Source organism: Pseudomonas fluorescens, assembly GCF_018614655.1.
Classification (GTDB): Bacteria; Pseudomonadota; Gammaproteobacteria; order Pseudomonadales; family Pseudomonadaceae; genus Aquipseudomonas; species Aquipseudomonas fluorescens_BX.
This window is the reverse complement of sequence record NZ_JAGGOG010000002.1, coordinates 214,267-328,646: the sequence shown is the minus strand read 5'-3', so window position 1 is coordinate 328,646 and position 114,380 is coordinate 214,267. Positions and strand designations below refer to the sequence as shown.

Sequence of the window (114,380 nt, the reverse complement as noted above, 5' to 3'; positions counted from 1 at the left end):
CAAGACCATGGTGATCCAGACCCGTTGGCCCGGTGCGACCCAGGAAGAAACCCTCAAGCAAGTCACTGACCGTATCGAGAAAAAACTCGAAGAGCTGGACGCCCTCGACTACGTGAAAAGCTACACCCGGCCCGGCGAGTCCACGGTGTTCGTGTTCCTGCGCGACACCACCAGTGCCAAGGACATTCCCGGGATCTGGTACCAGGTGCGCAAGAAGATCGATGACATCCGTGGCAGCTTCCCCCAAGGGTTGCAGGGACCGGCGTTCAACGACGAGTTCGGCGATGTGTTCGGTTCAATCTACGCGTTTACCGCCGATGGTTTATCGATGCGCCAACTGCGTGATTACGTCGAGCAAGTGCGGGCTGAGGTTCGTTCGGTGCCGGGGTTGGGCAAGGTCGAGATGATCGGCCAGCAGAACGAAGTGATTTACCTGAATTTCTCCACCCGCAAACTGGCGGCCCTGGGCATTGATCAGCGGCAAGTGGTACAGAGCCTGCAATCGCAGAATGCGGTGACCCCGGCGGGAGTGATCGAGGCAGGACCGGAGCGGATTTCCGTGCGTACTTCCGGGCAGTTCGCATCGGAGAAGGATCTGGCCAACGTCAACCTGCGGCTCAATGACCGGTTCTATCGGTTGGCGGACGTGGCTGAAATCACCCGCGGCTATGTCGACCCGTCGACGCCGATGTTTCGTTTCAACGGCAAGCCGGCGATCGGCTTGGCCATCGCCATGCAGAAGGGCGGCAATATCCAGTCTTTCGGCAAGGCCCTGCACCAGCGTATGGATGACCTGACTGCCGACTTGCCGGTGGGCGTCGGCGTGCACAAGGTTTCCGACCAGGCCGAGGTGGTGGAGGAGGCCGTCGGCGGCTTCACCAGCGCGCTGTTCGAGGCGGTGATCATTGTATTGGTGGTGAGCTTTATCAGCCTCGGCATGCGCGCCGGGCTGGTGGTGGCGTGCTCGATTCCACTGGTGTTGGCGCTGGTGTTTGTGTTTATGGAGTACAGCGGCATCACCATGCAGCGGGTGTCGCTGGGCGCGCTGATTATCGCCCTCGGCCTGCTGGTGGACGACGCGATGATCACCGTAGAGATGATGATCACGCGGCTGGAAAAAGGTGAGACCAAGGAACAAGCGGCGACCTATGCCTACACCTCCACGGCGTTCCCGATGTTGACCGGCACCCTGGTGACCGTGGCCGGTTTCGTGCCCATTGGCCTCAACGCCAGTTCGGCGGGTGAGTACACCTTCACCCTGTTCGCGGTGATTGCCGTGGCGATGCTGGTGTCGTGGGTGGTGGCGGTGCTGTTCGCGCCAGTGATCGGCGTGCATATCCTCAGCAGCAACGTCAAACCTCACAGCGCCGAGCCTGGGCGCATTGGCCGGGTGTTCAACGGCGGCATGCTCTGGGCCATGCGCAATCGCTGGTGGGCCATTGGCATCACGGTGGCGCTGTTCGTGGCCTCGGTGTTTTCCATGCAGTTTGTGCAGAACCAGTTTTTCCCGTCCTCGGACCGCCCGGAAATACTCGTCGACCTCAACCTGCCGCAAAACGCCTCGATCAATGAGACCCGCAAGGCCGTGGACCGCCTGGAAGCGATCATCAAGGACGACCCGGACATTGCCCGCTGGAGCACTTATATCGGCCAGGGCGCTATTCGTTTCTACCTGCCGCTGGATCAGCAGTTGGAGAACCCGTACTACGCGCAGTTGGTGATTGTCAGCAAGGGCCTGGAGGAGCGGGGCGCGTTGATTGCGCGGCTGCAAAAGCGCCTGCGGGACGACTTTGTCGGCGTGGGCAGCTTCGTGCAGCCGCTGGAAATGGGCCCGCCCGTGGGCCGGCCGATTCAGTATCGAGTGTCCGGCAAGGACATCGACCAAGTGCGCAAACACGCCATCGAACTGGCGACGATGCTCGACAAGAACAACCATCTCGGCGAAATCATCTACGACTGGAACGAGCCGGGCAAAGTCCTGCGTATCGACATCGCCCAGGACAAGGCGCGCCAGTTGGGCCTGTCTTCCGAAGACGTGGCGCAGTTGATGAACAGCGTGGTCAGTGGTGCATCGGTGACTCAGGTGCATGACGATATCTACCTGATCAACGTGGTCGGTCGCGCCGAAGATGCCGAGCGCGGTACGCCGGAGACCTTGCAGAACCTGCAGATTGTCACGCCCAGTGGTACCTCGATTCCGCTGCTGGCGTTTGCCACGGTGCGTTACGAGCTGGAGCAACCGCTGGTGTGGCGTCGGGACCGCAAGCCGACCATCACCATCAAGGCGGCGGTGCGCGATGAGATGCAGCCGACGGATCTGGTCAAGCAACTGGCACCTGACATCGAAAAATTCAGCGCCAACTTGCCGGTGGGTTACAAGGTCGCCACCGGCGGCACCGTGGAGGAAAGCGGCAAGGCCCAAGGTCCGATTGCCAAGGTGGTGCCGCTGATGCTGTTCTTGATGGCGACCTTCCTGATGATCCAGTTGCACAGCGTGCAGAAGATGTTCCTGGTAGTCAGCGTCGCGCCGCTGGGGCTGATTGGTGTGGTGCTGGCGCTGATTCCCACGGGCACGCCCATGGGTTTTGTGGCGATCCTTGGGATCCTGGCGTTGATCGGCATCATCATCCGTAACTCGGTGATTCTGGTGACCCAGATCGACGCCTACGAGCGCGACGGCTACACGCCGTGGGACGCGGTGGTGGAAGCCACCGAACATCGGCGCCGGCCGATCCTGCTCACGGCGGCGGCCGCCAGCCTGGGCATGATCCCCATCGCCCGGGAAGTGTTCTGGGGGCCGATGGCCTACGCGATGATCGGCGGGATCATCATCGCCACCTTGCTGACGCTGCTGTTTCTACCGGCGCTGTATGTGGCCTGGTACAAGATTCGCGAACCGAAGAAAGAATAGACCTGAGGTGTTCCCACAGGGATGTGGGAATACTCCTGAGAGTGTCGGTTGGCGCCAGGCTCCGGATCAATTGGGTTAACCTCTGGGCCTGATCTCATTTGCCCAAGGCCCGTGTCATGATCCGTTGCCTGCGCCACACTCTGTTGGTATTCGCTCTGTTGCTGTCGTCGATGGTTCACGCAGGGACCGTGCTGGAAAACGCCCTCTGGCGCGTCGAACTTGACCCGGCAACCCTGGCGATCCGTGTGATCCCCGCCGATAAGCAACCTGTGCAGGCCTCCACGGGCGTCGCCGCTCACCCTGTCAGCCAACTCACTCAAAGCACCCAGCAGGCCACCTGGCAATGGAATGACGGAGCCTATCGCCTGAGCGCCAGCCTCGACCAACGTGACCTGGCGCTGACCATCACCGCTCGGGAATCGGGTGAGCTGGATATCCTCCAGCAACCGGCCAGCGCCATGGGCAAAGGTCTGATCTGGCCCCTGGCCGAGGGGCACTATGTGCCCGCTGGCAACCTGCTTTGGCAGGACTTCCTGCTGGAGCAGGGCGATGTGAACACCACCCAGGACCTCAGCTTGCCGCTGTGGGGTGTCGACCACGACACGTTCACGCTCAACTGGCTGCTGACCAACCCTTACAACAACCGCCTGCACTGGCAAGCCGATGGCAAGCGGTTGGCGTTGTCTGCACGCCACGAGTTCACCGCCCTGGACCCCACGGCACCGATGACACTGCGCTTGCACCTGGGCGATGCCGACCTGTTGGCCGGGGCCAAGCGCTACCAACAATGGCTGGTGGAGCAAGGGCAATACGAGCCGCTGGCGGACAAGCTGCGGCAGACGCCGGACGCCGAGAAGTTGCTGGGCGCCAGCCATGTTTACCTGTGGGGCAATGACCTGCTGGGCCTTGGTGATGTGCGCGACTGGTCGCAATTACGCCAGGTGCTGAGTAATGATCACGGGCTGGCGGGGGAGCTGCGAAGCCTGTTGGACAAGGAATCGCTGCAGGTCCTGCAGGTGACCCAACCGTTTCTTGATCGCTACCAGCAAACCACCCTGTTGCGCGGCTTGAACGCGGCGATCAATAAAAAGGCGCGTCAGAGTTGGCAAGCCGTTGACGAACCGGACATGGAAAAACTCGCGGACGGCTACGGTGTGTTACGTGGTGAATTGGCCACCGCATTTTCCAATGCCCTGACTGCAACCCCGCAAGCCTGGGGCAGTACCTTGTCTGCGACCACCGTCAAATCCTTACAGAATGCCGGGCTCAAACGCTTGTTGTTGACCTTGGGCGAAGGTTGGGAGGGTGGGCTTTGGCATCCGGAGGCGGTGCGGGCTGGCGTCGATGCCGGTTACTTGATGGCGCCCTATGACTCCTATGAGACGGCTTTGTCTGCCAAGGAAAATCCGGACTGGACCACCGCACACCTGGGCAGCAAAGCCCATCGCGACTGTGGAATCCTGTTGAAAAACGGTCAGCTCAAAACCGGCTTCCAGAAGTCCGGTTACTACACCGACCCACGCTGCGTGCGACCGCTATTGGAGGCGCGGGTGAAGGCGGTACAGGCTAAGGCCGGTTTCAATGCCTGGTTCCTTGATGCCTACGCCACCGGCATGGTGTTCGACAGCTATCGTTCCGTCCTCAACATGACTCAAGCGCAGAACGCGGCAGGGAACGTCGACGCCGCTCGCTGGATCAACAACGTACTCAAAGTGCCGGCAGGTTCAGAAGACGGTAACGCCGTCACTGCCCAAGGCGTTCTGTTTGCCCATGGCATGCAGACACCTGTGATGGGCTGGGGTGATCGGGATATGACCCAGGACAAGCAATCGCCCTACTACGTGGGCGCCTGGTACCCGCCGGAACAGCCTGCGGTGTTCTTCAAATCGGTTCCCTTGAAAGAGCCGTTTCGCACGGTCTACTTCGACCCGGCGATGCGTCTGCCGCTGTACCAGGCGGTGTTCCATGGCTCGGTTATCACCACTCATCATTGGTTGTTCGACAGCCTGAAGCTGAGCAATGTGCTGGGCGAAAATGAACTGACCCAACTGCTGTACAACGTGCCGCCGTTGTATCACTTGAGTGCGGCGACGTTTAAGCAGCGCTTGCCGCTGATCCAGCGCCAGGATAGCTTTTTCCGGCCATTGCACCAGCGTTTGGCGACCCAGGCCATGACTGATTTTCGCTGGCTGACGGCGGATCGGCAGGTGCAGCAGACCACGTTTGCCGATGGCACGCGGTTGGTGGCTAACTTTGCCGGGCAGGCGCGAGAGGGCTATGCGGCGCGCAGTGTGACGGCGTGGGTGGTGGGTGAGGAACCGGTGGTGTATCAGGTGGATTAGCGGTGGCTTTGAGTCCGTCATCGCAGGCAAGCCAGCTCCCACATTTGACCGCGTTCCTTCGGGAAGAATATGGTCGAATGTGGGAGCGGCGGTGCGACGATTCGACTTGCTCGCAAAAGCGTCAGTCCAGACAACAACGACCTAAAGTTTGCGCCACACACTCGCCAACCAAGGCTGCTGTTCCCGAGGCAACCCGGCCGGACGATAGTAGTGTTCCAGCTCGACAAAACCGGCCGCCGTCAGCAAGGCCTGCCAGGCTTCCAGGTCATGGTAGGCGCCATAACGCGGCCCATTCCAGCCTTCCTGGTTTTCACCCCGTGGATTGGAGCTGAGCAACACACCGCCCGCCTTCAACGCGCCATGCAATTGCCCGAGAATGCGCGGCAGTTCCTGCTTGGGAATATGGAACAGCACCGCGTTGGCGAAGACCCCGTCAAAGCGTTCGGCGGGCAGGTCGAGCTTCAAGAAATCCTGCTGCAACACCTCGCAGCCGCTGTCGTCCCGGGCCATTTGGGCGAAGCGCTCCGAGCCATCGAGGCCGACGGCGATGTGGCCCATACGCGTAAAAGTCTGCAAATCCCGCCCCGGCCCGCAGCCGAAATCCAGCACGGTGAACGGCGTCTCACCGTGGATATGCCGCAACAGCGCATCGATGTTCTGGCTGACATCATGATCGCGGGTGCCTTCACGGAAGTCCTCGGCCACCTCGTTGTAATGGCCGAGGGTAGTAGAGGTGATCTGATCGAGGTCGTCGGGGGCGAGTTTCATGGCAAGCGGCACCGGGAGGAAAGATTGCCCGACTATACCCTGTGGTGAGAAGGCTTGCCTGTGGCGAGGGGGCTTGCCCCCGTTGGGCTGCGTAGCAGCCCCAAGTTTTCAGCGCTTATTCAACCCCCGCGCCAACCGATCCCCACCCAACTGAATCACCGCCACCAGAATGACCAACAGTACAATCACCGTCAGCATGATCTGGCTGTCAAAGCGCTGATACCCATACCGATAGGCGATATCTCCCAGCCCACCTGCGCCAATTGCCCCGGCCATGGCCGAAGAGTTGATCATCGTCACCAACGTAATGGTGAACCCCCCGACAATCCCGGGCAGCGCCTCAGGCAACAACACATGCCAGACGATATGCCAGCGCCGGCAGCCCATGGCCTGTGCAGCCTCGATCAACCCATGGTCGACCTCACGCAGGCTGACTTCGGCTATTCGCGCAAAGAATGGCGTAGCGGCGATGGTCAGCGGCACCACGGCGGCCCACACGCCGTAAGTGGTACCGACGATCAGCCGCGTGAACGGAATCAACGCCACCATCAAAATCAGAAACGGTATGGAGCGGAACAGATTGACGAACGCCCCCAGTACCCGGTTCAAGGCCGGGGCCTGGTAGATGCCGCCCTTGTCGCTGGTCACCAGGAACACCGCCAGCGGAATGCCCACCAGCAGCGCGATCAGCGACGACACGCCGACCATCAACAACGTGTCGATGGCGCCCTGTAATAAACGATCAAACCACATAGCCCAGCACCTCCACCTGTTGTGCCCAACGCCCGGCGCGAGTACGCAGTTCTTCAGCGCCCAGAGATGAGCCGGTCACCGCCAGCAGCAATTGCCCCAGAGCATGGCCCTGGATTCGTTCTACCCCGCCTTGCAGCAGCCGAACCCGACCACCGAGGGCGCTGAACAACGCGGCCAGGTCCGGCTCGTCATGGCTGGCGCCGGTCAATTGCAGGCGCAATACCACTGCTGCCTCTGCGGACGTGGGCTTGGCCTGTAAACGACTGTGCAACTCTTCCGGTAGCCCGTGTTGCAAGGGGGCCAGCAAGGTTTTGCTGACCTCGTGCTGCGGGTTGCCAAACACTTCCCACACCGGGCCTTGCTCGACGATCTGGCCGTGTTCCAGCACCACCACCCGGTCGCAGATTTCGCGGATCACCGCCATTTCATGGGTGATCAAGACGATGGTCAGGCCCAGGCGTTTGTTGATCTCGCGCAGCAGACCGAGGATCGATTGCGTGGTCTCCGGATCGAGGGCCGACGTGGCTTCGTCGCACAGCAGGATCTGTGGGTCATGCACCAGCGAACGGGCGATGCCCACCCGCTGCTTCTGCCCGCCGGACAACTGCGCCGGATAAGCCTTGTGCTTGTCTTGCAGGCCCACCAGCTCCAGCAGTTCACGAACCTTTTTTTCGCGCTGCACCTTGGGCACGCCAGCCACTTTCAGCGGCAGTTCCACGTTCTGCCAAACGGTCTTGGCCGACATCAGGTTGAAGTGCTGGAAGATCATGCCGATGCGCCGACGCAGCGCCACCAGATGGTCTTCGTCGAAGTCACCGATGTCCACCTGATCAATCAACACCCGGCCGCTGCTGGGCTGCTCCAGGCGATTGATGGTTCGGATCAGCGACGACTTGCCGGCACCGCTGCGGCCGATGATGCCGAACACTTCACCACGCTGGATCGCCAGGTCGATACCTTGCAGCGCTGGCACGGGTTGACCGTCGTAGGTCTTGCCCAGGTTGATAAACCGAACATGGGCGCGATTCAGGTCGGGGTGCAGCTCGGTCTGTTCGGCGTCCTTGGGCTGCGTATCCAGGGCGCGCAATTGGGCATTTGCGGCGCTCATGATCAGCTTTCCCAGCCGGCCTGGTACAGCTTGCCGTGGGCTTTATCCAGGGCGGCGCGTACGGCGGGCGAGTGTTGGTAGATGTCGACGAACTTGATCAGGCGCGGGTCGTTTTTGCTCTTCGGCTGGATCACAAACTGGATCACGTATTCCTTGTGGTCGAGGCCGTCAAACAGCAGCGCCGACTCGGCATCGAAGGTCTTGGACAGGCGAATATAGGCTGGGTAGCCCTGCACCAGATCGGCGTCGTCATAGGCGCGCACCAGTTGCACGGCTTCTACTTGCAGGATCTTGAGCTTCTTCGGGTTGGCAATGATGTCTTCTTCAGTGGCCTTGTATCCGACGCCCGGCTTGAGGGTAATCAAACCCGCCTTGGCCAGCAGTTGCAGGCCACGACCGCTGTTGATCGGGTCATTGGCAATCGCCACGCTGGCGCCCTGGGGCAGTTCGTCGAAGCTTTTGTATTTTTTCGAGTAAAGACCGACGTTGTTGATGATCCCCGGGGCGAACGGCACCAGGTCAAACCCGGCGGCGGCCTTGGCGTTTTCCAGGAACGGGATGTGCTGGAAGTAGTTCACGTCGATGTCGCCGGCGGCGAGGCTGACATTGGGGGCGATCCAGTCGGTGAACTCCACCAGTTCGACTTTCAGGCCTTGTTTGCCGGCTTCCTCGACGGCAGCTTCCAGCGGGATAGCGAAGGCGGCGGTGGTGCCGACTTTCAGCGGTGCCTCGGCGGCGAACACGGCCGAGCTGAACAGCCCGAGGGCGAGAGCCAGTGCTTTGACTGGGTGGGTGAAGAGTGTGGTTTTCATAGCGGATTTCCAGTCAGAAGTATTGGTTGAGCAACGAAAATTAATATGGGAGTGGGCTTGTGTGGGAGCGGCGGTAGGTAGAACCGATGTGTTGCTCGGGTAAGTGAGCCGAGCCATGGAAAACCTTCTCCCGCAGCGTCCCTTGCTCATATGCCGTCTTGTACGACCCGCGCCGCTGCAACTCCGGAATCACCAGTTCGATGAAGTCCACATAGCTTTCCGGCGTGACGATGCGTGTCAGGTTGAAGCCATCCAGGCCGGTTTCGCTGATCCACGATTCCAGTTCATCGGCCACCTGTGCAGGCGAGCCCACCAGGGTGATGTAGCGACCGCCGAGGGCGTGTTGCTCGAGCAATTTGCGGCGGGTCCAGTCGTTGTTTTGCAGATTCTTGGTGGCTGACTGGATGGCGTTGCTCTTCACGTACTGGATCGGCTCATCCAGTTCGTACTGGGAAAAGTCGATAGCCGTGGACGCGGAAAAATGCGCCACACCCGCTTCGGCGCTGGCGTAACTCAGGTACTCGGCGTGCTTGGCCCAGGCAGCGTCTTCGGTGGCGCCGACGATCACGTTCAGGCCCATGAACACCTTGATGTCATCGGGGTTGCGTCCGGCTTCCACCGCGCTGGCGCGTACTTTGTCGACCTGAACCTTGGTCGAGGCCTTGTTCTGCCCGCTGATAAACACGCACTCGGCATGGCGCCCGGCGAACAGCAAACCGCGATCCGAACTGCCGGCCTGGAACAGTACCGGGGTACGTTGCGGTGACGGCTCGCAGAGGTGATAACCCTCCACCTGATAGAACTCGCCCTGATGTTCGACCTTGTGCACCTTGCCCGGTTGGGCATAGACCCGTGCCTTTGGATCGTTGAGCACCGCATCGTCTTCCCAACTGCCTTCCCAGAGTTTGTAGAGCACTTCCAGGTATTCGTCGGCCTGGTCGTAGCGGCGGTCGTGCTCGACCTGCTCGCGCAGGCCCATGGCCTTGGCGGCGCTGTCCAGGTAGCCGGTGACGATGTTCCAGCCCACCCGGCCACGGCTCAGGTGGTCAAGCGTGGACATGCGCCGGGCAAACAAATACGGCGGTTCGTAGGTGAGGTTGGCGGTCAGGCCGAAACCGAGGTTTTTGGTGACGGCGGCCATGGCCGAGACCAGCAGCAACGGGTCATTGACCGGCAGCTGGATCGACTCTTTGAGGGGGACGTCTACCGAGTTCTGGTAGACGTCATACACCCCGACGATGTCGGCGATGAACAAGCCGTCGAACAGCCCGCGCTCCAGCAGTTGTGCCAGTTCGGTCCAGTATTCGACGGTTTTGTATTGAGTTGAATTGTCCCGTGGATGAGTCCACAGCCCATGGTTGATATGCCCGATGCAGTTCATGTTGAAGGCATTGAGCAGGATTTTCTTTTTGCTCATTAGATAGTCCCCCGTAGCGGCGGGTTTTCATCGTTGAGGTAGTAATTGCCCACCGCGTGATACTTCCAGCGCACCGGGTCGTGCAGGGTATGCACCCGGGCGTTGCGCCAGTGGCGGTCCAGGCCGTGCTCGGCCAGGGTCGCCTGGCTGCCGGCCAGCTCAAACAGCACGCTGCTGGCGGCGAGAGAAATCTCGGTGCTCAGGGCACGCACTTCGGCGACCGCAATGGAGGCTGCCGCGACGGTCTCGGCAGTGCTGTCGGCCTGGGCGCGGTCAAGGAACTCACCGGAACGTTCCAGCAACGCCTCGGTGGCGTGCAGGCGAATACTCAAGTGGCCGAAGCTTTTCAGGGTCAGCGGATCTTCGGTGGCCTTGTCGCTGCCGGAGTCAATCCACGGCCGGGTCTTGGTTCGCACAAAATGCAGCGCATCCTCGAAAGCGGCGCGGGCGATACCGGTGTCGATGGCGGCGTGAAGGATCTGCGCCAGTGGGCCGACAGTGGTTGGGCGTTCAAAGGCGCTTTGAAACGCCAGCACGTCTTGAGCGGCGACCCACACGTTATCGAACACCACCGAGCCGCTGCCGGTGGTGCGTTGGCCGAAGCCGCTCCAGTCGTCGATCACCGTCAGACCCTCGCTGTCCCGGGGGACGAAGGCCAGTTGCTGGACGCCATTTTCATCCACCACCGAGGTGGGGATGCGTTGGGCGTAGATCGCACCCGTGGAGTAAAACTTGCGGCCGGTGATGCGGAATCCATCACCGTCTCGGGTCAGCTTGGTGATGCGGTCGTGGGCCGTCTTGGTGCCCAGTTCCGCCAGGGCATTGCCGAAGCGCTGGCCATCCAGTACTTCGGCGTAGAGACGTTTTTGCTGCTGCGGACTGCCATTTACACGGAGTACTTCCAGTGCATAAAAATGATTCTGCGGGATCTGGCCTAACGAAGCGTCAGCCTGGGCAATCAGTGCCGTGACCTTGGCCAGGGTGACATTGGAAACGCCCGCGCCGCCGTATTCCTTGGGCACGCTGATGCCCCACAAACCGGAGCGGGAAAACACGTCGAGCTCAGGCAAGGGCAGGCGACGCTCGCGGTCGCGCTGGGCGCTGTCACGGCGAAAGTCTTCAGCCAGATCGCTGGCGACAATAAGGGCTTGTTCGTCGCTGGTGATAACCGCGACGTGGTGAGAAAGGGTCATGAGTTTCTCCAGAAGCTTGTTCGAAAAGTGTTCTGGTCGGTTAAATCCAGGAGTGTCGGGCCGGCAAAGTGCCGTTCAGGTGATAGGCGCCCACCGCGTGATACTTCCAGCGCACCGGGTCGTGCAGGGTGTGTACCCGAGCATTGCGCCAGTGGCGGTCAAGGTTGAATTCAGCGAGGGTGGCGCGGCTGCCGGCGAGCTCGAACAGCTTTTCGCTGGCCAGCAGTGAAATCTCGGTGGTCAGCACTTTGGCTTCAGCCACGGCAATCGAAGCCCGTGCGGCCGATTGCGCGGTGATCGGCGCGGCGCTGACTTGATCCAGCACTTGGCCAGCCTTGCGCAGCAGGGCCTCGGCCGCGTGCAGTTCGATTTTGAGTTTGCCGATATCGGCGATCACGTAGAGGTCGTCGCTGGCCCGTTCGACCTTGGCGTCGATCCACGGGCGCGAGCGTTCGCGTACAAAGCTGATGGTGTCGTCGAGGGCGCCACGGGCAATGCCGGCGTCGATGGCCGCCTGGATCAATTGCGAGACCGCACCCTGAACATTCGGGGTTTCTCCCAGGCGCCAGTTCTCCACCACCAGTTCGGCGTCGACCGGGACGTGGTTCAACAGCAGGGTGCCGCTAGCGGTGGTGCGTTGGCCGAAGCCCGACCAGTCATCAACGATGCGCAGTCCCGGTGTGCCGCGACGCACGAAGGCCATGACTTGTTGGTCGTTATCGTTCAGCGCCTTGACCGCGACCCAATGGGCAAACAGCGCACCGGTGGAATAGAACTTCTGACCGCTGATGACGAAGCCGTCACCGTGGGCGGTGATGCGGGACTTGAGTTCCAGAGTGTTTTTAGTGCCGCGTTCCGGGCCGCCATTCCCGATGCGCCAGCCGTCCAGCACGCTCTGGAACAGCTGCTTTTTCTGCTGCTCGCTGGCGATGCCTTGCAGCAGGTGCAGGATGCCGAAGTGGTTCTGAGGGATTTGCCCCAGAGCCGGGTCTGCGGCGCTGATGATGGCAAATACCTCGGCGAGGGTCTCGAAGGACACTTGCGGGCCGCCGTACTCACGAGGAATGGAAATACTGCCCAAGCCACTGGCGGTGAACTGCTCGATTTCGGCCCAGGGTAATTTGCGTTGCTGATCACGCCGCGCGGCTTGCAGGCGAGCCGCCTGAGCCAGCGCATGGGCAGCGTCAAGGGCCTCGGCGTTGCTGCGCAGCACCTTGGCGGGCAACAGCAGTGGGGCAGTGTCCAGATCACTCTGGAAGGGTGTTTCTGCCAAGTTAGACATCAGCGCCGCTCCTTGGCTGCACGCAATGCCCTGGCGTTACGCACCGGGGTAATTCTGACCATACCGACCTCGCATCCGTTGAAAAAATAAAAAAGAATCAGGAATGTCCGGTGGTCCGGTGCATATACCCTAAGCGTGTTAATTCTTTAAATAAACTAACTTTTAGGAATATGCATAGAAGGTCTGTTACCCAGGCTCACAAGGCGAGCCTGGGCGACGTGGTTGATAGGTCAATACGGTTCGGATTGAGGCCTGAGGATGGGCGGCGGCGATCCGCAAGGTTCGGGCGGGCGCCCAGCGTGAGTTGTTGCCGACCCGGTCGAGGATGCAATAGGTGACTTCCAGACGGTGATCGTCCCCCGCCTCCTGAATCAGCGTGGAGGGCACCCAGACCTGTATCGGTTGGCCGATGTCGCGCGTGTGGATCGCCGGCAGGTCCAGGCGCGCATCACCCCAGCGCAGGGTAATTTCATCATCGGTCGCCATGTTCAGATACGGCTCGATGGCCAGCGGTACGCCGCGCCGGATCTGGCTGCTGTTGACGCCGTAACGACGGATCGTTTTAGGCAGGCTCACCGGTGCCAGGTTCTGGTTTTCATCGCTGAACAAGGCAGTGGGCTCTCCGCCCGGACAGTCGGTCTTTACCAGCACGCGAACGGTGACTGATCGAGCGGGGCCATTCCCGACCTGCATGACTTGATAATAGACACGTGCCGTCCCGCAGTGGATGAAGCTTTCCGGTACCCGCAAGCGAGTCGGCGTGCCGATTTTGCCGGCGGTTATGCGCCGGGAGGCGACAAAGCAATCGTTCCAGAACAGCTCGATCAGGTCGCCCTCGTCCATGCCGGGGTAGGGCGCGATATCGACCTGCAGTTGCGTGGCGGCAAGGGCATTGATGCCTTGTCGATGTACCTGGGGCAAGGTCGGGGCGGCGAGAGTGGCGAGGGTTGAAGTGCGGGTCATAAATATTCTCCTTGATGCAGCCAGCAGCAATCGTTCCGAACATTAAGCGCGGGCAAGCGCCGTAGTTTGAAAGGAGCGATTTAATGAATAGCCAGAATGGGATCCAATCCACTTGGTATTAGATAAGAGAGTTGGTTAGTTGGCGTCAAGGGGGTGAAACGGCTAAAGGAGAAGTTACGACTTATTCAGAAGGGTCTTACTGGAGAGGCGCTTTTCAGGGGTGGTCTGTGGCGACTTTTGCCCAATGAATATTGGGCATTTCCGAAAAGTGGGGAGTGGACTGATATTGCCGAAAAGAAACGTTAAGCCGTGAAGTTTCTTACAACGTTATTTTGCTTTTGTAGGAGCGAGCTCGCTCCTACAAAGAGCAGGTTTAGTGAGTGAGAAACTTGCTGAGAAACTGCCGTGTGCGTTCTTCCTTGGGGTTGGCAAACAATGCCTTGGCTTCGCCTTGCTCGACGATAACGCCTTTGTCGAAAAAGACCACCCGGTTGGCCACATCCCGGGCAAAACTCATCTCGTGGGTGACGATCACCATGGTGCGGTTTTCTTCTGCCAGGCTGCGGATGGTCGCTAGCACTTCACCCACCAGCTCCGGGTCCAGGGCAGAAGTGGGTTCGTCGAACAGGATCACTTCCGGTTCCATGGCCAGCGCGCGGGCAATCGCCACCCGTTGCTGCTGCCCACCGGACAGGCGCCGTGGGTAGGCGTCTTCCTTGCCCGCCAGGCCCACCTTGGCCAACAGCTTGCGCCCGAGGGCCTCAGCCGCGTCCCTGGACATCTTCTTGACCACCAGCGGGCCTTCGATGACGTTTTCCAGTGCGGTGCGGTGGGGGAACAGGTTGAAGTTCTGGAACACAAAACCGACGTGCTGGCGCAGGCGCCGTACCAGGCCCTGTTGCTGGTTGAGCGGGCGGCTGGTGTCGATCTCGATATCACCGACCTTGATCCGCCCGCTGGTGGGTTCCTCGAGAAAGTTCAGGCAGCGCAGGAAGGTGGTCTTGCCGGAACCGCTGGGGCCGATGATGGCGACGACTTCGCCTTCCTTGACCTCCAGGTCGATACCATTGAGCACCACCTGGCTCTTGAATTGTTTGGTCAGTTTTTCAACCACGATCATGCTTCAAGACTCCTGGTCATGCCGATTGACCCGTGCTTCCATACGGTTCTGCACGTGTGCGAGAACACTGGCAAGAATCCAGTAGATCAAGGCGGCGGACAGATACATGGTGAAAATTTCGAAGGTGCGGGCAGACACCAATTGCGCCTGACGGAAGAGCTCGGGCACCTGGATGGTGGCGGCCAGCGCGGTGTCCTTGACCAGCGAAATAAAGCTGTTGCCCAACGGCGGCAAGGCCGTACGCATGGCTTGCGGCAGGATGGCCCTGCGTAGGGTTTGCGCGCGGGTCATACCGATACTAGCGGCGGCTTCCCACTGGCCACGCTCGATTGAACTGATGGCGGCGCGCAGGATTTCACACGCGTAAGCCGCCATGTTCAGCGAAAAGCCGATCATGGCAGCCGGGATCGGATCCAGTTCGATACCTACTTGCGGCAAGCCGTAATAGATCAGGAACAGTTGCACCAGCAGTGGCGTGCCGCGAAAAAAAGACACGTAGACCCGGGCAAGGAAGCTCACCAGCTTGAAGCGCGACAGGCGCATCAATGCCAGGCCGAAGCCCAGCAGCAAACCGAAAAACATCCCGCCGAGGCTAAGAATCACCGTGTAGTACGCGCCCTTGAGCAGAAAGGGCGCGGAGTCCAGCGCGAGTTGGAAACCTGCTTCCATTATTGAGTGACGTCAGCGTTGAAGTACTTTTCGGACAGCTTCTTCAAGGTGCCGTCGGCGCGCAGCTTGTCGAGCGCCTTGTTCACGGCAGCCAGCAGTTCAGGCTCGCCTTTGCGCAGGGCAATACCGGCTTCCTGACGTGAGAAAGCAGCACCTGCAGCGGCGGTATCCTTGGCTTTCTTGGCATACTCCAGCGCTGCCAGGCGGTCGATCAGGATGGCGTCGACACGGCCGATGCGCAGGTCCTGGAACTTGGTAGGGTCATCGTTGTAGGTTTTGACGATGGCTTTGGGTTGGTTTTCCTTGAGCCATTGTTCGTAGTTAGTGCCTAGGCCCACACCGATTTTCTTGCCGGCCAGGTCGTCGGCGGTCTTGATGGTGTCGACGTTTTTCGCCAAGGTCAGCGCCTGGATACCGGAGATGGTGTACGGCGTGGAGAAGTCGTACTTTGCTTTGCGCGCGTCGGAGATGGTCACCTGGTTGATCACTGCGTCCAGGCGCTTGGACTCCAGTGCTGCGAGGATGCCGTCCCACGGGGTAGCCTGCAACTTGACCGTCACGCCCAGCTCTTTGGCCAGGGCTTCGGATAACTCCACTTCAAAACCGCTGAGCTTGCCACTCTCGTCAACGAAGCTGAACGGCGGGTAGGTGCCTTCCACACCGACTTTGAGCACGCCGGCTTTTTTGATATCAGCCAATTGCTCGCCGGCAACCGCCTGGCTCAGCCAGCCAGCCCCTAGTGCCAGCCCCAATGTGCCGACCAGTAACGTGCGACGGAATACAGAAATAGTCATGACAAGCCCCTGTGTTTTTTATGTGAGCGAAGCAGGTGACAGCAGTAAACGTATCCTGCCTTAAAGCGCCGTGTGCGTCTGCGCCTGCGGCGTGACTATAAAACGGGTTTTTAAGACTTGAAAATAATATAAAAGAATCCTGTTATTCCTTTATGGAATACAAGGGAGGTATTCAGAACATCGAATCATAAGCGAACAATGCCGGCGCGCCGCCGGTGTGCAGGAAGATGATCGGCCCGTCCTCGAAACGCTGGCGGCCAATGCCATCCAGCAATCCGGCCATGGCCTTGCCGGTGTAGACCGGGTCCAGCAACAGGCCTTCCTGGCTCGCCAGCAGTTTGATCGCCGCCAGGGTGCCGGCGTTTGGCTCGCCATAACGGGGGGCGAAGTACTCGTCCCACAAGGTCACCTTGAAGCTTGGCGGGATAGCCATGCCGAGCAGTTCGGCGGTGCGTTCGGCCAGGCCTTGCACCTTGGGCCGCTGGGCCTCGTCGGTGCGCGAGACGGTGACGCCGATTACCGGCAAGTCCGGCAGTACTTCACTCAGCGCCAACGCCAGGCCGCTGTGGGTGCCCGCGCTGCCGGACGCCAGGACCACGGCGGCGAATTGAATGCCGCTGTCTTCAATCTGCCCGGCCAGCTCCAGCCCGGCGCGCACATACCCCAGGGCGCCGAGGGCATTGGAGCCGCCAATCGGTACCAGGTACGGCTTCTTGCCATTGCTGCGCAGGCGGTCGGCGAGGGCGTTGAGCTGCTGGTCGACGTTATCCAGGTTTTCCACCAACTCGACCTTGGCGTCGAACAGTTCCAGCAACAGGCGGTTGCCATTGCCCAGGTAGTTGGGGTCTTCGGTGCCGGTGGGGTTTTCCAGCAGGGCCACGCAGCCCAGGCCGAGCTTGGCCGCCAAGGCAGCGGTCTGGCGCACATGGTTGGACTGGATGGCGCCGGCGGTCACCAGGGTATCGGCACCTTGGGCGAGGGCATCGGCCGCCAGGTATTCGAGTTTGCGCAATTTGTTGCCGCCCATGGCCAGCGGCGTGGTGTCGTCGCGTTTGACGTAGATATCACGGCCCAGCCAGGCCGACAGCCGCTCGAGTTTTTCCAGAGCAGTGGCTCCGCCCAGCAGTTCCAGACGGTTAAAACGATCGAGCTGTTGTTTGATCATGGCTACGCACGGATGGTCAGAGATTAAGGGACTATAGGCAGGCACTTTTCATCGGGCAACCGTCAATCGCTTATTTCGAATAGTTCTTACCATCGCACTAATGGTTCTTAAGGCCGCTCAGGTTTCATGCCGTAAAGTGATGGCCATTTCGTCAGGAGTGAAGACCGTGAGTGATCGTTCCAGCCATTGGCAGTTACAGACTATTGTCAGCCAGTTGCGCAGCGCCCGGGACCAGTGGCGCACCCGCAACGGCCGAGTCAGCGGTGAGCAGGGCGGGCGCGAGCTGCCTTCGCGGGACGCCGTGGCGCAGATTCTTGAAGCCTTGTGTGGGGCGTTGTTCCCGATGCGCCTGGGGCCGGTGGATTTGCGTGAGGAGAGTGAAGACTTCTACGTCGGCCATACCCTGGATGTGGCGTTGAACGCCCTGTTGGCCCAGGCGCGATTAGAACTGCGTTACGCGGCACGCCAAGGCGGGCAACAGGACATCGAGATCGATGCCACCGCTATCCGCCTGATCCAGGATTTCGCCCTCGCATTGCCGGCGCTGCGCAGCCTGTTGGACACCGATGTGCTGGCCGCGTATCACGGCGATCCGGCGGCTCGCAGTGTTGATGAGGTGCTGCTGTGCTATCCGGGGATCCTGGCGGTGATTCACCATCGCCTGGCTCACCATCTGTATCGTGCCGGGTTGCCGCTGCTGGCGCGGATCAGCGCGGAAATCGCCCATTCTGCCACGGGTATCGACATCCACCCTGGCGCACAGATTGGCCCGAGTTTCTTTATCGATCACGGGACGGGTGTGGTGATCGGCGAGACGGCAATCATCGGTGAGCGGGTGCGCATTTATCAGGCGGTGACCCTGGGGGCCAAGCGCTTCCCGGCGGATGAGGACGGGCAATTGCAGAAAGGCCACCCGCGTCATCCGATCGTCGAAGATGATGTGGTGATCTACGCTGGGGCGACGATCCTGGGCAGGATCACCATTGGTAAAGGCTCGACCATTGGCGGTAACGTGTGGCTGACCCGCAGCGTGCCGGCGGGGGCGAACCTGACCCAGGCGAACTTGCAGCATGATGATGGGACGCAGAAGTAGTTTGCGAACACATCATTCAGGGTAATGAAGACTCAATGTGGGAGCTGGCTTCTGTGGGAGCGGGCCCGCTCCCACAAGGGATTGCATTCCAAATCAGGCCATTTTTTCGCTCAGTCATCACTGAACGTTTTGCCGTCCTCACCCGTCATACCTTTCCTTGAGCTAGTGTAGGAACAACCTACCGCTCGGCCCTGCGATTAGTCCAAAAACGCCTATCCATGTTTAACTTGACTGTTCGTTCAAGTTAAACCGGTGGTTCGCTGCCCGCTCACAACAGGAGGCTTACCTTTGCTGAGTCCGTTTTTTACAGCCACATCCCACACCCTTGAGGTGCGCCTTTCATGAGTGCATCGTCCACACCTTCCAGCGGTCTGGTCCGCATGAACCCGCCGGTGTTTTACTTCGCCGCGAGCTTCATTCTGCTGTTTGGCCTGACCGTTATCGCTATTCCCGAACAAGCCGGTGCCTGGCTATTGGCTGCGCAAAACTGGGCGGCCAACACGGTCGGCTGGTACTACATGCTGGCGATGACCCTGTATCTGGTCTTCGTGGTGGTCACCGCGTTATCGGGCTACGGCAAGATCAAACTCGGTGCCGACCACGACGAGCCCGAATTCAGTTACCTGTCCTGGGCCGGCATGCTGTTCGCCGCCGGGATCAGCATCACGCTGTTTTTCTTCTGCGTCTCGGAGCCGCTGACGCACCTGGTGCAACCGCCCCAAGGTGAAGCCGGTACCGCAGAGGCTGCACGCCAGGCCATGCAGATCCTGTTTCTGCACTGGGGCCTGCACGGTTGGGGTGTGTTCGCCTTTGTCGGCATGGCCCTGGCGTATTTCGCCTACCGGCATAACCTGCCGCTGGCATTGCGCTCGGCGCTGTACCCGCTGATTGGCAAACGCATCAACGGCCCCATCGGCTACGCGGTGGACGGTTTCGGCATTATCGCCACGGTGTTTGGCCTCGGTGCCGACATGGGCTTTGGCGTGCTGCACCTCAACTCCGGGCTCGATTATTTGTTCGGCGTGGCTCACACCCAGTGGGTTCAGGTCGGTCTGATCACCCTGATGATGGGCGCGGCGATCCTGGTGGCCGTGGCCGGTGTCGACAAGGGCGTGCGGGTGATGTCCGACATCAACATGCTGCTGGCCTGTGCGCTGCTGCTGTTCGTGTTGTTCGCCGGCCCCACCCAGCACTTGCTCAACACCCTGATCCAGAATATCGGCGACTACCTCGGTGCCTTGCCGACCAAGAGTTTCGATCTCTACGCCTATGACAAACCCAGCGACTGGCTGGGCGGCTGGACCGTGTTCTATTGGGCCTGGTGGATCGCATGGTCGCCGTTCGTGGGCCTGTTCATCGCGCGTATTTCCCGTGGCCGCACCATCCGAGAATTCGTCTTCGGCGTGCTGTTGATCCCGTTGGGTTTCACCCTGGCGTGGATGTCGATCTTCGGCAATAGCGCCATCGATCAGGTGCTTAACCACGGCATGGTGGCGCTCGGTCAGTCAGCCATTGACGATCCATCGATGAGCCTCTACCTGCTGCTGGAAACCTACCCGTGGAGCAAGACGGTCATTGCGGTCACGGTGTTTATCAGCTTCGTGTTCTTCGTCACGTCCGCCGACTCCGGCACCGTGGTGCTGTCCACCCTGTCGGCCAAAGGCGGCAACGCCGATGAAGACGGACCGAAATGGCTGCGGGTGTTCTGGGGCGCGATGACCGCACTGGTGACCAGTGCCTTGTTGTTTGCCGGCAGTATTGATTCGCTGAAGTCGGCGGTCGTACTGACCTCACTACCGTTCTCGATGATCCTGTTGCTGATGATGTGGGGGCTGCACAAGGCCTTCTACCTCGAATCCCAGAAGCAGATCGCGCAACTGCATTCCCTGGCGCCGGTCTCGGCCGCACGCAAGGGGCGTGGCGGTTGGCGCCAGCGTTTGAGCCAGGCTGTGCACTTCCCGTCACGGGATGAGGTGTACCGCTTCCTCGAAACCACCGTGCGCCCGGCCATTGAAGAAGTGACGGCGGTGTTCGTCGAGAAAGGCCTGAGCGTGGTCACCCAGCCTGATCCGGTCAACGACAGCGTCAGCCTGGAAATCGGCCATGGCGAAGAGCATCCGTTTATTTATCAGGTGCAGATGCGCGGCTACTTCACACCTTCGTTTGCTCGCGGTGGCATGGGTTCCAAAGAGATCAACAACCGTCGCTATTACCGGGCGGAAGTGCACTTGAGTGAAGGTAGCCAGGACTACGACCTGGTGGGCTACACCAAGGAGCAGATCATCAACGACATCCTCGACCAGTACGAACGGCATCTGCAGTTCTTGCACCTGGTTCGCTAAGGCTCAGGCCCTGCTGATAAACAGGGCCATTGCCACCACTGGCGCACCGAACACCACACTGCCGATCACCAGCTCCGACATCAGGGGCTGGCCGGCGGTGATCACGCCAATTGCACCGTTAATCACCGATAAAACCAGCCAGATCCCGACAAAACTGTAGGTGAGGATATGCCGGCTGGCGCCCAGTTTTTGGCCGATAAACAGCATCAGTGCCAGCAGGACCAGGCCGAAGGTGATGATTAGGGCGGTGTGCATGTTTGAAGTCTCCACCGGTATGAAAGCTGGATTCAGCGTAGCAGCGGTCGAGTAGAACGAGGACGAAGTCCTCGTAAAACCTGACACAACACGGTGGCTGATTCACGACTGCTGCGCAGTCGAACGCGGCCTCGTTCTACTCGACCGCTGCTACGTTAGAGGGCCGCGGCGCCAGCAGATCTTGCAGGCCAACACCTGGCGCGGGTGTTTCAGACCAACCCACCATTGGCCCGCAGGATTTGCCCGTTGACCCAGGCACCCGCCGGGCTCACCAGGAACGACACCACGCGGGCAATATCTTCCGGTTGGCCGAGACGTTCCAGGGGCGGCATTTTGGCGAGGGTCTGAATCTGCTCTTCGCTCTTGCCATGCAGAAACAGTTCGGTGGCCACCGGGCCTGGTGCGACGGCATTGACGGTGATGCCCCGGCCGCGCATTTCCTTGGCGAACACTTGGGTCAGGGATTCCACGGCCGCCTTGCTGGCGATGTACACCGCATAACCCGGGAAGTTGAGGCCAACCGTGCTGCTGGAGAAATTGACGATGCGCCCGCCGTCGTTCATGCGGGTGGCGGCTTCACGCAGTGCGTTGAAGGTGCCACGGGTGTGGATGTTGAACGTCTGGTCGTACAGCTCATCGCTGTGCTGGGCCAATGGCAGCATCTTGAGAATCCCGGCGTTGTTGATCAACACATCGACCTTGCCCAGCTGCGCTTCGGTCTCGTCGAACAGGCGCTTGACATCGGCGGGGCTGGCGACGTCGCCCTGGATCGCTATGGCCTGGTGCCCCGCCTGGCGAAGTTCGTCTACCAGTTTCGTGGCTTCGGTGGCGCTGCTGGCATAGTTGACGGCAACGGCATAACCGTCAGCGGCCAGCTGGCGGGCGATGACTGCGCCGATGCCACGGGAGGCGCCGGTAACAATGGCAACTTGAGTCGTCATGTGGGGTTTCCTTGGGGAAGTGGTTGGGTGTGACGGCAGATTCACATATTTACCCTGGCCGATAAATGCGCGCGAGCTGGTTTGACTGTTCAATAATCGCCAACAATCGGTACCCAGGAGTGCTGCGTGGATCAAGTCAAAGCGATGCGGGTTTTCGTACGAATCTACGAGCGCAGCAGCTTCACCCAGGCCGCCGATGACTTGAATTTGCCTCGGGCAACTCTGATTCACACCCTCAACCAGTTCGAAGCCTGGCTCGGCACCCGGTTGTTGGAGCGCAGCACCCGTCGGGTCCGCCCGACCCTGGATGGCGAAGCCTATTACCTGAGCTGTGTGCAACTGCTGGCGGAGCTGGAAGAGGCAGAGTTGGCCTTTCGTTCAGTGGCACCCAAGGGGCGCTTGCGGGTGGACTTGCACGGCACCTTGGGCAAGTATTTTGTAGTCCCGGCGTTGCCGCAATTCATGACGCGCTATCCGCACAGCCGGCACCTGTCGCCGAGGGTGCGAGTGTTTGTCGATGGGCTGGCCGACGTGTTCGCCGAGGCCTCTGAACCGGGGTTTTCTTAAATTTAATTTCATCCGCCAAACCCCCGGTTTGACGCGTAACTGTCATCTGGCCACTCCCTAATTGTGTGAAGCGTTTGACGCTTTCATTTCAGAACAGTGACGGAGACCGGTACCAATGAAGACGTTATTAAGCCCCATGGTGGGTGCCGCCATGGCGAGCTTTATGCTGTCCGCCCATGCCGACTTTATTGACGACAGCCACGCCGACGTGACCCTGCTCAACCGCTATCTCAACCAGCAGGGGCGGGATGTGGCTGGCAGCAGTGCCAAGGCCAAGAGCTACCGCGATTGGGGTCAGGGCTTTGAGTTCAACTTCAAGTCCGGCTACACCGAAGGCGCCGTGGGTTTGGGCCTGGACCTGCAGGCGTTCTACGGTTTGAAGCTGGATTCCGGTGGCGACCTCAACGACAAGGATCACCAGGGCCGCTATCCCGGCAGTATGTTCCCGCTGGATAACGGCAAGTCCGCCGATCAGTTTGGCGTGCTCAGCCCAACCTTCAAGATGCGTTTTCTCAAGGATGAACTGCGGGTCGGCACTCTCTACGGTAACAACCCGGTATTGGCCAACACCGACGGGCGCCTGTACCAGCAGACCAACACCGGCGTGCAACTGGTCTCCAAAGACCTGACCGATTTCACCTTCACCGCCGGCGATATTTTCAAGACCAAGATCCGCAATGAAACCGCCGACACCGGCATGATCACCGCCGGCGGTACCAAGGAAAGCGATCGCTTCCTCTTCGGTGGCGCCGACTACACCGGCTTGCCGGGCACCACTGTCAGCCTGTGGTACGCCAACCTTGAGGATTACTACCAGCAAGCCTTCCTCGGCGCCAAGCGCCATGACAGCTTGATGGTGGGCGCGATAGACAGTGATCTGCGCCTGTTTCGCAGCCTCGGTACCGGCGAAAACGCCGACGGCAACAAGGACTTCGCAGCGTCCGGTTTCTACGGTGGCGGCGGCACCAAAGGCCGGATCAACCAGTCGACCATCAGCCTGATGGAAAGCTACAGCCTCGAGGGCCACACCGTCGGTATCGGCGCGCAGAAAAACAGCGGCAACAGTGACTTCCCGTACCTCGACTCCGGCCTCAACAGCGGCGACGCCCGCCAAGCCCCGGGCTCGGGTGCCGACTCACCGGCGCTGACCAATCTGCAGTTGAACAAATTCCAGCATGCGGGCGAGCGCACCTGGCTGGCGCAGTACAAATATGACTTCGGCAAGGTCGGCCTCGACGGTCTGAAGTTCGCCGCCACCTACGCCCATGGCGATCAGATCCGCACCCCACAGGACAGCAACGCCAAGGAATGGGAACGTGATATTTCCCTGGCCTACGAAGTGCCCACCGGCAAACTCAAGGGCGTGGGCGTCACCTGGAAAAATGCCCACGCCAGCCCGGACATCACCGGTGCGACCGTCCAAGATGAAAACCGCTTCTATGTGAGCTATGTCGTTCCACTCTGGTAGGTCTTTGCTGTAAAAAGGATGGGCACACTTAAGCGATTCAGCTGGTTAAAAGGCTTGGGAATATCGTTATTCCCAAGCCTTACTTGCCCTAAGCCCAGAGAGGATTCGATGACTTACATTGCTGCCGAAAACCGCTATGAATCTATTCCTTATCGCCGCGTAGGCCGCAGCGGATTGGTGCTGCCGGCACTGTCCCTGGGGCTGTGGCACAACTTTGGCGACAGCACCCCCATCGACACCCAGCGCGCCTTGCTGCGCACGGCGTTTGACCTTGGGATCAACCACTTCGACCTGGCCAACAACTATGGCCCGCCCTATGGCAGCGCCGAGATCAATTTCGGTCGCCTGCTGCGCGAAGACTTCAAGCACTACCGCGACGAACTGATCATCTCCAGCAAGGCCGGCTGGGACATGTGGCCGGGCCCTTATGGCCAGGGTGGTGGTTCGCGCAAATACGTGTTGGCGAGCCTCGACCAGAGCCTGCAACGCCTCGGCGTGGACTATGTGGATATCTTCTACTCCCACCGTTTTGATGCCGACACCCCACTGGAAGAAACCGCCAGCGCTCTCGCCACTGCTGTGCAACAGGGCAAGGCGCTGTACATCGGCATCTCGTCTTACTCCGGGGCCAAGACTCGGGAAATGGCGGCGCTGCTCAAAGAGTGGAAAGTCCCGCTACTGATCCACCAGCCGGCCTACAACCTGCTCAACCGTTGGGTGGAAAAAGACTTGCTGGACGCCACCGACGAACTCGGTGCCGGGGTGATTGCGTTCACGCCGCTGGCCCAGGGTTTGTTGACCGACAAGTACCTCAACGGCGTGCCGGCTGACGCGCGGGTGAATCGTCCGGGGGGTGGTTCGTTGCAGGCCACGCATTTGTCCGACGCAAACATCGACCATGTGCGCGCCCTCAATGAGATCGCCAAGCGCCGTGGCCAGAGCCTGGCGCAAATGGCCTTGGCCTGGACGCTGCGCGACCCACGGGTGACCAGTGCGTTGATCGGTGCGAGCCGGCCGGAGCAGATCATTGAAAACGTCGGCGCGTTGAAGAACTTGAGTTTCAGTGCTCAGGAGCTGGCGGAGATTGATCGGTTTGCCCAGGAGGGCGGGATCAACCTGTGGGAGAAGCCTTCGATGGCGGAATAACCTGTCACAGTTCGGTCAATGTGGGAGCGGGCAAGCCCGGCTCCCACAGTTGTTTTGCGGTGTTCAATCAGAACGGTACATCCCCCAGAATCGTCGCTCGATGCATCACTCGCCTTTGCGGTCGGTAATCGTCGACGGCGTAGTGCTGGGTCACGCGGTTATCCCAGAACGCCACGTCGTTTGCCTGCCAGCGCCAGCGAATGGTGAATTCCGGGCGGGTCGCGTGGGCAAACAGCAGCTTGAGGATAGCTTCGCTTTCGGCAGGTTCCAGCTCGTTAATTCTGGTAGTGAAACCGTCGCTGACGAACAGTGATTTGCGTCCGCTCACTGGGTGAGTGCGGATCACCGGATGGGACAGTGGCGGATTCTTCCGGCGGGCTTCCTCCCAGCGGGCCAGGTCTTCAGGCGTATTGCCAAAACGTTCCAGCGGGAAGGATTTGGTGAAGTCGTGTGTGGCGGTCAAACCGTCGAGCAGGGCTTTCAAGGGTTCCGACAACGCTTCATACGCCGCAATGCCGCTGGCCCACAACGTATCGCCGCCAAACTCCGGCAACAGCTTGGCGCTGAGTATCGCGCCGAGGGCAGGTGTGGGCAGGAAGGTCACGTCGGTATGCCAGATCGCGTTATCACGTACGTCGGTAACGGCGGTGTCGAGGATCAGCACTTCAGGCTGTTCCGGCACGTTGGGGTAGATCGGGTGAATGTGCAGGTCGCCGAAATTCGCGGCAAACCGCGCTTGTTGCTGTGGGGTGATCGGCTGGTCGCGAAAGAACAGCACCGAGTGCTTGAGCAGGGCCTGTTCGATGGTGTTGCGCTGTTCGGCGCTCAGCGGTTGGGTGATATCGACGCCGCTGATCTGGGCGCCAAGGGCGGTGCTGAGGGGCGTTACGGTCAGGCTGCTCATGCTGTTCTCGCGAGTGTTGGGCGCCGAGCTGTCGGCGTGGTCAGTGCTGTTGTGCTTAGTGCGCCTGGCCGTGCCACGGGACCAGTTTGCGTTGCAGGGCGCGCAGCCCCATTTCCATGGCGAAGGCGATCAGGGCGATGACCAGGATCCCCAACACGACCACATCGGTGACCAGGAATTGCGCGGCTGACTGCACCATGAAGCCCAGGCCGCTGGTGGCGGCGATCAGTTCGGCAGCCACCAGTGTCGACCAGCCGACACCCAAGCCAATCCGTACGCCGGTGAGGATGTCCGGCAAGGCGCTCGGCAAAATCACATGGCGAATCAGTTGTGCCCGGGTCGCGCCCAGGGACTGCGCCGCACGCAGTTTGGCCGGGTCGACCGTGCGCACGCCGGTGGCGGTGGCAATGGTGATCGGCGCGAAAATCGCCAGGTAGATCAGCAGCACTTTGGACAGCTCACCGATGCCGCACCAGATCACGATCAGCGGCAGGTAAGCCAGCGGTGGAATCGGGCGATAGAACTCGATCAGCGGATCGAGAATCCCACGGGCAATACGATTGGAGCCGATGGCGATGCCCACCGGCACAGCCGTCAGCACCGCAAAACCAAGGCCTAGGCCAATCCGGCTGAGGCTCGCGCCCAAATGCTGCCACAGGGTGGAATCCATATAGCCGGTGGTCGCCAGCAGCCAGCCTTTTTGCAGGACGGCGGAGGGTGGAGGCAGGAATAGCGGTTCGATCAGGCCGCTGGCGGTGACGGCCCACCAGATGGCCAGCAAGGTAACCAAGGTCAGCACACTGATCCAACGGGTGCTCAAGCTGCGGCGCACGGGCGTTGCGGTGTTGGCGACGGGTTTGGCGGCCGTGGCCGGTAATTCATAACTGCTCATGCGGACACCTGCCGTTGGGAGAACACCTTGCCCAGCACGTGTTCGCGGGTTTCGATAAAGCGTGGGTCGGACTTGATCGCCCGCGCCGACTCACCGGCGGCATAGCGCTGGCCGAAGTCCAGGCTCAGGCGTTCGACGATCTGGCCGGGGTTGGGCGCCAGCAGGATCAAATCGGTGGCGAGGAATACCGCTTCTTCAATGTCGTGGGTAATCAGGAATACCGGCTTGGCCGTGCGCCGCCAGACTTGCAGCAGCAACTCCTGCATCTGTTCACGGGTGAAGGCATCGAGGGCGCCGAAGGGTTCGTCCATCAGCAGTACGCGAGGGTCTGCGGCCAATGCACGGGCCAGGCCGACACGCTGCTTCTGGCCACCGGACAGTTGCCAGATGCGGCGGCTGTCAAAGCCTGCCAGGTCCACCAGCGCGAGCATTTCTTTTGCACGGATTTCGCGCTTGGCCTTGGGCACGCCAGCCAACTCCAGACCGAAGCCGACGTTGGCCAGCACGTCCTGCCAAGGCAGTAGGGCGTCGTCCTGGAACACTACGCCACGTTCGGCACTCGGCCCCTTGACCGGCACGCCGTCGAGGGTGATGCGCCCGGCGCTGGGCTCGACGAAACCGGCAATCAGGTTCAACAGCGAAGTCTTGCCACTGCCGGAAGGGCCGAGGGCGACCAGCAATTGCTGGGGCCCAAGGCTCAGGGAAATATCCGCCAGCACGGGCGTTGTGGCGCCTGGGTACTGTGCGCTGATGCGCTCCAGTTGTAGCAAGGCCATCGCGGTTAACTCCTGGTATCAGTTAGTGATGAACTTGGGGCTGACGTACGGGGCGTAGTCCGGCAGCACCGCGTCGACCTTGCCTTGTTCCTTGAGGAACGCAGCGGTGTCGGTCACGGCTTTGGTGGTCGGAGCGCCGAGCATGGTGACCTGGTCCGCCGCCAGCGGGTAGACATTGCCTTGCAGCAGCAAAGGAATATCAGTGGCCTTGGCGCCGGAGAGTTTCACCAGCTTGTCGACGTTGCCTTTGTCGGCGAGCCAGGCTTGTGGGTCTTTGCGGTAAGCGGCGTAGGCGTCGAGAGTGACCTTGGCGAACGCGGTGACGATCTCTGGGTGTTTTTCCGCGAAGTCTTTACGCACGATCCAGGCATCGAAGGTCGGTGCGCCGAACTTGGCCAGTTCGCCGGAGGTAATGAGCACCTTGCCGTTTTCCTTGGCCACGCCCAGGGCTGGGTCCCACACATAGGTGGCGTCGATATCACCGCGTTTCCAGGCGGCAATGATGGCCGGTGGCGCGAGATTGAGGATGGTGACTTTCGAGGGGTCAATGTTCCAGTGCTTCAACGCCGCCAGCAGGCTGTAGTGGCCGGTGGAGACAAAAGGCACGGCGATTTTCTTGCCGATCAGGTCCTGCGGGCTGTTGATCCCGGAACCGTTACGCGCCACCAGTGCTTCGGCACCGCCGATCTGGGTGGCAATAAGGAAGGTTTCCACCGGGACTTTGCGGGTGACGGCAGCGGTCAGCGGGCTGGAACCGAGGTAGCCGATCTGCACGTCGCCGGAAGCGATGGCGGCGATGATGTCGGCTCCGTTGTCGAATTTGCGCCAGTCGATCTTGGCGTTGGTGGCTTTTTCATAAGCGCCGTCGGCCTGGGCGACTTTCGCCGGGTCAACGGTGGTCTGGTAGGCGATGGTGACATCGGCAGCCTGGGCAAACAGGCTCGCGCCGGCCAGGGAAAGCGCCGCCAGGAGGCGTAGGGGGAAATGCAGTTTCAAGGGAAAACTCCTCAAACAGGCGGCCGGGGGTCGGCGTGTGAGGAGACTAAATGATCTAAGAATACGAAAATAAATAACATTTTCGCATTAGCTTATGAGGAGAAGTGAACGTGAACTGTGAATCCACGCAGATCTAAATGTGGGAGCGGGCTTGTGTGGGAGCGGGCTTGCTCGCGAATACGGAGTGTCAGTCAAATATGAATTAACTGACCCACCGCTTTCGCGAGCAAGCCCGCTCCCACACAAGCCCGCTCCCACAGGGGACCGAGTGAGGGGTTAGTTACTGATCGCCAGAATACTCGCCTGGTACGACCCGACAAACACATCGAAATCCCCCACTTCGTTCTGCTCCAGCTCTGCCTGCTGCACCAGCGAGTGGCGTGCCAGTTCTTCAAAGCGTGCTTGCTCATCAGCCGCCAGCGGCTCGCTGCGGAAGAACTCGGCGTGTACCTGGCTCTGACGCAGGGAGAACTGCGCAAAACTTTCCTTACGCTCGCTCATGGCCGCCAACACCTGGGCCGACGGCGTCAGGGATGGGTCCTTGATCTTTGCCAGTTGGGCGTCCAGCGCGTGGCTGTGTTCGGTGATGCCCTGGCTCTGGTCCAGCAGCGCCGCCAACGGAGCAATTTTCTCCAGCAGCTCGGCCGCCCATTCCTTCATGTCTACCGACTCACCGCGTCGCTGCAATGTCAGGCCCGGACGGCGACCTTCCTTGACCACGCTGAGGAAGTTGGAAGTGGCGTTGCCGCATTCGTTGTTTTCGAACAGCGGGCTGTCGTTCAACGCGCAATACAGCAGGAACGCGTCGAGGAAGCGCGATTCTGGCAAGTCGATGCCCATCGGCAGGAACGGGTTGATGTCCAGGCAACGTACTTCAATGTACTGGATGCCACGGGCCATCAACGCCTGGATCGGCCGCTCGCCGGTGTAGGTCACACGCTTGGGGCGAATGTTGGAGTAGTACTCATTTTCGATCTGCAGGATGTTGGTGTTGAGCTGTACCCACTCACCGTCCTTATGGGTGCCGACTTCAACGTAAGGCGCGTAAGGGGTTGCTACCGCTTCGCGCAGGCTGTCGGTGTAGCTGGCCAGATCGTTGTAGCAAGGGGTCAGGCCGGCCTGGGCGTTACTCTGGTAACCCAGGTCGCTCATGCGCAGGCTGGTGGCGTAGGGCAGGTACAGGGTGTCGGCGTCCAGTTGTTCCAACTGGTGGGAGCGCCCGCGCAGGAAGCCTGCGTCCAGGGCCGGCGAGGCGCCGAACAGGTACATCAACAACCAGCTGTAGCGGCGGAAGTTACGGATCAGTGCGATATAGGCCGTGGACTGGTAGTCACGGTCGGTACCGACAAAGCCTTCACTTTCCTTGAGCAATGGCCACAACGCTTCCGGCAGGGAAAAGTTGTAGTGGATCCCGGCGATGCACTGCATGGTCTTGCCGTAACGCAGGGCCAGACCCTTGCGGTACACGTACTTGAGCTGGCCGATGTTGGAGGTGCCGTAGTAGGCAATCGGAATATCTTCCTCGGCCGGCAACGGGCACGGCATCGATGGACTCCACAGGTACTCGTTGCCGAGCTTGCTGTAGGCAAAACGGTGAATCTTGTCGAGGCTGCTCAAGGTGTCGGCCGGGTTGGGCAGGGCCGGCGTAATGAATTCCAGCAGCGATTCGGAATAGTCGGTGGTGATCTGTTCATTGGTCAGCGCGGAGCCCAATGCTTCGGGGTGCGGCGTTTGTGCCAGCCGACCCTCATCGGTGACGCGCAGGCATTCGCGCTCGATGCCGTGCAGGCATTGCTCGAGCAAAGAGAGGTGTTCGTGCTTGCCGAGCAATGCCAGGCGGCGGTTGAGAAGTTCGCTCAAGTTGGATTCCTTCACGCGTCAGTCGCCCCAATATGGGGGTGGGCAGGACGGTCTACAAGGGTGAAGTGGAAACTGGCGTTATCGCCTGGTTTTTGAGCCGGGTTGACCCACTCTGAAAGAGCCGCCCTCGTCCTTGAATCTGGCTATCGTGCACGAAGAAAAGTTCGGCGCAGCTTTCGCAGCGCCGAAATTAACTCAAATCGATGACAGGGAGCTATAGGACAGCGAAGGTGCCTTGTGCTTTTGCGACCAGTTTTTCGTCCTGGTACACGTCAGCTTCGACTACCAGGGTGCGCCGGCCTGGGTGAATCACCCGGGCGGTGCACAGCACGTCACCGTCTGAAACGGCACGGATGTAGTTGATTTTGCACTCGATGGTCGCGCTCTGCTGGTCAAAACCATGGGAACTGGAGCACGCCAGGCCCATGGTGATGTCCACCAGGCTGAAAATCGCCCCGCCGTGGAGCTTGCCAGCGCGGTTGCGCAACTGCGGTTCCAGGGTCAGGGCTACCTCTGCAACGCCTTGCTCAAGGTTTTGCAGGCGGCAGCCAATCAGGTCGCTGAAAGCACTGCGGGTCAAGCCGGCTGGCAGTTCCATTAGCGCTTCTTCAGTTGTTTGGCGTTGGCGAACAGCGAAGCCATGGCGTTATTGGCCGGGGCTGCGGTGGTGGTTTCCTTGCGTGGTGCACTGTTTTCAGAGCGGTTCTGCGACTGGCGTGGCGCAGAGCCTGGGCGTGCGCCGCGGGCACCGTCGATTTTCTCGCCGGGGGTGTCGCTCATGCGCATCGACAGGCCAACGCGTTTGCGCGGGATGTCGATTTCCATGACCTTGACCTTGACCACGTCACCGGCCTTCACCGCCTCGCGTGGATCCTTAATGAACTTCTCCGAAAGCGCAGAGATGTGCACCAAACCGTCCTGATGCACGCCGATGTCCACAAACGCGCCGAAGTTGGTCACGTTGGTGACCACACCTTCGAGGATCATCCCCAGTTGCAGGTCCTTGAGGTCTTCGACACCTTCCTGGAACTCGGCGGTCTTGAACTCAGGACGCGGGTCGCGGCCAGGTTTTTCCAACTCTTGCAGGATGTCGGTGATGGTCGGTACGCCGAAGGTTTCGTCGGTGTACTTTTTCGGGTCCAGGCGCTTGAGGAACGCGGCGTCGCCGATCAGCGAACGGATGTCGCGGTCGGTTTCAGCGGCAATGCGTTGCACCAGCGGATAGGCTTCCGGGTGAACCGCCGAGGCATCCAGCGGGTTGTCGCCGTTCATGACCCGCAGGAAGCCAGCGGCTTGCTCAAAGGTTTTTTCGCCAAGGCGTGCGACTTTTTTCAGCGCTGCACGGGTCTTGAACGCACCGTTTTCATCGCGGTGGGTGACGATATTCTGTGCCAGCGTAGCGTTGAGGCCGGAAATCCGCGCCAGCAGCGCAACAGAGGCGGTGTTCACGTCGACGCCCACGGCGTTCACGCAGTCTTCCACCACCGCGTCCAGGCCGCGAGCCAGTTTCAGCTGCGACACGTCGTGCTGGTACTGGCCGACACCGATGGATTTTGGGTCGATTTTCACCAACTCGGCCAGTGGGTCCTGCAGGCGACGTGCGATGGAGACTGCGCCACGGATCGACACGTCGAGGTCCGGAAACTCCTTGGAGGCCAGTTCCGACGCCGAGTACACCGAAGCCCCTGCCTCGGAGACCATGACCTTGGTCATCTGCATGCCTGGATACTTTTTGATCAGTTCGGCAGCCAACTTGTCGGTTTCGCGGCTGGCGGTACCGTTGCCGATGGCGATCAGGTCCACGGAGTGCTTGGCACACAGGGCGGCCAGGATAGCGATGGTCTGGTCCCACTTGTTGTGAGGCACGTGCGGGTAAACTGTGGCGTGATCGAGCATCTTGCCGGTGGCATCGACCACCGCAACCTTGCAACCGGTACGCAGGCCCGGGTCGAGGCCCAAGGTAGCGCGTGGGCCGGCCGGTGCGGCCAGCAGCAAGTCGTGCAGGTTGTGGGCGAATACGTTGATCGCCTCGGTCTCGGCGCCATCGCGCAACTCACCCAGCAAGTCGGTTTCGAGGTGGGTGTAGAGCTTGACCTTCCAGGTCCAGCGCACGACTTCACCCAGCCACTTGTCCGCAGCCCGGTTCTGGTTCTGGATGCCGAATTGTTGGCCGATCATGCCTTCGCATGGGTGCATGGTGCCCGGCAGTTCGTCGCCGACTTTCAGTGCGGAGCTGAGAATGCCTTCGTTGCGCCCGCGGAAAATGGCGAGTGCGCGGTGGGACGGCATACTCTTGAGCGGTTCGTCGTGTTCAAAGTAGTCGCGGAATTTTGCGCCTTCCTCTTCCTTGCCGGCGATTACGCGGGCACTGAGAGTGGCTTCCTGTTTCAGGTAGTTGCGCAGTTTTTCCAGCAGGTTGGCGTCTTCGGCAAAACGCTCCATGAGGATGTACTTGGCGCCTTCGAGGGCCGCCTTGACGTCGGCAACACCTTTTTCTGCATCGACAAAACGTGCCGCTTCACTTTCCGGGGCCAGGGACGGGTCATTGAACAGGCCGTCGGCCAGCTCGCCGAGGCCGGCTTCCAGAGCGATCTGGCCCTTGGTGCGGCGCTTCTGCTTGTACGGCAGGTACAAGTCTTCGAGGCGGGTCTTGGTGTCGGCGAGCTTGATGTCGCGTTCAAGTTGCGGAGTCAGCTTGCCCTGTTCCTCGATGCTGGCGAGGATGCTGATGCGCCGTTCGTCGAGTTCTCGCAGGTAGCGCAGGCGCTCTTCCAGATGTCGCAACTGGATGTCGTCGAGGCTGCCGGTCACTTCTTTTCGGTAACGGGCGATGAAGGGCACCGTGGAGCCTTCATCCAGAAGGGCGACGGCCGCTTCGACCTGTTGTGGGCGTACACCGAGTTCTTCGGCGATGCGGCTGTTGATGCTGTCCATAAAACCACCTGAAATTCTGAAAGCAGCTCGTGGGCCCGGAAAACAAGGCCCTGCGAAGCTGGTTGAGCGGCCCGACTGGCGCCGCTACCTGGGTCAAGAGGCTGCCTATTGACCCTCGAAATCGGAAAATCACTGCAAGGGCGTGAAAAAAAGACGTCTTGCAGTAAACAGTAATGATCTGACGTTGCCCTGCACAAAGGCGGCGCATTATAACCAGCGTTCTGCCCTTGGGGGGATTGCGCCGGTGGTTGTAGGGCTCGGGATCGCTGGCGGTAGAGGAAAAATCTGCTAACAATGCACTCGGTGCGTATAACGGCAGCTACGCCATAATGCGCACCGAGATAAGAGGAGCATCTAATGAGCAGCACTGCACAAACTGCTGAAGGCGAAAAAATTCTCATCGTTGACGACGATCCGGGGCTGAGCAGCCTGCTGGAGCGTTTTTTCAACTCCAAGGGCTATCGTGCCCGTGCGGTACCGAACACCGAGCAAATGGACCGCCTCCTGGGGCGCGAAGTATTCAACCTGGTCGTGCTCGACTTGATGTTGCCCGGCGAAGACGGCCTGACTGCCTGCAAGCGCCTGCGTGGCGCGAACAACCAGATTCCGATCATCATGCTGACCGCCAAGGGCGATGAGCTGAGTCGTATCAAGGGGCTCGAACTGGGCGCCGACGATTACCTGGCCAAGCCGTTCAACCCCGATGAGCTGATGGCTCGGGTCAAGGCGGTGTTGCGTCGCCAGGCTGCTCCGGTGCCGGGCGCCCCGGGTAGCGAAGATGAAAGCGTGACCTTCGGCGACTACGAACTGTCGCTGGCAACCCGTGAGCTGAAGCGTGGTGACGAAGTCCATATGCTGACCACCGGCGAATTCGCGGTGCTCAAGGCCCTGGTGATGAACGCTCGCCAGCCGTTGACCCGTGACAAGCTGATGAACCTGGCCCGTGGTCGCGAATGGGACGCTCTGGAGCGCTCCATCGATGTGCAAATTTCCCGTCTGCGTCGGATGATCGAGCCGGATCCATCCAAGCCGCGCTATATCCAGACGGTGTGGGGCGTGGGTTATGTATTTGTGCCGGATGGCACTGCGACCAAGTGATCGATGATTTGCAGGCGCGGGCATTCTGAAGTTCGTCCCCTCGGGGGCGACTGGATGCCCGGCGTCTGCAATTCTGCGAGCGCCGCTCGCTCCTGCAAGGTGTCTAGCTGTCTTCTATGAAAACCCCGCTCTGGTTCCCGCAAAGCTTCTTCTCCCGCACCCTTTGGCTGGTGCTGATCGTCGTTCTTTTTTCCAAGGCGCTGACCCTGGTTTACCTATTGATGAACGAGGACGTTCTGGTAGATCGACAGTACAGCCACGGCGTCGCCCTGACACTACGCGCCTATTGGGCCGCAGACCCCGAGAACCGCGAGAAGATCGCCAAGGCGGCGACGCTGGTCCGGGTAGTGGGCGCTGGTGTGCCCGAAGGTGAGCAGCATTGGCCCTATAGTGAGATTTACCAGCGCCAGATGCAGGCAGAACTGGGTGATGACACCGAAGTACGGCTGCGCATGCATGTGTCACCGGCACTGTGGGTCCGAGCGCCAAGCCTGGGGGATGGCTGGCTGAAAGTGCCGCTGTATCCGCATCCGTTGCGTGGCCAGAAGATCTGGAACGTGCTGGGCTGGTTCCTGGCTATTGGTTTGCTTTCAACCGCGTCTGCCTGGATTTTTGTGCGCCAGCTCAATCAACCGCTCAAGCGCCTGGTATTTGCGGCGCGCCAATTGGGTCAAGGCCGCAGTGTGCGCCTGCCCATCAGCGACACGCCGAGCGAAATGACCGAGGTGTACAGCGCCTTCAACCAGATGGCCGAGGATGTCGAACAGGCCGGGCGCGAGCGTGAGCTGATGCTTGCGGGCGTGTCCCATGACCTGCGCACACCGCTGACACGTTTGCGGCTTTCCCTGGAGTTGATGGGTAACCACACTGACCTTACCGACGACATGGTTCGTGATATCGAAGACATGGACGCGATCCTCGATCAGTTCCTGGCCTTTATCCGCGATGGTCGTGACGAGGTGGTGGAGGAGGTCGACCTGACGGATCTGGTGCGCGAAGTGGTGGCACCGTACAACCAGAACGGTGAACAGGTGCGCATGCGCCTGGAACCGATCCAACCGTTCGCGTTGCGTCGGGTGTCGATGAAGCGGTTGTTGAACAACCTGATCGGCAATGCGTTACATCATGCCGGCTCTGATGTGGAGGTGGCCGCTTACGTGTCGGGAGACCCTAGCGCGCCTTATGTGGTGCTGAGTGTCATGGACCGTGGCGCTGGTATTGATCCAGATGAACTGGAAGGCATCTTCAACCCCTTCACCCGTGGCGACCGTGCCCGGGGTGGCAAAGGGACGGGCCTGGGCCTGGCCATTGTGCGGCGGATTGCTTCGATGCACGGCGGCAATGTTGAATTGCGCAACCGTACCGAGGGTGGTCTGGAAGCGCGTGTGCGTTTGCCGTTGGGGCTGATGTTGCCCAGGGATGCGGTCTAATGTGGGAGCGGCGGTGCGACTTGCTCGCGAATGCGGTGTTTCAGTCACTGTTATGTCGACTGATCCACCTCATTCGCGAGCAAGTCGAATCGTCGCACCGCCGCTCCCACACTCGTTCTGCGTTGCTTTGATGCTTGTATTTTTAGCCCTTGCCTTTGGTCCGAGTCATATTCGGTCCACCATTCTTCTCCAGATGTTGAATGATGATCCCCGCCACATCCTTGCTGGTGGTGGTCTCAATCCCTTCCAGGCCCGGTGACGAGTTCACTTCCATCACCAGTGGTCCGTGGTTTGACCGCAAGATATCCACACCCGCCACACTCAACCCCATGACCTTGGCGGCCCGCAGTGCAGTCATGCGTTCTTCCGGGGTGATCTTGATCAGGCTGGCACTGCCGCCTCGGTGCAGGTTGGAGCGAAACTCTCCTGGCTTGGCCTGGCGTTTCATTGCCGCAATCACCTTGTCGCCTACCACGAAGCAGCGGATATCCGCACCACCAGCTTCCTTGATGTATTCCTGGACCATGATGTTCTGCTTGAGGCCCATGAACGCCTCGATCACCGATTCGGCTGCGGTGGCGGTTTCGCAGAGCACCACGCCGATGCCCTGGGTGCCTTCCAGTACCTTGATCACCAGCGGCGCACCGTTGACCATCTCGATCAGGTCGGGAATGTCATCGGGAGAGTGGGCAAAACCCGTCACCGGCAAACCAATACCGCGCCGCGACAGCAACTGCAGCGAGCGCAGCTTGTCCCGGGAGCGGGCGATGGCCACCGACTCGTTGAGCGGAAACACCCCCATCATTTCAAACTGGCGCAGCACTGCGCAGCCATAGAACGTCACCGAGGCACCGATTCGCGGGATCACCGCATCAAAGCCTTCCAGCGGCTTGCCCCGGTAGTGGATCTGCGGCTTATGACTGGCAATGTTCATATAGGCGCGCAACGTATCGATCACCACCATCTCATGGCCACGTTCGGTGCCGGCCTCGACCAGGCGACGGGTGGAATACAGACGCGGGTTACGCGACAGCACAGCGATCTTCATGCAACACCTGTGGCAGAGGTAGTAGAGACCGGGAACACCGGCTTGTCTTGAACGTATTTGATCCCGGGATTGACCACCAGTTGGCCGTCAATCAGGGCTTTGGAACCGAGCAACAGGCGATAACGCATGGCTTTGCGGCAGGCGAGGGTGAACTCCACCCGCCATACACGATCACCCAGGGCGAGTGTGGTGCTGATGACATAGCGCACCTGCGCTTGGCCGTTGGAGCTTTTGATGGTTTTCATCGCCACCAGTGGCGCCTCGCAGCGCCGGTGACGCAATTGCACAACGCTGCCCAGGTGCGCGGTGAAGCGCACCCACTTTTCACCGTCGCGCTCGAACGGCTCGATCTCGGTGGCATGCAGGCTGGAGGTACTGGCACCGGTGTCGATTTTTGCCCGCAGGCCTGCCACTCCCAGCTCGGGAAGTGCCACCCACTCACGCAGACCGACAACGGTCAAATGGTCAAATGTCTTCAATATGGATAACCGGCAATCAGAAATATTTCGTAGTCGTCGAGGACAGTAACGTCCAACTGCTCAAGGATTGTGACAATCCCCGAACGGTCACTGAGGGTGACGCGCCGATTTCGCGGTATTCACGCAGAATATTCGGCAAATGGCGACAGTTATCTATCGGGCTTCGCAAATCAGTGGGTTCAAGGGAAACTCACGGAAACAGCGTGACGTCTGGCGTATCTTAGGTGAGCTCAAGGCTTTATGCGTCGTAGGCTTTCAACGTTAAAGTTGCGGCATTTTTCAGAGCGAGGAATTCAAGTGGCTCAAAAGCAGGAAGAGGACGAAAAAGTCCGGTTGGACAAGTGGTTGTGGGCGGCGCGCTTCTACAAGACTCGTGCCCTGGCCAAGGCCGCCATTGAGAGTGGCAAGGTGCATTGCCGTGGCGAGCGCTGCAAGCCAGGCAAGGAACCGCGCATTGGTGATGAATTCCAGATTCGCGTCGGTTTTGATGAGCGCACGGTGGTGGTCCAGGCGCTAGCTATCGTGCGCCGAGGCGCGCCCGAGGCCCAGGCCCTGTACGCCGAGACCGAAGCGAGCATCGCCAAGCGTGAGAATGCCGCGGCCATGCGCAAGGCCGGCTCGCTGGGCGTCAGCACCGACGGCAAGCCGAGCAAGAAGCAACGACGGGACCTGTTCAAGTTTCGTGGCAGTGGCAACGACGATTGAGGTCAACCGGTAATCGCCCAAGGTGTCGCTTGGCTTGGAACAAACCCGGATTGTTCATAAACTGTTGCATCTTCGCGTTAAAACTCTTCAATTCAGATACCCAGACCTATGACTGATCTACCGGATACCGACTTCACCCAACGCTTCATCTTCGACGACAGCGACGCCCGTGGCGAACTGGTTGCCCTGGAGCGTAGCTATGCCGAAGTCCTCGCCAAGCACCCCTATCCGGAGCCGGTCGCGCAACTGCTCGGCGAGCTGATGGCCGCTGCCGCTCTGCTGGTTGGCACCATGAAGTTCGATGGGTTGCTGATTCTCCAGGCCCGTTCCGAAGGCCCGGTTCCGTTGCTGATGATTGAGTGTTCCAGTGAGCGGGAAATCCGTGGTCTGGCCCGTTACGAAGCCGACCAGATTACTCCGGATGCCACCTTGGCCGACCTGATGCCCAACGGCGTGCTGGCGCTTACCGTCGACCCGACCGAGGGCCAGCGTTATCAGGGCATCGTCGACCTCGACGGCGAAACCCTGTCCGACTGCTTCACCAACTATTTCGTGATGTCCCAGCAAATCGGCACCCGGTTCTGGCTCAACGCCGACGGCAAGCGCGCCCGTGGCCTGCTGTTGCAGCAATTGCCGAAGGACCGCATCAAGGACGACGACGATCGCGCCGAAAGCTGGCGCAACCTCACCGCGCTGGCCGGTACCCTGACCGCCGAAGAGCTGCTGAGCCTGGACAACGAAACCATCCTGCATCGCCTCTACCACGAAGAGGCCGTGCGCCTGTTTGATGTGCAATCCCTGCGTTTTCACTGCAGCTGCTCCCGCGAGCGTTCGGCCAACGCCTTGGTGAGCCTGGGCCTGGAAGATGCCCAGAACCTGGTGGTGGAGCATGGCGGCCACATCGAAATCGACTGCCAGTTCTGCAACCAGCGCTACTTGTTTGACGCCGCTGATATCGCTCAATTGTTCGCCGGGGCAGGTGTCGACACCCCTTCGGGCACCCGCCACTAAAACGTTTAAGCACAGGTAATTCACCTGACAAACGCCGGATTAGCGCAGTTCTGACGGGAGGGCCCTACTTTTTTTGGGCTTTTCTGGCATAATCCGGCCCACTTTTTTCGCGGTAGTAGTGCGCAACTTTCTACTACAAAACGTTTGGAGCACTCGGCCACTGGCCGACGGGGAACCTCATGACGCAAGCCAATAACGCCGTATACACCGATCTGAGTGTTGACGATCTGGTCAAAGAAGCCCTGCAGCGCGGTGAAGGCGTGCTTGCCGATACTGGCGCGCTGGTCGTAGAAACCGGTCACCGCACCGGCCGTTCGCCGGTCGACCGCTTCATCGTTGAAGAGCCTTCCACCCAGGCAGCCATCGCCTGGGGCCCGATCAACCGCAAGTTCCCGGCCGACAAGTTCGACGCCCTGTGGGCTCGCGTCGAGGCATTCAACAACGCGCAAGAGCATTTCGTTTCCCACGTTCACGTAGGTGCTGCCGAAGACCACTACCTGGCCGTGAAGATGACCACCCAGACTGCCTGGCAGAACCTGTTCGGTCGTTGCCTGTTCATCAACCCGGCCCAGTACAACCCGGCCGGTCGTGAAGAATGGCAGGTGCTCAACGTTGCCAACTTCGAGTGCGTGCCAGAGCGTGACGGCACCAACTCCGATGGTTGCGTGATCCTCAACTTCGCCCAGAAAAAAGTGCTGATCGCCGGCATGCGTTACGCCGGTGAGATGAAGAAAGCCATGTTCTCGGTGCAGAACTTCCTGCTGCCAGCTTCCGACGTACTGCCGATGCATTGCGCCGCCAACATCGGCGAAGCGGGCGACGTGACCCTGTTCTTCGGCCTGTCCGGCACCGGTAAAACCACCCTGTCCGCCGACGAAAGCCGTTACCTGATTGGTGACGACGAACACGGTTGGGGCGAGGGCGTGGTGTTCAATATCGAAGGCGGTTGCTATGCCAAGTGCATCGACCTGTCCGAGAAGAACGAGCCGGTTATCTGGAAAGCCATCAAGCATGGCGCTGTGCTGGAAAACGTTGTAATCGACGATGCCAAGCACGCCGACTACGCCGATGTCAGCCTGACCCAGAACAGCCGTGCCGCTTACCCGCTGGAGCACGTTGCCAAGCGTTCCGAGAAAAATCTCGGTGGCGAGCCAAACGCTGTGATCTTCCTGACCTGCGACCTGACTGGCGTTCTGCCGCCAGTGTCGATCCTCAGCGAAGAACAAGCGGCCTACCACTTCCTGTCCGGCTACACCGCTCTGGTGGGCTCGACTGAAATGGGTTCGGGCAGCGGCATCAAGTCGACCTTCTCCACCTGCTTCGGCGCACCGTTCTTCCCGCGCCCGGCTGGCGAATACGCAGAGCTGTTGATCAAGCGTATCCGCGGTTTCGGTTCCAAGGTCTACCTGGTCAACACCGGCTGGACCGGCGGCGGCTACGGCGTGGGCAAACGCTTCAACATCCCCACTACCCGTGGCGTGATTGCAGCGATCCAGAGCGGCGCGTTGATCGGGGCTGAAACCGAGCACCTGGATACCATTAACCTGGACGTGCCATTGGCCGTACCGGGCGTTGAGACCGGCCTGTTGAACCCACGTAATACCTGGGCTGACAAGGCTGCCTACGACGAGTCTGCCAAGGCGCTGGCAGGTCTGTTCATTGAGAACTTCAAGAAGTTTGAAGTGAGCGATGCGATCAAGGCGGCGGGTCCGAAGTTGTAATATTCGGCAGTTGTTGAGAAAGAGCCGCCCCTTGTGGGCGGCTTTTTTTGTGGGCGCCGGATTAGTCGACCCAGTGCAAAACCACCGCACCGATCAGCACCAGCGCAACGCCGATCACCTGCACCGCCGACAACCGCTCCTTGAAAAACACAAACCCCAGAATCGCCGCGATACCGCCGGACAGCGTACTGATTACCGTCACCACCGAAACCGACCCCGCCATCGCGCCCCAGGAAAATGCCGAAAAACCACCGAGGTTCATCAGACTCGCGCCGGTCAGCGTTGCGCAGTTTTTCAGCGGCGGTATTTTCAGGCCGTCTTTGACGTTGAGTACCATCATCACCAACACGCACAGGCCCACCAGGTAACTGAGCCAGAGCATGGTGATCGGGCCCAGCGTCGGCAAGGTGTAGCGGCCTTGCAGCCAGAAACTGGTGCCGTAGAGCAGCGCGGCAAGCATGGCGTAGGCGATGGAGCGATTGGAACTGTTATGCGGTACGCCGTTGTCCTTGTGGATACTGGAGAGGATCACACCGACTACACACAACCCGATACAGCCGAGTTGGATCAGACTGATGCGCTCGCCGCTGGCCCATGACAGCAGGGTGGTGACGACACCGTATGAGGTCACCAGAGGCGCGACGATGGCAGCTTTGCCCAGGGCGAAGGCCTTGGACAGGGCGAGTGCGCCGGAGACGGTTAGCAGGGCTGCTACTGTGCCCAGGAGCCAGACGCTCAAGGGGGCAGCCAGGGATTTGAGTAGGAAAGCCGGGACGATGACCAGCAGCAGGGTCATGATCAGGAAACCCAAGGCCTGGCCGAAATACACCGCGCGTTTAACGCCGACGGCTCGGGCATTGAGGCCTACGAGGAAGTCCGTGCCACCCCAGAGCAGGGCGGCCAGCAGGCCCATTAGTACGTCCATGCAAGGTCCTTATTGTTTTTCAGGGCTGCGGTGTATCAGTTTATAGGCGTGTTGGCCGTTCTGGCCTCATCGCCGCATAGGTATCTACACAATTTCGAAGACTTGGCTTTCTGCCTCGGCGGTTCAGATAAACACCATCCTCTGCAGCCTGCGGCTACGCAGCAGTCGCCAGTCTCTTGAAACTGCCGAAGGTCCTGCGGCCCTTATCGCAGCCTCGTGCCTCGACAGCGGCTACAGAGCTTTCAGGGGATTCAAGAAATATGTAGATACCGATGCTCATCGCGGCGGTGCGACGATTCGACAAGCCCGGCTCCCACAGTTTTTGATCTTCATTGTGGTTGAGTGTTTTGTGCGCTCGGTTTTTCCAGCGTTTGCGTATCCCAGCGTTGAGTCTTGATAGCCAGGTAAAGCATGCCGATGGTCAGCGGGATCTTGTCACCGCGGCCTTTGGCTCGGTGTTTCAGGAAGACGTCGAAGACGGGAGGTTGGAAGTAACGATAGGCATCGTAGTCGTTCAAGTCGACAGCGAAGTCCTGTTCCAGCGCATCCATGAATTGTTTGGCCGCGGCGCCGTCGCAGCCCAGGTCCAGGTTGATGGCGGTTGCGAGGTGCAGCGTCTTATGTTCAGGCAGGCCAATTTCTTCGTGCAGCAGTTGCAGGAGTTGCTGCATGGCGGCGTCTTCGGGAAAGTTGGGGGCCAGGTTCATGGTAGGCACGCGGGAGTGGGTGATGATGGCCGACTTTATCGATGAGATCGCGATCTTTCAAACGAAACTGGTCAAATGTGGGGGGCCGGCGGTGTGTCGATCCGACTTGCTCGCGACGACGGTGTGTCAGTGATAGATATGCTGTCTGACGCTCAGGTATCTCAGGAAAGCCAGCCAATACAGGGCGTTAGTGATGTGGGAAATGTCTTTGATGTGGGCCTGTTTGAAGGTAAGGCAAGAAGGTTTTCAGGAGGTCGACAGCGGTACGCATGCATTGCTGGGCGGCGGATTGGAAGACTTCGGCAACCGCTCGGTGTCGATGGGCAGAGGATCGTAACGAACGGGTGTGTTTGTCTCTGCTGTATTTCGGGTGATCAAGGTAACGAGATTGACGGGACTCAAGTGTTGGCCGGCATGCTGATACACCGTTCAAAAATCACTTCCAGTCCCCGGTAATCACACGCCACGGCGTCAATATTCGCCGGTACCCACGCCGCAGTTTTCACCTGCCACCAGTTCACCGAAAATCCGGCGTTGACGATTATTTGCTCGAATAGAATCCGCTGCGCCCGGCCATTGCCTTCGCGAAAAGGGTGGATCACGTTGAGATCGCCATAGGCCTCGGCGATTTGTGTCACCAACTCTGCCTGTGTAGCCCCGACAAACCAGTTGGCCTGCGCCATGTGCTGGATGATCTTCGCGGCTTCCGGTGGGATACGCTCTGGCGTACAGAACAGGGTGTCGCCCTTCTGAATGTTGACTGTGCGCAATTCCCCGGCCCATTCGTAGATGTCCCCGAACAGGGTGCGGTGGATGTGTTGCAGGCGTTCAATATCGTAGGGTGGCGGGTAGAGAGGAAGACTGCCTACAGCAATTTCAGACAATTCCCGCTCGGCCTCGTGGAGGCTTTCTTCATCGTGCAGATCAAGGCGGTTACGCAGGACGCTACTACGGGGTAGCAGTAGGGATCCTGGCCCACCCCGTATTTGTCGAGCATCAGCGTGGCGTATTGCGGTACTTGGCGAGGACGGCTTCACGGGTCGGCAGGGGTTTGTCGACGTCCGTGGGGTGGGTGTCGAACCCTTCCAGGCGCAAGCTGGCCAAGTAGTTGGAACGGCGGATCTTGTCGTAATGATCCTGTTTTTGCTCAAACGTCAGTTCGCTCATCACAGCGTCCTCTCGGTGCGAGGTCTAATTGTAGCTTAATGCGTTTGCGTAGGGTGCCTGTGTCGGTTGAAACGTTGCTGGCGGCCGCATCCCTCAGTCTGTGTATCATCCTGTCTCTTTTCTCCTTGCGACCTTTCTCGATTCGCCGAACGTGCTGGGCTATGTTTTCGAGCCATGTTTTGCCTCGTTCAGCGGTCAATGGAGTGACAGCTTATGCACAACACCCTCCAAGAGGTCTTTGGTTATCCACAGTTTCGTCTGGGCCAGGAGGCAGCCGTCAGCGCCGTGCTCGCGGGCCGTTCGGCAGCGGCGATTTTCCCCACAGGCTCTGGCAAGTCCCTTTGTTATCAGCTGTCTGCTGTGTTGTTGCCGCACCTGACGTTGGTGGTGTCGCCGTTGTTGGCCTTGATGCAGGACCAGCTTGGCTTCCTGCAGCGCCATGGTATCTCGGCGGGCAGTATCGATTCGGCCCAGAGCCGCGATGATGCAAATGAGGTGATGGCTCGGGCGCGCTCCGGGGAGTTGAAGATCCTGATGATTTCCGTGGAGCGCCTGAAGAACGAACGCTTCCGCAATTTTCTGCAAACAGTACCCATCTCACTGTTGGTGGTGGATGAGGCTCACTGTATTTCCGAATGGGGCCATAACTTTCGCCCGGATTACCTGAAGCTGCCTGACTACCAGCGCCAGTTTCGTATCCCTCAGGCGCTGTTATTGACGGCCACGGCCACGCCGAAGGTGATCGCCGACATGCAGGCCAAGTTCGCCATTGCGCTTGAAGATGTGATCACGACGGGCTTCTACCGGCCCAATCTCAACATGCTGGTGGAGCCGGTCAGCGGCCAGGACAAGCGTCGGCGACTGGTGACCTGGATGAACGAGCGGGCCAATCAGCCGAGTATCGTCTACGTCACCTTGCAGAAAACCGCCGAGCAGGTTGCCGAGCATTTGAATCGTAACGGCATCCAGGCCGAGGCGTATCACGCCGGTCTGCCCCATGATAAGCGCGAGGGCATCCAAAAACGGTTTATGGGTGGCCAGTCCAACTGCATCGTTGCCACCATTGCGTTCGGTATGGGCATCGACAAGAGCGATATCCGCAACGTCGTGCATTTTGACCTGCCCAAATCCATCGAGAACTACAGCCAGGAAATCGGTCGTGCCGGGCGTGACGGACAGCCGTCCGATTGCCTGGTACTGGCCAACCGCGACAGCCTCAATGTGCTGGAAAACTTTGTGTACGGCGACACGCCGGAGCAGGAAGGTATTCGCCGTGTCCTGGAAGAAATATTGACGGCCCGTGGTGAGGGGCAGTGGGAGTTTTTGCTCAGGTCGTTGTCGGACCACAGCAACATCCGTGAATTACCGCTCAAAACCTTGCTGGTGCAACTGGAGCTCAAGGGGGTGATTGCACCGCGTTACGCCTTTTACGCCGAATACCGTTTCAAATACCTGGTGGAGCCTGAGGTATTGCTGGCGCGTTTTACCGGTGAGCGACAGCAGTTTGTCTCGGCGATTATCCAGGTGTGCAAAAGGGCGAAAACCTGGGCGACGGTGGACTTCGATACGCTCTATCAACAGCATCAAGCCGAGCGCAGTCGGGTGGTGAAGGCCTTGGATTACTTCCAGGAGCAGGGCTTGATCGAGCTGGAAAGCAAGCAGATGACTGAGGTCTACAGTTTGCTGAGTACCGATTTTGATCCCCAGGCTCTGAGCGTCGAGTTGCATGCAGGCTTCAAGCAGCATGAGGTGACGGAGGTTGCGCGGATCCACGCGATGTTGGACCTGTTCGCGACTGATCGCTGCCTGGGCTACCGCCTGGCGCATTACTTCGGCGACGAAAACGCGCCCCAACAATGCGGGCATTGTTCGGTCTGTCACGGTAATGTCGCGCATTTGCCGGTGCCGCCAGGCTTGCCGGCGCTTGTGGATAAAAACTTCCAGGCACTGTGCGGTGATTTTATCCACAGGCATCATGAGCACAGCGGCAGGCTGCCCAGCGCTGAACGGCTCACGCGGTTTTTATGCGGTATCGGCGTGCCCTTGTTTACCAAGCTGAAGGCGCGAGGGATTCCAGGCTTTGCCGTGCTGGAGGAATATCCCTACGCCGAGGTGCGTGAATGGGCCGAAGCTCATTTGAACAGTCTGTAAATCCACTTTAACGAGACTTGCCCATGTCTGACTCGATGCCCCAGCGTGCCGATTACCGTCACTTCCAGCCGATCATTACCCGCTGGCACGACAATGATGTGTATGGCCATGTGAATAACGTTACCTACTACAGCTTCTTCGACACGGCCGTAAATACCTACCTGATCGAAGAGGGTGGGCTGGATATCCATGACGGTGAAGTGGTGGGGTTTGTGGTGAGCTCGGCTTGCGACTACTTCGCTTCCATTGCCTTTCCCGAACGCATCGAAATCGGTCTGCGCGTGGGCAAGTTGGGAAACAGTTCAGTGCAGTATGAATTGGCAGTGTTCAAGGCTGGCGAAGAGGACGCCTGTGCTGCGGGGAGGTTTGTGCATGTGTTTGTGGATCGCAAGTCGAATCAGCCGGTGGCGATCCAGGGGGTATTGCGCGACGCGTTGCAGCGCCTGGTGATCTGAAACTGTAGCCGCTGCAGAAGATGGCAGCGGCTACAGAGCCGTCAATTAACGGTGATGACGGTAGTGATGCTTGTTCTTGCGATGGCCATACGCATGGCCGCGACCAGGATGATCATCGCGATAATAGCGACGGTCATCGCGCCCACGATAGCGGCGGTCGTCATCATCACTCTTGTTGCCCATGTAGTTGCCCAGCGCGCCGCCCGCGCCACCGCCGGCTGCTGCGCCGATCAGGCTGCCGGTGCTGCCGCCCACACTGCGACCTACCACGTTGCCGCCTGCCGCGCCCAAAGCGCCGCCAATCGCTGCTTCGCCGCGGCTGCGTTTGTCCGCACCTACCGCGCTGCCGCCTGCACCGCCGAGGGCCGCACCGATTGCCGAGCCGGTGTTACCGCCCAACTGCTGGCCGACCACCGAACCTAGAACCCCGCCCAATGCGCCGCCCACACCGGCTTCGGTGGTGCCACCGGCCATGGCTGCGCCACTGACCAGGCCAAGGGACAACAAGAGAATCGAGGAGAACTTCATAGGGGAACCTCAAGAGGATGACGGCGCGATCCTGAGGCTGTATCGAGATTGTGACAATGGAAATCCGACCAATGACACGGGTTGTATACAATTTTCTAAGTTGCTGTTTTGTATCGGGAACTTAAGTCGTTTTTGCGAGTCTTTAGCTACTTGGGAACGGCCGCTTTTATGCAAAAGCGGCCTTTTTTTCGCCTGAAATCCAGCCTCGCCGGGGCTCGACAACAGCTACGGGATCCAGCGTTGCATTGTCTTATGCGGATCTGGCCATGATCAATCCGCTGTCACTGGCCGCTTCCAGACGAATCGCCACGAATTTCGACGTTGGCGTATGGCTGCCATCTCCGGTGCTTTCCAGCGGCACCAGCGGGTTCACCTCCGGGTAGTACGCCGCCGCTTGCCCTGCCGGAATATCAAACGCCAGCAAGGTGAAACCCTTGACCCGCCGTTCCCGTCCGTCATCCCAGATCGACACGATATCCGCCTTCTGCCCTGGCTTGAAGCCCAGGCGAATGATGTCGGCTTCGTTCACGAACAGCACATCCCGCTGGCCCTTGACCCCGCGATAACGATCGTCCAGGCCATAGATGGTGGTGTTGTACTGATCGTGGGAGCGCATCGACTGCATGATCAGGTCCGGCAACTGCCCGGTAGCACGGGTGCGCTCATGCACCAGGTCCTTGGGCAGGGCGTTGGCGCGGAAGTTGGCGCGACCTGATGGGGTATTCCAGCGACGGGTACCGGCAGCGTTGCCGAGGTAGAAGCCGCCCGGATTTTTCACCCGCGCATTGAAGTCCTTGAAGCCTGCAATAGTGTCGGCGATCAGGTCGCGGATGCGGTCGTAATCGGCTACCAGCCAGTTCCAGTCCACCGGCTTGCTGCCCAGTGTGGCGGCGGCGATACCGGCGAGGATCGCAGGCTCGGACTTCATCTGTTTCGACAGCGGCTGCAGTTGGCCATTGGAGGCGTGGACCATGCTGAAGGAGTCTTCCACCGTCACTGCTTGCGCGCCTTCGGTTTGCAGGTCGATGTCGGTACGGCCCAGGCATGGCAGGATCAGTGCTTCTTTACCGTGAGCCAGGTGGCTGCGGTTGAGTTTGGTGCTGATTTGCACGGTCAGGTCGCAATTGCTCAGGGCTTCGAAGGTGCGTGGGCTGTCCGGCGTGGCTTGAGCGAAGTTGCCGCCCAGGCCAATAAACACTTTGGAGCGGCCTTCCAGCATGGCGTGAATCGCTTCCACCACGTTGTGGCCGTTTTCGCGAGGCACCTTGAACTGGAAGCGACGCTCCAGGGAATCAAGGAACGCCACCGGTGGCCGTTCATTGATGCCCATGGTGCGGTCGCCCTGCACATTACTGTGGCCGCGCACCGGGCACAGGCCGGCACCCGGCCGGCCGATGTTGCCGCGAAGCATCATCAGGTTGGCGATTTCCTGGATGGTCGGCACCGAGTGTCGGTGCTGGGTGATGCCCATCGCCCAGCACATGATCACGTTCTTGCCTTTGGCGTACATACGCGACGCTTGCTCGATCTCTACCAGGGTCAGGCCGGATTGCTCGACGATCTCATCCCAAGTGGTGTCATCGATACGGCCCAGGTAGTCGAGGACGTTGGCGGTGTGCTCGTTGAGGAAATTGTGGTCGAACACGGCCTCTTTGCCTTCCGCCTGGGCCTGGCGTTCCCACAGCAGCAGGAACTTGGCCATGCCCCGCAGGATGGCCATGTCGCCACCCAGCGCCGGGCGGAAATACGCGGTGTTGGTCGGTTTGTCACCGTTGGTCAGCATTTCCAGCGGATGTTGCGGGTGCTGGAAGCGTTCCAGGCCGCGCTCTTTCAGTGGGTTGATGCACACCACCTGGGCGCCGCGCTTTACCGCTTCGCGCAGGGGTTCAAGCATTCGTGGGTGGTTGGTGCCAGGGTTCTGGCCAAGGACGAAAATGGCATCGGCGTGTTCGAAGTCGTCGAAGGTCACAGTGCCTTTGCCGACGCCCACGCTTTGCGCCAGGGCCACGCCGCTGGCCTCGTGGCACATGTTTGAACAATCCGGAAAGTTGTTGGTGCCGTAGGCGCGCACGAACAGCTGATACAAATACGCCGCTTCGTTGCTGGCCCGGCCCGAGGTGTAGAACTCGGCCATATCCGGGTTCGGTAGCGTGTTGAGGTGCTTGCCGATCAGGTCGAAGGCCGACTCCCAACTGATGGGTTTGTAACGGTCGGTTTCGGCGTCGTAGCTCATGGGCTCGGTCAGGCGGCCCTGATACTCCAGCCAGTAATCGCTCTGCTCCAGCAGGGAGCTGACGCTGTGCTTGGCGAAGAATGCAGCGTCCACCCGGCGCTTGGTGGCTTCCCAGTTGACCGCCTTGGCGCCGTTTTCGCAGAACTTGACCATGCCGCTTTCCGGCGAGTCACCCCAGGCACAACCCGGGCAGTCGAAACCGCCGTTCTGGTTGGTCTTGAGCATCATGCGGATGTTTTTCAGCGCGTTGTCACTGGTCAACCAGGCCTGTGCCACGCTGATCAGCGCGCCCCAGCCACCGGCCGGCCCTTTGTAAGGTTTGTAGCGCGGGGTGGGTTTATCGTCGGCTTGGTGATGAGTGCTCACGCTTGGTTCTCCATCGCAGGGCTGTAGACCCGCGGCGCACTTTTCTGCGGCAGGTGGATAAGATTGAGGTTGTGCCGACGAGCCCATTGCAGGGCCAGGCCGGTGGGCGACGACAGACTGACCAGGGTCTGGATACCGGCGCGCAGGACTTTCTGGATCAGTTCGAGGCTGCAACGGCTGGTGACAATCGCCAGGCCACCGTCGGTCGGAATCTGTTGGCGGATCAGCGCGCCGATCAGTTTGTCGAGGGCGTTGTGCCGGCCGATGTCTTCACGGCCCAGCAGCAATTCGCCCTGGGCGTTCATGAACACCGCCGCATGAACCGCGCCACTGTATTGGCCCAATGGCTGGAAGGCGCTGATGCGTTGCCGCAGACCATCAAGCCATTCGGCTGGGGGCAAGGGCGCGCCTGGCAAGACGTTGAGGTCGGGCAGTGCCTGTTCGACCGCCTCCACGCCACACAAACCGCAGCCACTGGTGCCGGCCAGTTGCCGACGTTGCTGCTTGAGGTTCCAGAAGGCGCGGCTGGAAATTTCTACCTGCGCGTACTGGGTCGAGCCCGTTCCACTGAGTTTCAGATCATAAATATCGCTAACGTCGGTGATAATGCCGCTGCCGATGCTGAAACCGACGATGAAATCTTCAAGGTCGGTCGGCGTCACCAACATCACCGCCTGGCTGATGTCGTTATAGGCAATCGCCAACGCCACTTCTTCGGCCAATGCGGTACTGGCGGATTCGGTGTGTTCAAGATTGCAATACTGGTAGCTGTGGCTGGCGGCGGGCGCGTGCGTTTCAAGGGCGGGCGCCGCGCAGGATGGACGCTTGGCGTTCATGGGGTATTACCACCGACGGAGTATTCAGCTCCTAGACTAGGCGCGACAAAGGGTCGCGTCTAATTGGCTGTGCTGATCTATTGATAGATGGCGTCGATCACGCCTTCGCCGAATGGTTTTTTTCGGGGTTCTTTATCAAACTGGAACCAAGATCTGTAGGACTGGTCTAGTCTTGGGCATCTGGAAATCAAATCCCAAGGAGAGCGCACCATGAGTATTTTTAGCTTTGTTAAAGAAGCAGGCGAAAAGCTGATTGATCTGTTGACGCCGGGTAATGCGAACGCAAGTGATGAGCTGAAGAAGCATATTCAGGATGTTGGGTTAGGTAACCCGAATGTGACCGCTACCGTTGATGGCGATAAGGTCACTATCACCGGTGAAGTTGCCAGTCAGGAAGAGAAGGAAAAGATCCTTCTGGCCGCAGGTAATATCGCCGGCGTAGCCAGCGTTGATGACCAGATTACCGTTACCGGTCCTGCGGCTACTGCCGCCCGCTTTGTCACGGTGAAAAAGGGCGACACCCTCAGCGCCATCGCCAAGGCTGAATACGGCGACGCCAACAAGTACAACAAGATTTTCGAAGCCAACAAACCACTGTTGTCTCACCCAGACAAGATCTATCCGGGCCAGGTGCTGCGTATTCCTGAGTAATACACGAAATAACGGAGGAGCGGACTCATCCGCTCCCCCTGTTATTTACAGTCCTACGATCAACTCCCTGTAATCCTCCACCGCTGCAAACTCCGCCGTATCCTTCGGCCCCTTCCGGCTGTCCGGCTCTTTTACCGCCAGCAAATGCCCCACACCAAAATCCCGAGCGCTGCGCAGGATGGGCAAGGTGTCGTCGATAAACAGGCTGCGCGCCGGGTCGAAATCGATATCCGCTTGCAACGCATCCCAGAACTGTGGGTTCTCCTTGGCAAAGCCATAGTCGTGAGAACTGATCAGCCGTTCGAAATAGGGCGCCAATTCGATACGTTCCAGCTTCAGCGACAACGAGTCGCGGTGGGCATTGGTGATCAAGATCACTCGCTTGCCAGCGTGTTTGATCGCCGCGAGAAAAGTATCGGCATCCGGACGTAGGGCGATCAGGTGAGCGGTCTCCAGCTTGAGCTCGCGTACCGGAATCTTCAGTTCGGTACTCCAGAAGTCCAGACAATACCATTGCAACTGACCGGCATTACGCTCGAACAACGGCTGCAATTCCATCTCGGCCATGGCCCGGCTCACGCCATGCAATTCGGCATAGCGTTGGGGCAGGTGCTCCATCCAGAAATGGTTGTCGAAATGCAGGTCGAGCAAGGTGCCATCCATGTCCAGCAGGACAGTGTCGATGGCATGCCAGGGTATTGAAGGCATGGATGACTCCCAGGTCAGTCTTTCTAAGTAAGTAAAAATATCCGACACAGACAATCGGAAAAGCCACGGTATAGTAACCCGATCATGCCAAGGAGCCGCTTATGCGCCAGAAACCCACCGTCCTCGCCCGAGAAATAGTCGCCAGTAGCCGTTTGTTCCGCGTGGAGGCAGTGCAATTGCGCTTCTCCAATGGCGTGGAGCGGACCTACGAGCGCCTGGTCGGCCGAGGTACGGGATATGGCGCGGTGATGATCGTGGCGATGATCGACGCCGATCATGCGCTGTTGATTGAAGAGTATTGTGGCGGCACGGACGAATATGAGCTGTCCCTGCCCAAGGGCTTGATCGAGCCCGGTGAAGATGTGCTGGCAGCGGCGGACCGTGAGCTCAAGGAAGAGGCGGGTTACGGTGCGCGCCAGCTGGAACACTTGACCGAGTTGTCGCTGTCCCCTGGCTACATGAGTCAGAAAATCCAGGTGGTGCTGGCCACGGATCTCTATGAGGAGCGTCTGGAAGGCGACGAACCCGAGCCGATGCGAGTGGATCGGGTCAACCTGCGAGAGCTGTCGCAGTTGGCGCAGAACGAGCAGTTCAGTGAGGGCCGTGCCTTGGCGGCGCTTTATCTGGTGCGGGACTTGTTGACCCAGCGGGGAGCGTTCCAGCCATGAGCGAACTGTTCCTGGGCCACCCGTTGATTGCCCCTGTCATTGAACTGGCACGCCAGGCCGGAGAAGTTATCTTGCCGTATTGGCGCGCCGATGTGGCCGTGACGACCAAGTCGGATGAGTCACCTGTCACTGCCGCCGATCTTGCGGCCCACCATCTGATCCTTGCGGGGCTGACCGCATTGGACCCGAGCATTCCTGTGCTTTCGGAAGAGGACGCTGATATCGACCAGAGCGTGCGCGCCGGTTGGCAGCGCTGGTGGTTGGTAGATCCGCTGGATGGCACCAAGGAATTCATCTCCGGCAGCGAGGAGTTCACTGTCAACGTCGCGTTGATCGAACAGGGTCGCGTGGTGTTTGGCGTGGTGTCGATGCCCACCAGCGGTCGTTGCTACTTCGGTGGCGCGGGTCTTGGGGCATGGCGCTCGGATGTGAATGAAGCGCCTAAACAGATCCAGGTTCGCGAGACGCCAGCGGCGGGAGAAGCCTTTACCGTGGTCGCCAGTCGCCGTCATTCCAGCCCCGAGCAGGAGCGCCTGTTGGCCGGGTTGAGCGAAGGGTTGGGCGAGTTGAAACTGGCCAATATCGGCAGCTCGCTGAAGTTTTGCCTGTTGGCCGAGGGTAGCGCCGATTGCTATCCGCGCCTGGCGCCGACGTCGCAGTGGGACACCGCTGCGGCCCAGGGTGTGCTGGAAGGCGCAGGCGGCGAAGTGTTGGAGTTGAATGGCAAACCGTTCAGCTATCCGGCGCGGGAGTCGTTGTTGAACCCGTTTTTCCTGGCGTTGCCGGCCAAGGCTGCGTGGCGTGAACGGCTGCTGAACCTGGCCAGGTTGTAGCTTGTAGCCGCTGCCGAGGCACGAGGCTGCGATGCGTGTCCGTAGGACCGCCCTTGGGGCCGCTACGTCGGAATGCCGCACCAAGCCCATCGCAGCCTCGTGCCTCGGCAGCGGCTACAACGAGCGAGGCTCATATTTTTATCGGTGCAGCACGTACTGCCCGGTAAACGCCACGGCCCGTTCTTCACTGCCGTCATTGACGATCCACGTCTCCAGGGTCAACCGCGCCCGTCCATACCGCCGATACGTCGCCAAAAACCGTTTCCAGACCTTATCTTCCGGTGCCTGGCAAATCACCGTCGCATCCTCGGTGACCGGCAATGGATAACTGATCTGCCCTTCCTGGATCACGATGTGCCCGTCTTCTATCCCTTCTTCACGCAGTTGCAAGTGAAGCCAGCCCCAACCCCCCAGCACCGCGCCGCAGTAGAGACTGCCGCCGAACATTGTGCTTTTGTGGTTGATATTGGCTTGCAGCGGCAAGTGCAGGCGCAACTGCCTGTCCTGCCAGTCGAGTACCTTGAGACCCATGTCCCGGGTGAGGGGAATGTCGTGGTGAAGAATCGATTCCAGGTAACGGCTATCGCGGCTCATGGCGGCCTCTTGGCAGCGTGAAAGGGGTGGGCATCATTCGTCGTCCGAGTTGTTGTTGCCGCTGTCGGCGAAGTTCAGCCCGTGCTTGCGCAGTTTGTCGTGCAAGGTTTTGCGTGGCAGGCCCAAGGCTTCAGCGAGGCTGCGCATGGAACCATGGGGGCGGGCCAGTTCGGCAGCGATCAGGCTTTTTTCAAAATGCTCGACCTGTTCGCTCAAGCCTCCAGTGGACACCGGGGCGCCGGCCGAGGGGTCATCCGACATGTTGTCCAACGCCAACTCCAGGCCCAGGGCGAAGCGCTCGGCGGCGTTTTGCAGTTCACGCACATTGCCCGGCCAGCTGTGCCGTAACAGCAAGGCGCGTTGGCCCGGTTGCAACTCATGGAGCGGCAAGCCATGGCGAGTACTCGCCTCGTCGGCGAAATGCTGGAACAGCATCAGCGCATCTTCGCCTCGTTCACGCAGGGGCGGAATGCGCAGCGGTGCGACGTTGAGGCGGTAGTACAAGTCGGCCCGGAAGCGCCCTTGGTCGGCGGACTGGCGCAGGTCTTCCTTGGTGGCGGCGATGATGCGGATATCCAGCGGGATCAACTGATTGCCCCCCAGCCGCTCCACCACCCGCTCTTGCAGCAGACGCAGCAATTTGACCTGTACATCCAGGCTCATGCTTTCGATTTCATCGAGGAACAGGGTGCCGCCGTTGGCAAACTCAAACTTGCCGATCCGTCGTTTCTGGGCGCCGGTAAAGGCTCCCGGCTCGTGGCCGAATAACTCGCTTTCCACCACCGACTCCGCCAGGGCACCGGCGTTGATCGCCACGAACGGACCTGTGCGGCGGTTCGACAAGTCGTGCAGGGCACGGGCCACCACTTCCTTGCCGGCGCCGGTTTCACCGAGGATCAGCACGTCAGCCTTGGTCGCGGCCAAGGCACCAATCTGTTCACGCAGGCGCAGCATCGGTGCGGATTGCCCCACCAGGCGCGTGCTCAGTTGCTGACGATCACTCAGGGCCAGGCGCAGGCTGCGGTTGTCCAGCACCAGGCGGCGCAAGGCCAGGGCACGACGCACGCTGTCGAGCAGGGCGTCACTGGCGAAAGGTTTTTCCAGGAAATCGTAGGCACCGGCACGCATCGCCTGCACCGCCAGCGGTACATCGCCGTGGCCGGTGATCAGCAGTACGGGCAATTCCGGGTCCTGGCCATGGAGTTCGGCCAGCAGTTCCAGGCCGTCCATGCCGGGCATACGGATATCGCTGACCACCACCCCCGGCCAATCCCGGAACAGGCGCGGGGCCAGGCCCTGGGCTTCGCCGAGGGGGAGGACTTTCAGCCCCGCCAAGTCCAGGGTCTGGCACAGGGCCTGACGCAGGTGTGGATCGTCGTCGATCAACACCACCTGAATCTGGTTATCGATACTCATACACTGCGGTCCTCGGACGGTTGCAGACTGACGCCCGGTGCTCCGGCGCGCAGTTTCAAGGTTAGCAACGCGCCGCCTTCGCGGTGGTTGGAGAACAGCAGTTCACCGCCAAAGGCGCGCATCAAGGTGTCGCAGATCGCCAGGCCCAGCCCCAGGCCCTGGGTGCGGGTCTTGGTGGTGTAGAACGGCTCGCTGGCACGACCCAAGGCCTCCATGCAAAAGCCCGGGCCGTTGTCGCGAATGTACAGGTTGACGCCTTGTTCGGTGGTTTCGGCACTCAGCCAGAGTTTGCGCGGTGGGCCTTTCTCGGTCAGCGCGTCGAGGGCGTTGGCCAGCAGGTTGCCCAGCACCTGGCGCAGACGCGTCTCGCCGGCCGCCACCCACAAGGTCGCCTCCGGCAAGTCGCGGATCAACTCGACTTCCATGGCCCGTCGACGTTTGGCCAGCAGGGCCAGGGCATCGTCCAGGGCCGGTTGCAGGGCGACACTTTCCGGCGCATGGCGGTCGCGCCGGGCGAAGGCGCGCAAGTGGGCGATGATCGATGCCATGCGCCCGGTCAATTCGCTGATCAGCTTGAGGTTGCCCCGGGCGTCGTCGGTGCGTTGGTGGTCGAGGAGAATTTCGGCGTTTTCCGCGTAGCTGCGGATCGCGGCCAGGGGTTGATTGAGTTCGTGGCTGATGCTCGCCGACATGGTGCCCAGGGCGGACAGCTTGCCCGCTTGCACCAGGTCGTCCTGTGCCCGTACCAATTCCTGCTGGGCCGTTTCGCGCTCCAGCACTTCCTGTTTAAGGCGGCGGTTGAGGCCTTCCAGATCGCTGGTTCGTTCGGCCACGCGCATTTCCAGTTCGCGCCGGGCCTTGGCTTCGAAGGCGATGCGTTCCAGGTAGTGGCGACGGCGCTGCATCATCAGGCCGAGCAACAGCATCACGACCAGCAGGGTTGCGCCGCCGACGGCGACCACGGTGCGTACCGGGCGGTTGATCAAGGTTCGTGGCGCGAGAATTTCGACATTCCAGCCGGTTTCCGCAATTTCAGTGGATTGGCGCAACCAGGCCGTGGTGCTGAGGTTCAACGGCTGCGGGTCGCGGGTCGGGTAGGGCTGGATGGCGATGATGGCTTGGCGTTCCTCTTCGGTCAGCGGCCGAGTGGCACGGAATCGCCATTGCGGCCGCGAGGTCAGGATCACCACGCCGTTATGGTCGGTCACCAGCAGTTGTTCCGGGGTTTTGCCCCACAGGCTTTCGGTGTGATCCAGGTCGACCTTGACCACCAGCACCCCCATGATCGTATCGCCGTCACGCACGGCGGCGGCGAAGAAGTAACCGCGCTTGGCCGAGGTGGTGCCCAGGCCAAAGAAACGCCCAAGGCGTCCGGCCATGGCTTCGCTGAAATAGGGGCGAAAGGAGAAATTGCGGCCCACGAAACTGTCTTGTTTGTCCCAGTTGGACGCGGCCAGGGTCTTGCCGCTGGTGTCCATCAGGTACATCACTTCCACGCCGGCCTGGGCGGCAACGTCCTTGAGCAACAGGTTAGCGTTGACCAGATTGGTGCTGACCTGGGGTGCGTCCAGGGCGGTACGCAGCGCGGGCAGATCCCCAAGGATTTGTGGCAGCACTTCGTAGCGGTGCAGGGTGCCCAGCAGGTTGGCGACGTACAGGTCGAGGGTCTGGCGGTTCTGCCCGGCCAGTTCGCTGCGGTAATAACGCTCGGCCAGATGCTCCAACGGCCACAGCAGCGGCGCCAGGCACAGCGCCAGCAAGGCCAGGCTGCGCCAGCGGGGTCTTCGCGGAAGGGGTGGAGTCATCGGAGTCATGCGCCTGTGGGTACAGGCGCATTATGCCTAGTGCTGCTGCGCAAGACACTCGCGCAATGCGTCGTGCCACTGGGGCTGGGAGACCTGCCAGTGCTGTTGCAGGCGGCTGCAGTCCAGGCGCGAGTTCAAGGGCCGTTTGGCCGGTGTCGGGTACGCGCTGGAGGGAATGGCTTCCAGGTCGGCGCAGGCCTTGCCTTCGGCCTGTAATTGCTCGCCAATGGCCTTGGCAAAGCCAAACCACGAGGTCTCTCCCTGCGCGGTCAGGTGATAGGTACCCCAATCCCCGGCTTGTCCCGCCTGCCAGCGCTCAATCAGGGCGCGGGTGCTGTTGGCAATGGTCCCAGCCCAGGTCGGCGCACCGATCTGGTCGGCGACGATGCGCATCTGCGGCTTTTCTTGCAGCAGGCGCTGCATGGTCAGCAGGAAATTCTTGCCGTGGGTCGAGTAAACCCAGCTGGTGCGCAGGATCAGGTGTTCACCGCCCACGGCCGTGATGGCCTGTTCGCCAGCCAGTTTGCTCTTGCCGTAGACGCCGAGAGGGTTAGGCGCGTCGTCTTCGGTGTAGGGCGCAGACTTGCTGCCGTCGAACACGTAGTCGGTGGAGTAGTGAATCAGCGGTATCCCGAGGGCCTTGGCCTCTTCGGCGAAGATGCCCGGGGCGGCGGCGTTGATCGCGAATGCCAGGTCTGGCTCGCTTTCGGCTTGGTCCACGGCAGTATGGGCCGCCGCGTTGATGATCAGCCCAGGACGGTGTCTGCTTACGTGTTGGCGGATTTGCTCGGGGTGTGCCAGGTCAAGCTGGTCGCGGCCCAATACCACCAATTCGCCCAAGCCCTGGAGACGCTGTTGCAGCTCCTGGGAGACTTGGCCGTGTTGGCCGCTAATAAGGATTTTCAGAGGGGCAGTCATGGGAACACATCGGCCTCTTGCAGGCTTTTACCGTTTTGGTCCTTGGCAGACAGGGTGGGCTGGCCACTCAGTTGCCAATCGATAGCCAGGGTCGGATCGTCCCAGCGAATACAACGCTCGGCCGACGGGGTGTAGTAGTCCGTGGTCTTGTAGAGAAACTCGGCATAGTCGCTGAGTACGACAAACCCATGGGCGAAACCAGGTGGAATCCACAGCTGCCGATTGTTCTCGGCAGACAGCCGGATGCTGGCCCATTGGCCAAAGGTCGGGGAAGTGCGGCGGATATCCACCGCCACGTCCAGAACTTCGCCAGCCGTCACGCGCACCAGTTTTCCCTGGGGATTCTCCAACTGGTAGTGCAGACCGCGCAGCACGCCTTTTTGTGAGCGTGAATGGTTGTCTTGTACAAATTGCAATTGCAACCCGGTCGCTTGCGCGAAGCTGCGGGCATTGAAACTCTCGTAAAAGAAACCGCGTTCGTCACCAAAAACCTTGGGTTCGATGATCAAAACATCGGGCAACGTAGTCGCGGTTACATTCATTGAGCTTCCCCGGCGACAGTGAACAGATACTGGCCATAACCGGTTTTGCCAAAATACTTGGCACGTTCCAGCAAATGGTCACGATCGATCCAGCCGTTCTCGTAGGCGATTTCTTCCAGGCAAGCTACTTTCAGACCCTGACGGTGTTCGATGGTCTGCACGTATTGCGAGGCTTCCAGCAAGCTGTCATGAGTGCCGGTATCAAGCCAGGCAAAACCACGGCCAAAGCGTTCGACGTGCAAGTCGCCGCGCTTGAGGTAGGCATTGTTGACGTCGGTAATTTCCAGCTCGCCGCGGGGCGAGGGCTGGACCGCCTTGGCGATCTTGATGACATCATTGTCATAGAAGTACAGGCCAGTTACCGCGTAGCTCGACTTGGGCTTGGAGGGTTTTTCTTCGATAGACAGAGCGCGGCCTTCGCTGTCGAAATCGATTACACCGAAACGCTCCGGATCCTTGACCCAATAGCCGAATACCGTGGCGCCTGATGGGCGTTCGGCGGCACTGCGCAGTTGCTCGCCGAAATGCTGGCCGTGGAAGATGTTATCGCCCAAAATCAGGCACACCGGGTCGTCGCCGATGAACTCTTCACCAATCAGGAACGCTTGTGCCAGACCGTCCGGCGACGGTTGTTCGGCATAGGTGAAGCGCACGCCGAACTGGCTGCCATCACCCAGCAGGTTGCGATACTGCGGCAAGTCCACCGGGGTGGAGATCAGCAGGATGTCCTTGATCCCCGCCAGCATCAGCACCGAGATCGGGTAGTAGATCATCGGTTTGTCATAGACCGGCAACAACTGCTTGGAAACACCCAGGGTAATGGGGTGCAAGCGAGTACCGGAACCACCGGCCAATACAATTCCCTTCATCATGCAATCAAATCCTTAGCGTCTGTGTTGCCCAGTCGTTCACCTTGATAACTGCCGTCCTGGACCCTGCGGCACCATTCCAGGTTATCGAGGTACCACTGCACGGTTTTGCGCAGGCCGGTTTCAAAGGTTTCTTCAGGCACCCAGCCCAGCTCGCGTTCGATCTTGCTGGCGTCGATCGCGTAGCGCTGGTCGTGGCCCGGGCGATCCTTGACGAAGGTGATCAGGTCAGAAAATTGCGCAACGCCTGCCGGGCGCTGAGGTGCCAGCTCTTCCAGCAAGGCGCAAATACCACGCACCACGTCGATGTTCTTCTGCTCATTGTGGCCGCCGATGTTGTAGGTCTCGCCCACGACGCCTTCAGTCACGACTTTCAGCAATGCCCGGGCGTGATCTTCGACGAACAGCCAGTCACGTACCTGCAAGCCATCGCCATAAACCGGCAACGGTTTACCCGCGAGGGCGTTGAGGATCACCAGCGGGATCAGCTTCTCGGGGAAGTGGAATGGTCCGTAGTTGTTCGAGCAGTTGGTCAGCAGTACCGGCAGGCCATAAGTGCGCTGCCAGGCGCGGACCAGGTGGTCGGACGCCGCCTTGCTGGCCGAGTACGGCGAGCTTGGCGCGTAGGGCGTGGTTTCGGTGAACAGGTCGTCAACGCCATGCAGGTCGCCGTAAACCTCGTCCGTGGAGATATGGTGGAAGCGGAACGCGCTTTTCGCCGGTTCTTCCAGCTTCTGCCAGTAGGCACGAGTGGCCTCCAGCAAGCTATAGGTGCCGACGATGTTGGTCTGGATGAAGTCCGACGGGCCGTCGATGGAACGGTCGACATGGGATTCTGCTGCCAGATGCATGATCGCCTGGGGCTCGAAGCGTGCCAGAACTGCACTGATCGTCGCCTGGTCGATGATATCGGCCTGGACGAACTCATAGCGGCTGCTGGTCGCGATGCTGGTCAGCGACTCCAGGTTGCCGGCATAGGTCAGCTTGTCGAGGTTGAGAACTTCATGTTCGGTGTTTTGAATCAAATGACGAATCAGCGCGGAGCCAATAAAACCTGCACCACCAGTAACAAGAATACGCATGTCGAGAGGCCTTTTCCTTAGACGGACATTGAGCGAGTGCGCATAGCTTGCGGGCTTGCGGAGTGCGGTGCAAGGGGCGGTGGTCAGATTGGGTGATGAGCAAGGAGCACGTGTCTTTTGGCGGTCGTCATCGTGAATACTGATTTCGGTGCACGAACGTGTGATTAAGAAGGGTGGGAGGGGTTGCGTAACCTTCGATGCAGTGGCGATATAAGCGCCTGATAAAAACCCCAAGAGGTCGTCACATGTTGCTTGCCATGTTGATTCACCGCGCCAGTCTGCCATGCCCGAAAATCGGGCCAACGCCTGCGTTGCAATTGCTTGAGCAACATTACGGCCTCACCGGGGCGTTGCAGTCTTTGGGCAGCCAGCAAGATCTCAACTATCAGGTCGACAGTGACCGTGGCCGCTTTGTTCTGAAAATCTGCCGGGGCGACTACGCCGCAGTCGAGCTTCAGGCCCAGCACGCTGCTCTCAAGCACCTGCAAGGGCAGCCGGGGGCACGTGTGCCCAAGGTGATTAGTGCCCTCAACGGCGAAGAGTTGCTGACGGTGACGGTCGACGGGCAAACCGTGCACTTGCGGTTGCTGGACTATATCGACGGCCAGCCGCTGACCCATTTGCCGCATTTGGGACGTGAGGTGATCGCGGGTTTTGGGCGGCTCTGCGGGCAAATGAACCTAGCGCTGGCCAACTTCACCCATCCGGGCCTTGAGCGCACCCTGCAATGGGACCCTCGTCACGCTGACGAGTTGATCCACTACTTATTGTCGACCCTCGAAAACCTGCCGCATCGGGCATTGATCGCGCAGGTGGCGGCGCAGGCCGAGCGGCGGGTACGGCCGTTGGCCGAACAACTGCCCCGACAGGCGGTACACATGGATATCACGGACGACAACGTGGTCTGGCACCGTGACGAGCAGCGTCACTGGCAGATCCAGGGCGTGATCGACTTCGGTGACCTGGTGCACACCTGGCGGATTGCCGACTTGTCCGTGACCTGTGCCGCGCTGCTGCATCATGCCGAAGGTGACCCGTTTGCGATCTTGCCGGCGATCCAAGCCTATCACGCGGTCAATCCGCTGCAACCGGAAGAGTTGCGGGTGCTGTGGCCGTTGATTGTCGCCCGGGCGGTGGTGCTGGTGCTCAGCAGCGAACAGCAGCAGCGCCTGGATCCTGCGAGTCCGTACTTGCTGAAGAACGCCGAGCATGAGTGGGAAATTTTCCACGTCGCCACCTCCGTTCCCTTTGAATTGATGGAAGCCGCGATCCTGGCCTGCGTCGGCGGCAGTTTGCCGGCTGTCGCGAGCGATGGCTTTGCGCCGTTATTGCCGGGCTTGGTGGGGCGCGAGTTTGCATTGATCGACCTAGGGGTATTGAGCCCGCATTTCGAGGCGGGCAACTGGGAACAGGCCGGTATTGATCAGCAGTTGTTGCAGGACGCGGCGGCGGCCCATGGGCTGGCGGCCAGCCGGTATGGGCAATATCGCTTGTCGCGCACCCGTGCGGACAGTTTTGAAGAGCCCGAGACGTTCCCTCTGCATGTGGAACTGAGGGTGCCTCAAGGCACCACGGTTGAAGCGCCTTTCGCCGGCACCCTGCATACCGGGGCCGACGGTGCATTAAGCCTGCACAGCGCTCAGTTAAGTGTGCGGTTGTGGGGCGTGAAAGGCGTGTTGCAGCCGGGTGCTGCCGTGCTCAAAGGTCAGGTACTGGGTGAGGCCGGCGGCGCACTGACGGTGCAACTGTGTCGCACTGATGTAACGCCACCGTTGTTCTGCACACCGTCCCGGGCGCTGGCGTGGCAGGCGTTGTGTCCGTCGCCGGCGGCGTTGTTGGGGCTGGCCTGTGATGCGGAGCCCGAATTGGACCCCGAAGCCTTGCTGGCCCGGCGCGACGCCAGTTTTGCCCGTTCGCAGAAGCACTATTACGTCGACCCGCCGCGCATCGAGCGCGGCTGGCGCAACCACCTGATCGACATGCAGGGCCGTTCCTACCTGGACATGCTCAACAACGTCGCGGTACTCGGCCATGGCCATCCACGCATGGCGGCCGTGGCAGCGCGACAATGGTCGTTGCTTAACACCAATTCGCGTTTCCACTATGCGGCGATTGCCGAGTTTTCCGAGCGGCTGCTGGCGTTGGCGCCGGACGCCATGGACCGGGTATTTCTGGTCAACAGCGGCACTGAGGCCAATGACCTGGCGATCCGCCTGGCCTGGGCCTACAGCGGCGGACGCGACATGCTCAGCGTGCTGGAGGCGTATCACGGCTGGTCGGTGGCCGCCGATGCAGTCTCCACCTCGATTGCCGACAACCCCCAGGCCTTGAGCAGCCGCCCGGACTGGGTGCATCCGGTGACGGCGCCCAATACCTATCGCGGTGAGTTCCGTGGCCCGGACAGCGCACCGGACTACGTGCGCAGCGTCGAACACAATTTGGCGAAAATCGCCGCGCAAAACCGCCAACTGGCGGGCTTCATCTGCGAGCCGGTGTACGGCAATGCCGGCGGGATCTCCCTGCCACCAGGCTATTTGCAGCAGGTGTATGGCCTGGTTCGGGCGCAGGGCGGGGTGTGTATCGCTGACGAGGTGCAGGTTGGCTACGGGCGTATGGGGCATTTCTTCTGGGGCTTTGAAGAGCAGGGCGTGGTACCGGACATCATCACCATGGCCAAGGGCATGGGTAATGGCCAACCGTTGGGCGCAGTGATCACCCGGCGGGAGATCGCCGAGGCCCTGGAGGCCGAGGGCTACTTTTTCTCCTCTTCAGGCGGCAGCCCGGTCAGTTGCCGAATTGGCATGGCGGTGCTGGATGTCATGGAAGAAGAAAAACTCTGGGAAAACGCCCGGGTGGTGGGCGGACATTTCAAGGCGCGGTTGGAGGCGTTGATCGAACGTCATCCACTGGTGGGAGCGGTGCACGGTTCCGGATTTTACCTGGGGCTGGAGTTGATCCGTGACCCCGAAACCCTGGAGCCCGCGACCGAAGAAACCACGTTGCTGTGTGATCGCCTGCGGGAGCTGGGGATTTTCATGCAGCCTACGGGGGACTATCTGAACATCCTCAAGATCAAGCCGCCGATGGTCACCTCCAGGCAGAGTGTGGATTTCTTTGTCGACATGCTGTCGAAGGTGTTGGATGAAGGGCTCTAACCCCGGTCTTGGGATTGAAACACCATCAGTGTGGGGGCTTGCTCGCGAAGGCGGTGTATCAGCCAACGGATGCGCCAACTGAAAGACCGCCTTCGCGAGCAAGCCCGCTCCCACAGGGGATGGTGTTTCGGTTTTAAACTCGATTGTTATCGATTATTTTTGCGGTTTTATCGACAGAAGGATAGGAGCATACTTCTAAAGCCGATTTTTATCCGTTATAAAGTCGCCCACGTCCCTGACGCGATACACTGCGTCCAGCATTCCCTTTTCTGTCATCGGTCACGGCTATCCTGACTGTTGACCACCGCCCAGGAGATGATTCATGAGCCGTATCGTTACCGTCGCCGCTACCCAGATGGCCTGTTCCTGGGACCTCGAAGCCAATATCGAGACCGCTGAAAAGCTGGTCCGCGAGGCCGCCGCCAAAGGCGCGCAGATCATCCTGATCCAGGAACTGTTCGAGAGCCCGTACTTCTGCCAGAAGCCAAACCCGGATTACCTGCAACTGGCCACGCCGGTTGAAGACAACGTCGCCATCAAGCACTTCCAGAAAATCGCCAAGGAGCTGCAGGTAGTCCTGCCGATCAGCTTCTTTGAGCTGGCCGGTCGTGCACGTTTCAACAGCATCGCGATCATCGATGCCGACGGTTCCAACCTCGGGGTTTATCGCAAAAGCCACATCCCGGACGGCCCTGGCTACCACGAAAAGTACTACTTCAACCCGGGCGACACCGGCTTCAAGGTGTGGAACACCCGCTACGCGAAAATCGGTGTGGGCATCTGCTGGGACCAGTGGTTCCCGGAATGCGCCCGCAGCATGGCGTTGCAAGGTGCAGAAATCCTGTTCTACCCGACCGCCATCGGCAGCGAGCCACACGACAAGACCATCTCGTCCCGCGACCACTGGCAGCGCGTGCAACAAGGCCATGCCGGCGCCAACCTGATGCCGCTGATCGCCAGCAACCGTATCGGCAATGAAGAGCAGGACGGTTACGACATCGACTTCTACGGCTCGTCGTTCATCGCCAACCAGTTCGGCGAGAAGGTTGCAGAGCTCAATGAAACCGAAGAAGGCATCCTGGTTCACAGTTTCGACCTCGATGAGCTGGAACACATCCGCAGCGCCTGGGGTTCGTTCCGTGACCGCCGCCCGAACCTGTACGGCGCACTGAAGACCCTCGACGGTTCCCTGGAGTCCTGATCGCCATGACCACCTTGCACAGCACGCCTCGCGCCGACGGTTTCTACATGCCGGCCGAGTGGGCGCCACAGACCCAGGCCTGGATGATCTGGCCCGAGCGCCCGGATAACTGGCGCTTGGGTGGCAAGCCGGCGCAGGCCGCTCACGTGGCGGTGGCCAAGGCCATCGCACGCTTTGAGCCGGTGACGGTGGCGGTTTCGGCGGCTCAGTATGAAAACGCCCGTGCGCGTCTGGATGTGCCGAATATTCGCTTGGTCGAGATGTCCAGCGACGATGCGTGGGTGCGGGATACCGGGCCGACGTTCGTGATCAATAACGGCGGTGAAGTCCGTGGTGTGAACTGGGACTTCAACGCCTGGGGCGGTTTTGACGGTGGCCTGTATTCGCCGTGGAACCGTGATGCCCAGGTCGGCGGCAAGATCCTTGAGATCGAGCGCAGCCCACGTTATCGCACTGAGGGTTTTGTGCTGGAAGGCGGCTCGATTCACGTCGATGGTGAAGGCACGCTGATCACCACCGAAGAATGCCTGCTCAACCGCAATCGCAACCCGCACCTGAATCGCGGCGAGATCGAAGCGGTGCTCAGCGCCAATCTGGCTGTGGATAAGATCATCTGGCTGCCGGACGGTTTGTTCAACGACGAAACTGACGGCCATGTGGATAACTTCTGTTGCTACGTGCGCCCAGGTGTTGTGTTGTTGGCCTGGACCGATGATCCGCAAGATCCGAACTATGCCCGTTGCCACGCTGCCATGGATGTACTGCAAAGCAGCACCGACGCCAAGGGCCGCTCGTTCACAGTGCATAAAATGCCAATCCCGGGGCCGCTGTACGCCACCGAGGACGAGTGCGCCGGCGTCGATCCGGTGGACGGCACCCAGGAGCGCAACCCGACCGTGCGGTTGGCCGGTTCCTACGTCAACTTCCTGATCGTCAATGGCGGCATCATCGCGCCGAGTTTTGACGACCCGCTGGACAGCCGCGCCAAGGAAATCCTCCAGGGCCTGTTCCCGCAGCACGAAGTGGTGATGGTGCCTGGCCGTGAGCTGTTACTGGGGGGCGGCAATATTCATTGCCTGACCCAACAACAGCCGGCACCGCACAAAAACTGAGTGCAGTTGTAACAGCCGTACGCTGGATTAAACGGCTATCGAGAGGCGTTCAGTTTTAGCGCTCACCACAAGCCCATGGCCCGCAAGGGTCCTGGGCTTTTTTGTGTGCGCACACCTATAAACCGGAGACATTGGCACAGCTCTTGTATCAGCGTTGTAACGGTTGGCAAGGCACAGAGCGGTGATGTTCTGTCATAAACCTTGAGTAAGTTAGCCGCTCACGCAGCAGGAGAGAGCGCTGAAATGAACGCCGATATCAACATGATCTACAAGCGTACATCCCACCCCATGATGGTGAGCGGTGACGCGATTCATGCGTTGGCACTCTGGCTGAAGAGCAACGGTTCGCGACAGATCAGGACGCCTGATCCGCGGCAGGTGATGAGTGAGCGTTACCCGGCGGGATTGCTCAGTGAGGATGAGTTGCGGGTGTTGTGTGAGCTAATCCAACGCTAAAGAGTGGGAGCTGGCTTGTGTGGGAGCGGCGGTGCGACGATTCGACTTGCTCGCGAATGCGGTGTGTCAGTCACCAGATGCAGTGGCTGATACACCGCATTCGCGAGCAAGCCCGCTCCCACATTGGATCTTCGTTGTTCAGAGGTGTTAGAAACTATAAGTCCCCGTCACCACCAAACTACGCGGCTCGCCCACTTGAATCTGTGCAGCACTGGTCGCCGACGCGTAGTACGTCTTGTCGCTGATATTGTTCAGCGCCGCCCGCACATCCCATTCCTTCTGCCGGAACCCGGCCAGCGCGTCCCAGCGGCCATAACCGGGTAACACCACCGTGTTGGCGTTATCGGCATAACGATCGCCGACCAGGGTCAGCCCGGTTTCCGCGTACCAGCCCATCTCCGGTTTCCAGGTGACGAACAGGCTGGCGTTGCGCTTGGCCACATCATTGATGCGTTTGCCTTCAAAGCCGTTGTTGTCTTTTACGACCTTGGCGTCTTGCAGGCCGATGCCCCCGCGCATGTACCAGTTGCCGACGATTTTTCCGGTGGCGGTCAGTTCCACACCGCGAGAGCGTTGCATGCCGCTGAGCAGGGTGATGGTCGGGTCCAGCGGGTCGCGGGTGCGGCGGTTGTAGAGCTCCAGTTCGTACACCGCCAGGGTGGTGCTGAAGCGGTCATCTAGCCAGTCGCTTTTCACGCCGATTTCTTTCTGCCGGGTCAACTCGGGGCTCAGGTCATTGGCGTTGCCGCTGGCGTTAGGCGTGATCCCGATCAAACCGCCGCCGGTAGGGGAGAAGGTCTTGCTCCAGGAGGCGTAGAACGAGTGGTGTTCCAGTGGCGTCCAGACCACGCCCACCCGTGGGCTGGTGCTGTGGCTGACCACCTGCTCGGACGTGTTGATCAGCTTGTTGGTGGACTCCACGTCGAAGCGGTCATAACGCAAGCCGGCGAGCAGTTGCCATTGGTCATTGAGGCGCAATTGATCCTGCACATACAGGCCCTGGCTTTTTGCTTGGGTGTGGCTGCTGCTGAATGCTGGCAGGCGACCGGTGTGGCGCACATTCCGGTCGGGGTTGTACACATCCAGGCTCGGCACGGTGTTGAGCGGGGCGCGATAGAGTTTCGGGGCGCGGCGCTGGTCGCCCAGTTCCACGCCGGTCAGCAGGCGGTGTTCCAGGCCAAAGGTGCTGAAGCCGCCTTCCAGTTCGACGTTGTTGAATAGGTTGCGGGTGGTCAGGTCCTGTTGCCAGCGTTGGCGCCCGACCTTGTTGGTCTTGGGGTCGAAGCTGACCACGTAGGTGTTGTCGAAATCGCTGTCGAGCTTGAACACGCTGAGGGTGTGGCGCAGTTGCCAGTTGTCATTGATCTCGTAGGCGAGCCTGGAGCGCAGGGATTGGGACTTGTCGTCGATATAGTCGCGCTTGTCGCCGTAGGTGGTGTCGCGCCCGACATCTCCAGGGCGGCCGTTGATCCCGGGAATGCCGCGGTCCGGCGTGCGGTTGTAGCGGCTGTATTCGTACTGCACCAGCCAGTTCAGGTCCGGGGCTAGTTGCCAGCTCATCGACGGCGCGAACAGTTGGCGGTTGCCGCTGACGCCGTCGCGGAAGCTGTTGTTGTCCTGGTTACCCATGTTCAGGCGCAGGCTGATGTTATCGGTGGGGTCGGTGCTGAGGTCGGCGTACAGGCTGCGCAGGTCATTGCTGCCGCCTTGGGCTTCGATGCTGGAAGCGTGGCCGGCCTGAGGCAATTTGCTCACACGATTGACGATGCCGCCCTGGCCGCCGCGCCCGTACAGTACGGCGGCCGGGCCTTTGAGCACTTCGATGCGTTCGATGTTGTGCAGGTCGCGCACGTACTGGCTGTCGTCGCGCACGCCGTCCAGATAGAAGTCGTTGCTGGCGTCGAAACCGCGGATACGCAGGCTGTCGAAGCGCGTGTCGGCGCCGCTGCTGACGTTGGGAATGCCGCTCAAGGCCTGGCCAAGGTCATTGGTACCGTAGGAGCTGAGGTTTTCGGTTTTCACCGAATCGATCGCCTGGGGCACATAGCGCACGGGCGTCGCGGTACGGGTGGCGGTGGTGGTGTCCTTGACGCGCGGATCGTCTTCATCGGCTTCGGCACTGATGGACGTTTCGGGCAATGTGGTCGCCGCGCAGGTAAATCCGGCGGACAGCAGAACAGAAAGCCCAAGGGTTATGGGCATCAGGCGAAGGGCAGGCATCAGGGAGCGCATCCGAAAGGTTTGAAGAAGGAAAAACACGCTAATGATAATGCTTGCTATTTACGCGCGTTATTCATTCTTACAAAAGTTCGCCGGTGAAATGTTACGTCATGTGTTTTTTAGGGGTATTCGACCGATTCGCGAAACAGTCTGAAAGCCAATCCAGCGTTTTTCCCCGGGGCCTGTGTCGGAATAATCTGCAGCTATCGAGTTTTCATCTGGAGTTATTCATGTCGGTCGTCACCCTGCATTACATTTACGATCCACTGTGCGGCTGGTGCTACGGCGCCAAGCCGCTGCTGCACGCTGCGCAACAGGTATTACCCGTCCAATTGCATGGCGGCGGCATGATGACCGGTAACAACCGCCAGGCGGTGTCGCCGCAACTGCGTGACTATGTAATGCCCCACGACCGGCGAATTGCCGAGTACACCGGCCAGCTTTTTGGCGAGGCGTATTTCGAAGGTCTGCTGCGTGACCACAGTGCGGTGTTCGACTCGGCGCCGCCGACGGCAGCCGTTCTGGCGGCTGAACAACTGGAAGGGCGCGGCCTGGAATTGTTGGGGCGTTTGCAAACCGCCCACTACGTTGAAGGCCAACGGATCTCTGATAAGGACGTGCTGCTGGCGTTGGCCGAGTCCATTGGCCTTGAACCTCGGGTGTTCGAAACAGCCCTCACACAAAACCTCGGCTCACCGACCCATGCTCATATAAAGGACAGCCGCCAATGGCTGGCCAAAGTCGGCGGCCAGGGCTTTCCCACGTTGGCCCTGGAACAGGATGGCCACTTCACTCTGCTGGACATCAGCCCATGGCTCGGTAAGCCTGAAGCGTTTGCCGTCTGGCTGAGTCAAACCGTCGCTGGCTCGACCCAGAGCAGCGCGTCGAGCGCCCTGTCCTGCGATGTGAACGGCTGTTCAGGCCCATGATTCCTTGAGTGCGATAGGAGAAAACTCCTACAGAGTGATGGCTCTTTAGCATGTCTTAGACTTTTTTAGCCTAAATACAGACGATTCACGAAATTGACACACTGTCAAAGGCGCGGCTAGGATTCGCCCCAACGCCTGTGGCTGACCGCCATGACTCTCCATAAAAAAGGCCTGCGGTATGTTCAGTCGTCCGCGGGCCTTTCTTTTTCCGGGGGAAGCCAGCACCAGAAAGTTTGTAGGAGCCTGGTGTCACAGCGCGTACTCAACCAGTAATAAGGAATAAGAAAATGTTGAATAAACGGATGGGTCTGATCGCTCTGGGGATTTTGAGCGCAACTCAGGCAATGGCTGACGATCAAGCAGACTCCAAGGGTTTTGTTGAAGACAGCCACCTGAACATCGCGGCGCGTAATGCTTACATCAGCCGCGACTACAAAAATGGCAAGCAAGACAAAGCCGAATGGGGCCAGGGCTTCATCGGCAAATTCGAATCCGGTTTCACCCAAGGCACCGTCGGTGTCGGTGTGGACGTGATCGGCCAATACGCTATTCGTCTGGATGGCGGTAAAGGTAAAAGCGGCGCTGGCGGTATCGACTTCTTCAAGCAAGGCGATAGCGGCGAAGCGGCCAACGACCTGGCCAAGGGCGGCGCAGCCGTTAAATTCCGCGTCTCCAACACCGTGCTCAAGTACGGTGAGCAGATGCCAGCCGTGCCGGTCCTGCAGTACGACAACTCCCGTCTGTTGTCGGAAACCTACACCGGTACCTCGATCGTTTCCAAAGAGATCGCCGGCCTGCAACTGGACGCTGGTCACTTCACCAAGGAAGCTCGCAAGAGCGCCGAAGGCTCCGACAGCGGCGGCCTGAAAAGCATCAACTACATCGGTGGTAGCTACAAATTCACCGAAAGCCTGTCGGCTGCGATCTACGCTTCCGATATGGAAGACGTGCTGAAGAAGCAATACGTCAACGTCAACTACGTACTGGCCCTGCCAGAGAAGCAGTCGTTGACCTTTGACTTCAACGGCTACAAAACCAAGCTGGACCGCAGCTTCGCCCTGGAAAACCAAGGCGATGCCGATGCCCGTGACAACAAGATCTGGAGCCTGGGCGCCACTTGGGCCTTTGGTCCGCACAGCCTGACCCTGGCCCACCAGCGCAGCACCGGTGACACCGGTTACCTGTACGGCGGCTACCGCAACGCTGGCGGCATTGGCGACGGTGGTAACACCATCCTGTTGGCCAACTCCTACTGGTCTGACTTCAACGGCAAGGACGAGCGCTCCTGGCAGGCAGGCTACGGCCTGGACTTCAGCGCCTTCGGTGTACCGGGCCTGACGTACAACATCGCTTACGTGCGCGGCACCAACATTGACGACGGCAGCGGCCGCGGCGATGGCACCGAGCGTGAGATCTTCAACCAGTTCAAATACGTGGTACAGAGCGGCCCGGCTAAAGACCTGAGCCTGCGTGCCCGTGCGTCCTGGTTGCGCGTCTCCAGCAACGCCAGCAACTACAACGTTGGCGGTAACGAAATCCGTCTGTTCGCGGACTACCCGATCAACGTTTTCTAATTGATCGAGCGTTACGTCTGAGCCTGATACCAGGCTGAAAAAAACGCCCCGTGGCCTTTGGCTCCGGGGCGTTTTTTTATGGGTGCTGCATAACGTGGACTAACTATTCTGGCGCTCCTGCAAAGCCTGCCGAGCATGGGCCGCATCCAGATAGTCATAGATCAGCTCCAACGTCGCCTGTGACGTGAGCCGCTTGTTGTCGATGCAAAACTGGGCCATGAACAACAGCACCTGATGCTTCTTCTTGTTGAGCCTGGCGCCGGGCACGCCGAACGCGGTTTTACGCAGCTCGGGCAGGGGTGCCTGCGGTGTCAATTGCACGATTACCCACAGGCCATTGATGGCTTGCAGCCCGACACTGGCGATGTGCTCGATGGGCAGCGGTTGTGCCAGGTTGGCAAACACAAAATGCTCCGGCGTCAGGCGCAGGGCCGTCTGCGGCGCGCGCTTGAATCGCCGTATGGCGAGCCACAGAAAGATCAGCGCGAAACCTGCGATGGCCGCACCTGCCCCCAGCGTGGATAACGGCGTGCCCTTCACTTTTTCCGGAGCGAGCCAGGGGCGGGTCATCATCCATAGCCCAAGCACAATAAACGGCAATGCCAGTACGCCTGTGGCGATCGCCCGTCGGCGCCCACCCTCATGCAAGGACTGTTCGCCTTTGACCGACTCTGCCAAGGACTCAAGGACTTGAGCGTGTGCTTCCTCCTGCCACGCCACCTCAGCCTTCAGGTCACGGGACAGCTGCTGACGCAGCACCAGCGGCTCGGAGAAATACGCATCCAACGCCACACCCGCGGCCAGGCTGTCCACCGCGCGGGTGCCACTGCGCACCGCGTCCTCCGGCGCCATGTGCAACGCTCGTATGCGCTCGCCGTTGGACGGATGCGAGTCGGTGGGATGTGGCAGGTGAATTTCCAGCGCTTCAGGTGGCAGTTCCAGTTCGCACTGTTGCAGTTCGTTGAGTACCGCTGCTGGCAGGTCGTCGATGGCTGCATGGCTTGCATCAAGGTGCGCTCGCAACAAATGATCCACCTGTGGATTAATCGCCGATACCCGCACCAGCGCCGAAGCTGCCGCCGCGTTGCCCGCCACCCGGCTGCCGGTAGCATCGGCGAGCAGCTCGCGCTCGCGGCTCCAATGGCTGACCGCATGATGGAAGCGTTCCATGAAAAACAGACCGAACAGGAAGGCGGGCCTCATCAACCGCCCCTGAATCCCATCGCTGGCCAGCATGGCTTGGGCCAGCGCGCCGAGGCTGCGGTTGACCCCGTCGTAGATCGGCAGAAAACGCAGGCTGTACTCGGTGTCTTCACCCACAAAGTGCGCCAGCTCATGGCCGATTACTGCGCCGATTTCTTCCCGGCTCAACACCCCCAGATACAGCAGTGGCAGATGCAGGGTTCGGCCGCTCAGGGTGGTCACCGCCGGCAGGACGGTTGCGTCGCTGGAGGTTACGTAAAAGCCTTCCGTCAGGCTCACCACGATATGGTCCGGTGGCAAGGCACCGAGGGCGCGCGCCAGTTCGTTCACATGGCGCCACAGGCCAGGCGCCTGCTGTGGTGTCACCACTTGGCCAAACATCGAGATCGGTGTCGGCTCGAACATCGTTAGCATCCAGCGCAGCTGCCGCAGCAGCAACCACATCGAGTACAGGCAAAAGGCAGCGATCACCCCGGCCACCGCCATGATCTTGACCTCGCCATTGGATAGCCGACCGATGTGCCAAAACCCCAGGCTTTCATACGTCAGCAGCAGAGCAACCGTCGCGGCCAGGGCGATTGCCTGGCCAACCAGCACGTAGGGCAACAAGCGGCTGCCCAGGGAAAACACCTGCAACAACGCTTGCCGGGATTTGCGCGCCTGCGCGCCGGCCCAGTGAGTTGCGCCCAGTGCCACCGCGCCAATCAAGGCTGCCAGCACACCCACACCGATCACCCATGTGGCGAGTAGCTGCAAAGCGTTGTTAACGCGGTGCGCGGTGCCGGTCTCATCGGCGGCCTTGTCCATGCGCGACAACACCAATTGCGCACTGAGCTTTTCGCCATTGACCGTGACTGGGGTCATCGGGTTTTGCGCCACTAACTCGCGCAGCTGTGGTCTGGCTATTTCCAGGTTGGCTTCGAACTCGTTGAGCTTGAGCGCCCCGTCGACGGCGCGCTGCCACTCCCAACCACCCGTGGCAGCCAACAGCAACGGAAAGACGATCAGCAGGAGGATCAGCTTGAGGGCGTTCATCGATGTCCATTCTCGACGCAGGGATTACGCCGTTTATACCTAAAACGTCTCGGACGGGATACGCCGAGCAGTTCGACCGACTCATTACATCACGTCACTAATGATGTACTTCAAACCCCATTTATCCCTCCCGAGCAACCTCATACATTGACCCCACTGCCTGCCCATCATGCCGATGGCCAGGTCACTGGAGCCTTGCCATGCCCTTTGTCAGCCTGCGCATTACCCGTGATGGCGTTACCCCGGAGCAAAAAGCCCAGGTAATCGCCGAGTTCACCGAAACCCTGGAGCGGGTCCTCAACAAACGCCCGGACCTGACCCACATCGTGATCGAAGAAATCGACACCGATAACTGGGGCTATGCCGGCATCACCACTACCGAATACCGCAAACAGATCGCCCAAGACTGACCCCACCCTTTCAGCAGAGGATTCATCATGAGCCACTCAAACAAAGTCGTCGTGATTACCGGCGCATCCCAAGGTATCGGCGCGGCGCTGGTGCGGGCCTACCGTGAGCTGGATTACCAGGTGGTCGCTACTTCCCGTTCGATCAAGCCGTCCACCGACCCGGACATTCTCACCGTCACCGGTGACATCGCCGACCCGGCCACCGCCGAGCGTGTGATCCGCGAAGGCGTGGCCCGTTTTGGGCGCATCGACAGCCTGGTCAACAACGCCGGGATCTTCCTGGCCAAGCCGTTCACCGCCTATACCCACGAAGACTACGTCAACGTGCTGGCGGTGAATTTGAACGGGTTTTTCTACATCACCCAACGGGCGATTGCCGAGATGGAAAAGCAGGGGGCCGGCCACATCGTCAACATCACCACCAGCCTGGTGGATCACGCCATTGAGGGTGTGCCGTCGGTGCTGGCGTCATTGACCAAAGGTGGCTTGAATGCCGCGACCAAATCCCTGGCGATTGAATACGCCAAACGCGGGATTCGTGTGAATGCGGTCAGCCCCGGGATTATCAAGACGCCGATGCATGGCGAAGAAACTCATGCGGCGTTGGGGCAGTTGCATCCGGTAGGGCACATGGGAGAAGTCAGTGACATCACCCAGGCGATTGTGTACCTGGAGTCCGCCGGTTTTGTCACCGGCGAAATCCTCCACGTGGATGGCGGGCAAAGCGCAGGGCACTAAGCCTCAGGCTTTCACCGGCGCCAGTTTTTGGCAGTTTGCCTTGCGCGTCGGGTATTGCTCGCATTTGCGCAGCACGGTTTGCACCTGCTGCGCATTTTTCATTTGCTGGCTGGCCAGCAACTTGTCGGTGATGAACAGTTCTTCCGATCCCAGGTGGCGCTCGGCCTTGTCGATCATCGCCAGCGCGGCCTCGCCATCACCGCGTTTGAGGTGATAGCTGATCATCAAGTCGTAGGTCGCAGGCCCGGCCAGGGACCAGTCCTTGATCGCCTGCAACTCCTTTAATGCCTCGGCGCTTTTACCCTGGGCCAGGCGCACGGTATAGGCAACGCTGCGAATGCCCGGTTGATCCTTGACCGGAGAGCTCAGGGCACGACGCAGAAACGCGTCAGCCTCGGGCACCTTCTTCTTCTCCAGGGCATCGGTGGCGAAGTACGCGTCTTTGTAGCCTTGAATGGCCTTGGCCACCTGAGGCGTGTCGCGCACTGTCGGCCAGCTTTGGGTGTTGACCCGGGCGCGGCGCTCCTGGCGGTATTCCCGTTGCAGGTATTCGCGCAGTTCCTGGTCGCGGTCCAGGGTCGACATGTGCGAGCGATTGAAATATTGGGTGGTGGCGACAATGCTGGTGGTCAGGCCGTCCTTGACCAGCACGTCCAGCTCCTTGGTAAAACGGTTGAGGTTGAACTGCTGCAGCGAGTCCTGCATGGCGTTTTTACGAGCGGTGAGAAAACCCGTGAGCAACGGCTTCTGCTTGCCCTGAAAGTCGCTCAGCCGCTCCAGACTATGGGTGGCCCCACGCGGCGCATAACCGGCGCGGATCATCAGGTCGGTGCCCAACAAGTCGGCCTGATCTTCCTGGGTACGACCCCAGGCGGTGCTCCACACATGATCGGAAAAGGTGTTGGCCAGGGCGGTGTACAACACCGTGTTGCCGATGGTTTTCTGGGTGCCGGCCGGGTCCTTGCTGAACAGCTTCATGGTGCCGGAGCTGCGATTCACGCCGGTGTCGGCGGCCATTGTTGCCAGCGCCACCGTGGAAGCTACCGTGGTGAACATTTCTTTCTGCTGCTGGAAGGCGGCCATGCGGTCATGGTGATGCAGCAGCACATGGCTCATCTCATGGCCGAGCATGGCGGCGATCTCGTCTTCGCTGCCGACGTTATCCATCATGCCCAGCGGCACGAAGATGTTTCCGTACGGGTCCGCCGAAGGGCCGAAGCTGCGACTGTCTGTGATCTTCACCTGCAACGTTGGCAACTCACCCGGCCAGCCCTTGGACAAGCGCGTGACGATGCCCTGCAAGTACACCTGCAACATCGGGATATCCACCAGGTTCTGCTGGCGCGCCTCGGCGGCGGGTACGGCGTGGCCGTCATAACTCAAGCGTTGCTGGCTCTGGCGTTGCGGGTCGAGCTTGTAGTACTGGCGCACGTCGGTGTTGTCGACGTAATGGCCCTTGACCCGAGACTGAGTCGACGGCCCCACCAGATTCATGAACGCCTGATCGGCACCCTTCAAGGTGGCGCACCCGCTGAGCACCGCACAGGCCAGAAGGCTGGCCGCCAATCGATATCCCTTCACCGCGACGCTCCTTTTTTATTGATTACAGCCCGCACCAAAACCGATGGTGGAGTTGTTATGACTGTCCTTGGTCTGGCTCTTGGTCAGCTTGTCGCACGGCAACTCCGTGATATTCAGCGGCGGCTCGATGCGCACGTCCATGGTGTCCAGCCAGACCTTCTGACCCGCCAGTTCCACCTGCACCAGGTCCAATACCTTGTTGTACTGCAACACCGGCACCGGCTGGGTTGGCGCGTCTTTGCGTGGCAGATCGCGTTGCTGCTTGCCTTGCTCGTCCAGCACCGCTACCGGGTCGGCGAGGAATGCCTTGATGCTGTGAGTGTCTGCCCACGCGGCCTGGCTGAAGAAGGCGACGAGTAACACGATAAGGGTTTTGTTCATCCTTGAGTTCCTTGAGTAAGACGAGAAGGCGGGTTGAAAAAAGCGTCGAACCGATCGCTGAGCAGCAGCAATGACAGCAACGTAATACCCAGTACGTTGACGGCGGTGTAGTGGTTGTATCGCAGTACCCAGCACACCGCCCCCAGTACGAGCAGGCTCAGTAACCACGACGGATACGGTGAAGAAAAAAGGCGACGCTCCCAGGATGGCCAGCGTGTCCACGCAGGTTGCTTGGCCAACTGCCGGGCGTGCAACGCCTTGAACACAGCAATCAACGCCAGTAGTCCAAGGGTCAACCCATCCAGCCAGCTGATATTGACCAGCCCCAGGCTGCCCGGCTCACGGTCATAGTCCATGCCCCAGGTGATCAGGTTATCCAACGCCATGGCATGCAGATAAACCCCGGGAATCTGCCCATGAACCGGGGACTGCACCAGATCGCCGGTGGAGGTGATATTCGCCCCGACCAACACCAAGCGGTCCCGCAACAGTTCCCCAATCAAGGCCTGATCCTCGGGCGAACTGACCTCCAGATCCGTGGCCGACAGCTTCAAACTATAGGCGCAGCGTGTCTGGGACGAGTCGTCAAACCTCCAGAACACCGCCTGGCCCAACTGCATCAGCCAGTCCGGCAGAAAATGCGACGGCGAGGCGCAATCGCTGAGGTCCTTGATACGCGCCTGCTCCGGCGCCAACTTGAGCCCCCATTGCACCGCAACCGGCGGCGACTCCACAGCGGCCTGCACATCCGCAGGCAACTGCCCGCACGCCTGCGTCTTGCAGTACTCGCGATAGAGCGCCATGGCCGGCGTCTCCATCACCCCCAACGGCGCCTTGAACGCCAACGGATAGGCATCCTCCACCCCATCCCACACCACCACCGCCGGCCGACTGACTCCGGCAAACGGCGCCAACGTATTCGCCTGCCCATCCACCCCTCGCGCCACACCGGTATTGGCCAGAAACAACGGAATACCCTGACGCTGATACCGTTCAAACACATTCGCCAACAACTGACTGCCCCGAGCCGGATCACCCAGGGAGTGATCGTGGCTGTACAACAAATCCACAAACACCGCCTTGGGTTTGTAGGCCAGCAAACGCTTGAACAGCTTGCTCTGCTCGCCGTAAGGCATTGGCCATGAAGTGTTGTTGCGCATCAGATAAGCGTCATCGATCAACACCACCGCCACCTGCTGCTGGCCGGTGCTCGGGTAGCTGCTGGAAAGCATGCGGTTAAACCACTCGGCGGACGCCTTGTCGCTGGAACTGGCCAGGCCGAAGGGATCGAGGATTGCCAGCAGCCCAATCAGAAGGGCGAGGCAACAGCGGCGGCGGGTGAAAAGAGGGAGCTTCTTCGACATCCATGTCTCAATAAAGGAAAACAGGCTTTAGCGGCTTTTCTGTGGGAGCGGCGGTGCGACGATTCGACTTGCCCGCGATGGCCTTCAACGAAAACGCTGGGCTATTGGATAAACACAGCGCCCACGAATCCATCGACCCCTAAGCCAACAGCCATAAATAAGGAGCGTGGGTTTTAAAGGACCAGGGAAGGGGTGTCAATTAGAATATGGCTAAGTGCTACCAGCTTGCTGCTGATGCAGGGGACGGTCGCGCAAGGCAAAGCCATACGCGACCTGAAGGAAGGCTATTCGCAGATGCTATTGCCCGGCGAAGTCAGCACCTTCACCACATCGTCGATCACCGCCTTGCTCATCTCCTGCAAGAAATGCGAAGCCCAGGCATAGCGGTCGGTGTGTTTGGTCATGGCCGCATCTTCGGCGAGCAGCTTGGCGACATGGAGCAAGTCGGAAACGTGAGTCAGGGCAGTGGAAATGGGAACGCCACTATTAACGCGGAACAAGGGTTGATCAGCGTGGAAGGAGAACGGCGTGAGGCCAAGGGTGGTGAGGCTTTCTGGGTTAGTCATTGGGCGCCACCCCTGTTGCGGGTTGGGCAAACATCGGATGGATCTAGAGCGCGCATCGGTAAAACTCCCATATCAAGTGAGAGCTACCACCATCGTTCTCAGGCGAATGGGTGGCAGCTGTGCGCAGGCTGAGAACCGGAGATACAGGAACCCGGCAGACCCGAAGGTCTCCCACGCACAGCCGCCATTGCACGAAACTACCGGCATAAAAAAACGCCTGCAAATCGTGGTTGGGGCGCTGTTGCGCCTGCATCATGTCGGGTTCTCAGGCCCGGTCGCTGAATTGGCAGCGACCGGGGGAGGTTAGCGTGGTGGGGGGAGGGGTGCAACTTGAGAAAATGGATCCGGTGCCTTTTCCTGAGAAGGACATATCTGCACTTTGTGTAGGCGCTAAAAAATTCATAGAGCGCGCAATCGAATTGCTATGCGGGGAGGGGCAGGCGCAACAACGCATACCCCAGAAACAACAAAGCCCTCGCATTTTTGCGAGGGCTTTGTTTTGGTGCGGCACCAGACGAGCGGTATGTTTCGGCGAGACTAGGTTTTCCGGGGGGCTGGAGTTCGCTGGAAAATTCGGCGTACCTCAACTAGTAACTATAAACAAATCAGCTAGTTATGGCGTTCGGTGGAATCGAACTCGGGATTTTTTAGATGTCGGTACGTTCTCGGTCTGCAAGTAATTCAGAGTCGCATACGGAATGGTAAACCTCCCGAATTCGAACGTTGTTGATCATCCCCTCCGTCGAGAATAGGTTGGAATCCGCCAAAAGCTGCCGTGGCGACAGACAGCAGACGGCCAAAAGCTGCCTTTCGCTTTAGACAGATACTCGAACCCCACTGGGTGTTCTGAACGAAAGCTGAAACTGGCCTACGCATCTGTTCGATTGCATCCCACGCTGAGATTGAAACTTAGCGGAACGGATATTTGACTGAAGGTTTGCTTGCGGGCTTCGTATCGGAGTGCGAGGATCGAGACCATGTACAACACAATGAGAGCTTTATCGTGTTAGTTGATTCGTCGATCTGGTTTTTCGTGGTTCCGTTTGCCATCGCGGCTGCGATTCCTGGCCCTGCTCAAGGTGCACTACTGGGCCAAGTTGTCTCGCGCGGCGCAAAGTCCACAGTGCCGTTTATTGGTGGGATGGTACTTGGCAATGCCGTCTGGCTTCTAGTCGCTACGCTTGGCCTCGCCGCGCTGGCTCTTCAGTTTGAACAACTGTTCGTTGCGGTGAAGTGGCTAGGCGTTGCCTTCATTCTTTTCATTGCTTGGAACCTTTGGTCAAAGAACACAGAGCAGTCCCCAGCGACTCCACAACGCTCGGTTTCACGAGGCTTGCTCAGCGGAGCACTGCTAACGCTGAGCAATCCGAAAGCAGTTGTATTTTTCGGAGCAGTCTTGCCTCATGCGTTTGATCTCACTGCTCTTTCTGCGCCGGAAGTGATATTCATCACGGCGCTGGGCATTGGCATCGATCTGACTATCCAGCTGGCCTATCTCGTGGCGGCTTCGCGCATCAAGCGCGCTATTCAATCACCCATGGCCATGAAGCGCTTGAATCGCGCCTCCGCCGGCGTGATGACCGGCTGCGCAGGGTGGATGGCTATTTCGCGTTAAAAATGCGACCGAGTTTGCTCGTCATACGTGATTGATTTGCTCGCCTGCGACCTTTCGCGGGCACGCATGACCGGTTGCAGCCGGTTGTGGCAGGCAGAAAGCGGCCAAAAGCAGCCTGTCGCGAGCTAGATGCTTACATCATTTGTTGCTGCACGCACTCTGCTTATCTGTTCCTCATCCTTGAGGAGGCCCGATATTTATCACCATTAATTGCCGTCTCAGCCATTCATTACCCGAGAGAACACCGCCTGATGCAACCAGCGCGGAGTGGCCCACATGAAGATCACATTCAGCTTGTTCAGCATCCCTGGCACAACGCTGATGCGTCCGGCTTGAAGTGCTCTTATACCTGCTCGCACCACAGGAGCTGGCTGCATCATCATCATTTTTAAGCCGAGTGTAATTTTCTGGTTGGCTGCGCTGGCGAATCCCGTATCTGTCATGCCCGGACATAGAGCCGTGATCGTTACGCCATCCACTTTGAATTCTCTATGCAACGCTTCACTGAAGCGCAGAACGTAAGCCTTCGCCGCTGAGTAAACGGCAAAATCCACAACGCCTTGGTAAGCGAGCAGGCTTGCAACCTGAAGGATTTTTCCATGCTTTCGCCGCCTCATGTCTTGTCCAAAAAGGTGGGTCATGGCAGTCAGGCTTGTGATATCGAGCTGGATCATCGCGAGGGTATCCTCCAGCGGGCTCTCCAGAAAAGGCCCTTGCAGCCCGTGGCCGGCATTGTTGATCAGGATCTCGATGTGGATGTTACGACGCACAAGGTCAGAGTGAAGTTTCACCACGGCTTCACTCTCGGATAGATCGACCTGTTCAACCACAACGTCTATGCCATGCGCGGCGCGCAGAGACCCTGCGAGCAATTGAAGACGGTCTAGTCGGCGAGCTACCAAAACCAATGGGTGGCCCAGTTCGGCATACTGTTTTGCAAACTCTTCGCCGAAGCCACTTGATGCTCCGGTAATCAAAACCCATTGATCTTTGGTTGCACTCATTGGAATACCTTCTGTATATATAGTAGGCAATATCGACCATTCGATTGTTGCCGTGTTTGAGATAAATGCGTCAACGCCGAATGGTTTCGAAACAACTATAAGGTTTGATAGATATAGTTGTTCGCATTATCAGGCGCCAGCAGAACACCCGATTCGGCGAGTTGGTGTCGCCGCTCTTGGTTGTCAGTGCGAATGCTCCATTGTTCACTTAGCGTAAAGCCTTTGGTATTGCTTGCCCGGATGGCTGCGAGCAGCGCATCGGATTCTGGAAAATACACTGCCAGCCCTTCACTTTTCCAGCTTGCAACCGTCATCCCTAGCGCCTCACAAATTGCGACCTTGGCAAAGGCGTCCTTGATATCCGCCTGTCTAGATTGACTGATTAAACGCTGTAAGGGGGGATTCGCTATGCCATCGGAGCATAGAATTTCGCCACTTTCCCATGACTCAGGCGGGCACACCTTATTTCCTTCGCGCAGTTCGATGAATGGGTTGATTTCCATTGGATATATGCGACACACAAGTGGTCGCTCTTCATAAATTCCGCACAAATTATCTTCTTGCAGATGAGGGCATTGGTTTAAAGCGTTTGCTGTAAAGATGGCAATGACGTTAACACGCTGGCTGCCAGTATTGACTGTGGCCGCTCGGCTACTGTTGTGAATAAATTCTGGCGATTTATCAGGTAGTACAGAAAGGCTGAAGGCTTCAAGTATGATCGCGACGTCATCACCACGAACGAGCCATTGCTCAGCTTCCTTTATTGTTAACGGAATTAATCTTTCTTTGCAGCAAATGCCACAAGTGACACAGGTATATCGGACTGCGCTTTTGTTCATATTGCTCACCAGGATGCGCACGTCGAGCGGCGGCGCGGCTTTCAGATCCAAGATCCAATGCGAGCCGAAGTTTCGGATTTCAGTCGCACATGTGGCATATCAATCGCGGCTTGAGCCGCTCGTCCTGCTCCAGCCGTCGGATGATCCCGCCTAAGAAATTCCACCTGCCTCTTAGCTGCTGCTGGACTAGATATGGCACATAGGTTACTATCAATAAGATACTTAGTCGATGTCGAAATGATATGAACAGCGAATTATTTTTGGACATCCCATGCCTGATCGAGCGAAGTCTCCAATCGGTCGGTGATCAATGGAGCATTTTGATACTCAGGGATGCACACAGTGGTATTCGTCGCTTTGACGAATTCAGAAAAAGCTTAGGTATCGCTCCGACGATTCTCACCAAGCGCTTGGCAATGCTTACGGAGACCGGACTGCTGGAGAAAAAGCGTTACTCCGAGCGGCCACCACGCGATGAGTATTTGCTGACGGAAGCAGGTATCGACTTCCTGCCCGTTCTGTTCATGATTGGGGCATGGGGTCGAAAGCACAGGGCTGGAGGCAACGTAGTACGCTTTTACGACGCGCTGGCAGGTACCGAAATCGACGCTATAGCAATAGACAAGGCGACAGGCAGCCCGATCGGCTCTCGCGAGATACGAGTAGTCTTGCCTGATTGATGGCTAGCGTCTGATTTTGAATTCTGAATTGCCCGTCAGCCGAAGACAGCTTTCAGCATCTATGATGCAACGTCTTCTTTTGGCCGTTTTCTGACCTTCGTTTAGAGGTTGAACTGCCAGGATTTTCCTAAGCGATGAGTGAGTAATTGCATGGTCAGCAAATAGTAATAGCGCGTCGATTGAGTGTGCTGGTTTAGGTGGTGATTCAAAAACCACGCAAGGTGTTTTCTCTGCCAAGTCCATGGATTGTCGCGTTGCCAGCGCTCAGTGATCGCTGTTTGGATGGCCTTCGCCTGACGCAGGTGGCGTTGGCGCGTGGTATGCGACCCGGTCAGGACGCCCGTCAGGAACAGATCCATATCGAATACCGTGCTCATGCGCGACCACCAATGTAAGCGGCCACCACGACGATACGGTTGTGCCCCAGCTCATAGCTGATTTGTACTCGGGCTTCCTGATCGAGACGTCGGTCGAGTTGATAGCAATGGCCGCCGTTGATGGGGGCTGGATGGTGGGTGATTTGCTCATAGCGTTCGCACGCATAGGCTGCCCGCAATTCGTGGAAGCCTTTGAGGTTGTACTGATGGAGGATGTCCCGTGCAGGACGGACGATTCCCCGTTGGAAATCGAGGTAGGTTTCGTTCGGTGCAAGTAGGTTGCGGCTACCGTCGGGTGAGACCTGTTCGGCGAATCTCAGCGCCTCGCGAATATGATCATCCGCCCTGATCCAGCGAGGTGCCGAGGCACCTGAGCGGCCCCCCTTGGTGCCATCCTGGATGTTGATCTTGCCGTATTGTTCGGCCTCACGTTTTAAGCCCGGAAGGTCGGCCAAAATGGCCTCACGTAAGCGCATGCCGGTGGCTCGCGCTAATTGAGCGATGGCCGCGGCACGCGGCTGCTGTGTGCGCAAAGCACCTCTACGACCCTCTTCACATGTTCGCGTTCTTGGCCCTGCGGCACCGAACGACGAACACTGGTGCGCCGCATTCCTAGCGTCTTGCTCGGACTCGGCACTTTCACATACTGATCACCGCGAAGCGCTGCCAAGGTTCGATTGACGCTGGACAATCGGTTTTGCGCAGTGGCGATGGCGAGATCTCTGCGCTCAACCAGGTGACGCAGATGCTCCGCGTAATCCAGCAAGGTCTGCCGATCAATCTGCCGTGCGTCATTAATTCCCGGGCCATCCTCCGACCGACACCAGCGTACAAACGCCAGCCAACGATCTCTGTGTGTTTTGACCGTCCCGTAATGCTCGCCGCCAAACAGATCACGTAGTGCCTGTGGCCCGGCATAACTCAGTTGCCGGCCATAGCCAAAATTGCGCCCATCACGTTTACCTACCAGTGCCATGATCGAACTCCTCTCGAAGCCAATACTTTTAAAACTTTCCCCACGTCATCCCGCCAAGAATGTTGAGTGTTATCAGGGATCAAGGCCCCTGCGACCTGTGAGGGTTGTCCACTAACGCGGGACCTGCGGCTCCTTACGACCGGGGGCTTGGGCATCTCATGATCTGGCCTCCTGAGCACCTCCAAAGAAGTGGGCGGGTGGAGGCTGCACTGGCTGACGAGACCAGCGCCGCGAGATCCTGAGTCGGGTGAAGGCAGTGAAGCGATGACTGGGGCATGCCTGACTGTCAGTCAGGTGCAGTCCATTCCGTGGGCTGCGGCACCATCATCTGCATCGCTGTTGCTGGTGACTTCGGTGTTTGTCACGCCAATTGTCACGAGGGGGAATGCCGCAAAGCCTTGTACGAGGTGGGCTGCAGCAGCCGTAGGAGCGCCCGTCTCTTTCCGGAAGAAAGAGACGGGCGCAGGTTGGCGCAGTGAAATGGCCAAGCGGATAGGTTGCTGCAGGGCAGCTATGAAAAAGGATGAGTTGCCGCAGCGGGCATACTGGTAAAAGTAGGCATCCATCACATCGCTGTGACCGTGCGAGCCACCGGACGCTAATCGCACTTTGGGAGAACCACCACAGTGTGGCGTAGCCTTAAAGGTTCTGGCTACCTGGGTTGCTGTCAAAGACAGCGCTTTGCCCGATCTTTTCTACGCCTGTGGATAGTTTCGGTCAAGGCTCGAGTTTTCTGGGATTCTGCGGCTGTGGATGAAATTATCCACCGGTGGAAATCTATGGTTTTCCACAGACAATTTGCGTGGGCTTTAGATTTTTTTAAATGAGGTCCATCCAAGCAGGGCGGCTTTGCAGCCCCGCTTGGATGGACCCGCGTGGAAGGGTGGACAACAGTGATCTCACACGCTTATCCACGTTTGGATGCGCCACGGCTATTTTGTAGGGCCGTGATGTTGTCGCCGACGGGGTGAGCGAATTCGTGGGGCGTCACATGCCCATGGCGGTTGGCGTCGATGTAGTTGCTCCACCACGCCATGATCAGCCGGCGCTGCTCCAGAAATTCAGCTTTGTGGATATACGCGGCGCGCACGCGGTTGCGTTCCTTGTGGCTCATTTGTCTTTCGATGGCTGCGTCGGTCCATAACCCAGACTCCAGCAGGGCGCTACAGGCCATGGTCCTGAAGCCGTGCCCGCAGACTTCCTTGGTCGTGTCATAGCCCATGTTGCGCAGAACCTGATTCACCGTGTTTTCGGAGATCGGCTTCCAATACTTGTGGTCGCCGGGCAGTACCAGTTCGGAGAAGCGGTTCATGCTCCGCAGCCGTTCCAGAATTTCAATGACCTGTGGCGACAGCGGGACGATCTGGATATCTCCGTTCATCTTGGTGCCGCGAGTGGAGTTGGGTACCCCATCGATCGCTTTGCGCGTATCAGGTATCTCCCACATGGCTCGCTGCAGGTCGAACTCGCTCCACCGAGCAAAACGTAACTCACTGGAGCGGACGAACACATGCAGGGTGAGTAGCACCGCGAGCCGGGTCAGTTCTCGGCCTTTGTAGTTGTCGATGCGCTCAAGCAGTTCAGGTAAGCGGTTGAGTGAGAGGGCAGGGCGATGCACCGTGCGCGGTGCGTAGATCGAACCGGCCAGGTCGAGGGCTGGGTTCTGGGTGATTTGCCGGGCCCTTTTGGCCCCACGCATGATGGTGGACAGGTAGTTCTGCACCCTGAGCGCCACATCCATCGTGCCCCGTTCCTTGATTCGTTGGGTGATCTCTAGGAGGTCATGGGTATCCAGTTCAGCGATGGGCCTTTGACCAATCAACGGGAAGACGTGGGTGCGCAGTCGGCTCATCACTGTTTTGGCGTGGCCCTCGGTCCAGCGGCGCGACATTTCCCCATGCCACTCTAACGCCACGGTTTCAAAAAGCAGTGCCGCTCGTTGGGCGGCGACTTTGGCCTTCTTCTTCTCTTCCATGGGGTCGAGGTTATCTAGCAGCAGCGCTTTGGCTTCGTCGCGTTTACGTCGGGCGACGGCCAGCGGGACGATAGGGTAGTTGCCGATGATCAGCGTGCCTTCCTTGCCGCTGGGCTTGAAGTATCGCAAGCGCCAGGTCTTGACGCCGTTGGGTTTCACGAATAGGTACATGCCGCCGCCGTCGAAAAGCTTGTAGGCGCGTTCGCGGGGTTTGGCCGTGCGGCATTGCAGGTCGCTGAGGGGGATCGCTAGACGTGGCATAGGGGTACGCGCTCCTGATCGGAAAATCGCAGTACCCCTAACATACCCTCAGGGAAGGGGGATTTTGTTGGATCCCGACAGAGGGTCCTGGAACGAAAAAACCCGCCAAAGGGCGGGTTTTCGGGGCTTCCAGAGCATTCGGTGGAATGCAATGGAGCCTAATGTGGTGCCGGCACCAGGAGTCGAACCCGGGACCTACTGATTACAAGTCAGTTGCTCTACCAACTGAGCTATACCGGCGTGTTAGGGCGACGATTATAGCGATTGGCAAGCTTCTGTAAACCCCTGAATTCAGACTATTTTTCGTAGCCCCGGCTTTTCCCTCACCAACCCTCAGATTTCGATATCCCCCAGCCTCATCGCCCGCGCCACCGCGTGCGCCGTAGACGCCGCGCCCAAGCGCTTTCTGGCGGAGCGCAGGTGGTTTTCCACGGTGCGTTCGGAAATCATCAAAATCGCCGCGACCTCCGACTGTTGTTTGCCCAAGGCCACCCACTGCAACACCTCCCGCTCGCGTTCGGTCAGCGCGGGCGTTACGGGGTGGGCGCCGGGATAGCGATGGTGTCTCAACGCAAAGAAGGCCGCCGAGCAGAAGGCCTGTGCGGCCAGTTTGAGGCTGGGGCTTAAGTCGAGGGTGTCGGTGCCGAAGGAAACCGCGCCTTCCAGTCCGGTACGGCCGAATACCGGCACTTGGATGCCATTGATCTCGCCCAGGTCGCGAATGCCTCGCACGATCCGATAGTTCATGCGCCCGGCATTGCTCGATGGGTTTTTCGACCAGAAAAACGGTTCTTCCATTTCGAGAATATGTCGGGTGATGGGGCAGTGCAGCAGGTAGGCGTCTCGCTCTTCGGCGCTGCGGCCTTCGGCCCAGTCTCCGTGGACGAAGAACAGTTCATCAATGATGTCGTCATCGGTCGGCCGGGATGAAACGCTGCAGACGATGACGCGGTCGAAACCCAGCCTGGCCGAGAAGTCGACTATGGCCTGGCACACGCCTTGGGCATCCGGCGCCTTACGCACGCGGGCAACGCTGTCGAACAGGATGTTGGCAAAGTCTGTCATCGCTACTCCACTACAGTTGTGCGGATGATCCATGAATGCCCGCCGCTGGCCCATGAGGGATATCCCTCATACCCAGTCCTGATCTTGCGCTTTAGTGTTTCAACGGTGACGGCAAATCGTCGTCAGCTCAATCTCTGATGTAAGGAAGCCTTGATGACTCAGTCCCTTGATGCAGATAGAAAGCCGACCCCGGACCCTGCCGAGCAGAATGCATTTTTCCCGTCTGCGTATTCCCTTAGCCAATACACCTCATCAAAAACCGATTTTGCCGGGGCGGATTATCCGAAGCCTTACACCGGTAAGGGCAAGGTGTTGGTGATTGCTACCGATGAACGCTACCTCCTGATGCAGAACGGCACGATGTTTTCGACGGGCAATCACCCTGTGGAGATGCTTCTGCCGATGTATCACCTGGATAAAGCCGGCTTTGGCATGGAGGTGGTGACCCTGTCCGGCAACCCGGTGAAGCTGGAGATGTGGGCCATGCCCGGTGAGGATGAGGCGGTCCGGTCGATTTATCACAAGTACCTGCCTGCCCTGAAGCAACCGAAAAAGCTCGCGGATGTGTTGCCCACTCTTGAGCAGGACTATGTCGCTGTGTTTATTCCAGGCGGGCATGGGGCGCTGTCGGGGATTCCTCACAGCAAGGAGGTCAAGCAGGTGTTGCAGTGGGCGATGGGCAACGACAAATTCGTCATTACCCTCTGTCATGGTCCTGCTGCATTGCTGGCGGCCGCTGTTGATGAGCAGGCCGGGGATTTTCTGTTCAAGGGCTACAAGATTTGTGTGTTCCCGGACTCGCTGGACACCGGCGCCAATATCGACATCGGCTACATGCCAGGCCCGCTGCCTTGGCTGGTGGGTGAAAACCTGCAAAAGCTCGGGGTCGAGATTCTGAATACGGGCATCACCGGGCAATGTCATCAGGATCGTCGGTTGATCACTGGAGACAGCCCGCTGGCCTCCAACAACCTTGGAAAGCTGGCCGCCGAGGCGCTTCTGAAAGAGCTTAACCATTAAACAGACTGTTTCCCGCTCGCCCGAAGAGCGGCCCGCTGGATAACAAAGTTACCCGCATGGCCTTAAGGAAACGGTAGGAGCGAGCTTGCTCGCGAAGGGCTCAGGACCACCACGTTTATCCAGAATGAACGCGTCGTCCGGACGTTTTTCGCGAGCAAGCTCGCTCCTACATCGCTTAACTGAGCAGTGCTGATGATATCCATGAGTTTTTCTACCGCTGATTGGAGCCATCACCGGCCTGCTTATGCCCCTAGCTACGGATGCTTATGCACAATCCGTTGGTTCGACATGTCATGAAACGGCTATTTTGTGGAGCCGTTCTCATCACGCTGCAACTGCCTGTTTTTCGTGCGTTTTATTTTGTGTGCAAAAAATGACCAGCTTGCCTTTTAGCCTCTAGCGCCTGCTGCTAGGGCCTTCGCCGAAAATTCATCAACAGAGTTATCCACAGGGCACGGGTGCGGTATTTTGCCCTCTAATCGCGCTCGGCAAGCACCATCAAGTTGCGTGGGGTCAGGGGTGTTTCGCAGAAGGCGCCTAGCCGTACGTTGTAGCCTTTTTCCACTAGAAAAAGTGCCCGATCCAGCACCAGCCATAGCTCCAACGGGCGCCGAAACAGGCCACGCAGCAATTCCAGGTTTCGCACTTCGGCCAAGCGTTTCCAGCCTTGGGCTTCCAGCACCTGCCAATTCTGTTCACCTGTGGATAAACCTTTGAGCGCTGCCAGTTCGTGGCAGTAATCGGCGAAGGGTTTATCCAGCCAATGGCTGGGCAGGGAGGGTGTGGGCAAGTACTCGTCGCACCCACGCAGTTGCCGTTGCAGCCCATCAAACCCCAGGCGCCTGGCCATGGAGATATCCCGCTGATGGCGCACACGGGCGCCGGCGGTGACGGTTTCACTCAAGGGCAGGCCGAGGTCTTCTACCGATAGGCGCAGGGCAGACGCACGGGCCGTAACCGACAGCGCTTGGTAGTGGTCAGCGCGGGTGCGGTTATAACAGCAAGGCGCCACCGCCAATTGTTTGCAGCCGGCGGCGCTGGCCAGTTGCATCAGGCGCACGTGCAGGTCGCCGCAGGCATGCAGGGCGACGGGCGTGTGTTCGTGACCGAGTTGCAAGGCCGCATCGGCCGCCATTACATCCTGCTGACGGTGCGTGACCGGCAGTCGATGGTGATCGCTCAGGACTTGGCCCGAAGCGATGAGGGCAGGATCGTATTCGAGGCAGGTCAGGTGTTGCCCCGGTTGCAGCAGGCGGCGGCCGAGATGGCCCTTGCCGGAGCACCAGTCCAGCCAGTGGCGTGGTGTTTTGGAAAATTGCAGGGCGCTGCCGAAGGCTTCGATTTGTTGCCACTTGCGGCCGGGTACATCGACGTTCAAGCGATGCTGGGCGGCATCAAGGGGACGGGCCGGTAACTTATCCACAGCACTGAGATGAATAGCCTGCTCGGCCAGATGAGGAAAAGGCGCTGGGGCGGGTAGGTCATGGGGTTGGTTATGGCTGCTTTCGGCCTGCGCCAGTGAACGCTGACGCAGCCATTGGGCCATTTCGGGATGTTGCGCTTCCCACGGCAATTGCAGGTGGGTAAAGGGCCGTGGTCGCCACAGCCCTTGGTGTTCGATCAGGAAGGCGTCCAACGCCTGGAAGCGGGCGAGCAGGTGCTCACCCGTCAACACGGTTTCAGCGTCCCTGGCAGGCATCGACCCGCAACCAGCGTTCCAGCAGTTTGAAGCCGCGTACCAGCACATAGGCCATAAGCAGGTAGAACAGCCCGGCGGCGAAGAAGATCTCCACCGGCAGGTAGGTCCGGGCAATGATGGTACGGGCCATGCCGGTCAGTTCCAGCAAGGTCACGGTGCTGGCCAGGGCGCTGGCCTTGAGCATCAGGATCACTTCGTTGCTGTAGGCCGGCAGGCCGATGCGCGCCGCACGCGGCAGGATGATGTAGAACAACGCCTTGGGTTTGGACATGCCCAAAGCCCGCGCGGCTTCGATTTCACCCGGCGGAATGGCCTGGATCGCGCCCCGCAGGATCTCGGCGATATAGGCGGCGGTGTGCAGGGTCATGGTGGCGGTGGCGCACCAGAACGGGTCCCGCAGGTATGGCCACATCGCGCTTTCGCGCACTGCATCGAACTGCGCCAGGCCGTAATAGACCAGGAACAGTTGCACCAACAGTGGCGTGCCACGGAAGAAGAAAATGTAGCAGTAGGGCAGGGTGCGCACGTACCACAGGCGTGACGAGCGCGCGATGCCCAGCGGAATTGCCAGCAGCAAGCCGGCGATGACCGCGATGGCCACCAGTTCCATGGTCAGGGTCGCGCCCTGGGCCAGTTTCGGCAGCCATTTGATGATCACCGCCCAGTTCAGGCCGAGGTCGAAATGCGACAGCCAGCTGTAGTCGCCACTCATTGCGTGCTCCTCGCAAAGCCGCGTGCGGCACGTTTTTCCAGGAAGTACATGCCGGTCATGGCCAGGACGGTGAGGCCCAGGTACATGAAGGCCGCGACCATGAAGAAGGTGAACGGCTGCTTGGTAACGGTTACGCCGATCTGCGCGTGGCGCATGATTTCTTCCAGGCCGATCACCGAAACCAGCGCGGTGTCCTTCATCAAAATCATGAACAGGTTGCCCAGGCCCGGCAGGGCGATGCGCCACATCTGCGGCATGATCAACCGGGTGAAGATGCGAAATTTCGACAGACCCAGTGCGACACCGGCTTCACGGTGGCCCTTGGGAATGGCCAGGATCGCGCCGCGAAACACTTCCGTGGCATAGGCACCGAAGCACAGGCCCAGGGCGATCACGCCGGCGGCGAAGGCGCTGAGGGACAGGTCGGGGTTACCGAAAAACTCCCCGAGGGCACGCATCAGGTTGACGGTGCCGAAGTAAATCAACAGCACCCACAGCAGTTCCGGGATACCGCGAACCACTGTCGAGTAAGCGCCGCCAAGCCATTGCAACGGCTTGTACGGAGAAGTCTTGGCCAAGGCACCAGCCAGGCCCAGCACCAGCCCCAGGCACAAGGCCGTGAGCGCCAGTTTGACGGTCATCAGCGCGCCGGCTGCGAGCGCCGGGCCGAATCCGTAGAGATCGAAATTCATGATTAGTCGTTTCGCAAGGCAAAGCTCAGGACCGACGCGCTCAAGCGAGCGCGCCAGACAGGCAATTCAGATCATTCGATGCTGAAAGGGAAGTACTTGTCGTTGATCTTCTTGTAGGTGCCGTCGGCCTTGATTTCGGCCAGTGCCTTGTTCAGACGCTCGCGCAGCGGGTCGCCTTTACGCACGGCAATACCGATCTTGTCGCTTTCCACCACCGGGTCGCCTTTGAACTCGTAGGCCGAGCCGTCTTCGCTCTTGAGCCATTCGTACTGCACGTACTTGTCGGCGAGGATTCCGTCCAGGCGACCGGAAGTCAGGTCGAGGTAGGCGTTTTCCTGGGTGTCATAGAGCTTGGGGGGGGTGCCAGGCAGCTTGTCTTCCAGGTAGGTACCGGCCAGCGTTGCGCGTTGTGCGCCGATGATCTTGTCCTTCAGGTAAGCGGCGTCGGTCTTGAAATCTTTGGTGGCTTTAGGTGCGATGAACTGCAGCTTGTTGGAGTAGTACGGGTCGGTGAAGTCGACGGCCTGCTTGCGTTCATCGGTGATGGACAGCGAGGAGACCAGGAAGTCGAACTTCTTGGCGTTCAGGGCCGGAATGATGCCGTCCCAATCCGAGACATACACTTCGCACTTCTCGACTTTCATCTTGGCGCAGAGGGCGTCGCCGATGTCTTTGTCGAAGCCCACGACGTTACCGCTGGCATCTTTATTGTTGAACGGCGGGTAAGCCGCTTCGATCCCCATTTTCAAGGTCTCAGCCATGGCCGAGGCACTGAACGCCATCGATACGGCGGCAGCCAGGAGGAATTTCTTATAGTTCTGCATGCATGTTGCTCCGTTAGCGGTTGCTGGACATGAATTGTTTGCAGCGCGCCGAAAGCGGGTTCTCGAACACCTGCTGTGGCGATCCTTGCTCTTCGACCAGGCCCTGGTGGAGGAACACCACTTCACTGGACACCTGACGGGCAAAGCCCATTTCATGGGTGACCAGCAGCATGGTGCGGCCTTCTTCGGCCAGTGCGCGGATCACATTAAGTACTTCCTGAACCATTTCCGGGTCAAGGGCCGAGGTCGGCTCATCGAACAGGATGACCTTGGGTTGCATCGCCAGGGTGCGGGCAATCGCGGCGCGTTGTTGCTGGCCGCCGGACAGTTGCGCGGGGTAGGCGTGGCGCTTGTCGCTGATGCCGACCTTGGCCAGCAGGGCTTCGGCGACTTCGATGGCCTCGGCCTTGCTCTGGCCGAGCACCCGGCGCGGGGCCTCGATGATGTTGTCGAGGATGCTCATGTGCGGCCACAGGTTAAAGTTTTGAAACACAAAACCGATTTCGCTGCGCAGGCGGTTGATCTGTTTGCCGTCGGCGGCCATTAGCTCGCCGTTTTTTGCGGCTTTGAGCTTGAGTTCTTCGCCGGCCACCAGGATTTGCCCCTGGTGCGGGTTTTCCAGCAGGTTGATACAACGCAGGAACGTGGACTTGCCGGAACCGGAGGAACCCAGGATCGAGATCACATCGCCGTCGCGGGCGGTCAGCGAGATACCTTTAAGCACCTCCAGCTCACCGTAGCGTTTATGCAAGTTGCGGATTTCAAGCGCGGGCGTGGCCTCAGCCATGTGCGGTCCTCATTGTGTTCATTGCGCTCCTGCTGTTGGCTCGCCTTCCTGGCGAGGCGCCAAGCTAGCATAGCGTTTGGATGACAGCCAACAGCGGTACGGGAGGTAACTGGGTGGCGTATGGCAGGTTGTCGCATCGGCACAGCAGTGTGTCGCGCCATCAACAACCGAACAGCCGTTTGAACCAGAAACTCCGTGTGCTTCGCGTAAAAAAGGGCGCGATGTTGCCAGCTTTGGCCGGGTGTTGGAAGGGTTAACCGGGCAAACGGTCCTTATCAGCCCTTTTATGGGGCGTCACTTACTTTTTGTGTGTGTTTTTGGTGCGTTTTTTCTTTGTAAAAGTGAGTCAGTCGGTAACGCTATAGCGGAATGCCATTAATTCCAATGACTTGCGATTGCTGATAGATGCCGCTGCAGCCCCCGTCAATCGTGACTCTGTAACATTTTGGCGCAAAACTTGCGTAAAAAATAAAGAACGCCCTGTTGGATTCTTTTCACGAGAAAGGATGCCAGGCCGGGTGGACCGTATTCGCAATTCCTCGCAAAGGTGTGTCAATGAGTAGTACGCAAAGCTCCAATGACCTCGAACAGGGGCTCAAACCGCGTCACGTCACCATGCTGTCGATTGCTGGCGTCATCGGTGCCGGTTTGTTTGTCGGCTCCGGCCACGCGATTGCTGCGGCAGGCCCGGCGGTACTGTTGGCCTACGCGGCGGCTGGTACGTTGGTGGTGTTGGTGATGCGCATGCTGGCCGAGATGGCCGTAGCGTCGCCGGACACCGGTTCGTTCTCCACCTATGCCGACCGGGCGATCGGCCACTGGGCCGGTTTCACCATCGGCTGGTTGTACTGGTGGTTCTGGGTGCTGGTGATTCCCCTGGAAGCCAACGCTGCGGCGACCATCCTCCATGCCTGGTTCCCCGACGTGGCCATCTGGGCGTTTACCCTGTTCATCACGTTGCTGCTGACGGCGACCAACCTGTTCAGCGTGAAGAACTACGGTGAGTTCGAGTTCTGGTTTGCGCTGATCAAGGTGATCGCGATCATCGGGTTTGTGATCCTCGGGCTCCTGGCGATTTTCGGTTTCCTGCCGGGTAGCCAAGTCAGCGGTGTCTCGCACCTGTTCGACACCCAAGGCTTCCTGCCCAACGGTATGGGCGCGGTATTGGCGGCGATCCTGACCACGATGTTCTCGTTCATGGGTACCGAGATCGTCACCATTGCGGCTGCCGAATCGAAGAACCCGGGCCAGCAAATCACCAAGGCCACCAACTCGGTGATCTGGCGTATTGGCTTGTTCTACCTGGTGTCGATCTTCATCGTGGTCGCACTGGTACCGTGGAATGATCCGAGCCTGGCTGCCGTCGGTTCCTATCAGACCGTACTCGATCGCATGGGCATCCCGAATGCCAAGCTGATCGTCGACCTGGTGGTATTGGTGGCTGTAACCAGTTGCCTGAACTCGGCGCTATACACCGCCTCGCGCATGCTGTTTTCCCTGGGTCGCCGCGGTGATGCACCGGCTGTGGCCAAACGCACCAACAAAAGCGGCACGCCTTACTGGGCGGTGTGGATGTCTACGGGCGCAGCGTTCCTGGCGGTGTTTGCCAACTACGTAGCGCCGGCGGCGGTATTTGAATTCCTGCTGGCCAGCTCCGGGGCTATCGCGTTGCTGGTGTACCTGGTAATTGCCGTGTCGCAGCTGCGCATGCGTCAGAAACGTATGGCGGCGGGGGAGAAAATTGCCTTCAAGATGTGGCTGTTCCCTGGCCTGACCTATGCGGTGATCGTGTTTATCGTGGGTACGCTGACCATCATGCTGTTCCAGGAAGCGCACCGGGTGGAGATTATCGCTACCGGGATTTTGAGCGTGCTGGTGATTGTGGCGGGGTTGGTTGTTGCGAGCCGGCGCAAGGCCCTGAAGGTGGGAGCGGCGGTGCTCAATTGATGGAGCAAGCCCGCTCCCACACAAGCCCGGCTCCCACATTTGTTTTGTGTCAGTCTTCGGAGCTGGCCAGCGCCTGTGACGCCGCAACGTAGTCGGCTTGAAACTCTGGCGATTCAATCCACGCCAGCGCCGTCGCTTCATCATCGCTATCCGTGGCCCACTGCCGATACTCGATCAGCGCCGCCAGGATAAAGTCGGTCGCTTCTTCTTCGCCTTCCTGCTCCAGCACCAGTGCCAGCAGCGGATGCGCGAGGAACACCGCACACAGCGCCTGTTGGCTGGTTTCGCCAGCGGTGCGCATCTCTACAAACAGCTCGGTCAAATCCACCGATTCAAGATCGATACGGCTATCATCGCCCTCAAAGGCATCCTTCTTCGGCGCAACCGCCCGCTGGCTACGATTCTGCTTGGCCTTGGCCTTTGCCCGGTGGGCACGTTTTTGCTGCTTGTTCGGCGAGGCCATGGGCTCACGTCCTTGGGTCAGGATCTGGGTGGGCTATTGAAGCGCAGCTGTGGGGAAATCCCAAGGGTTTCTATGCGCGATCCGTCATCCGGCGGCCCGGTGTATCCGTGGCGAGCTCTCCTTGTTGCAACCATGCCAAGGCAATCGGCCACAACCTTTCCTGATATTGGCTGCGAAAAAACGCGAAATGCCCGACTTCTTTTTCGCCAATATCCTCGGGCGCGATGCGCAGGTGGGTTCTTTCGCTGGCCACGAAATAGTTCAGCAGGCGCTCGATGGCGGCCACTGTCCCGAATGGATCATCGGTAATGCTGATCGCCAATACCTGCGCCTTTACCCAAGCAAACGGCAACTCGCCCAAGGCTCGCCCGCTGGGTCGCGTCTCGTAAGTCGGCGTGGGTGTTTTCCAGTCCCGCACTACACCTGCCGGCGTATCCTCCAGCCAGCCCATGCGCTTGCCCGGAAAGTACCCACAAATTGCCGTTACCAACGGCATCATCACGTGCCACTTGCCGAACATCCGCCAGCGCCCGCTCGCCTCATAGTCGCGCCAGTAGGCAAACTGCGCGCCCACGGTGACCAGTCGTCGAATCAGCGCTCCCGACGCCCCGAGTCCAGCCGCGCAACCGCCAAAGCTGTGGCCGACCACGTCAATCGGTTGCCCGGGAAACTCGCGCTGCACCCGCTGCAGCATGGCTTCGAAATCCAGCACGCCCCAGTCCGACCAGGACGCCTTGAACCCGCGCAGCGAGCCGCTGCGGGATTCACCGATGCCGCGATAGTCGTAGGTGATCACGTCGAAGCCATTGGCAAACAGGTAGTCGGCAAAACGCGAGTAGTGACGGCAGCGCACCGACGTGGCGGCGTTGATGATCACCACCGGGCGCTCGATGTCGGTGCGGATATGCCGCCAGGTGAAGCCGCCAATCGGGTAGCCGTCGGCGGCGGGTTCGCTGAATGCCTCGGGTTGAGGCTGGGTGGGCAGGTTCATGGGCGGGCTCGGTCCTTGCGCTTTCGGTGGGGCTTCAGAGGCCCGTGCGCAGTTTTATAGGAGGTCGACGCTAACAAATTTTACCCGCTGAGGGTGCGGAGATTTTTCGTGGCTCGACCTGGGCCGCCTGGATGCATAGGCTTACGGTCTTTCGATCGACCAGAGTCAGCCCATGACCCGCGACACCCTTGAGCAAAATCAAATCCCGGTGTACTTCGTCACGGTGCTGCTGGCCGCCGCATTGGGCCTGCTGGCGCCTTCATTGGCCCAGGGCCTGGGCGCGTTGGTCACGCCGGCCATTGCAGTATTGATGTACGCGATGTTCCTGCAAATCCCGTTTCTGGACTTGCGCCGGGGCTTGAGCAACAAACGCTTTATGGCGGCGTTACTGCTGGCCAACTTCATCTTGATCCCGCTGTTGGTGTGGGCGCTGACCCGTGGGCTGGTGGAGCATCCGGCGGTTCTGATGGGCGCGTTGCTGGTGCTGCTCACGCCATGCATCGACTACGTGGTGGTGTTTACCCATATCGGCAAGGGCGATTCGCGGTTGATGCTGGCCGCCACGCCGATTCTGTTGTTGCTGCAATTGGTGTTGTTACCGGTGTACCTGGGTTTGATGCTGGGGGCGCAGTCGGGCGTGGTTGTTTCGGTCGGGCCGTTTATTGAGGCGTTCGTGTTCTTGATCGTTGCGCCGCTGATCCTGGCGGTGCTGACAACGTCCTTGTCCCGGCGCTCAACCGTCATCAGCGCCTGGAATGACGCCTGGGCCTGGCTGCCGGTCCCGGCTATGGCGCTGGTGTTGTTGGTGGTGATCGGCTCGCAGATCATCTCGGTGGTGCGCGATATCGACCTGCTGGCGCCGGTGATCCCGGTGTATATCGGCTTCCTGCTATTGGCGCCCTTGATGGGGATGTTGGCTTCCCGGCTGTTCGCCTTGCCGGTCATGACGGCCCGGGCGGTCACATTCAGCGCGTCGACCCGCAACTCTTTGGTGGTGCTGCCCCTGGCGCTGGCGCTGCCTGAAGGCATTCGTGGCCTGGCCGCCGCCGCAGTCATCACCCAGACGCTGGTGGAGTTGGTTGGGGAGTTGATTTACATCCGTCTGATCCCGGCGCTGGTGAGGTCCGCAGATCGGTAGCCCGATGAATGTTTGATTTTGTTCAGGCGTTATTCAGGCGTGTATTCGGCAACATTGGCTGATGCACCCACCTGACAGGTTAAACAATGGATCAACGCAATCGCTTTCGAATGGAATCGCTGGGTATTTTTCTGATCGCCTTGCTCCTGTTTACGCTGGGTATCTGGGATCAACAGCCTCAAGGTTTCGATGGGCGCTGGGCCGTGTTCATGCAGGAGATGTTTCGCCACGGCGCGAGCCTCTTTCCTACCACCTACGGCGAGCCTTACCCGGACTATCCGGGCACGGCGACCTATTTCAGCCTGCTCTTTGCCCGGTTGTTCGGTGCGCCTAACGACTTGGCCAATGTCATGCCCACCGCTTTGGCTTCGGCAGGCGTCATGGCACTGGTCTACCGCTTGCTGGTGCCGTCTGGTCGGGCATGGGCGTTGCTGACGGTATTGCTGACGGCATTGACCGCTCAGTTACTGGAGAAGTCGCGTTCGGTGTGTCTGGACCAGATGGTCTCCCTGCTGTGCCTGGCGTGTTTCTACCTGCTGCACACCGGCGAGCGCTTGTGCTCGCGGTTGCGGCAATACGCAATCTTTCCCTTGTTCGTGGTGGCGTTTGCCATTCGGGGGCCGTTGGGGCTGATCGAGGTCTGTGGTGTTGCCTGCGTTTATTGGGCGTTGGGTACCGCTCGTTCGCGAGAAGACAAGATTCACTTGCTGAAAAAGGTGGTTGCCCACGGCGTTATCGGCCTGCTCCTGCTCTTTGCCTGTTGGTGGGTGCTGTTGAAGCTGGCGCGGATCAGTGGTGGCGATGCCTTTGCCGATGAGGTGCTGAAGATGCAGGTGGCCGGTCGCCTTGATGAAAGCGGCGAGCCGTTTTACTTCTACTTCAAGCTGAGCCTGTACCGCTATTTCCCGGTGATACCGCTGGCGCTGGCGACGTTGATTGCCTTGCGTCACAAATGGTCGGCCCGTGATGACGACGCCGACGTGCAGCTGATGCTGCGCCTGGCTGGCTGCGGGTTGATGATTCTGTTGGGGTTGTCGGTGCCGCACTTCAAACGCGCTTATTACATTCTGCCCATGGTCCCGATGTTTGCTGCGGTGGCTGCTTATGGCCTGCTTCAGGCGCAGGGCTGGCTGCTTCGGGTCCGCTGCGGTTATGAGTGGTTGGTGAGTGCTTTGCCTGCCCTGGGCATCGTGGTGATATTCGTTTTGCGCCAGTCATGGCACAAGCGCGGTTATTGGCCCGACGTTTCAGTGCTGGCATTGATTGCTGTGCTGGTCGTCCTGCAGCTGGCGGCGGTCGTTGCCTGGCGCCGTCTGCGGGGCAACATGGCGCCGCGGTTGGTGGTGCTCAGCCTGATCGCGCTGGCGACCCAATGGATGGTGCTGGTGAAGGTTGTGGAGCCGGCCAAGGACCTGCAATTCGACACGAGGAACTTCGTTGGTGCGGTGGAAGCCCTGCGGGCCGAGAACCCCGGCCCGCTGGTGTTTCTCAACCTCGGCAAGGACACCTGGGCCATTCGCTACATCATGAACCTGGATCATGACGAGAAACCGTTGTTTGTCAGGGACAACGACCTTGCGCCGTTGCAGACGCTGCCGCGTCCGTCCTGGGTCATCGTGGCGCGCAAGGAAACCGAGTTGCTGCGTGGCACGCCACTGGAGCATCTGGCGCCGGCGTTCAATGGGCGGCTCAATGACAATCCGCTGCTGGTTTTCCTGGTGAAGTGATCAGTCGCCGTATTCGTCGTGGCGATGGATCCAGCTGTAGGGCTCGGTCTGTGGCCAGCCCTTCGGCGAGTCCTCCCAGGTTTCCTGGCGCCCCCAGGGCGTCAGGTCCAGGTAGGTCCAGTGGCTGCCCAGATGCTCGACGCCACGGGCTCCGGTGAAATAGGTGCGGTAGATACTGTCGCCATCGCGCAGCAGGATGCTGACCCCGTGCTTTTCGCCCTGGCGGGTGGTGACGCCGAAGTCGGCATTGAAGTCGCTGCCAAAAGACGAGTACCAGGGCAGGTCCCAGCCCATGCGTTTCTTATAACCTCCAAGCTTCTCCAAAGGCGCCCTGGACACCAGCACCAGCGACGTATTGCGCGCATGCAGGTGGGCGAGGTGCGGCATCGCTTCCACGACCCAGGAGCAACCCGGGCAGCCTTGGGTCCAGTCGGGCGCGAACATGAAGTGATAGACGATGAGTTGTTGGCGGCCGTCGAACAGATCCAGCAGGCTGACCTTGCCGGTCTCGCCGTCGAAGAGGTAGTTGTTTTCGATCTTGACCATGGGCAGTCGGCGGCGCTCGGCGTTCAGGGCGTCCTGGGCGCGGGTCAGGGCTTTTTCCTTGATCAGCAATTGGCTGAGTGCGGTGTTCCATTGTTCAGGCGAGACGATGTCGGGTAGAGCGGGTTTTGAGGTTGTCATGGGGAGTCCCTCGTTTTGGTATCGAAGAGGCGCGAGTGGCGGCCACTACTGGTTTCAGGATAGATCAAGGATGTCCGGGGGAGGGTATGCCTGCCGTCACCAAATGCCTGGTCATAAAAAACCCCAAGGAATCATCTTCGCTTGGGGTTTTTCGGTATGAGTGGTGCCCGGAGAGGGATCCAGGCGCACACACTATTTACACCGGTAACCCTCGGGCATCGTCACGGTGTAGTTGCGCTGGACGCGGTCCTGGAAATTCAGGTTCTGCAGGCCCTGCTTTACCAGAATGGCTTCGACCTTGGCGGCTTGGCAATCTTCGTTATAGGACGACGCCCGAAGCAGGTATACCGCACGCTTGCTCACGTCATCCCGGGCAGTGGCCGTGAAGGTGGTGAGGGTGGTGTAGCCGGTTCGCTCCGAGGTGCCCACCGGGCCATAGGTGGTGTTGGGCGTACTGGTGCAGGTCAGCCGGTCGTCTTTTTTCTTGTTTTTCTTGCACTCGGTGGAGGTACTGGTTGCCACCTGGCCATACTCGGTGGCGGTATAGCGGTAGGTCACCTGCCGGCTGTCGATATCGAGGGTGATGGTCATTTTGATCGGCGAGTGGTTCTTGGGCAGGGTGGTGTCGGTAAACACTTCCCGGAAGCCCTGGTCCTTCATGGCGTTGACCATGTCGCGCAGGTAGTAGCGGGCATTAAGCGCGTTTTCATCACTGCCGCCTGTCGACGTCACCAGCACCGTTGCTTGTCGGTCAAAGCGATAGTCCGGGTCAGGTGTGGCGTTGATCGCCACGTCCATTTGTGTGGCGCATCCGCTGAGCAACGCCGTCAGCAGTAACAGCGTGCAGAACAAGTACCGGGTCATGAAATAACTACCTTAGAACTGAGCGTTTAGTAACAGCTAAACGATTGAACCTAACGATAAATAACCCTCAGGCGTGCTCCGGGGATCACTAAATCGCAGGCAATAAAAAACCCCAAGGAATTATCTTCACTTGGGGTTTTTCGGTATTAGTGGTGCCCAGAGACGGAATCGAACCGCCGACACGGGGATTTTCAATCCCCTGCTCTACCGACTGAGCTATCTGGGCAACGGGGCGCATTAAACTGGTTTTTCAGGGGGTCGTCAAGCAAGTTTTCAAAAAATATTTAATTATTACCGTCGCTTACGTTCCAACCCCCGATTTTGATCAATTATTCAGCAGGTGGCACGTAGCCGTCGGCCTTGGCGTATTCCTCGCCGGAAAAGAACTTGTCCATCTCGCCCTGAAGATATTTGCGGTCTTCGGCGTTCATCATGTTCAGGCGCTTTTCGTTGATCAATAGGGTCTGGTGTTTTTGCCAGTCGGCCCAGGCCTGGGCAGAGACGTTATCGAAAATATCCTGACCCTTGGCACCCGGGAACGGGGGGCGCTCCAGGGCGGGCAATTCTTCGTGGTATTTGCGGCACATGATGGTGCGGGTCATGACGAAACTCCTGCGTTCAATACATCGGCCGCGCGCTTCAGCAGTTTTTTCACCGGGGCGGCAAGGCCCAGGCGCGGCGGGGTGGCGAGGTTATACCAGAGCCAGTCGGCCTCGGCCACGTGATGGGCGGATTCCTGGACCTGAACCAGCCAGGGCTCGATAGCCAATTGGAAGTGGCTGAAGGTGTGGATCAGGCTTGGCAGTTCCTGCTGCTTGCCCAGTTCCAGCGAGTGCTGGTTGGCCAGATGCTCCAGGTCGCTCAGGTCATCCAGCTCCGGCAAGCTCCACAGGCCGCCCCACAAACCTGTGGAAGGGCGACGGTAAAGCAGAATCGCGCCCTCGCCGTTGGCCAGCAGCGGCATAAGCGTGCGCTTCTGCGGGACGGTCTTGCGTGGCTTGGGAATCGGGTAGCGTGTCTCCAGGCCCAGCATGTGGGCTTCGCAGCCTTTTTCCAGCGGGCAAAGCAGGCAACTGGGCTTGCTGCGGGTGCAGAGGGTGGCGCCCATGTCCATCATCGCCTGGGTGTAGGCGTTGACGCGGGTCTGTGGCGTGAAGCGCTCGGCGGTGGCCCACAGCTGTTTGGCGACCTTGGGTTCGCCCGGATAGCCTTCCTGGGCGGTAAAGCGCGCCAGCACCCGCTTGACGTTGCCATCAAGGATCGGTGCCCGCAGCCCCATGCTCAGGCTGGCAATCGCGCCTGCGGTGGACAGGCCAATACCCGGCAGCTCAATGAGCTTCTCGACATCCTGAGGAAATTCGCCAGCGTATTGAGCAACGACGATTTTCGCGGTCTTTTGCAGGTTGCGGGCGCGGGTGTAGTAACCCAGCCCGGTCCACAGGTGCAGCACTTCGTCTTCCGGTGCGGCGGCCAGGGCTTCGACCGTTGGCAAGGAGGCCATGAAACGGTCGAAGTAATTCAGCACGGTGCTGACCTGGGTCTGCTGCAACATGATTTCCGAAACCCACACCCGGTACGGCGTGATGCCCTGCTGCCAGGGCAGGTCGTGGCGGCCGTGACGGTCGTACCAATCCAGCACCGCCGTTGAAAATTGCTCGGCTCTCATCGTTTGAATAGACCTTTGAGTGCGTCTTTCAATTGCGGATTGACCTTGTCGAGCTTCTCTTCAAGTTTTTCGCTGATCTTGTTGCCCGCCGCCTTGAGGGCGACCTGGCTCAGGCCGTCCTTGTCCAGGCGGCAAGCCTTGGCGCCCAGTTCCAGCGGGCCACGGCAGCGCAAGGGCACTTCGATGCCCTGGAAGTTCGAGCCCACCTGGCAGGCCGGGTCCGGCATATCGCGTTTATCGCCTTCGACGACGATGCCGACGCGGTAGTCCATGCCCAGTACCCGCAGGTCGACGTCACCGTTGCCGTTGACGCTCAGGCCCGGGATGCGCACTTTCAGGTCTGGATTGCTGGCCACGCCGTTTCGGAAGGTCAGGTTGCCCTTGAGTTCCTGGAACGGTGTGTCCTTGCCTCGAGGCTCGCTGCTGAGGGTCTTGCGGTTGAGCAGGGCGATGCCGGTGCACAACTGCTGTTCAATGTTGGCATTGAGCAGCACACCGTCGGTGATCACGAAGCTGGCGGTACCGTTGAGGCTGTCGATCAGGGCTTTCTGGCTGTTGCCACGGCCGCTCACGTTGCTGTCGAGGGTGGCCAGGCCTTTGATCGGCGGGTTTTTCCCCTGGGCTTGCAGGATGCGCTCTGTCGGTACTTGCTTGATGTGGGTTTGCAGGGCCAGCACCGGGATATCCTGGCGCACGTCGAGGCTGCCGTTGGCCTGGAAGGTGCCGTTGTAGAGGCCGCCGCTCAAGGTATCGAGTTTGAGTTGGCCGTCCAGGCCGGACGCTTTCAGCGCGGCGTTCTGGATGGGCAGCTTGCTCAGCGTCAGTTGATCGAAGGCCAGGTCAGCATTCACGTCCAGGGTGCGCAGGCGTGTCAGCGGCAACAGCTTGTCGGTGCTCCAGGCGCCTTTGGTCGGGGCGTCCGGCAGCGGCGAGTTGCCACCGGGGGCCATGGCGCCGGCTTCGCTGCTCTGGACTTCGGCCTGGCGGGCGACGGCGGCACTGTTGGCCGCTTCAGACTTGGCCGGCAGGTAGTTGTCAGCGTTGAAAGTGTCTGCCTTGAGCTGCAGGCGCAGGGATTGCTTGGCGAAATCGTCCACGGCGACACGACCGGTGAAGGTGCTGCCGTCGAGCTTCAGGTTGAGGTCTTCCAGGGCGAGGCTGGTGGGCGTGCCTGTGAGGCGGCTGACCAGCTCGACCTTGCTCAGGCTACCCGGCGCCATGGCCGGCAGGGTGTGGCCGACGCTGTCGAGGAACTTGGCCAGGTCGAACTGGGCGATCGACAGGGCACCGCTGATTTGCGGAGTCTTGTTCAGGTCATTGACCTTCAGTTCGCCCAGGGCGCGCAGTTGGTTGGCCGAGAGTTTCAGGCCCGTCCATTCGGCAATGTTGGCCGACAGGTCCACCAGCAACTGGCCCTGGGTGGCGAACGTCACGGTCTTGCCTTGCAGCGGCTCGCCGGTGGCTTCACCGGAAACTTTCATGTCTTCGAGCTGGTAGCGCTTGAGGGCGCGCTGAATGCGCAAATTGCCGTTGAGCTCGGTCTTGACGCGCATGACCGGCTGGTTGGTGCCGAAGAATGCGGTGAGCTTCACCGGGATGCTGGCACCGTCGTGCACAGCGCCGGCGCTCAATTGGATGCTTTCGGCGCTGAACTGTTTGCCCGTCTGCTCGTCGTTGTATTCGACGCGGGCGTTGTTGATGGTCAGGCTGTCGATGTCCAGGCGGATCGGCTGGGGCGGTTTTTCAGCCTGGGCCGGCGTGGCAGGTTCAGTGGCGGCGGGCGCATCGGTGGTTGTACCTGCGACAGGTACGTTCTTGCCGATGTCTTCCCAGTTGCCATGACCCTGCGCGTCCTTGTTAAGGCGCAGGTTCAGGCCCTCGACACGCACATCGCTCATCTGCACTTCGCGGCGTAGCAGCGGCAGTACTCGCACTGACAGGCCGAGCATCTGCAAGTCGGCGAACGGTCGGGTCGGGTTGGTCAGGGTCGCCACACTGGCTTCATGCAGCTCAAGGCCCAGCCAGGGGAACAGGCTCCAGCCGATGTCGCCGTTGAGCGTCAGCTCGATGTGGGCCTTGTCGCGGGCTATCTGGCGGATCTCGTTTTTATAGTCGTTGGGATCGAAGAGATGGGTCAGGGCAAAGCCTAGAGCCACAATGATCAGCAACAGCCCGAGAAGTACCAGACCCAGGATTTTGCCGAACGCTTTCATGGGCGAGTCCTTGTATGTCGATTTCAAAAATTAGCCAAAGAGTATAACGCCCGTGGACGTGCGGCTGTTTATGGATCGTTACATGGTGTCAAACAAAGCAGATATCCCGAAAAAGGTGATATCAGTTTGGTTTTTCTGTCATCCACAAATGCTAATCTCTGCACGTTCGTCCGCCTTCTGCGACTAAACGTCGCGCCAAAAGGGAGCTTTACTCAATAAAACGGCCACGCTTTGCGTGCAAGGCCGAGGGAGAGAGTGCCTGACGGACACATACTAATAACTGGGGGAAACACCAATGAGCACTAGCACTGCGGCCGATTATACTGCCGCACAGCCTGCGTTCCTGTCCAAGGAGCGCATCATCGCCAAGCCTGGCTTCAACCGCTGGCTGGTACCGCCGGCCGCCCTGGCCATCCACCTGTGCATCGGCATGGCCTATGGCTTCTCGGTGTTCTGGCTGCCACTGTCCAAGGCTCTGGGCGTTACAGCTCCCGTGGCTTGCGCGCCGGACATGAGCTTTATCGCTCAAGTCTTCTCGTCCCAATGCGACTGGCCCATCTCCATGCTGGGCTGGATCTACACGCTGTTCTTCATCTTCCTGGGCTGCTCGGCAGCGATCTGGGGCGGTTGGCTGGAACATGCCGGGCCCCGCAAGGCGGGCGTTGTGTCGGCACTGTGCTGGTGTGGTGGCCTTCTGATCTCGGCGCTGGGGATCTATACCCACCAGATCTGGTTGATGTGGATCGGTTCCGGTGTCATTGGCGGTATCGGCCTGGGTCTGGGGTATATCTCGCCCGTCTCGACGCTGATCAAGTGGTTCCCGGACAAGCGCGGCATGGCGACCGGCATGGCGATCATGGGCTTCGGTGGCGGCGCGATGGTAGGTGCTCCGTTGGCAGCCGCGTTGATGGGCCACTTTGCTTCGCCGACCAGTGTCGGTGTGTGGCAGAGCTTCCTGGTGATGGCGGCGATCTACTTCGTATTCATGATCGGTGGCGCCTTGTCCTACCGCGTCCCGCCGACCGGCTGGAAGCCTGAGGGCTGGACCGCACCGGCGAAAAAAGCCAGCAATGCGATGATCACCCACCGTCACGTGCACGTGAACGTGGCCTGGAAAACCCCACAGTTTCGCCTCGTATGGTTGGTGCTGTGCCTGAACGTTTCTGCCGGTATCGGCATCCTCGGCATGGCTTCTCCGCTGCTGCAGGAAGTGTTTGGCGGCAAATTGTTGGGTAATGACCTGGCGTTCGGTCAGTTGGATGCCGGTCAATTAGCCTCCATTGCCGCGATTGCTGCCGGTTTCACTGGTCTGCTGAGCCTGTTCAACATTGGTGGGCGGTTCTTCTGGGCGTCGTTTTCCGACTACCTGGGCCGTAAAAACACCTACTTCGTGTTCTTCGCCCTGGGCTTTGCCCTGTATGCGCTGATCCCGAACCTGGGTCACCTGGGCAACGTGGCGCTGTTCGTGGCGGCGTTCTGCATCATCCTGTCGATGTACGGCGGTGGTTTTGCGACGGTGCCGGCTTACCTGGCAGACCTGTTCGGTACGCAAATGGTCGGCGCGATCCATGGTCGTCTGCTGACGGCATGGGCCGCTGCGGGCGTACTCGGTCCGGTACTGGTGAACTACCTTCGAGAATATCAGCTGAGTATTGGCGTTGAACGCGCCGCAGCCTACGACATCACCTTGTACATCCTCGCCGGCCTCCTGGTGCTGGGCTTTCTCTGCAACTTGCTGGTACGGCCGGTGGCAGACAAGTACTTCATGACCGACGCAGAACTGGCGGCCGAACAGGCGCTGGGCCACGACAAAGGCGCCGATTCCAGCACTGTCCTGGAATGGAAAGCCTCTTCCGGGAGCGTGCCATTGGCAGTTGCTGCCTGGTTGGCGGTCGGTATTCCGTTGGCGTGGGGTGTGTGGGTAACCTTGCAGAAGACGACTGTACTGTTCCACTAACACCGCGTAACCCTTGTGGGAGCGAGCTTGTGTGGGAGCGGGCTTGCTCGCGAATGCGATGGATCAGTCAGCACATGTATTGGCTGACACACCGCTTTCGCGAGCAAGCCCGCTCCCACACAAAGCTGCTCCCACACTTGTACTGACATGTCTATCCCCGACACTCCATCAGTCTTATCCCCTCCGATGTTTCTGTTTAGCGCCCGCGCCCCTATAATGGCTGCCTTTTTCGCCCAATGATTTGCGGAGCTGGTGATGGCCGAACGTAAGGCGTCCGTCGAGCGCGACACTCTGGAAACCCAGATCAAAGCCTCGATCAACCTGGATGGCACCGGAAAGGCCCGATTTGATATCGGTGTTCCTTTTCTTGAGCACATGCTGGACCAGATCGCCCGTCACGGGCTGATCGACCTGGATATCGTCAGCAAGGGCGACCTGCATATCGACGACCACCACACCGTGGAGGATGTCGGTATCACCTTGGGTCAGGCTTTCGCCAAAGCCATCGGTGACAAAAAAGGCATCCGCCGCTACGGCCATGCCTATGTTCCGCTGGATGAAGCGCTGTCGCGTGTGGTCATCGACTTCTCGGGCCGCCCAGGCCTGCAGATGCACGTGCCGTACACCCGCGCCACCGTGGGCGGCTTCGATGTCGACTTGTTCCAGGAATTCTTCCAGGGCTTCGTCAACCACGCACTTGTCAGCCTGCACATCGACAACCTGCGTGGCACCAACACCCACCACCAGATCGAAACCGTGTTCAAGGCTTTCGGTCGCGCCCTGCGCATGGCCGTGGAGCTGGATGACCGCATGGCCGGGCAAATGCCGTCGACCAAGGGCGTCCTGTAATGCAGACGGTCGCGGTTATCGATTACGGCATGGGTAACCTGCACTCGGTGGCCAAGGCCCTCGAGCACGTAGGTGCCGGCAAGGTGCTGATCACCAGCGATGCCGACGTGATTCGCGAAGCCGACCGGGTGGTTTTTCCCGGTGTTGGCGCGATTCGCGATTGCATGGCCGAAATTCGCCGCCTGGGCTTTGACAGCCTGGTGCGCGAAGTCAGCCAGGACCGTCCGTTCCTCGGCATCTGCGTGGGCATGCAAGCCTTGCTCGACAGCAGTGAAGAGAACGACGGCGTCGACTGCATCGGCCTGTTCCCTGGCGAAGTGAAGTTCTTCGGCAAGGACCTGCACGAAGACGGCGAACACCTGAAAGTCCCGCATATGGGCTGGAACGAAGTGCGCCAGACGGTGGATCACCCGCTATGGCACGACGTCCCGGACCTGGCGCGTTTCTACTTCGTCCACAGCTACTACATCGCCGCCGGTAATCCGGGCCAGGTGGTGGGTGGCGGGCACTACGGCGTCGACTTCGCCGCTGCCCTGGCCGACGGTTCGCGCTTTGCCGTGCAGTTCCACCCGGAAAAGAGCCATACCCATGGCCTGCAATTGCTGCAGAACTTCGCCGCCTGGGACGGGCGCCGGTAATGGCCAAGAAGGTCAAGCCGCCGATCTTGAACCTCACTCCCCAACAGGAGAGTGAGGCTACGGACAAGATCAAGCGTTTCATGGAGGACCGCTTCGAGCTCAAACTCGGCTCGTTCGAGGTTGCAGAAATTCTCGAGCTGTTCACTACTGAAATTGCTCCGCACTATTACAACAGGGCGGTTTTCGATGTGCAGACGCACCTTAAAGAAAGGTTCGAAAGCATCGAAAGCGACTTGTGGGCGCTCGAGAAACCCTGATTTTTCGAGCAATGCTGAATATCGAATAAGGTTTGCCAGATGCTGATTATTCCCGCTATCGATCTCAAGGACGGCGCTTGCGTACGCCTGCGCCAGGGCCGCATGGAAGACTCCACGGTGTTCTCCGATGACCCGGTGAGCATGGCTGCCAAGTGGGTGGAAGGCGGTTGCCGTCGTCTGCATCTGGTGGACTTGAACGGTGCGTTCGAAGGCCAGCCGGTCAACGGCGAAGTAGTGACGGCCATCGCCAAGCGTTATCCGAACCTGCCGATCCAGATCGGTGGCGGTATCCGCTCCCTGGAAACCATCGAACACTATGTGAAAGCGGGCGTGAGCTACGTGATCATCGGTACCAAGGCTGTGAAAGATCCAGCCTTCGTCGCCGAAGCTTGCCGCGCCTTTCCGGGCAAAGTGATTGTCGGCCTGGATGCCAAGGACGGTTTTGTTGCCACCGACGGCTGGGCTGAAATCAGTACCGTGCAGGTGATCGACCTGGCCAAGCAGTTTGAAGCTGATGGTGTGTCTGCCATCGTTTATACCGACATCGCCAAAGACGGCATGATGCAGGGCTGCAACGTGCCGTTCACCACTGCACTGGCCGCTGCTACCAAAATCCCGGTGATCGCCTCCGGCGGTATCCACAACCTGGGCGACATCAAGTCGCTGCTGGACGCCAGGGCGCCCGGGATCATCGGCGCCATCACGGGTCGGGCGATCTACGAAGGTACTTTGGACGTCGCCGAAGCCCAGGCTTACTGCGATGCCTACAAAGGCTGAGGACTGACCATGGCGCTGGCCAAACGCATCATCCCTTGCCTGGACGTCGACAACGGTCGAGTGGTCAAGGGCGTCAAGTTCGAGAACATCCGTGACGCCGGCGACCCGGTGGAAATCGCCCGTCGCTACGACGAGCAGGGCGCTGACGAGATTACCTTTCTCGACATCACCGCCAGCGTCGACGGCCGCGACACCACATTGCATACCGTCGAACGCATGGCCAGTCAGGTGTTTATCCCGCTGACCGTCGGCGGTGGCGTGCGCACCGTGCAAGACATTCGCAACCTGCTTAACGCGGGCGCGGACAAGGTCTCGATCAACACTGCCGCCGTGTTCAACCCCGAGTTTGTCGGCGAAGCTGCGCAGCACTTCGGCTCGCAGTGCATCGTCGTCGCCATCGACGCCAAGAAGGTCTCGGGCCCGGGCGAAACCCCGCGCTGGGAGATCTTCACCCACGGCGGGCGCAAACCTACCGGGCTGGATGCGGTGGAATGGGCGATGAAGATGGAAGGCCTGGGTGCCGGTGAAATCCTGCTGACCAGCATGGACCAGGACGGTATGAAAAACGGCTTCGACCTGGGCGTGACTCGCGCGATCAGCGACGCTTTGGGCATCCCGGTGATCGCCTCCGGCGGCGTCGGCAACCTGCAGCATCTGGCCGATGGCGTAATCGAAGGTCATGCCAGCGCGGTACTGGCGGCGAGCATTTTCCACTTCGGCGAATACACCGTTCCCGAGGCCAAGGCCTACATGGCCGCGCGCGGAATCGTCGTACGCTAAACGTCACTGGACACCATGACAGGCTCGCGGCACTCTTGGGCCTGCCATGGATTTCGGTAACTTTTCATGTTCAAAGACTTGCTTCTTGCCCTCGCCAGTTCTTCCATTTTGTTGGTGGGCTCGGCCGATGCTGCCGACCCGGCTGACACCTCATTGGTGTTGCTGACGGAAAACTTTCCGCCCTACAACATGGCGAAAAATGGCAAGAATTTCGCCATGGACGAGAACATCGAAGGCATCGCCGTGGACATCGTCCGCGAAACCTTCAAGCGTGCCGGCATTTCCTACAACCTCACCTTGCGGTTCCCTTGGGAGCGAATCTACAAACTCGCCCTGGAAAAACATGGCTACGGCGTGTTTGTGATGGCTCGCCTGCCGGACCGTGAAGCGCTGTTCAAGTGGGTGGGGCCTATCGGTCCGGATGATTGGGTGCTGTTGGCCAAGGCGGATAGCAAGATCCAGTTGAGCGAGCTTGAGCAGGCCCGCCGCTACAAGATTGGCGCCTACAAGGGCGATGCCATTGCTGAGACCCTGGAGAAGCAAGGACTCAAGCCGGTGGTCGTGTTGCGTGACCAGGACAATGCGCAAAAGCTCGTGGATGGCCAGATCGACCTCTGGGCGACGGGGGATCCAGCCGGGCGCTACCTGGCGCGGCAAGTCGGGGTGACGGGTCTTAAGACGGTGCTGCGGTTCAATAGCGCCGAGCTGTATCTGGCGCTGAACAAGGACGTGCCGGACGAAGTGGTGGCCAAGTTGCAGGCTGCGCTTGATCAGCTACGCAAGGACGGTGTGGTGGATGAGATCATGGCGCGCTATCTATAGCGCTCCGTACTTCGGACGGGCTTTTGTGGCGAGCGGGCTTGCCCCGCGTTGGGCTGCGCAGCAGCCCCAGTAAAATCACTGAGTTTCTTCAGCCAGAACCCTGTGTCAGGTTTGGGGGCTGCTGCGCAGCCCAACGCGGGCAAGCCCGCTCGCCACAGTCAATCCCTCAGCGGTAAACCCCATTCTTCCCGTGCCCAGCCATGGCCTGGTTGCTGCGCACGCTGATCATCAGCTTGATATCAATCCACTCGATGCCCTGGGCCTTGAGCTTGGGCAGTTCGCGTTCCAATACCGCCAGGGTCTGTGGATAAGGATGGCCGATCATCACCGCCGAGCCCTGCTTGTGGGCCAGCTTGATGGCGGTCTGCAGTTGTGTGGTTATCGCCGCCTCGGTGCGCTCGTCATCGAGAAATACATCCCGCGAAACACTGGCCAGGCTGATCTTCTGCGCCTCGGCAGCAGCTACGGTCTTGGCGCTGGTGCGGCTGTCGACGAAGAACTTGTGCCGACGTTGCAGCTCGCCCATCAGCCAGGCCATGGCCTCAGGCTGCGCAGTCATGCGACTGCCCATGTGGTTGTTGATGCCGGCGGTGTACGGTACGGCCTTGAACGCGGCGTCCAGGCGTTTTCCGAGTTCTTCGATGGACAGCTCGGGATGCCAGGCGAACGGGCCGGTGGCCGGGTCCATGGGCATGTGCAGGATGACGATCTTGCCGGCGCGATGCGCCTCGCGGGCGAATTCTGCGGCGTGGGGCGTGTCGGGCATGATTGCCATAGTGACCGGGCCGGGCAGGGCCAGCACCCGACGGTCCCGCGCCAGGTTCTGGCCGAGGTCGTCGATGATCAGGGTCAGGTAGGCCTTGCGGGGCGCAGGGTCGACGCTGGCAGGAGCGCCTTGGGCAGCTCCCGCCAGACAGCACAGCAACGTGATGATCAGTCCACAACGCATATCAACGGCTGCGCGTAATGCTCAAGCCCTTGAGCAGGCTCAGTGCCTGGGCCAACTGATAATCGTCGTCCTGAGGCATCGACTTGGCTTTCGGGCTGCTGCCGGTAGGCTTGTCGGCGCCGCCGTTGCCATTGCCCAAGTGACCTTGCAGGTCGGCTTCCTTGAAGTACTCGCTGTCCTGCTCGTTGGTGATCTTGGCCCTGCGCACTTCAATGTCCGGAATGATGCCCTGGGCCTGGATCGAGCGACCATTCGGCGTGTAGTACAACGCCGTGGTGATCTTCAGTGCCCGCTCGTTGTTCAGCGGCAGCACGGTTTGCACCGAGCCTTTGCCGAAGCTGGTGGTGCCCATCAGCACGCCACGTTTCTGATCCTGCAGCGCACCGGCGACAATTTCCGATGCCGAGGCGCTACCGCCGTTGATCAGCACAACCATCGGCACGCCTTCGCTGAGGTCGTTACCGGTGGCCGAGAAGCGCAACTCGGAGTTGGCGATACGGCCCTTGGTGTAGACGATCAGGCCCTTGGTGATGAAGTGATCGACCACTTCCACCGCCGCCTGCAATACGCCGCCTGGGTTGTTGCGCAGGTCGAGGACGATACCGCTGAGCTTCTTGCCATTGTCCTTGCGCAGTTTCGCCAGGGCCTTGGCCACTTCGTCGCCGGTCTTGACCTGGAACTGGGTGATACGGATGTAGCCGTAACCCGATTCCAGCAACTGGCTCTTCACGCTCTTGACCGTAATGGTCGCCCGCGCCAGGGTCACGTCAAACGGCGCTCCGCCGTCGCGTACCAGGGTCAGGGTGATTTTCTGGCCGATCTTGCCGCGCATCTTGTCCACGGCTTCGGTCATGGTCTGGCCACGGGTCGGCTGGCCGTTGATCTTGACGATCAGGTCGCCGGCCTGGATTCCGGCCTTGGAGGCAGGAGTGTCGTCGATTGGCGAGACCACTTTGATCATGCCGTCTTCGGAACCTACTTCAATCCCCAGGCCACCGAATTCACCGCTGGTACTTTCCTGCAGCTCGGCGAAATCTTCCGGGCCCAGGTAGGCGGAGTGCGGGTCGAGGTTGCTGAGCATGCCCTTGATGGCATTTTCCAACAGGGTCTTGTCGTCCACAGGTTCGACATAGGCTGCCTTGATCCGGTCCATGACCTCGGCAAAGGTGCGCAACTCGTCCAGGGGTAGCGGCGCCTTGGTGGTCGCTGCAACGGCTGACTGAGCGGTCTGGTCGGCGAATGCCAAAGGCGCGCCGATCACCAGGGCGATCGTCAGGGCCAGCGAAGTGAGGCGGGACAAATGCAGCATGTCGAACGAACTCCTAATTTAGGTACGACCCTTATCCTTGGGTGCGACACCATTGTGCCGGGTCGCTCGGGCGGCCCTGCTGACGAATAGCGAAGTACAGCGCTGGGGTGTCCTGACCGCCACTGCTACCGACAGTGGAGATGGATTCACCGGCTTTTACAACATCACCTGCCGCTTTGAGCAAAGTCTGATTGTGGCCGTAAAGGCTCAAATAGCCATTGCCGTGGTCAAGAATCACCAGCAATCCGGCGCCCCGCAACCAATCGGCAAACACCACGCGACCACCGTGAACGGCATGCACCTGGCTGCCGGCGGCGGCGCTGATCATCACGCCATCCCACTTGGTGCGGGTGTCGTCGCCACGGGTTTCACCAAAGCGTGCAAGCAATCGACCATCAACGGGCCATGGAAGTTTGCCCCGGGATGACGCAAAAGGTCCGCCGTAGGACACGCCAGCGCTGGAAACCAGTGGGCCGGGTGCCGCATGCACCGGTTTGCGCGGGGCGTCGGTGGCGAGGGACTCAGCTTCACGCTGGCGCTTTTTTTCCGCTTCCTGCTGGGCGAGCAGCGCTTTTTGTCGCGCTTGTTCGGCTTCGCGGGCCTGGCGAGCCAGGGTTTCCTCGATGGTTTTCAGCACTTTGCCCAGGTCGGCCTGGTCCTGCTCGCGAGCCTGCAGCTTGGCGTCACGGGCCTTCACGTCGCTGTTGAGCTTGGCCAGCGCCTGCTGGCGCTCCTTGCGGACCTTGTCCAGCTCATCGCGCTGGGCGTCGAGGCTGCTTTTCTGGTCCAGCAACTGCGATTGCTGGTTGGCAATTTCCTGTTCGACATTGGCCAACTGGCGCAGGGTCTCGTTGAAGCTTTTCAATTGCTCCAGGCGAGCCTTGCTCAGGTAGTCGTAATACGTGAGGGTGCGGGCGAATTTTTCCGGATTCTGCTGGTTGAGCAGCAGCTTGAGATATTCCTGGCGGCCGTTCTGGTAGGCGGCGCGGGCCTGGATCGCGATCAGACGTTGCTGTTCAACCCGTGCGCTCTGGAGTTTTTTTTTCTCACCGTCGAGTCGCTCCAGTTCCGACTCGCTCTTCTTTAATTCTTTTTGTAGCTCCTGGACCTGCTTCTCCAGCTTGCCCATTTCGGTTTCCGTGCCGCGCAGATCTTTCTGCACTCCGGATTTCTCTTCCTGGAGCTTGCCGAGCAGTTTCTTCAGCTCAGTAATGTCCTGACGCGTAGCGTCCAGCTGTTGTTGGGTTTGTGCGCGCTCATCGGCAAAAGCCGGTTGGAGCAGGCAGACAAGAGCGAGGGTAATCAAGGCGCGAAGCATAGAGGCGGGCGACACCAGGGAAAGGGACGGCCTAGTATGCCCGGCCCACGCTGCAAAAAAAACGCCCAATTCGGGCTCGCGGGCAAGTTAGGTGCCGAGTGGTGGTGGGATGGCTAAAAGACATCCCCCAAATTGCTACAAACCCATGTGGGAGCGGGCTTGC

General features: G+C 59.6%; 100 protein-coding genes, 2 tRNA genes and 3 pseudogenes (1 of these 105 running past the window's edge). 38 read left to right on the top strand and 67 right to left on the bottom strand.

The genetic code is table 11. The features are described from left to right. Positions 1–2,911 carry the 3' portion of an efflux RND transporter permease subunit gene (locus tag J7E41_RS02280; RefSeq protein ID WP_214989775.1) on the top strand. The gene continues 137 nt to the left of window position 1, outside the view, so only the last 2,911 of its 3,048 coding nucleotides appear in the window; the start codon falls outside the window, past its left edge; its stop codon occupies positions 2,909–2,911. Positions 2,912–3,027: 116 nt separating this feature from the next. Continuing rightward, the gene (locus J7E41_RS02275; protein ID WP_251029297.1) at positions 3,028–5,253 is read left to right on the top strand and encodes a glycoside hydrolase; all 2,226 of its coding nucleotides are present in this window, start codon (positions 3,028–3,030) and stop codon (positions 5,251–5,253) included. A 141-nt stretch (positions 5,254–5,394) separates the two neighbouring features. Here J7E41_RS02275 and J7E41_RS02270 read toward each other — a convergent pair whose 3' ends face one another. From J7E41_RS02270 to J7E41_RS02215, 12 genes are all read right to left on the bottom strand, one after another. After that, entirely contained in the window at positions 5,395–6,021 is a 627-nt protein-coding gene (locus J7E41_RS02270) for a class I SAM-dependent methyltransferase (protein WP_214989773.1), read from the bottom strand. Between the two features lie 108 nt (positions 6,022–6,129). Continuing rightward, a complete protein-coding gene (locus J7E41_RS02265; protein WP_029299545.1) occupies positions 6,130–6,774 on the bottom strand; it encodes a methionine ABC transporter permease in 645 nt (214 codons plus the stop codon). Next, positions 6,764–7,882, bottom strand: coding sequence for a methionine ABC transporter ATP-binding protein (locus tag J7E41_RS02260; RefSeq protein WP_214989771.1), 1,119 nt, complete (start codon positions 7,880–7,882; stop codon positions 6,764–6,766). Before J7E41_RS02260 ends, J7E41_RS02265 begins: the two co-directional genes overlap by 11 nt. A 2-nt stretch (positions 7,883–7,884) precedes the next feature. Further along, complete coding sequence (locus J7E41_RS02255) at positions 7,885–8,694, bottom strand: MetQ/NlpA family ABC transporter substrate-binding protein (protein ID WP_214989769.1); 810 nt, start codon at positions 8,692–8,694, stop codon at positions 7,885–7,887. A 40-nt stretch (positions 8,695–8,734) separates the two neighbouring features. Continuing rightward, a complete protein-coding gene (locus J7E41_RS02250) occupies positions 8,735–10,111 on the bottom strand; it encodes an LLM class flavin-dependent oxidoreductase (RefSeq protein WP_214989767.1) in 1,377 nt (458 codons plus the stop codon). Next, the gene (locus tag J7E41_RS02245) at positions 10,111–11,304 is read right to left on the bottom strand and encodes an SfnB family sulfur acquisition oxidoreductase (RefSeq protein WP_214989765.1); all 1,194 of its coding nucleotides are present in this window, start codon (positions 11,302–11,304) and stop codon (positions 10,111–10,113) included. The genes J7E41_RS02250 and J7E41_RS02245 overlap by 1 nt, the downstream gene beginning before the upstream one ends. A gap of 40 nt (positions 11,305–11,344) precedes the next feature. Further along, positions 11,345–12,586, bottom strand: a complete 1,242-nt coding sequence (locus J7E41_RS02240) for an SfnB family sulfur acquisition oxidoreductase (RefSeq protein ID WP_214989764.1) — start codon at positions 12,584–12,586, stop codon at positions 11,345–11,347. A gap of 186 nt (positions 12,587–12,772) precedes the next feature. Beyond that, positions 12,773–13,549, bottom strand: coding sequence for a hypothetical protein (locus J7E41_RS02235; protein ID WP_214989763.1), 777 nt, complete (start codon positions 13,547–13,549; stop codon positions 12,773–12,775). Positions 13,550–13,922: 373 nt separating this feature from the next. After that, positions 13,923–14,669, bottom strand: coding sequence for an L-cystine ABC transporter ATP-binding protein TcyN (gene tcyN, locus J7E41_RS02230; protein WP_214989762.1), 747 nt, complete (start codon positions 14,667–14,669; stop codon positions 13,923–13,925). Between the two features lie 3 nt (positions 14,670–14,672). Beyond that, a complete protein-coding gene (tcyL, locus tag J7E41_RS02225; RefSeq protein WP_214989761.1) occupies positions 14,673–15,338 on the bottom strand; it encodes a cystine ABC transporter permease in 666 nt (221 codons plus the stop codon). Beyond that, positions 15,338–16,132, bottom strand: coding sequence for a cystine ABC transporter substrate-binding protein (gene tcyJ, locus J7E41_RS02220; RefSeq protein ID WP_214989760.1), 795 nt, complete (start codon positions 16,130–16,132; stop codon positions 15,338–15,340). Before tcyJ ends, tcyL begins: the two co-directional genes overlap by 1 nt. A 172-nt stretch (positions 16,133–16,304) precedes the next feature. Continuing rightward, positions 16,305–17,297, bottom strand: a complete 993-nt coding sequence (locus J7E41_RS02215; RefSeq protein ID WP_214989759.1) for a D-cysteine desulfhydrase — start codon at positions 17,295–17,297, stop codon at positions 16,305–16,307. Between the two features lie 166 nt (positions 17,298–17,463). On the opposite strand from J7E41_RS02215, the gene epsC reads away from it, so the two are divergent. Continuing rightward, positions 17,464–18,390, top strand: coding sequence for a serine O-acetyltransferase EpsC (gene epsC / locus J7E41_RS02210; RefSeq protein WP_214989758.1), 927 nt, complete (start codon positions 17,464–17,466; stop codon positions 18,388–18,390). 380 nt (positions 18,391–18,770) lie between these two features. After that, complete coding sequence (gene betT / locus J7E41_RS02205) at positions 18,771–20,732, top strand: choline transporter BetT (RefSeq protein ID WP_214989888.1); 1,962 nt, start codon at positions 18,771–18,773, stop codon at positions 20,730–20,732. 3 nt (positions 20,733–20,735) lie between these two features. Here the strand turns inward: betT and J7E41_RS02200 are convergent, their stop codons facing one another. Together J7E41_RS02200 and J7E41_RS02195 are read right to left on the bottom strand one after the other, a co-directional pair. Continuing rightward, the gene (locus J7E41_RS02200; RefSeq protein ID WP_214989757.1) at positions 20,736–20,987 is read right to left on the bottom strand and encodes a hypothetical protein; all 252 of its coding nucleotides are present in this window, start codon (positions 20,985–20,987) and stop codon (positions 20,736–20,738) included. Between the two features lie 209 nt (positions 20,988–21,196). Next, the gene (locus J7E41_RS02195; protein WP_214989756.1) at positions 21,197–21,928 is read right to left on the bottom strand and encodes an SDR family oxidoreductase; all 732 of its coding nucleotides are present in this window, start codon (positions 21,926–21,928) and stop codon (positions 21,197–21,199) included. Positions 21,929–22,054: 126 nt separating this feature from the next. Here J7E41_RS02195 and J7E41_RS02190 point away from each other — a divergent pair. From J7E41_RS02190 to mgrA, 3 genes and pseudogenes are all read left to right on the top strand, one after another. After that, positions 22,055–22,459 (top strand): annotated as a pseudogene (locus J7E41_RS02190) (LysR family transcriptional regulator); the annotation flags it as partial. Between the two features lie 172 nt (positions 22,460–22,631). Further along, positions 22,632–23,963, top strand: a complete 1,332-nt coding sequence (locus J7E41_RS02185) for an OprD family outer membrane porin (protein WP_214989886.1) — start codon at positions 22,632–22,634, stop codon at positions 23,961–23,963. Positions 23,964–24,071: 108 nt separating this feature from the next. Next, positions 24,072–25,109 (top strand): L-glyceraldehyde 3-phosphate reductase, encoded by a 1,038-nt coding sequence (gene mgrA / locus J7E41_RS02180; RefSeq protein ID WP_214989755.1) that lies wholly within the window; start codon positions 24,072–24,074, stop codon positions 25,107–25,109. A gap of 67 nt (positions 25,110–25,176) precedes the next feature. On the opposite strand, the gene tauD is transcribed toward mgrA, so the two are convergent. The 7 genes from tauD to J7E41_RS02145 all read right to left on the bottom strand — a co-directional run bounded on the left by tauD (position 25,177) and on the right by J7E41_RS02145 (position 33,471). Continuing rightward, positions 25,177–26,013 carry a taurine dioxygenase gene (gene tauD, locus J7E41_RS02175; RefSeq protein ID WP_214989754.1) on the bottom strand — a complete coding sequence of 279 codons (837 nt, stop codon included), beginning with the start codon at positions 26,011–26,013 and terminating at the stop codon, positions 25,177–25,179. A gap of 55 nt (positions 26,014–26,068) precedes the next feature. Then, a complete protein-coding gene (gene tauC / locus J7E41_RS02170) occupies positions 26,069–26,905 on the bottom strand; it encodes a taurine ABC transporter permease TauC (protein WP_214989753.1) in 837 nt (278 codons plus the stop codon). After that, on the bottom strand, positions 26,902–27,681 hold the full coding sequence (gene tauB, locus J7E41_RS02165; protein ID WP_169357358.1) for a taurine ABC transporter ATP-binding subunit: 780 nt from the start codon (positions 27,679–27,681) through the stop codon (positions 26,902–26,904). The genes tauC and tauB overlap by 4 nt, the downstream gene beginning before the upstream one ends. An 18-nt stretch (positions 27,682–27,699) precedes the next feature. Continuing rightward, positions 27,700–28,677, bottom strand: a complete 978-nt coding sequence (gene tauA / locus J7E41_RS02160) for a taurine ABC transporter substrate-binding protein (RefSeq protein ID WP_214989752.1) — start codon at positions 28,675–28,677, stop codon at positions 27,700–27,702. Positions 28,678–28,953: 276 nt separating this feature from the next. Beyond that, positions 28,954–30,537, bottom strand: coding sequence for a glutamate--cysteine ligase (gene gshA, locus J7E41_RS02155; protein ID WP_214989751.1), 1,584 nt, complete (start codon positions 30,535–30,537; stop codon positions 28,954–28,956). A gap of 214 nt (positions 30,538–30,751) precedes the next feature. Continuing rightward, the gene (locus J7E41_RS02150) at positions 30,752–31,135 is read right to left on the bottom strand and encodes a PaaI family thioesterase (RefSeq protein WP_214989750.1); all 384 of its coding nucleotides are present in this window, start codon (positions 31,133–31,135) and stop codon (positions 30,752–30,754) included. Next, on the bottom strand, positions 31,135–33,471 hold the full coding sequence (locus J7E41_RS02145) for a Tex family protein (protein WP_214989749.1): 2,337 nt from the start codon (positions 33,469–33,471) through the stop codon (positions 31,135–31,137). Before J7E41_RS02145 ends, J7E41_RS02150 begins: the two co-directional genes overlap by 1 nt. Positions 33,472–33,828: 357 nt before the next feature. Between J7E41_RS02145 and ompR the strand changes: the two genes are divergently transcribed. Next, positions 33,829–34,569, top strand: a complete 741-nt coding sequence (gene ompR, locus J7E41_RS02140; RefSeq protein ID WP_003213175.1) for an osmolarity response regulator transcription factor OmpR — start codon at positions 33,829–33,831, stop codon at positions 34,567–34,569. Between the two features lie 116 nt (positions 34,570–34,685). Continuing rightward, positions 34,686–35,999 carry an ATP-binding protein gene (locus tag J7E41_RS02135; protein ID WP_155585492.1) on the top strand — a complete coding sequence of 438 codons (1,314 nt, stop codon included), beginning with the start codon at positions 34,686–34,688 and terminating at the stop codon, positions 35,997–35,999. 142 nt (positions 36,000–36,141) lie between these two features. Here the strand turns inward: J7E41_RS02135 and rimK are convergent, their stop codons facing one another. Together rimK and J7E41_RS02125 are read right to left on the bottom strand one after the other, a co-directional pair. After that, the gene (gene rimK / locus J7E41_RS02130) at positions 36,142–37,047 is read right to left on the bottom strand and encodes a 30S ribosomal protein S6--L-glutamate ligase (RefSeq protein WP_214989748.1); all 906 of its coding nucleotides are present in this window, start codon (positions 37,045–37,047) and stop codon (positions 36,142–36,144) included. Continuing rightward, positions 37,044–37,508 carry an ATP-dependent zinc protease family protein gene (locus J7E41_RS02125; RefSeq protein ID WP_435304110.1) on the bottom strand — a complete coding sequence of 155 codons (465 nt, stop codon included), beginning with the start codon at positions 37,506–37,508 and terminating at the stop codon, positions 37,044–37,046. Before J7E41_RS02125 ends, rimK begins: the two co-directional genes overlap by 4 nt. Positions 37,509–37,823: 315 nt before the next feature. Between J7E41_RS02125 and J7E41_RS02120 the strand changes: the two genes are divergently transcribed. The 3 genes from J7E41_RS02120 to J7E41_RS02110 all read left to right on the top strand — a co-directional run bounded on the left by J7E41_RS02120 (position 37,824) and on the right by J7E41_RS02110 (position 40,963). After that, positions 37,824–38,231, top strand: a complete 408-nt coding sequence (locus J7E41_RS02120; RefSeq protein WP_214989747.1) for an RNA-binding S4 domain-containing protein — start codon at positions 37,824–37,826, stop codon at positions 38,229–38,231. Positions 38,232–38,339: 108 nt separating this feature from the next. Continuing rightward, positions 38,340–39,242 (top strand): Hsp33 family molecular chaperone HslO, encoded by a 903-nt coding sequence (gene hslO / locus J7E41_RS02115; RefSeq protein ID WP_214989746.1) that lies wholly within the window; start codon positions 38,340–38,342, stop codon positions 39,240–39,242. 179 nt (positions 39,243–39,421) lie between these two features. After that, positions 39,422–40,963, top strand: coding sequence for a phosphoenolpyruvate carboxykinase (locus tag J7E41_RS02110; RefSeq protein WP_214989745.1), 1,542 nt, complete (start codon positions 39,422–39,424; stop codon positions 40,961–40,963). A gap of 61 nt (positions 40,964–41,024) precedes the next feature. Here J7E41_RS02110 and J7E41_RS02105 read toward each other — a convergent pair whose 3' ends face one another. The 4 genes and pseudogenes from J7E41_RS02105 to J7E41_RS02090 form a co-directional block, all read right to left on the bottom strand. Then, on the bottom strand, positions 41,025–41,876 hold the full coding sequence (locus tag J7E41_RS02105; RefSeq protein ID WP_214989882.1) for a DMT family transporter: 852 nt from the start codon (positions 41,874–41,876) through the stop codon (positions 41,025–41,027). A 341-nt stretch (positions 41,877–42,217) separates the two neighbouring features. Next, complete coding sequence (locus J7E41_RS02100; protein ID WP_214989744.1) at positions 42,218–42,595, bottom strand: DUF1493 family protein; 378 nt, start codon at positions 42,593–42,595, stop codon at positions 42,218–42,220. Between the two features lie 398 nt (positions 42,596–42,993). Further along, positions 42,994–43,592 (bottom strand): annotated as a pseudogene (locus tag J7E41_RS02095) (putative adenosine monophosphate-protein transferase Fic). Then, entirely contained in the window at positions 43,592–43,762 is a 171-nt protein-coding gene (locus J7E41_RS02090; protein WP_214989743.1) for a YhfG family protein, read from the bottom strand. Before J7E41_RS02090 ends, J7E41_RS02095 begins: the two are co-directional and overlap by 1 nt. Positions 43,763–43,975: 213 nt before the next feature. Here J7E41_RS02090 and J7E41_RS02085 point away from each other — a divergent pair, with 213 nt between their 5' ends. Both J7E41_RS02085 and J7E41_RS02080 read left to right on the top strand, forming a co-directional pair. Continuing rightward, positions 43,976–45,913 (top strand): RecQ family ATP-dependent DNA helicase, encoded by a 1,938-nt coding sequence (locus J7E41_RS02085; protein WP_214989742.1) that lies wholly within the window; start codon positions 43,976–43,978, stop codon positions 45,911–45,913. A gap of 23 nt (positions 45,914–45,936) precedes the next feature. Further along, the gene (locus tag J7E41_RS02080) at positions 45,937–46,368 is read left to right on the top strand and encodes an acyl-CoA thioesterase (protein WP_214989741.1); all 432 of its coding nucleotides are present in this window, start codon (positions 45,937–45,939) and stop codon (positions 46,366–46,368) included. Between the two features lie 45 nt (positions 46,369–46,413). On the opposite strand, the gene J7E41_RS02075 is transcribed toward J7E41_RS02080, so the two are convergent. The 3 genes from J7E41_RS02075 to fdhD all read right to left on the bottom strand — a co-directional run bounded on the left by J7E41_RS02075 (position 46,414) and on the right by fdhD (position 50,331). Continuing rightward, a complete protein-coding gene (locus J7E41_RS02075) occupies positions 46,414–46,896 on the bottom strand; it encodes a glycine zipper domain-containing protein (RefSeq protein ID WP_214989740.1) in 483 nt (160 codons plus the stop codon). Positions 46,897–47,146: 250 nt separating this feature from the next. After that, on the bottom strand, positions 47,147–49,495 hold the full coding sequence (locus tag J7E41_RS02070) for an FdhF/YdeP family oxidoreductase (protein WP_214989739.1): 2,349 nt from the start codon (positions 49,493–49,495) through the stop codon (positions 47,147–47,149). Then, positions 49,492–50,331, bottom strand: coding sequence for a formate dehydrogenase accessory sulfurtransferase FdhD (gene fdhD / locus J7E41_RS02065; RefSeq protein ID WP_214989738.1), 840 nt, complete (start codon positions 50,329–50,331; stop codon positions 49,492–49,494). Before fdhD ends, J7E41_RS02070 begins: the two co-directional genes overlap by 4 nt. A gap of 210 nt (positions 50,332–50,541) precedes the next feature. Between fdhD and lysM the strand changes: the two genes are divergently transcribed. Continuing rightward, complete coding sequence (gene lysM, locus J7E41_RS02060) at positions 50,542–50,982, top strand: peptidoglycan-binding protein LysM (RefSeq protein WP_214989737.1); 441 nt, start codon at positions 50,542–50,544, stop codon at positions 50,980–50,982. A 45-nt stretch (positions 50,983–51,027) separates the two neighbouring features. Here the strand turns inward: lysM and yrfG are convergent, their stop codons facing one another. Next, complete coding sequence (gene yrfG / locus J7E41_RS02055; protein ID WP_214989736.1) at positions 51,028–51,690, bottom strand: GMP/IMP nucleotidase; 663 nt, start codon at positions 51,688–51,690, stop codon at positions 51,028–51,030. 101 nt (positions 51,691–51,791) lie between these two features. Here yrfG and nudE point away from each other — a divergent pair, with 101 nt between their 5' ends. Both nudE and cysQ read left to right on the top strand, forming a co-directional pair. Continuing rightward, entirely contained in the window at positions 51,792–52,358 is a 567-nt protein-coding gene (gene nudE, locus J7E41_RS02050) for an ADP compounds hydrolase NudE (protein ID WP_214989735.1), read from the top strand. Then, positions 52,355–53,191, top strand: coding sequence for a 3'(2'),5'-bisphosphate nucleotidase CysQ (cysQ, locus tag J7E41_RS02045; protein WP_214989734.1), 837 nt, complete (start codon positions 52,355–52,357; stop codon positions 53,189–53,191). Before nudE ends, cysQ begins: the two co-directional genes overlap by 4 nt. A 138-nt stretch (positions 53,192–53,329) precedes the next feature. On the opposite strand, the gene J7E41_RS02040 is transcribed toward cysQ, so the two are convergent. From J7E41_RS02040 to rfbB, 7 genes are read right to left on the bottom strand one after another with little or no spacing between them, the layout of a single operon-like run. After that, positions 53,330–53,785 carry a YiiD C-terminal domain-containing protein gene (locus J7E41_RS02040; RefSeq protein WP_214989733.1) on the bottom strand — a complete coding sequence of 152 codons (456 nt, stop codon included), beginning with the start codon at positions 53,783–53,785 and terminating at the stop codon, positions 53,330–53,332. Positions 53,786–53,818: 33 nt separating this feature from the next. Next, positions 53,819–55,201 carry a sigma-54-dependent transcriptional regulator gene (locus J7E41_RS02035; RefSeq protein WP_214989732.1) on the bottom strand — a complete coding sequence of 461 codons (1,383 nt, stop codon included), beginning with the start codon at positions 55,199–55,201 and terminating at the stop codon, positions 53,819–53,821. Continuing rightward, positions 55,198–57,006 (bottom strand): sensor histidine kinase, encoded by a 1,809-nt coding sequence (locus J7E41_RS02030; protein WP_214989731.1) that lies wholly within the window; start codon positions 57,004–57,006, stop codon positions 55,198–55,200. The genes J7E41_RS02035 and J7E41_RS02030 overlap by 4 nt, the downstream gene beginning before the upstream one ends. A 36-nt stretch (positions 57,007–57,042) precedes the next feature. Further along, on the bottom strand, positions 57,043–57,924 hold the full coding sequence (gene rfbD, locus J7E41_RS02025; RefSeq protein ID WP_214989730.1) for a dTDP-4-dehydrorhamnose reductase: 882 nt from the start codon (positions 57,922–57,924) through the stop codon (positions 57,043–57,045). Further along, positions 57,921–58,466: a dTDP-4-dehydrorhamnose 3,5-epimerase gene (rfbC, locus tag J7E41_RS02020; protein ID WP_214989729.1), complete on the bottom strand. Its 546-nt coding sequence runs from the start codon at positions 58,464–58,466 to the stop codon at positions 57,921–57,923. The genes rfbD and rfbC overlap by 4 nt, the downstream gene beginning before the upstream one ends. Beyond that, entirely contained in the window at positions 58,463–59,338 is an 876-nt protein-coding gene (gene rfbA / locus J7E41_RS02015; RefSeq protein WP_214989728.1) for a glucose-1-phosphate thymidylyltransferase RfbA, read from the bottom strand. The genes rfbC and rfbA overlap by 4 nt, the downstream gene beginning before the upstream one ends. Next, positions 59,335–60,417, bottom strand: coding sequence for a dTDP-glucose 4,6-dehydratase (gene rfbB, locus J7E41_RS02010; RefSeq protein WP_214989727.1), 1,083 nt, complete (start codon positions 60,415–60,417; stop codon positions 59,335–59,337). Before rfbB ends, rfbA begins: the two co-directional genes overlap by 4 nt. Positions 60,418–60,662: 245 nt before the next feature. On the opposite strand from rfbB, the gene J7E41_RS02005 reads away from it, so the two are divergent. From J7E41_RS02005 to J7E41_RS01990, 4 genes are all read left to right on the top strand, one after another. Then, positions 60,663–63,572, top strand: a complete 2,910-nt coding sequence (locus J7E41_RS02005; RefSeq protein ID WP_214989726.1) for an aminotransferase — start codon at positions 60,663–60,665, stop codon at positions 63,570–63,572. Positions 63,573–63,894: 322 nt separating this feature from the next. Continuing rightward, a complete protein-coding gene (gene aguB / locus J7E41_RS02000; RefSeq protein WP_214989725.1) occupies positions 63,895–64,773 on the top strand; it encodes an N-carbamoylputrescine amidase in 879 nt (292 codons plus the stop codon). Between the two features lie 5 nt (positions 64,774–64,778). After that, a complete protein-coding gene (gene aguA / locus J7E41_RS01995; RefSeq protein WP_214989724.1) occupies positions 64,779–65,885 on the top strand; it encodes an agmatine deiminase in 1,107 nt (368 codons plus the stop codon). Positions 65,886–66,128: 243 nt separating this feature from the next. After that, positions 66,129–66,341 carry a hypothetical protein gene (locus J7E41_RS01990; protein ID WP_214989723.1) on the top strand — a complete coding sequence of 71 codons (213 nt, stop codon included), beginning with the start codon at positions 66,129–66,131 and terminating at the stop codon, positions 66,339–66,341. Between the two features lie 147 nt (positions 66,342–66,488). Here the strand turns inward: J7E41_RS01990 and J7E41_RS01985 are convergent, their stop codons facing one another. Next, the gene (locus J7E41_RS01985) at positions 66,489–68,561 is read right to left on the bottom strand and encodes a TonB-dependent receptor (RefSeq protein WP_214989722.1); all 2,073 of its coding nucleotides are present in this window, start codon (positions 68,559–68,561) and stop codon (positions 66,489–66,491) included. 230 nt (positions 68,562–68,791) lie between these two features. Here J7E41_RS01985 and J7E41_RS01980 point away from each other — a divergent pair, with 230 nt between their 5' ends. Both J7E41_RS01980 and J7E41_RS01975 read left to right on the top strand, forming a co-directional pair. After that, on the top strand, positions 68,792–69,490 hold the full coding sequence (locus J7E41_RS01980; protein ID WP_214989721.1) for a DsbA family protein: 699 nt from the start codon (positions 68,792–68,794) through the stop codon (positions 69,488–69,490). A 287-nt stretch (positions 69,491–69,777) separates the two neighbouring features. Beyond that, positions 69,778–71,064, top strand: a complete 1,287-nt coding sequence (locus J7E41_RS01975) for an OprD family porin (protein ID WP_214989720.1) — start codon at positions 69,778–69,780, stop codon at positions 71,062–71,064. A 99-nt stretch (positions 71,065–71,163) separates the two neighbouring features. Here J7E41_RS01975 and J7E41_RS01970 read toward each other — a convergent pair whose 3' ends face one another. Continuing rightward, on the bottom strand, positions 71,164–73,302 hold the full coding sequence (locus J7E41_RS01970; protein ID WP_214989719.1) for a M48 family metallopeptidase: 2,139 nt from the start codon (positions 73,300–73,302) through the stop codon (positions 71,164–71,166). Positions 73,303–73,502: 200 nt separating this feature from the next. Here J7E41_RS01970 and J7E41_RS01965 point away from each other — a divergent pair, with 200 nt between their 5' ends. Together J7E41_RS01965 and J7E41_RS01960 are read left to right on the top strand one after the other, a co-directional pair. After that, positions 73,503–73,712, top strand: coding sequence for a tautomerase family protein (locus tag J7E41_RS01965; RefSeq protein WP_214989718.1), 210 nt, complete (start codon positions 73,503–73,505; stop codon positions 73,710–73,712). Between the two features lie 27 nt (positions 73,713–73,739). Further along, entirely contained in the window at positions 73,740–74,450 is a 711-nt protein-coding gene (locus tag J7E41_RS01960) for an SDR family NAD(P)-dependent oxidoreductase (protein WP_214989717.1), read from the top strand. Between the two features lie 3 nt (positions 74,451–74,453). Here J7E41_RS01960 and J7E41_RS01955 read toward each other — a convergent pair whose 3' ends face one another. The 4 genes from J7E41_RS01955 to J7E41_RS01940 all read right to left on the bottom strand — a co-directional run bounded on the left by J7E41_RS01955 (position 74,454) and on the right by J7E41_RS01940 (position 78,342). Continuing rightward, positions 74,454–76,031: a M48 family metalloprotease gene (locus J7E41_RS01955; RefSeq protein ID WP_214989716.1), complete on the bottom strand. Its 1,578-nt coding sequence runs from the start codon at positions 76,029–76,031 to the stop codon at positions 74,454–74,456. A gap of 15 nt (positions 76,032–76,046) precedes the next feature. Then, positions 76,047–76,412 carry a hypothetical protein gene (locus J7E41_RS01950; protein ID WP_214989715.1) on the bottom strand — a complete coding sequence of 122 codons (366 nt, stop codon included), beginning with the start codon at positions 76,410–76,412 and terminating at the stop codon, positions 76,047–76,049. Further along, complete coding sequence (locus tag J7E41_RS01945) at positions 76,409–77,776, bottom strand: CHASE2 domain-containing protein (protein ID WP_214989714.1); 1,368 nt, start codon at positions 77,774–77,776, stop codon at positions 76,409–76,411. The genes J7E41_RS01950 and J7E41_RS01945 overlap by 4 nt, the downstream gene beginning before the upstream one ends. A 284-nt stretch (positions 77,777–78,060) precedes the next feature. After that, entirely contained in the window at positions 78,061–78,342 is a 282-nt protein-coding gene (locus tag J7E41_RS01940; protein WP_214989713.1) for a DUF3077 domain-containing protein, read from the bottom strand. Positions 78,343–79,267: 925 nt separating this feature from the next. Here J7E41_RS01940 and J7E41_RS01935 point away from each other — a divergent pair. Beyond that, a complete protein-coding gene (locus tag J7E41_RS01935; RefSeq protein ID WP_251029294.1) occupies positions 79,268–79,957 on the top strand; it encodes a LysE family translocator in 690 nt (229 codons plus the stop codon). 218 nt (positions 79,958–80,175) lie between these two features. Here J7E41_RS01935 and J7E41_RS01930 read toward each other — a convergent pair whose 3' ends face one another. Further along, positions 80,176–80,961, bottom strand: coding sequence for an SDR family NAD(P)-dependent oxidoreductase (locus tag J7E41_RS01930; RefSeq protein WP_214989712.1), 786 nt, complete (start codon positions 80,959–80,961; stop codon positions 80,176–80,178). Between the two features lie 95 nt (positions 80,962–81,056). Then, positions 81,057–81,851, bottom strand: coding sequence for a YkgJ family cysteine cluster protein (locus J7E41_RS01925; RefSeq protein ID WP_251029293.1), 795 nt, complete (start codon positions 81,849–81,851; stop codon positions 81,057–81,059). Between the two features lie 191 nt (positions 81,852–82,042). On the opposite strand from J7E41_RS01925, the gene J7E41_RS01920 reads away from it, so the two are divergent. Next, positions 82,043–82,480 carry a winged helix-turn-helix transcriptional regulator gene (locus J7E41_RS01920; RefSeq protein WP_214989711.1) on the top strand — a complete coding sequence of 146 codons (438 nt, stop codon included), beginning with the start codon at positions 82,043–82,045 and terminating at the stop codon, positions 82,478–82,480. 101 nt (positions 82,481–82,581) lie between these two features. Here J7E41_RS01920 and J7E41_RS01915 read toward each other — a convergent pair whose 3' ends face one another. From J7E41_RS01915 to J7E41_RS01895, 5 genes and pseudogenes are all read right to left on the bottom strand, one after another. Then, positions 82,582–82,857, bottom strand: coding sequence for a hypothetical protein (locus J7E41_RS01915; RefSeq protein ID WP_214989710.1), 276 nt, complete (start codon positions 82,855–82,857; stop codon positions 82,582–82,584). Further along, positions 82,854–83,833, bottom strand: a pseudogene (locus tag J7E41_RS01910) (integrase domain-containing protein). The gene J7E41_RS01915 and the pseudogene J7E41_RS01910 overlap by 4 nt, the downstream one beginning before the upstream one ends. 907 nt (positions 83,834–84,740) lie before the next feature. Continuing rightward, positions 84,741–86,069 (bottom strand): tyrosine-type recombinase/integrase, encoded by a 1,329-nt coding sequence (locus J7E41_RS01905; RefSeq protein ID WP_214989709.1) that lies wholly within the window; start codon positions 86,067–86,069, stop codon positions 84,741–84,743. Positions 86,070–86,233: 164 nt separating this feature from the next. Further along, positions 86,234–86,309, bottom strand: a tRNA-Thr gene (locus tag J7E41_RS01900). A gap of 93 nt (positions 86,310–86,402) precedes the next feature. Beyond that, a complete protein-coding gene (locus tag J7E41_RS01895) occupies positions 86,403–87,134 on the bottom strand; it encodes a PA1136 family autoinducer-binding transcriptional regulator (protein WP_214989708.1) in 732 nt (243 codons plus the stop codon). Positions 87,135–87,287: 153 nt separating this feature from the next. Between J7E41_RS01895 and hchA the strand changes: the two genes are divergently transcribed. Beyond that, positions 87,288–88,154, top strand: a complete 867-nt coding sequence (gene hchA, locus J7E41_RS01890; protein WP_214989707.1) for a glyoxalase III HchA — start codon at positions 87,288–87,290, stop codon at positions 88,152–88,154. 475 nt (positions 88,155–88,629) lie between these two features. Here the strand turns inward: hchA and J7E41_RS01885 are convergent, their stop codons facing one another. The 5 genes from J7E41_RS01885 to J7E41_RS01865 form a co-directional block, all read right to left on the bottom strand. Then, on the bottom strand, positions 88,630–89,853 hold the full coding sequence (locus tag J7E41_RS01885; protein WP_214989706.1) for a methyltransferase: 1,224 nt from the start codon (positions 89,851–89,853) through the stop codon (positions 88,630–88,632). After that, complete coding sequence (locus tag J7E41_RS01880) at positions 89,834–90,523, bottom strand: ABC transporter permease (RefSeq protein ID WP_169357962.1); 690 nt, start codon at positions 90,521–90,523, stop codon at positions 89,834–89,836. Before J7E41_RS01880 ends, J7E41_RS01885 begins: the two co-directional genes overlap by 20 nt. A 38-nt stretch (positions 90,524–90,561) precedes the next feature. After that, entirely contained in the window at positions 90,562–91,257 is a 696-nt protein-coding gene (locus tag J7E41_RS01875; RefSeq protein WP_155582971.1) for an ABC transporter permease, read from the bottom strand. Positions 91,258–91,328: 71 nt separating this feature from the next. Beyond that, the gene (locus tag J7E41_RS01870; protein WP_214989705.1) at positions 91,329–92,081 is read right to left on the bottom strand and encodes an ABC transporter substrate-binding protein; all 753 of its coding nucleotides are present in this window, start codon (positions 92,079–92,081) and stop codon (positions 91,329–91,331) included. A gap of 13 nt (positions 92,082–92,094) precedes the next feature. Further along, entirely contained in the window at positions 92,095–92,868 is a 774-nt protein-coding gene (locus tag J7E41_RS01865) for an ABC transporter ATP-binding protein (protein WP_017738342.1), read from the bottom strand. 555 nt (positions 92,869–93,423) lie between these two features. Here J7E41_RS01865 and gabP point away from each other — a divergent pair. Next, complete coding sequence (gene gabP, locus J7E41_RS01860; protein ID WP_214989704.1) at positions 93,424–94,815, top strand: GABA permease; 1,392 nt, start codon at positions 93,424–93,426, stop codon at positions 94,813–94,815. A 49-nt stretch (positions 94,816–94,864) separates the two neighbouring features. Here gabP and J7E41_RS01855 read toward each other — a convergent pair whose 3' ends face one another. Both J7E41_RS01855 and J7E41_RS01850 read right to left on the bottom strand, forming a co-directional pair. Continuing rightward, positions 94,865–95,278 carry a hypothetical protein gene (locus tag J7E41_RS01855; protein WP_214989703.1) on the bottom strand — a complete coding sequence of 138 codons (414 nt, stop codon included), beginning with the start codon at positions 95,276–95,278 and terminating at the stop codon, positions 94,865–94,867. Between the two features lie 70 nt (positions 95,279–95,348). Beyond that, positions 95,349–96,269 carry an alpha/beta hydrolase family protein gene (locus J7E41_RS01850; protein ID WP_214989702.1) on the bottom strand — a complete coding sequence of 307 codons (921 nt, stop codon included), beginning with the start codon at positions 96,267–96,269 and terminating at the stop codon, positions 95,349–95,351. A 172-nt stretch (positions 96,270–96,441) separates the two neighbouring features. Here J7E41_RS01850 and J7E41_RS01845 point away from each other — a divergent pair, with 172 nt between their 5' ends. Beyond that, complete coding sequence (locus J7E41_RS01845; RefSeq protein ID WP_214989701.1) at positions 96,442–97,407, top strand: arsenic resistance protein; 966 nt, start codon at positions 96,442–96,444, stop codon at positions 97,405–97,407. Between the two features lie 86 nt (positions 97,408–97,493). Further along, a complete protein-coding gene (locus tag J7E41_RS01840; protein WP_214989700.1) occupies positions 97,494–99,134 on the top strand; it encodes an ArnT family glycosyltransferase in 1,641 nt (546 codons plus the stop codon). Here J7E41_RS01840 and J7E41_RS01835 read toward each other — a convergent pair whose 3' ends face one another. The 6 genes from J7E41_RS01835 to J7E41_RS01810 all read right to left on the bottom strand — a co-directional run bounded on the left by J7E41_RS01835 (position 99,135) and on the right by J7E41_RS01810 (position 104,561). Beyond that, a complete protein-coding gene (locus J7E41_RS01835; protein WP_214989699.1) occupies positions 99,135–99,818 on the bottom strand; it encodes a DUF899 domain-containing protein in 684 nt (227 codons plus the stop codon). 192 nt (positions 99,819–100,010) lie between these two features. After that, positions 100,011–100,682, bottom strand: a complete 672-nt coding sequence (locus tag J7E41_RS01830) for a hypothetical protein (RefSeq protein WP_214989698.1) — start codon at positions 100,680–100,682, stop codon at positions 100,011–100,013. Positions 100,683–100,832: 150 nt separating this feature from the next. Next, positions 100,833–100,908 (bottom strand) — tRNA-Phe (locus tag J7E41_RS01825). Positions 100,909–101,011: 103 nt separating this feature from the next. Beyond that, the gene (locus J7E41_RS01820) at positions 101,012–101,284 is read right to left on the bottom strand and encodes an oxidative damage protection protein (protein ID WP_214989697.1); all 273 of its coding nucleotides are present in this window, start codon (positions 101,282–101,284) and stop codon (positions 101,012–101,014) included. Further along, a complete protein-coding gene (gene mutY / locus J7E41_RS01815; RefSeq protein ID WP_214989696.1) occupies positions 101,281–102,348 on the bottom strand; it encodes an A/G-specific adenine glycosylase in 1,068 nt (355 codons plus the stop codon). The genes J7E41_RS01820 and mutY overlap by 4 nt, the downstream gene beginning before the upstream one ends. Continuing rightward, positions 102,345–104,561, bottom strand: coding sequence for an AsmA family protein (locus J7E41_RS01810; RefSeq protein ID WP_214989695.1), 2,217 nt, complete (start codon positions 104,559–104,561; stop codon positions 102,345–102,347). The genes mutY and J7E41_RS01810 overlap by 4 nt, the downstream gene beginning before the upstream one ends. 295 nt (positions 104,562–104,856) lie before the next feature. Here J7E41_RS01810 and J7E41_RS01805 point away from each other — a divergent pair, with 295 nt between their 5' ends. The 7 genes from J7E41_RS01805 (at position 104,857) to J7E41_RS01775 (ending at position 110,641) form a co-directional block, all read left to right on the top strand. Next, positions 104,857–106,518, top strand: coding sequence for an OFA family MFS transporter (locus J7E41_RS01805; RefSeq protein ID WP_214989694.1), 1,662 nt, complete (start codon positions 104,857–104,859; stop codon positions 106,516–106,518). Between the two features lie 255 nt (positions 106,519–106,773). Next, complete coding sequence (gene hisB, locus J7E41_RS01800; protein ID WP_003218037.1) at positions 106,774–107,367, top strand: imidazoleglycerol-phosphate dehydratase HisB; 594 nt, start codon at positions 106,774–106,776, stop codon at positions 107,365–107,367. Next, positions 107,367–108,005 (top strand): imidazole glycerol phosphate synthase subunit HisH, encoded by a 639-nt coding sequence (gene hisH, locus J7E41_RS01795; RefSeq protein ID WP_214989693.1) that lies wholly within the window; start codon positions 107,367–107,369, stop codon positions 108,003–108,005. Before hisB ends, hisH begins: the two co-directional genes overlap by 1 nt. Then, complete coding sequence (locus tag J7E41_RS01790) at positions 108,005–108,262, top strand: DUF2164 domain-containing protein (protein WP_214989692.1); 258 nt, start codon at positions 108,005–108,007, stop codon at positions 108,260–108,262. Before hisH ends, J7E41_RS01790 begins: the two co-directional genes overlap by 1 nt. A 39-nt stretch (positions 108,263–108,301) precedes the next feature. Beyond that, positions 108,302–109,039, top strand: coding sequence for a 1-(5-phosphoribosyl)-5-[(5-phosphoribosylamino)methylideneamino]imidazole-4-carboxamide isomerase (gene hisA, locus J7E41_RS01785; RefSeq protein ID WP_214989691.1), 738 nt, complete (start codon positions 108,302–108,304; stop codon positions 109,037–109,039). A gap of 9 nt (positions 109,040–109,048) precedes the next feature. After that, on the top strand, positions 109,049–109,819 hold the full coding sequence (gene hisF, locus J7E41_RS01780) for an imidazole glycerol phosphate synthase subunit HisF (RefSeq protein ID WP_003171107.1): 771 nt from the start codon (positions 109,049–109,051) through the stop codon (positions 109,817–109,819). Between the two features lie 66 nt (positions 109,820–109,885). Then, on the top strand, positions 109,886–110,641 hold the full coding sequence (locus tag J7E41_RS01775) for a substrate-binding periplasmic protein (protein WP_214989690.1): 756 nt from the start codon (positions 109,886–109,888) through the stop codon (positions 110,639–110,641). A 166-nt stretch (positions 110,642–110,807) separates the two neighbouring features. Here the strand turns inward: J7E41_RS01775 and J7E41_RS01770 are convergent, their stop codons facing one another. The 3 genes from J7E41_RS01770 to J7E41_RS01760 are packed head-to-tail and all read right to left on the bottom strand — an operon-like array spanning position 110,808 to position 114,217. Continuing rightward, a complete protein-coding gene (locus J7E41_RS01770; protein ID WP_214989689.1) occupies positions 110,808–111,590 on the bottom strand; it encodes a divergent polysaccharide deacetylase family protein in 783 nt (260 codons plus the stop codon). A 1-nt stretch (position 111,591) separates the two neighbouring features. Beyond that, positions 111,592–112,899 carry a S41 family peptidase gene (locus J7E41_RS01765; RefSeq protein WP_214989688.1) on the bottom strand — a complete coding sequence of 436 codons (1,308 nt, stop codon included), beginning with the start codon at positions 112,897–112,899 and terminating at the stop codon, positions 111,592–111,594. A gap of 31 nt (positions 112,900–112,930) precedes the next feature. Continuing rightward, positions 112,931–114,217 carry a murein hydrolase activator EnvC family protein gene (locus tag J7E41_RS01760; protein ID WP_214989687.1) on the bottom strand — a complete coding sequence of 429 codons (1,287 nt, stop codon included), beginning with the start codon at positions 114,215–114,217 and terminating at the stop codon, positions 112,931–112,933. Between the last annotated feature and the right edge of the window lie 163 nt (positions 114,218–114,380).

Coding starts and splice junctions, on each gene's coding strand:
- J7E41_RS01870 (WP_214989705.1), bottom strand. CDS start 92,081: ATGCAGAACTATAAGAAATTCCTCCTGGCTGCCGCCGTATCGATGGCG.
- J7E41_RS02265 (WP_029299545.1), bottom strand. CDS start 6,774: ATGTGGTTTGATCGTTTATTACAGGGCGCCATCGACACGTTGTTGATG.
- J7E41_RS01810 (WP_214989695.1), bottom strand. CDS start 104,561: ATGAAAGCGTTCGGCAAAATCCTGGGTCTGGTACTTCTCGGGCTGTTG.
- J7E41_RS02195 (WP_214989756.1), bottom strand. CDS start 21,928: ATGACGACTCAAGTTGCCATTGTTACCGGCGCCTCCCGTGGCATCGGC.
- J7E41_RS01895 (WP_214989708.1), bottom strand. CDS start 87,134: ATGACAGACTTTGCCAACATCCTGTTCGACAGCGTTGCCCGCGTGCGT.
- J7E41_RS01920 (WP_214989711.1), top strand. CDS start 82,043: ATGAACAGCGAATTATTTTTGGACATCCCATGCCTGATCGAGCGAAGT.
- J7E41_RS02250 (WP_214989767.1), bottom strand. CDS start 10,111: ATGAGCAAAAAGAAAATCCTGCTCAATGCCTTCAACATGAACTGCATC.
- hisF (WP_003171107.1), top strand. CDS start 109,049: ATGGCGCTGGCCAAACGCATCATCCCTTGCCTGGACGTCGACAACGGT.
- rfbD (WP_214989730.1), bottom strand. CDS start 57,924: ATGACTGCCCCTCTGAAAATCCTTATTAGCGGCCAACACGGCCAAGTC.
- hchA (WP_214989707.1), top strand. CDS start 87,288: ATGACTCAGTCCCTTGATGCAGATAGAAAGCCGACCCCGGACCCTGCC.
- J7E41_RS02090 (WP_214989743.1), bottom strand. CDS start 43,762: ATGAGCGAACTGACGTTTGAGCAAAAACAGGATCATTACGACAAGATC.
- J7E41_RS01790 (WP_214989692.1), top strand. CDS start 108,005: ATGGCCAAGAAGGTCAAGCCGCCGATCTTGAACCTCACTCCCCAACAG.
- J7E41_RS01945 (WP_214989714.1), bottom strand. CDS start 77,776: ATGTCGAAGAAGCTCCCTCTTTTCACCCGCCGCCGCTGTTGCCTCGCC.
- hisH (WP_214989693.1), top strand. CDS start 107,367: ATGCAGACGGTCGCGGTTATCGATTACGGCATGGGTAACCTGCACTCG.
- J7E41_RS01975 (WP_214989720.1), top strand. CDS start 69,778: ATGTTGAATAAACGGATGGGTCTGATCGCTCTGGGGATTTTGAGCGCA.
- J7E41_RS02005 (WP_214989726.1), top strand. CDS start 60,663: ATGTTGCTTGCCATGTTGATTCACCGCGCCAGTCTGCCATGCCCGAAA.
- J7E41_RS02150 (WP_214989750.1), bottom strand. CDS start 31,135: ATGGAACTGCCAGCCGGCTTGACCCGCAGTGCTTTCAGCGACCTGATT.
- J7E41_RS02270 (WP_214989773.1), bottom strand. CDS start 6,021: ATGAAACTCGCCCCCGACGACCTCGATCAGATCACCTCTACTACCCTC.
- mutY (WP_214989696.1), bottom strand. CDS start 102,348: ATGAGAGCCGAGCAATTTTCAACGGCGGTGCTGGATTGGTACGACCGT.
- J7E41_RS01970 (WP_214989719.1), bottom strand. CDS start 73,302: ATGAACGCCCTCAAGCTGATCCTCCTGCTGATCGTCTTTCCGTTGCTG.
- J7E41_RS01830 (WP_214989698.1), bottom strand. CDS start 100,682: ATGACCCGGTACTTGTTCTGCACGCTGTTACTGCTGACGGCGTTGCTC.
- J7E41_RS01845 (WP_214989701.1), top strand. CDS start 96,442: ATGACCCGCGACACCCTTGAGCAAAATCAAATCCCGGTGTACTTCGTC.
- tcyL (WP_214989761.1), bottom strand. CDS start 15,338: ATGGAAGCAGGTTTCCAACTCGCGCTGGACTCCGCGCCCTTTCTGCTC.
- J7E41_RS02200 (WP_214989757.1), bottom strand. CDS start 20,987: ATGCACACCGCCCTAATCATCACCTTCGGCCTGGTCCTGCTGGCACTG.
- hslO (WP_214989746.1), top strand. CDS start 38,340: ATGACTGATCTACCGGATACCGACTTCACCCAACGCTTCATCTTCGAC.
- rfbB (WP_214989727.1), bottom strand. CDS start 60,417: ATGCGTATTCTTGTTACTGGTGGTGCAGGTTTTATTGGCTCCGCGCTG.
- J7E41_RS01770 (WP_214989689.1), bottom strand. CDS start 111,590: ATGCGTTGTGGACTGATCATCACGTTGCTGTGCTGTCTGGCGGGAGCT.
- rimK (WP_214989748.1), bottom strand. CDS start 37,047: ATGAAGATCGCTGTGCTGTCGCGTAACCCGCGTCTGTATTCCACCCGT.
- J7E41_RS02105 (WP_214989882.1), bottom strand. CDS start 41,876: ATGGGCCTGCTGGCCGCCCTGCTCTGGGGTGGCACGGACTTCCTCGTA.
- fdhD (WP_214989738.1), bottom strand. CDS start 50,331: ATGAACGCCAAGCGTCCATCCTGCGCGGCGCCCGCCCTTGAAACGCAC.
- lysM (WP_214989737.1), top strand. CDS start 50,542: ATGAGTATTTTTAGCTTTGTTAAAGAAGCAGGCGAAAAGCTGATTGAT.
- tcyJ (WP_214989760.1), bottom strand. CDS start 16,132: ATGACTATTTCTGTATTCCGTCGCACGTTACTGGTCGGCACATTGGGG.
- nudE (WP_214989735.1), top strand. CDS start 51,792: ATGCGCCAGAAACCCACCGTCCTCGCCCGAGAAATAGTCGCCAGTAGC.
- J7E41_RS02275 (WP_251029297.1), top strand. CDS start 3,028: ATGATCCGTTGCCTGCGCCACACTCTGTTGGTATTCGCTCTGTTGCTG.
- J7E41_RS02080 (WP_214989741.1), top strand. CDS start 45,937: ATGTCTGACTCGATGCCCCAGCGTGCCGATTACCGTCACTTCCAGCCG.
- J7E41_RS01885 (WP_214989706.1), bottom strand. CDS start 89,853: ATGCCTGCCAGGGACGCTGAAACCGTGTTGACGGGTGAGCACCTGCTC.
- J7E41_RS02085 (WP_214989742.1), top strand. CDS start 43,976: ATGCACAACACCCTCCAAGAGGTCTTTGGTTATCCACAGTTTCGTCTG.
- ompR (WP_003213175.1), top strand. CDS start 33,829: ATGAGCAGCACTGCACAAACTGCTGAAGGCGAAAAAATTCTCATCGTT.
- J7E41_RS02245 (WP_214989765.1), bottom strand. CDS start 11,304: ATGACCCTTTCTCACCACGTCGCGGTTATCACCAGCGACGAACAAGCC.
- J7E41_RS01875 (WP_155582971.1), bottom strand. CDS start 91,257: ATGAATTTCGATCTCTACGGATTCGGCCCGGCGCTCGCAGCCGGCGCG.
- J7E41_RS02235 (WP_214989763.1), bottom strand. CDS start 13,549: ATGACCCGCACTTCAACCCTCGCCACTCTCGCCGCCCCGACCTTGCCC.
- J7E41_RS01855 (WP_214989703.1), bottom strand. CDS start 95,278: ATGGCCTCGCCGAACAAGCAGCAAAAACGTGCCCACCGGGCAAAGGCC.
- J7E41_RS01930 (WP_214989712.1), bottom strand. CDS start 80,961: ATGAGTGCAACCAAAGATCAATGGGTTTTGATTACCGGAGCATCAAGT.
- J7E41_RS01940 (WP_214989713.1), bottom strand. CDS start 78,342: ATGACTAACCCAGAAAGCCTCACCACCCTTGGCCTCACGCCGTTCTCC.
- J7E41_RS02030 (WP_214989731.1), bottom strand. CDS start 57,006: ATGACTCCACCCCTTCCGCGAAGACCCCGCTGGCGCAGCCTGGCCTTG.
- J7E41_RS02215 (WP_214989759.1), bottom strand. CDS start 17,297: ATGATCAAACAACAGCTCGATCGTTTTAACCGTCTGGAACTGCTGGGC.
- rfbA (WP_214989728.1), bottom strand. CDS start 59,338: ATGATGAAGGGAATTGTATTGGCCGGTGGTTCCGGTACTCGCTTGCAC.
- J7E41_RS02100 (WP_214989744.1), bottom strand. CDS start 42,595: ATGAACCTGGCCCCCAACTTTCCCGAAGACGCCGCCATGCAGCAACTC.
- J7E41_RS02075 (WP_214989740.1), bottom strand. CDS start 46,896: ATGAAGTTCTCCTCGATTCTCTTGTTGTCCCTTGGCCTGGTCAGTGGC.
- J7E41_RS02145 (WP_214989749.1), bottom strand. CDS start 33,471: ATGGACAGCATCAACAGCCGCATCGCCGAAGAACTCGGTGTACGCCCA.
- J7E41_RS02135 (WP_155585492.1), top strand. CDS start 34,686: ATGAAAACCCCGCTCTGGTTCCCGCAAAGCTTCTTCTCCCGCACCCTT.
- betT (WP_214989888.1), top strand. CDS start 18,771: ATGAACCCGCCGGTGTTTTACTTCGCCGCGAGCTTCATTCTGCTGTTT.
- tauD (WP_214989754.1), bottom strand. CDS start 26,013: ATGAGCAGCCTGACCGTAACGCCCCTCAGCACCGCCCTTGGCGCCCAG.
- J7E41_RS01990 (WP_214989723.1), top strand. CDS start 66,129: ATGAACGCCGATATCAACATGATCTACAAGCGTACATCCCACCCCATG.
- J7E41_RS01775 (WP_214989690.1), top strand. CDS start 109,886: ATGTTCAAAGACTTGCTTCTTGCCCTCGCCAGTTCTTCCATTTTGTTG.
- cysQ (WP_214989734.1), top strand. CDS start 52,355: ATGAGCGAACTGTTCCTGGGCCACCCGTTGATTGCCCCTGTCATTGAA.
- tcyN (WP_214989762.1), bottom strand. CDS start 14,669: ATGATCGTGGTTGAAAAACTGACCAAACAATTCAAGAGCCAGGTGGTG.
- aguA (WP_214989724.1), top strand. CDS start 64,779: ATGACCACCTTGCACAGCACGCCTCGCGCCGACGGTTTCTACATGCCG.
- J7E41_RS01805 (WP_214989694.1), top strand. CDS start 104,857: ATGAGCACTAGCACTGCGGCCGATTATACTGCCGCACAGCCTGCGTTC.
- yrfG (WP_214989736.1), bottom strand. CDS start 51,690: ATGCCTTCAATACCCTGGCATGCCATCGACACTGTCCTGCTGGACATG.
- J7E41_RS01980 (WP_214989721.1), top strand. CDS start 68,792: ATGTCGGTCGTCACCCTGCATTACATTTACGATCCACTGTGCGGCTGG.
- J7E41_RS01850 (WP_214989702.1), bottom strand. CDS start 96,269: ATGAACCTGCCCACCCAGCCTCAACCCGAGGCATTCAGCGAACCCGCC.
- rfbC (WP_214989729.1), bottom strand. CDS start 58,466: ATGAATGTAACCGCGACTACGTTGCCCGATGTTTTGATCATCGAACCC.
- hisA (WP_214989691.1), top strand. CDS start 108,302: ATGCTGATTATTCCCGCTATCGATCTCAAGGACGGCGCTTGCGTACGC.
- J7E41_RS01960 (WP_214989717.1), top strand. CDS start 73,740: ATGAGCCACTCAAACAAAGTCGTCGTGATTACCGGCGCATCCCAAGGT.
- mgrA (WP_214989755.1), top strand. CDS start 24,072: ATGACTTACATTGCTGCCGAAAACCGCTATGAATCTATTCCTTATCGC.
- gabP (WP_214989704.1), top strand. CDS start 93,424: ATGAGTAGTACGCAAAGCTCCAATGACCTCGAACAGGGGCTCAAACCG.
- hisB (WP_003218037.1), top strand. CDS start 106,774: ATGGCCGAACGTAAGGCGTCCGTCGAGCGCGACACTCTGGAAACCCAG.
- tauC (WP_214989753.1), bottom strand. CDS start 26,905: ATGAGCAGTTATGAATTACCGGCCACGGCCGCCAAACCCGTCGCCAAC.
- J7E41_RS01760 (WP_214989687.1), bottom strand. CDS start 114,217: ATGCTTCGCGCCTTGATTACCCTCGCTCTTGTCTGCCTGCTCCAACCG.
- J7E41_RS01950 (WP_214989715.1), bottom strand. CDS start 76,412: ATGAACAAAACCCTTATCGTGTTACTCGTCGCCTTCTTCAGCCAGGCC.
- J7E41_RS01840 (WP_214989700.1), top strand. CDS start 97,494: ATGGATCAACGCAATCGCTTTCGAATGGAATCGCTGGGTATTTTTCTG.
- tauB (WP_169357358.1), bottom strand. CDS start 27,681: ATGGCCTTGCTACAACTGGAGCGCATCAGCGCACAGTACCCAGGCGCC.
- J7E41_RS01835 (WP_214989699.1), bottom strand. CDS start 99,818: ATGACAACCTCAAAACCCGCTCTACCCGACATCGTCTCGCCTGAACAA.
- J7E41_RS02255 (WP_214989769.1), bottom strand. CDS start 8,694: ATGAAAACCACACTCTTCACCCACCCAGTCAAAGCACTGGCTCTCGCC.
- J7E41_RS01965 (WP_214989718.1), top strand. CDS start 73,503: ATGCCCTTTGTCAGCCTGCGCATTACCCGTGATGGCGTTACCCCGGAG.
- J7E41_RS02110 (WP_214989745.1), top strand. CDS start 39,422: ATGACGCAAGCCAATAACGCCGTATACACCGATCTGAGTGTTGACGAT.
- J7E41_RS01915 (WP_214989710.1), bottom strand. CDS start 82,857: ATGAGCACGGTATTCGATATGGATCTGTTCCTGACGGGCGTCCTGACC.
- J7E41_RS01865 (WP_017738342.1), bottom strand. CDS start 92,868: ATGGCTGAGGCCACGCCCGCGCTTGAAATCCGCAACTTGCATAAACGC.
- aguB (WP_214989725.1), top strand. CDS start 63,895: ATGAGCCGTATCGTTACCGTCGCCGCTACCCAGATGGCCTGTTCCTGG.
- J7E41_RS01905 (WP_214989709.1), bottom strand. CDS start 86,069: ATGCCACGTCTAGCGATCCCCCTCAGCGACCTGCAATGCCGCACGGCC.
- J7E41_RS01985 (WP_214989722.1), bottom strand. CDS start 68,561: ATGCCTGCCCTTCGCCTGATGCCCATAACCCTTGGGCTTTCTGTTCTG.
- J7E41_RS01820 (WP_214989697.1), bottom strand. CDS start 101,284: ATGACCCGCACCATCATGTGCCGCAAATACCACGAAGAATTGCCCGCC.
- J7E41_RS02040 (WP_214989733.1), bottom strand. CDS start 53,785: ATGAGCCGCGATAGCCGTTACCTGGAATCGATTCTTCACCACGACATT.
- J7E41_RS02035 (WP_214989732.1), bottom strand. CDS start 55,201: ATGAGTATCGATAACCAGATTCAGGTGGTGTTGATCGACGACGATCCA.
- J7E41_RS02240 (WP_214989764.1), bottom strand. CDS start 12,586: ATGTCTAACTTGGCAGAAACACCCTTCCAGAGTGATCTGGACACTGCC.
- J7E41_RS02260 (WP_214989771.1), bottom strand. CDS start 7,882: ATGAGCGCCGCAAATGCCCAATTGCGCGCCCTGGATACGCAGCCCAAG.
- J7E41_RS01765 (WP_214989688.1), bottom strand. CDS start 112,899: ATGCTGCATTTGTCCCGCCTCACTTCGCTGGCCCTGACGATCGCCCTG.
- J7E41_RS02185 (WP_214989886.1), top strand. CDS start 22,632: ATGGTGGGTGCCGCCATGGCGAGCTTTATGCTGTCCGCCCATGCCGAC.